Annotated in this window: 96 protein-coding genes, 1 tRNA gene and 1 other RNA gene (2 of these 98 only partly in view); 52 read left to right on the forward strand and 46 right to left on the reverse strand. The window is 46.4% G+C overall.

Features of this window, described 5'->3' with window-relative positions:
* The 12 genes from ACO0KW_RS14425 to ACO0KW_RS14480 form a co-directional block, all read right to left on the reverse strand.
* Window positions 1-277, reverse strand: partial view of an EAL domain-containing protein gene (locus ACO0KW_RS14425; protein ID WP_423053948.1) — the 5' portion only. The gene continues 4,562 nt to the left of window position 1, outside the view; only the first 277 of its 4,839 coding nucleotides appear in the window; it begins with the start codon at window positions 275-277; its stop codon lies off the left edge, out of view.
* Between the two features lie 87 nt (window positions 278-364).
* A complete protein-coding gene (locus tag ACO0KW_RS14430) occupies window positions 365-1,516 on the reverse strand; it encodes a methyl-accepting chemotaxis protein (protein WP_423053949.1) in 1,152 nt (383 codons plus the stop codon).
* A 392-nt stretch (window positions 1,517-1,908) separates the two neighbouring features.
* Window positions 1,909-2,559 (reverse strand): pyroglutamyl-peptidase I, encoded by a 651-nt coding sequence (gene pcp / locus ACO0KW_RS14435; RefSeq protein WP_423053950.1) that lies wholly within the window; start codon window positions 2,557-2,559, stop codon window positions 1,909-1,911.
* Window positions 2,560-2,569: 10 nt separating this feature from the next.
* Window positions 2,570-3,571: a DUF979 domain-containing protein gene (locus tag ACO0KW_RS14440; protein ID WP_423053952.1), complete on the reverse strand. Its 1,002-nt coding sequence runs from the start codon at window positions 3,569-3,571 to the stop codon at window positions 2,570-2,572.
* Window positions 3,568-4,293, reverse strand: coding sequence for a DUF969 domain-containing protein (locus ACO0KW_RS14445; protein ID WP_423053953.1), 726 nt, complete (start codon window positions 4,291-4,293; stop codon window positions 3,568-3,570). The genes ACO0KW_RS14440 and ACO0KW_RS14445 overlap by 4 nt, the downstream gene beginning before the upstream one ends.
* Before the next feature lie 77 nt (window positions 4,294-4,370).
* On the reverse strand, window positions 4,371-5,147 hold the full coding sequence (pxpA, locus tag ACO0KW_RS14450) for a 5-oxoprolinase subunit PxpA (protein ID WP_423053955.1): 777 nt from the start codon (window positions 5,145-5,147) through the stop codon (window positions 4,371-4,373).
* Window positions 5,140-6,117 carry a biotin-dependent carboxyltransferase family protein gene (locus tag ACO0KW_RS14455; RefSeq protein WP_423053956.1) on the reverse strand — a complete coding sequence of 326 codons (978 nt, stop codon included), beginning with the start codon at window positions 6,115-6,117 and terminating at the stop codon, window positions 5,140-5,142. The genes pxpA and ACO0KW_RS14455 overlap by 8 nt, the downstream gene beginning before the upstream one ends.
* The gene (gene pxpB, locus ACO0KW_RS14460) at window positions 6,110-6,769 is read right to left on the reverse strand and encodes a 5-oxoprolinase subunit PxpB (protein ID WP_423053957.1); all 660 of its coding nucleotides are present in this window, start codon (window positions 6,767-6,769) and stop codon (window positions 6,110-6,112) included. Before pxpB ends, ACO0KW_RS14455 begins: the two co-directional genes overlap by 8 nt.
* A 37-nt stretch (window positions 6,770-6,806) precedes the next feature.
* A complete protein-coding gene (locus ACO0KW_RS14465; protein WP_423053958.1) occupies window positions 6,807-7,529 on the reverse strand; it encodes a hypothetical protein in 723 nt (240 codons plus the stop codon).
* A 160-nt stretch (window positions 7,530-7,689) separates the two neighbouring features.
* Complete coding sequence (locus ACO0KW_RS14470) at window positions 7,690-8,922, reverse strand: MFS transporter (protein WP_423053959.1); 1,233 nt, start codon at window positions 8,920-8,922, stop codon at window positions 7,690-7,692.
* Window positions 8,923-8,970: 48 nt separating this feature from the next.
* Window positions 8,971-10,380 (reverse strand): MBL fold metallo-hydrolase RNA specificity domain-containing protein, encoded by a 1,410-nt coding sequence (locus tag ACO0KW_RS14475; protein WP_423053960.1) that lies wholly within the window; start codon window positions 10,378-10,380, stop codon window positions 8,971-8,973.
* A gap of 127 nt (window positions 10,381-10,507) precedes the next feature.
* Window positions 10,508-12,202, reverse strand: coding sequence for a thiamine pyrophosphate-binding protein (locus ACO0KW_RS14480; RefSeq protein WP_423053961.1), 1,695 nt, complete (start codon window positions 12,200-12,202; stop codon window positions 10,508-10,510).
* Between the two features lie 442 nt (window positions 12,203-12,644).
* Between ACO0KW_RS14480 and ACO0KW_RS14485 the strand changes: the two genes are divergently transcribed.
* From ACO0KW_RS14485 to lpxC, 20 genes are all read left to right on the forward strand, one after another.
* Window positions 12,645-13,253, forward strand: coding sequence for a chalcone isomerase family protein (locus ACO0KW_RS14485; protein ID WP_423053962.1), 609 nt, complete (start codon window positions 12,645-12,647; stop codon window positions 13,251-13,253).
* 118 nt (window positions 13,254-13,371) lie between these two features.
* Window positions 13,372-13,721: RNase P RNA component class A (gene rnpB / locus ACO0KW_RS14490), an RNA gene on the forward strand.
* A 229-nt stretch (window positions 13,722-13,950) separates the two neighbouring features.
* Window positions 13,951-17,124, forward strand: coding sequence for an EAL domain-containing protein (locus tag ACO0KW_RS14495; RefSeq protein WP_423053963.1), 3,174 nt, complete (start codon window positions 13,951-13,953; stop codon window positions 17,122-17,124).
* A 559-nt stretch (window positions 17,125-17,683) separates the two neighbouring features.
* Window positions 17,684-18,112 carry a division/cell wall cluster transcriptional repressor MraZ gene (gene mraZ / locus ACO0KW_RS14500; RefSeq protein ID WP_423053964.1) on the forward strand — a complete coding sequence of 143 codons (429 nt, stop codon included), beginning with the start codon at window positions 17,684-17,686 and terminating at the stop codon, window positions 18,110-18,112.
* Window positions 18,113-18,121: 9 nt separating this feature from the next.
* Window positions 18,122-19,081, forward strand: coding sequence for a 16S rRNA (cytosine(1402)-N(4))-methyltransferase RsmH (gene rsmH, locus ACO0KW_RS14505; RefSeq protein WP_423053965.1), 960 nt, complete (start codon window positions 18,122-18,124; stop codon window positions 19,079-19,081).
* Window positions 19,078-19,362 (forward strand): cell division protein FtsL, encoded by a 285-nt coding sequence (gene ftsL / locus ACO0KW_RS14510; protein ID WP_423053966.1) that lies wholly within the window; start codon window positions 19,078-19,080, stop codon window positions 19,360-19,362. Before rsmH ends, ftsL begins: the two co-directional genes overlap by 4 nt.
* Complete coding sequence (locus ACO0KW_RS14515; protein WP_423053968.1) at window positions 19,359-21,119, forward strand: peptidoglycan D,D-transpeptidase FtsI family protein; 1,761 nt, start codon at window positions 19,359-19,361, stop codon at window positions 21,117-21,119. Before ftsL ends, ACO0KW_RS14515 begins: the two co-directional genes overlap by 4 nt.
* Window positions 21,119-22,669, forward strand: a complete 1,551-nt coding sequence (locus tag ACO0KW_RS14520) for a UDP-N-acetylmuramoyl-L-alanyl-D-glutamate--2,6-diaminopimelate ligase (RefSeq protein ID WP_423053969.1) — start codon at window positions 21,119-21,121, stop codon at window positions 22,667-22,669. Before ACO0KW_RS14515 ends, ACO0KW_RS14520 begins: the two co-directional genes overlap by 1 nt.
* Window positions 22,669-24,054, forward strand: coding sequence for a UDP-N-acetylmuramoyl-tripeptide--D-alanyl-D-alanine ligase (locus ACO0KW_RS14525; RefSeq protein ID WP_423053971.1), 1,386 nt, complete (start codon window positions 22,669-22,671; stop codon window positions 24,052-24,054). Before ACO0KW_RS14520 ends, ACO0KW_RS14525 begins: the two co-directional genes overlap by 1 nt.
* Window positions 24,055-24,095: 41 nt before the next feature.
* The gene (mraY, locus tag ACO0KW_RS14530) at window positions 24,096-25,265 is read left to right on the forward strand and encodes a phospho-N-acetylmuramoyl-pentapeptide-transferase (RefSeq protein ID WP_423053972.1); all 1,170 of its coding nucleotides are present in this window, start codon (window positions 24,096-24,098) and stop codon (window positions 25,263-25,265) included.
* A 27-nt stretch (window positions 25,266-25,292) separates the two neighbouring features.
* Window positions 25,293-26,825: a UDP-N-acetylmuramoyl-L-alanine--D-glutamate ligase gene (gene murD, locus ACO0KW_RS14535; protein WP_423053973.1), complete on the forward strand. Its 1,533-nt coding sequence runs from the start codon at window positions 25,293-25,295 to the stop codon at window positions 26,823-26,825.
* A gap of 83 nt (window positions 26,826-26,908) precedes the next feature.
* Window positions 26,909-28,042, forward strand: a complete 1,134-nt coding sequence (gene ftsW / locus ACO0KW_RS14540; protein WP_423054671.1) for a putative lipid II flippase FtsW — start codon at window positions 26,909-26,911, stop codon at window positions 28,040-28,042.
* On the forward strand, window positions 28,039-29,124 hold the full coding sequence (gene murG, locus ACO0KW_RS14545) for an undecaprenyldiphospho-muramoylpentapeptide beta-N-acetylglucosaminyltransferase (protein WP_423053974.1): 1,086 nt from the start codon (window positions 28,039-28,041) through the stop codon (window positions 29,122-29,124). Before ftsW ends, murG begins: the two co-directional genes overlap by 4 nt.
* 20 nt (window positions 29,125-29,144) lie before the next feature.
* Window positions 29,145-30,542 carry a UDP-N-acetylmuramate--L-alanine ligase gene (gene murC, locus ACO0KW_RS14550; RefSeq protein WP_423053976.1) on the forward strand — a complete coding sequence of 466 codons (1,398 nt, stop codon included), beginning with the start codon at window positions 29,145-29,147 and terminating at the stop codon, window positions 30,540-30,542.
* A 48-nt stretch (window positions 30,543-30,590) separates the two neighbouring features.
* The gene (locus ACO0KW_RS14555) at window positions 30,591-31,535 is read left to right on the forward strand and encodes a D-alanine--D-alanine ligase (RefSeq protein ID WP_423053977.1); all 945 of its coding nucleotides are present in this window, start codon (window positions 30,591-30,593) and stop codon (window positions 31,533-31,535) included.
* Window positions 31,536-31,565: 30 nt separating this feature from the next.
* A complete protein-coding gene (locus ACO0KW_RS14560; RefSeq protein ID WP_423053978.1) occupies window positions 31,566-32,339 on the forward strand; it encodes a cell division protein FtsQ/DivIB in 774 nt (257 codons plus the stop codon).
* 140 nt (window positions 32,340-32,479) lie between these two features.
* The gene (gene ftsA, locus ACO0KW_RS14565) at window positions 32,480-33,712 is read left to right on the forward strand and encodes a cell division protein FtsA (RefSeq protein ID WP_423053979.1); all 1,233 of its coding nucleotides are present in this window, start codon (window positions 32,480-32,482) and stop codon (window positions 33,710-33,712) included.
* Between the two features lie 182 nt (window positions 33,713-33,894).
* Entirely contained in the window at window positions 33,895-35,091 is a 1,197-nt protein-coding gene (gene ftsZ, locus ACO0KW_RS14570) for a cell division protein FtsZ (RefSeq protein WP_423054672.1), read from the forward strand.
* 246 nt (window positions 35,092-35,337) lie between these two features.
* Window positions 35,338-35,844, forward strand: a complete 507-nt coding sequence (locus ACO0KW_RS14575; RefSeq protein WP_423053980.1) for a peroxiredoxin — start codon at window positions 35,338-35,340, stop codon at window positions 35,842-35,844.
* Between the two features lie 114 nt (window positions 35,845-35,958).
* Window positions 35,959-36,894 carry a UDP-3-O-acyl-N-acetylglucosamine deacetylase gene (lpxC, locus tag ACO0KW_RS14580; protein WP_423053981.1) on the forward strand — a complete coding sequence of 312 codons (936 nt, stop codon included), beginning with the start codon at window positions 35,959-35,961 and terminating at the stop codon, window positions 36,892-36,894.
* 86 nt (window positions 36,895-36,980) lie between these two features.
* Here lpxC and ACO0KW_RS14585 read toward each other — a convergent pair whose 3' ends face one another.
* On the reverse strand, window positions 36,981-37,475 hold the full coding sequence (locus ACO0KW_RS14585) for a DciA family protein (protein WP_423053983.1): 495 nt from the start codon (window positions 37,473-37,475) through the stop codon (window positions 36,981-36,983).
* Window positions 37,476-37,526: 51 nt separating this feature from the next.
* On the opposite strand from ACO0KW_RS14585, the gene ACO0KW_RS14590 reads away from it, so the two are divergent.
* Both ACO0KW_RS14590 and secA read left to right on the forward strand, forming a co-directional pair.
* The gene (locus ACO0KW_RS14590) at window positions 37,527-38,498 is read left to right on the forward strand and encodes a M23 family metallopeptidase (RefSeq protein WP_423053984.1); all 972 of its coding nucleotides are present in this window, start codon (window positions 37,527-37,529) and stop codon (window positions 38,496-38,498) included.
* A 355-nt stretch (window positions 38,499-38,853) separates the two neighbouring features.
* Window positions 38,854-41,616, forward strand: coding sequence for a preprotein translocase subunit SecA (secA, locus tag ACO0KW_RS14595; protein ID WP_423053986.1), 2,763 nt, complete (start codon window positions 38,854-38,856; stop codon window positions 41,614-41,616).
* A 151-nt stretch (window positions 41,617-41,767) separates the two neighbouring features.
* On the opposite strand, the gene ACO0KW_RS14600 is transcribed toward secA, so the two are convergent.
* The 5 genes from ACO0KW_RS14600 to purB all read right to left on the reverse strand — a co-directional run bounded on the left by ACO0KW_RS14600 (window position 41,768) and on the right by purB (window position 45,686).
* Window positions 41,768-42,202, reverse strand: a complete 435-nt coding sequence (locus ACO0KW_RS14600; RefSeq protein WP_423053987.1) for a MarR family winged helix-turn-helix transcriptional regulator — start codon at window positions 42,200-42,202, stop codon at window positions 41,768-41,770.
* A 76-nt stretch (window positions 42,203-42,278) separates the two neighbouring features.
* A complete protein-coding gene (locus ACO0KW_RS14605; protein WP_423053988.1) occupies window positions 42,279-42,848 on the reverse strand; it encodes a YceI family protein in 570 nt (189 codons plus the stop codon).
* Between the two features lie 21 nt (window positions 42,849-42,869).
* Window positions 42,870-43,436 carry a YceI family protein gene (locus tag ACO0KW_RS14610; protein WP_423054673.1) on the reverse strand — a complete coding sequence of 189 codons (567 nt, stop codon included), beginning with the start codon at window positions 43,434-43,436 and terminating at the stop codon, window positions 42,870-42,872.
* Between the two features lie 32 nt (window positions 43,437-43,468).
* Window positions 43,469-44,008, reverse strand: a complete 540-nt coding sequence (locus tag ACO0KW_RS14615) for a cytochrome b (protein ID WP_423053990.1) — start codon at window positions 44,006-44,008, stop codon at window positions 43,469-43,471.
* Window positions 44,009-44,258: 250 nt separating this feature from the next.
* Window positions 44,259-45,686 carry an adenylosuccinate lyase gene (gene purB / locus ACO0KW_RS14620; RefSeq protein WP_423053991.1) on the reverse strand — a complete coding sequence of 476 codons (1,428 nt, stop codon included), beginning with the start codon at window positions 45,684-45,686 and terminating at the stop codon, window positions 44,259-44,261.
* 399 nt (window positions 45,687-46,085) lie between these two features.
* Here purB and ACO0KW_RS14625 point away from each other — a divergent pair, with 399 nt between their 5' ends.
* Window positions 46,086-46,694, forward strand: a complete 609-nt coding sequence (locus tag ACO0KW_RS14625) for a glutathione S-transferase N-terminal domain-containing protein (RefSeq protein WP_423053993.1) — start codon at window positions 46,086-46,088, stop codon at window positions 46,692-46,694.
* 128 nt (window positions 46,695-46,822) lie between these two features.
* Here the strand turns inward: ACO0KW_RS14625 and ACO0KW_RS14630 are convergent, their stop codons facing one another.
* Both ACO0KW_RS14630 and asd read right to left on the reverse strand, forming a co-directional pair.
* On the reverse strand, window positions 46,823-47,470 hold the full coding sequence (locus tag ACO0KW_RS14630) for a TonB family protein (RefSeq protein ID WP_423053995.1): 648 nt from the start codon (window positions 47,468-47,470) through the stop codon (window positions 46,823-46,825).
* Window positions 47,471-47,717: 247 nt separating this feature from the next.
* The gene (gene asd, locus ACO0KW_RS14635; RefSeq protein WP_423053996.1) at window positions 47,718-48,557 is read right to left on the reverse strand and encodes an archaetidylserine decarboxylase; all 840 of its coding nucleotides are present in this window, start codon (window positions 48,555-48,557) and stop codon (window positions 47,718-47,720) included.
* Between the two features lie 389 nt (window positions 48,558-48,946).
* Between asd and ACO0KW_RS14640 the strand changes: the two genes are divergently transcribed.
* The 3 genes from ACO0KW_RS14640 (at window position 48,947) to ACO0KW_RS14650 (ending at window position 50,573) form a co-directional block, all read left to right on the forward strand.
* Entirely contained in the window at window positions 48,947-49,495 is a 549-nt protein-coding gene (locus ACO0KW_RS14640) for a peroxiredoxin (protein ID WP_423053997.1), read from the forward strand.
* A gap of 215 nt (window positions 49,496-49,710) precedes the next feature.
* Complete coding sequence (locus tag ACO0KW_RS14645) at window positions 49,711-50,232, forward strand: carboxymuconolactone decarboxylase family protein (RefSeq protein ID WP_423053999.1); 522 nt, start codon at window positions 49,711-49,713, stop codon at window positions 50,230-50,232.
* Between the two features lie 248 nt (window positions 50,233-50,480).
* Window positions 50,481-50,573, forward strand: coding sequence for a VOC family protein (locus tag ACO0KW_RS14650; RefSeq protein WP_423054000.1), 93 nt, complete (start codon window positions 50,481-50,483; stop codon window positions 50,571-50,573).
* Window positions 50,574-50,985: 412 nt separating this feature from the next.
* On the opposite strand, the gene ACO0KW_RS14655 is transcribed toward ACO0KW_RS14650, so the two are convergent.
* Both ACO0KW_RS14655 and ACO0KW_RS14660 read right to left on the reverse strand, forming a co-directional pair.
* Window positions 50,986-51,930, reverse strand: a complete 945-nt coding sequence (locus ACO0KW_RS14655; RefSeq protein ID WP_423054002.1) for a glycoside hydrolase family 18 protein — start codon at window positions 51,928-51,930, stop codon at window positions 50,986-50,988.
* Between the two features lie 2 nt (window positions 51,931-51,932).
* On the reverse strand, window positions 51,933-52,283 hold the full coding sequence (locus ACO0KW_RS14660; RefSeq protein ID WP_423054003.1) for a hypothetical protein: 351 nt from the start codon (window positions 52,281-52,283) through the stop codon (window positions 51,933-51,935).
* Window positions 52,284-52,687: 404 nt separating this feature from the next.
* Between ACO0KW_RS14660 and ACO0KW_RS14665 the strand changes: the two genes are divergently transcribed.
* Both ACO0KW_RS14665 and ACO0KW_RS14670 read left to right on the forward strand, forming a co-directional pair.
* A complete protein-coding gene (locus tag ACO0KW_RS14665) occupies window positions 52,688-53,731 on the forward strand; it encodes an isopenicillin N synthase family dioxygenase (RefSeq protein WP_423054004.1) in 1,044 nt (347 codons plus the stop codon).
* Window positions 53,719-54,393, forward strand: coding sequence for a LysE family translocator (locus tag ACO0KW_RS14670; RefSeq protein ID WP_423054005.1), 675 nt, complete (start codon window positions 53,719-53,721; stop codon window positions 54,391-54,393). The genes ACO0KW_RS14665 and ACO0KW_RS14670 overlap by 13 nt, the downstream gene beginning before the upstream one ends.
* Window positions 54,394-54,457: 64 nt before the next feature.
* Here ACO0KW_RS14670 and ACO0KW_RS14675 read toward each other — a convergent pair whose 3' ends face one another.
* Together ACO0KW_RS14675 and ACO0KW_RS14680 are read right to left on the reverse strand one after the other, a co-directional pair.
* The gene (locus ACO0KW_RS14675) at window positions 54,458-54,823 is read right to left on the reverse strand and encodes a VOC family protein (protein ID WP_423054007.1); all 366 of its coding nucleotides are present in this window, start codon (window positions 54,821-54,823) and stop codon (window positions 54,458-54,460) included.
* Window positions 54,824-54,881: 58 nt separating this feature from the next.
* Window positions 54,882-55,373, reverse strand: a complete 492-nt coding sequence (locus ACO0KW_RS14680) for a response regulator (RefSeq protein WP_423054008.1) — start codon at window positions 55,371-55,373, stop codon at window positions 54,882-54,884.
* Between the two features lie 268 nt (window positions 55,374-55,641).
* Here ACO0KW_RS14680 and ybiB point away from each other — a divergent pair, with 268 nt between their 5' ends.
* The 5 genes from ybiB to dnaG all read left to right on the forward strand — a co-directional run bounded on the left by ybiB (window position 55,642) and on the right by dnaG (window position 60,883).
* A complete protein-coding gene (ybiB, locus tag ACO0KW_RS14685; protein ID WP_423054009.1) occupies window positions 55,642-56,631 on the forward strand; it encodes a DNA-binding protein YbiB in 990 nt (329 codons plus the stop codon).
* 106 nt (window positions 56,632-56,737) lie between these two features.
* Window positions 56,738-57,967, forward strand: coding sequence for an NAD(P)/FAD-dependent oxidoreductase (locus ACO0KW_RS14690; protein WP_423054010.1), 1,230 nt, complete (start codon window positions 56,738-56,740; stop codon window positions 57,965-57,967).
* Between the two features lie 209 nt (window positions 57,968-58,176).
* Window positions 58,177-58,389, forward strand: coding sequence for a 30S ribosomal protein S21 (rpsU, locus tag ACO0KW_RS14695; RefSeq protein ID WP_186891961.1), 213 nt, complete (start codon window positions 58,177-58,179; stop codon window positions 58,387-58,389).
* Between the two features lie 166 nt (window positions 58,390-58,555).
* Window positions 58,556-59,002 carry a GatB/YqeY domain-containing protein gene (locus tag ACO0KW_RS14700; protein WP_423054012.1) on the forward strand — a complete coding sequence of 149 codons (447 nt, stop codon included), beginning with the start codon at window positions 58,556-58,558 and terminating at the stop codon, window positions 59,000-59,002.
* 84 nt (window positions 59,003-59,086) lie between these two features.
* Window positions 59,087-60,883, forward strand: a complete 1,797-nt coding sequence (dnaG, locus tag ACO0KW_RS14705) for a DNA primase (protein WP_423054013.1) — start codon at window positions 59,087-59,089, stop codon at window positions 60,881-60,883.
* Between the two features lie 400 nt (window positions 60,884-61,283).
* Here dnaG and ACO0KW_RS14710 read toward each other — a convergent pair whose 3' ends face one another.
* Window positions 61,284-61,757 (reverse strand): hypothetical protein, encoded by a 474-nt coding sequence (locus ACO0KW_RS14710; RefSeq protein WP_423054014.1) that lies wholly within the window; start codon window positions 61,755-61,757, stop codon window positions 61,284-61,286.
* On the opposite strand from ACO0KW_RS14710, the gene rpoD reads away from it, so the two are divergent.
* From rpoD to ACO0KW_RS14725, 3 genes are all read left to right on the forward strand, one after another.
* Window positions 61,756-64,410, forward strand: a complete 2,655-nt coding sequence (gene rpoD / locus ACO0KW_RS14715; protein ID WP_423054015.1) for an RNA polymerase sigma factor RpoD — start codon at window positions 61,756-61,758, stop codon at window positions 64,408-64,410. The genes ACO0KW_RS14710 and rpoD overlap by 2 nt on opposite strands.
* Before the next feature lie 236 nt (window positions 64,411-64,646).
* Window positions 64,647-64,724, forward strand: a tRNA-Ile gene (locus ACO0KW_RS14720).
* 158 nt (window positions 64,725-64,882) lie between these two features.
* The gene (locus ACO0KW_RS14725) at window positions 64,883-65,908 is read left to right on the forward strand and encodes a tyrosine-type recombinase/integrase (RefSeq protein ID WP_423054016.1); all 1,026 of its coding nucleotides are present in this window, start codon (window positions 64,883-64,885) and stop codon (window positions 65,906-65,908) included.
* 118 nt (window positions 65,909-66,026) lie between these two features.
* Here the strand turns inward: ACO0KW_RS14725 and ACO0KW_RS14730 are convergent, their stop codons facing one another.
* The 8 genes from ACO0KW_RS14730 to ACO0KW_RS14765 form a co-directional block, all read right to left on the reverse strand.
* Complete coding sequence (locus tag ACO0KW_RS14730) at window positions 66,027-66,896, reverse strand: hypothetical protein (protein WP_315472833.1); 870 nt, start codon at window positions 66,894-66,896, stop codon at window positions 66,027-66,029.
* A complete protein-coding gene (locus tag ACO0KW_RS14735) occupies window positions 66,896-67,399 on the reverse strand; it encodes a hypothetical protein (protein ID WP_315472834.1) in 504 nt (167 codons plus the stop codon). The genes ACO0KW_RS14730 and ACO0KW_RS14735 overlap by 1 nt, the downstream gene beginning before the upstream one ends.
* Window positions 67,400-67,465: 66 nt before the next feature.
* Window positions 67,466-68,647, reverse strand: a complete 1,182-nt coding sequence (locus ACO0KW_RS14740) for a GIY-YIG nuclease family protein (RefSeq protein ID WP_423054017.1) — start codon at window positions 68,645-68,647, stop codon at window positions 67,466-67,468.
* A complete protein-coding gene (locus ACO0KW_RS14745; protein ID WP_423054018.1) occupies window positions 68,640-70,760 on the reverse strand; it encodes a DEAD/DEAH box helicase in 2,121 nt (706 codons plus the stop codon). Before ACO0KW_RS14745 ends, ACO0KW_RS14740 begins: the two co-directional genes overlap by 8 nt.
* Window positions 70,761-70,762: 2 nt before the next feature.
* Window positions 70,763-73,528: a class I SAM-dependent DNA methyltransferase gene (locus ACO0KW_RS14750; protein WP_423054019.1), complete on the reverse strand. Its 2,766-nt coding sequence runs from the start codon at window positions 73,526-73,528 to the stop codon at window positions 70,763-70,765.
* A gap of 288 nt (window positions 73,529-73,816) precedes the next feature.
* Entirely contained in the window at window positions 73,817-74,119 is a 303-nt protein-coding gene (locus ACO0KW_RS14755) for a hypothetical protein (RefSeq protein WP_423054020.1), read from the reverse strand.
* A 1,358-nt stretch (window positions 74,120-75,477) separates the two neighbouring features.
* Window positions 75,478-76,260 (reverse strand): helix-turn-helix domain-containing protein, encoded by a 783-nt coding sequence (locus tag ACO0KW_RS14760; RefSeq protein ID WP_423054021.1) that lies wholly within the window; start codon window positions 76,258-76,260, stop codon window positions 75,478-75,480.
* A complete protein-coding gene (locus ACO0KW_RS14765; protein ID WP_314860750.1) occupies window positions 76,257-76,559 on the reverse strand; it encodes a hypothetical protein in 303 nt (100 codons plus the stop codon). Before ACO0KW_RS14765 ends, ACO0KW_RS14760 begins: the two co-directional genes overlap by 4 nt.
* A gap of 94 nt (window positions 76,560-76,653) precedes the next feature.
* On the opposite strand from ACO0KW_RS14765, the gene ACO0KW_RS14770 reads away from it, so the two are divergent.
* A complete protein-coding gene (locus ACO0KW_RS14770; protein ID WP_423054022.1) occupies window positions 76,654-77,397 on the forward strand; it encodes a hypothetical protein in 744 nt (247 codons plus the stop codon).
* A gap of 90 nt (window positions 77,398-77,487) precedes the next feature.
* Here the strand turns inward: ACO0KW_RS14770 and ACO0KW_RS14775 are convergent, their stop codons facing one another.
* From ACO0KW_RS14775 to ACO0KW_RS14790, 4 genes are all read right to left on the reverse strand, one after another.
* Complete coding sequence (locus ACO0KW_RS14775) at window positions 77,488-78,372, reverse strand: plasmid partitioning protein RepB C-terminal domain-containing protein (protein ID WP_423054023.1); 885 nt, start codon at window positions 78,370-78,372, stop codon at window positions 77,488-77,490.
* A complete protein-coding gene (locus ACO0KW_RS14780) occupies window positions 78,369-79,256 on the reverse strand; it encodes a ParB/RepB/Spo0J family partition protein (protein WP_423054025.1) in 888 nt (295 codons plus the stop codon). The genes ACO0KW_RS14775 and ACO0KW_RS14780 overlap by 4 nt, the downstream gene beginning before the upstream one ends.
* Window positions 79,253-80,824, reverse strand: a complete 1,572-nt coding sequence (locus tag ACO0KW_RS14785) for a recombinase family protein (RefSeq protein WP_423054026.1) — start codon at window positions 80,822-80,824, stop codon at window positions 79,253-79,255. The genes ACO0KW_RS14780 and ACO0KW_RS14785 overlap by 4 nt, the downstream gene beginning before the upstream one ends.
* Before the next feature lie 125 nt (window positions 80,825-80,949).
* Window positions 80,950-81,387, reverse strand: coding sequence for a hypothetical protein (locus ACO0KW_RS14790; RefSeq protein WP_423054027.1), 438 nt, complete (start codon window positions 81,385-81,387; stop codon window positions 80,950-80,952).
* A gap of 261 nt (window positions 81,388-81,648) precedes the next feature.
* Here ACO0KW_RS14790 and ACO0KW_RS14795 point away from each other — a divergent pair, with 261 nt between their 5' ends.
* Genes ACO0KW_RS14795 through ACO0KW_RS14805 form a run of 3 tightly spaced genes read left to right on the forward strand, consistent with a single transcriptional unit; the run spans window position 81,649 to window position 83,597 of the window.
* A complete protein-coding gene (locus ACO0KW_RS14795; RefSeq protein WP_315472844.1) occupies window positions 81,649-81,945 on the forward strand; it encodes a type II toxin-antitoxin system RelE/ParE family toxin in 297 nt (98 codons plus the stop codon).
* Between the two features lie 12 nt (window positions 81,946-81,957).
* The gene (locus tag ACO0KW_RS14800; RefSeq protein WP_423054028.1) at window positions 81,958-83,076 is read left to right on the forward strand and encodes a HigA family addiction module antitoxin; all 1,119 of its coding nucleotides are present in this window, start codon (window positions 81,958-81,960) and stop codon (window positions 83,074-83,076) included.
* A gap of 26 nt (window positions 83,077-83,102) precedes the next feature.
* Window positions 83,103-83,597: a hypothetical protein gene (locus ACO0KW_RS14805; protein WP_315472846.1), complete on the forward strand. Its 495-nt coding sequence runs from the start codon at window positions 83,103-83,105 to the stop codon at window positions 83,595-83,597.
* A 335-nt stretch (window positions 83,598-83,932) separates the two neighbouring features.
* Here the strand turns inward: ACO0KW_RS14805 and ACO0KW_RS14810 are convergent, their stop codons facing one another.
* From ACO0KW_RS14810 to ACO0KW_RS14830, 5 genes are all read right to left on the reverse strand, one after another.
* Window positions 83,933-84,961 carry an arginine N-succinyltransferase gene (locus ACO0KW_RS14810; RefSeq protein WP_423054029.1) on the reverse strand — a complete coding sequence of 343 codons (1,029 nt, stop codon included), beginning with the start codon at window positions 84,959-84,961 and terminating at the stop codon, window positions 83,933-83,935.
* On the reverse strand, window positions 84,958-85,968 hold the full coding sequence (locus tag ACO0KW_RS14815) for a GlxA family transcriptional regulator (protein WP_423054031.1): 1,011 nt from the start codon (window positions 85,966-85,968) through the stop codon (window positions 84,958-84,960). Before ACO0KW_RS14815 ends, ACO0KW_RS14810 begins: the two co-directional genes overlap by 4 nt.
* Before the next feature lie 63 nt (window positions 85,969-86,031).
* The gene (locus ACO0KW_RS14820; RefSeq protein WP_423054033.1) at window positions 86,032-87,150 is read right to left on the reverse strand and encodes a succinylglutamate desuccinylase/aspartoacylase family protein; all 1,119 of its coding nucleotides are present in this window, start codon (window positions 87,148-87,150) and stop codon (window positions 86,032-86,034) included.
* Between the two features lie 8 nt (window positions 87,151-87,158).
* A complete protein-coding gene (locus ACO0KW_RS14825) occupies window positions 87,159-88,493 on the reverse strand; it encodes a M20 metallopeptidase family protein (RefSeq protein WP_423054034.1) in 1,335 nt (444 codons plus the stop codon).
* On the reverse strand, window positions 88,490-89,758 hold the full coding sequence (locus ACO0KW_RS14830; RefSeq protein ID WP_423054035.1) for a cyanophycinase: 1,269 nt from the start codon (window positions 89,756-89,758) through the stop codon (window positions 88,490-88,492). The genes ACO0KW_RS14825 and ACO0KW_RS14830 overlap by 4 nt, the downstream gene beginning before the upstream one ends.
* A 305-nt stretch (window positions 89,759-90,063) precedes the next feature.
* On the opposite strand from ACO0KW_RS14830, the gene ACO0KW_RS14835 reads away from it, so the two are divergent.
* The 3 genes from ACO0KW_RS14835 (at window position 90,064) to menC (ending at window position 95,503) form a co-directional block, all read left to right on the forward strand.
* Complete coding sequence (locus ACO0KW_RS14835) at window positions 90,064-92,820, forward strand: TonB-dependent receptor (RefSeq protein ID WP_423054036.1); 2,757 nt, start codon at window positions 90,064-90,066, stop codon at window positions 92,818-92,820.
* 92 nt (window positions 92,821-92,912) lie between these two features.
* On the forward strand, window positions 92,913-94,331 hold the full coding sequence (locus ACO0KW_RS14840; protein ID WP_423054037.1) for a hypothetical protein: 1,419 nt from the start codon (window positions 92,913-92,915) through the stop codon (window positions 94,329-94,331).
* A gap of 11 nt (window positions 94,332-94,342) precedes the next feature.
* A complete protein-coding gene (gene menC / locus ACO0KW_RS14845) occupies window positions 94,343-95,503 on the forward strand; it encodes an o-succinylbenzoate synthase (protein WP_423054039.1) in 1,161 nt (386 codons plus the stop codon).
* Window positions 95,504-95,592: 89 nt separating this feature from the next.
* On the opposite strand, the gene ACO0KW_RS14850 is transcribed toward menC, so the two are convergent.
* Window positions 95,593-96,525 (reverse strand): phytanoyl-CoA dioxygenase family protein, encoded by a 933-nt coding sequence (locus ACO0KW_RS14850; RefSeq protein WP_423054040.1) that lies wholly within the window; start codon window positions 96,523-96,525, stop codon window positions 95,593-95,595.
* Window positions 96,526-96,952: 427 nt separating this feature from the next.
* Between ACO0KW_RS14850 and ACO0KW_RS14855 the strand changes: the two genes are divergently transcribed.
* Window positions 96,953-98,413 (forward strand): DEAD/DEAH box helicase, encoded by a 1,461-nt coding sequence (locus tag ACO0KW_RS14855; protein ID WP_423054674.1) that lies wholly within the window; start codon window positions 96,953-96,955, stop codon window positions 98,411-98,413.
* Between the two features lie 123 nt (window positions 98,414-98,536).
* On the opposite strand, the gene gluQRS is transcribed toward ACO0KW_RS14855, so the two are convergent.
* Window positions 98,537-99,457 (reverse strand): tRNA glutamyl-Q(34) synthetase GluQRS, encoded by a 921-nt coding sequence (gluQRS, locus tag ACO0KW_RS14860; protein WP_423054042.1) that lies wholly within the window; start codon window positions 99,455-99,457, stop codon window positions 98,537-98,539.
* 130 nt (window positions 99,458-99,587) lie between these two features.
* On the reverse strand, window positions 99,588-100,484 hold the full coding sequence (locus ACO0KW_RS14865; protein ID WP_423054043.1) for a sulfurtransferase: 897 nt from the start codon (window positions 100,482-100,484) through the stop codon (window positions 99,588-99,590).
* Window positions 100,485-100,897: 413 nt separating this feature from the next.
* Here ACO0KW_RS14865 and ACO0KW_RS14870 point away from each other — a divergent pair, with 413 nt between their 5' ends.
* The 8 genes from ACO0KW_RS14870 to ACO0KW_RS14905 all read left to right on the forward strand — a co-directional run bounded on the left by ACO0KW_RS14870 (window position 100,898) and on the right by ACO0KW_RS14905 (window position 113,985).
* Window positions 100,898-103,069 carry a protein kinase domain-containing protein gene (locus ACO0KW_RS14870; RefSeq protein WP_423054044.1) on the forward strand — a complete coding sequence of 724 codons (2,172 nt, stop codon included), beginning with the start codon at window positions 100,898-100,900 and terminating at the stop codon, window positions 103,067-103,069.
* 56 nt (window positions 103,070-103,125) lie between these two features.
* Window positions 103,126-104,457, forward strand: coding sequence for a hypothetical protein (locus ACO0KW_RS14875; protein ID WP_423054045.1), 1,332 nt, complete (start codon window positions 103,126-103,128; stop codon window positions 104,455-104,457).
* Between the two features lie 763 nt (window positions 104,458-105,220).
* The gene (locus tag ACO0KW_RS14880) at window positions 105,221-106,318 is read left to right on the forward strand and encodes an aminoglycoside phosphotransferase family protein (protein WP_423054047.1); all 1,098 of its coding nucleotides are present in this window, start codon (window positions 105,221-105,223) and stop codon (window positions 106,316-106,318) included.
* Window positions 106,315-107,412, forward strand: coding sequence for a T3SS effector HopA1 family protein (locus ACO0KW_RS14885; RefSeq protein WP_423054048.1), 1,098 nt, complete (start codon window positions 106,315-106,317; stop codon window positions 107,410-107,412). The genes ACO0KW_RS14880 and ACO0KW_RS14885 overlap by 4 nt, the downstream gene beginning before the upstream one ends.
* On the forward strand, window positions 107,406-108,683 hold the full coding sequence (locus tag ACO0KW_RS14890; RefSeq protein WP_423054049.1) for a lanthionine synthetase LanC family protein: 1,278 nt from the start codon (window positions 107,406-107,408) through the stop codon (window positions 108,681-108,683). The genes ACO0KW_RS14885 and ACO0KW_RS14890 overlap by 7 nt, the downstream gene beginning before the upstream one ends.
* 183 nt (window positions 108,684-108,866) lie before the next feature.
* A complete protein-coding gene (locus ACO0KW_RS14895; protein ID WP_423054050.1) occupies window positions 108,867-110,990 on the forward strand; it encodes a tetratricopeptide repeat protein in 2,124 nt (707 codons plus the stop codon).
* Between the two features lie 207 nt (window positions 110,991-111,197).
* On the forward strand, window positions 111,198-113,387 hold the full coding sequence (locus tag ACO0KW_RS14900; protein WP_423054051.1) for a protein kinase domain-containing protein: 2,190 nt from the start codon (window positions 111,198-111,200) through the stop codon (window positions 113,385-113,387).
* 106 nt (window positions 113,388-113,493) lie between these two features.
* A complete protein-coding gene (locus ACO0KW_RS14905) occupies window positions 113,494-113,985 on the forward strand; it encodes an acyl-CoA thioesterase (protein ID WP_423054052.1) in 492 nt (163 codons plus the stop codon).
* Between the two features lie 114 nt (window positions 113,986-114,099).
* Here ACO0KW_RS14905 and ACO0KW_RS14910 read toward each other — a convergent pair whose 3' ends face one another.
* Window positions 114,100-115,343, reverse strand: partial view of a sigma 54-interacting transcriptional regulator gene (locus ACO0KW_RS14910; protein ID WP_423054053.1) — the 3' portion only. Its footprint extends 376 nt past the window's final position; 1,244 of the gene's 1,620 nt are visible here — the last part of the coding sequence; its start codon lies beyond the right edge, outside the window — the gene reads right to left on this strand; the stop codon is at window positions 114,100-114,102.

Raw genomic sequence — 115,343 nt, forward strand, 5'->3', positions numbered from 1 at the left:
CTTTATGATTGTTTCCGGTCAAGAAAATCACCGGCAGAGAATATTGCGCTCGTATGGTTTCAGCGGTGGTAATACCATCCATTTCGCCGGATAGCTGAGTATCTATTAAGATCAGATCCGGTCTGAGTTCACCTGTCAATTGAATGGCATGTTCGCCCGAATTAGTTTGGCCAACGGCTTGGTAGCCAAATAACTCCAGTTTTAACTGTACAAAGATCGCTACTAACTCGTCGCTTTCTACGATCAATATTCTTGGTTTATTCAATGAAGACCACATTGAAAACTCCGTAGTAGCATAGTAAAAGGTGGAACGGCCACGCTGCGGTTTGGGAAAATAATCGCCGCACGGTGGAAGTATGAACGATTAGAAAAATGTAATATCCGATTCTTGTGCGACTTTCGCCTGCTTAGATCCATGGTGACGACGTAATTCGTCTTCCATCGTGTAGGTATTTTTGAGTTCTTCCAGCCAATCTTCGGTGCGGGGAAATACGGCTTGCGGCAAATCCTGTGCAAGTTGTTCGAATTTACTCATGTCATTGCGCACAACATCGAGGATTTGGCTGATGCGGTCTTGAAACTGCAATGAGACCAGTAAGTTTTCGATGTCGCTACGGATGATGTTCCCATGATGGCGCATCTCCTCGGCTGACTCGCCCAAAGTTTCCACATGCGATAAGACATCGCGCACAACTTCACCGGAAAGCTCTAGAATTTTCTTATCCTGAATTGCCGAACGATCGGCCGCGGTGAGTGCGACCTTGGTGACATTTGAAATATGGCTAACCCGCTCTGTCATGCGCTTGCCTGTTTCTGCCGAGAGTTGTGACAGCTTTCTGACTTCATCGGCGACAACAGCAAAGCCGCGGCCTTGTATGCCCACTCTGGCGGCTTCAATCGCAGCATTGATGGCCAACAAATTAGTTTGTGCTGCAATTTGCCCGACTTCTTGCGCCATGTTATTCATATCACTAGTGGATTTTGCCAAATCCCGAATACAGATGAGCAATTCATCTTTGCTCTCTATCATATGGGTGAGTGAATTGACTAAAGGGGCGAGCTCTTTTTTGCAGAGTTGCAACAAGGTGATGGTGATATCTTTTTTCTGCGAATTGTGCAGATCAATATTGCTGACACCCTCGAAGCCGGCCTTATCTAGTGTTGTGACCATCGATGAAAAATTTGTGAGTAATTCTTGTACCGAAGTTTCAGATTGATTTTTTACTGTGTCGACGTGCGCTTCCCAAAGTGGCAAGACGTTAGTTAGTAACCCCCGCAACGCATTGACTGTATTGGCGTCATCGTTGAATCGTTCAGTGCCATCATCTGCGGCACTTACAAGGATAAAACTGCGTAGTAAACTAAGCACCATCAAGCTACTTGCAATCGCCACTAGTACAAATAATGAAAAGTTGATCAGGCTGGGCTGACGCCAAGCCAAAGTGAGCGTCGCAGCGATACTAATAAACCCAGCGAAATAAGCAAAGGCTGGTTGACGAAAAAAATCTCTTTGCATAATTACTCATCCCAAGTGCTGCGCCGATTAAATGCATTTTTTAAGTAGTTATTTAACAAATGTTACTCCATTGTTATTCAATTACCGTACTCGAAAAATCCGTCTTGCAATGCGATTTGTAGCTTAATTCTGCTTATTTGGCCATTGATGCGTTCCGCTCTTGAGGACGAGTGGTGAATGTAAAAAATGATATTAAATGATATTAGGTGATACGAAGTGATGAATACTTACCCTTAGCCTGAAAACAGTCTCTTTTAGAGCCTATCGTTCAAGTGTCTTTCTGTAAATCTTAATTACTCTACAAATCATTTTAAACAATAATTGTCGGCTCTCGCATTAAAAAGCTTCATTTGGGAAATATTTTTCCACGGCAACAACAAACTTTTGCGTATTTAACAAATCGTGCCAGCGCTTAAGCGAATATCTTGATTTTGTAATAAGCAAGTTTCCAATAAAAGTCTGAAGGCGCTTTCTAAAGTTTCGAGAGACATGCTAGCACTGCCAGGGTGATGACATGCCTGATCTGGTAAATACGGTATGTGAACAAACCCAGCACGTTTTATGCCAGGGTGCGTGTCGGCATAATGCATCAATCCGTAAAAAATATGATTGCAGACGTAGGTGCCCGCTGTTTGCGAGACACTGGCGGGGATGCCCTGTGTCCTTAACGCCTGCACAATGGCTTTGATCGGCAGGCTGCTGAAGTAGGCGGCAGGGCCATCTTCGACAATTGCCTGATCAATCGGCTGTGCGCCACCATTATCGGGAATCCGTGCATCATCGACGTTGATCGCCACCCGTTCTATGCTCAAGTCTGGACGTCCACCAGCCTGGCCCACGCAAATCACGAACTCGGGCTGATGCAGCTCTAACAGTTGCTGTAATTGGGTGATCGATGTGCCAAATTCGCAGGCGAGTTCTGCCACCTTGACGGTATGTGAGGCCTGAATTTTTTGATCATCAAAGCGGCGCACCACTTCCCAAGAAGGATTGATGGTTTCTTGGTTAAATGGTGCAAAACCAGTGAGTAAAATAGTGGACATGGTGGCTACGCTAAATAAGAAAATACATCAACACGATATTGCACACTAAGACAGCAAGTGCAGTCGGGATTTGATATTTAATGACCAGATATTTGTCTTCTAATTCCAGCAAAGCGGCGGGAATAATATTGAAATTAGCCGCCATCGGCGTCATCAACGTACCGCAATAGCCCGATAGCATACCGATGGCGACCAAAGGGGCTGGATTTGCATGATGTTGCAGGATCAAAAATGGTAGTGCAATGCCAGCAGCCATGACCGGAAACGCGGCAAAGGCATTCCCCATGATCATGGTGAACAGGGCCATCCCGACACAATAAATGACGATCAATGCCAGCTTGCTGTCAGGGTTAACAAATAAGGTGACCAGCGTTTGTATTGACTGACCAGTCTTAGCGGCGACGAAGACACCACCAAGCATGGCTAACATCAAAGGTAAAATCAAAGCCCAACCCATGGCATCCACTAGACGACGTGATTCCTGGATCGCTGTTAGTGGGGTGCCACCAGTAATTTTGCAGGCATAAGTGACACTGAACAGACACGCGATGGTTAAGCATGCCAGTGTCAGATTTTTTTGATCAAGTAAAAAGTAATCGCCAACTTGAATATTTTTACCAGCTAAAGTCAGTAGCACCGTCACTAGCGGAATCGCCACGGCTGGCAAAAATAGACGGTTACCGAATTTTTCTGCGAATGCGATTTTGTTTGTATTGGATTTACTCTGATGTTGGCCGCTTCCTAGTAAATTGCTACCCGCGATCAACGCCAGTATTAAGACGATGACGCCTTGAATTTTGTGTGTAAGTGGCTTGCCCAGACCGGCGATCATCGCATCGCCAAACAAGAAGCCAACGCCGAATAAAAACCAGAATAGACCAGTCGTCCAGCGTTTAGGGTTGCTCAGATCGCGCACGCTCAAGTAAGCAATCGCCATGACAATGATACCAATCAGGTAAAACACGATTTGTATGCTGAGCAAGCTAGCGCCAGAATTGAACGCGTTGTTCATGCTTGCTCCCTTAGTGCAATGTGTTGAGACTGTTGCCACAGCTCGAACTCGCGTGCAATTTGTGCATCTAGCCATGATAGTCGAACTAAGTGTATGACCAAGGCACACAAGGCTGTTGGAATGGCCCACAGACCTATCATTAGCGGTTCTATGTCGGTGATACCATTTTCTTTTAAAAAGCCAGTCATCAAGAGAACCGCGCCAAATGCGATAAAAATATCTTCACCGAAAAATAAAGCGACGTTGTCGCAAGCGGCAGCGTGCGCAGCTATTTTGTCGCGTAGGTTTTCTGGTAACTCCCCATATTTTGCTAAGGCAGTACCTTCTGCCATTGGAAATAATAGGGGACGTACAGTTTGCGCCTGACCACCCAAACTGATCAGGCCGAGAGAACAAGTGAATTGCCGCAACACAAAATACAGCATCAAAATACGGCCAGTAGTAGCACTACGAATGCTACGTACCCAACTTTGTGCACGTTCTTTCAAACCAAATTTTTCTAGTAGGGCAATCACGGGCAAGATTAGCATAATGCTGGCTAGCTGACGGCTATTCATAAATTTTTCGCCAAAGGTTTCCAGTAACAACGCGGGATCCATGCCGACCGCCAATCCTGTTGCCAAGCCTGCCGAAATCACCACCAACAGTGGGTTAAAGCGCAGTGCAAAGCCAGCGACTATGATGGGTATGCCGATTAAGGGCAACCATAAACTACTATCCATGAACTTGATCTCCTTGTTGTTTTTTGTTTTTTGTTTTTGTGGTTCGTTTGCGTCTTTTGTCGGATGCTAGAAACTTGTCATTGATCGGGTGAAGCTATTGTTACGCCAAGCTGCAATAACTGTGTGCGTATTGATTCCAAAAGATGTAAAGCGTGCACGCCATCGCCGTGTACGCACAGCGTCTCGGCATGGATGGCAACCGCTTCGCCACTGATGGATTGCAATTGCTGATGCTGCACCAAATTGAAAGTTTGCTTTATGGCTTCCGCGTCGTCTTCTATGCAAGCATCAGGAAAAGTACGGGCGCGCAGGCTGCCATCGCTGTTATAACGCCGATCTGCAAATGCTTCTTGAATGACTTGCATGCCAGCGGCCCTCGCTTGTGTGACTAAGGCGCTGCCGGCCAGTGCCACCAGACGCATTTGTGGTTGGCAATGTTGAATCACGCGAATGAGTATCGCTCCGAGCTCAGCATCGTTCGCCGCCTGATTATACAAAGCGCCATGCGGTTTTAGATGTTGCACGACGCAGCCTTCTTGCGCGGCTATCTGAATTAATGCATCCACTTGTTCACACAGCTGCTCAAACAAGCGTTCTGGTAGCGAATGCTGTACGCATCTACCAAAATTTTCTCTATCGACAAAGCTTGGATGCGCACCGATGGCTACTTGATTTGTGTGTGCTAAACGAATCGCTGTACGCATACTGTGCGCATTGCCTGTGTGTCCGCCGCAAGCGATATTCGCAGAGCTGACGATCTTGAGTATCGCCTCATCATATTGACCGCCTTCGCCCAGATCTGCATTGAGATCGATGCGTGGGCTTGCAAGTGATGTGGAGGAAGGCTTAAGCATATTCCATACTATCCATGCGACGTAATTCGCGCTGCCATTTTTCTTTTGCGGCAATCGCGGTGTTGTGATCGACCTCAATAAAGCAGAAGTGTTGCCCTATCGGTGTTTGTGCAATTTTCCACAAGTCAGCTTCAATCACCGTAGCGATACGTGGGTAACCGCCGGTGGTCTGGCAATCCGCTAACAATACGATAGGTTGACCATTTGCAGGCACTTGCACCACACCCGGTAGTACCGCATGTGATAATAATTCAGTGGCGTTTTCACGCTCCAATTTGTCGCCTTCTAAGCGAAAAGCCATGCGATTACTCTGCGTGCTGACACGCCAGGCTTGTTGCCAGAATTTTTTACGTGCGCAACTATTAAATTGCGCGAATTCTGGTCCGCGGATAGCACGAATCTCGGGGGACCAAGATCTTTGTAGTACGCCGACTGAACGTTTGAAATGACGCGGTGGCCCGAGCGCCAATACATCGTCTTTGCGCAAAGCACGACCCTGATGCCCGCCAAATCCTGCTTGCAAGTCGGTGGCACGCGCACCGAGTACCAATGCAACGTCGATCCCGCCGTCCACAGCAAGATAGGCGCGCGCTTCTTTCCGCGCTCCTTGCAAATACAAAGTTTGTCCTGCCAGAGCAAGATGACGCCAAGCTTTGGCAACAAGTTTACCATCCAGCTCTGCAGCGAAATTCGCGCCACAAAGTGCGAACCAGGTATCGCGTTGAAACACGATTTGCAGTGGGCCGATCACGATTTCTAGACCAGCACAGTGCTCAGGGTTGCCCAGTAATTTATTGGCGAGAATTAAAGACGTGGCATCGAGAGCACCCGCCTGACTAATTCCTAAATGGCGTAAGCTTGGCCGTCCTAAATCCTGTACGGTCGTCTGCACCCCCGCTTTTTGTATGAGGATGCTGGATTGTTTTGGGGCAAATGGCTGGTCAGAATTGGGGTGGATTGGATTATTCATCAATGCGCTCCACGATAAAGCGCACCAGATCACCGGGCTGTAACAACGTCGGTGGTGCGTGTTGAGGATTGAAGAGCGAGAGTGTCGTACGTCCTATCAGTTGCCAACCACCGGGGCTGGCAGCGGGATAAACCCCAGTCTGATTGCCGCCTATGCCGACTGAGCCAGCAGCTACTTGCAGACGCGGATCACTACGGCGCGGCGTTGCTAAGGATGGCGGTAGACCGCCCAAGTAGGCAAAGCCAGGTTGAAAGCCTAAAAAATACACCAGATAGCTGGCAGAATTATGTAAGGCCACAACTTCGGTCACACTCATCTGAGCATGCTGCGCAACGACGGCCAGATCGGGGCCGTATGCACCACCATAGCTGACGGGAATATGCATTTCGCGGGTTTGAAATATCAAGGGATCTGTGTTGTCCGCCAATGTCTGCAAGGTCTCCAGCATAGCCTGCGGATCATGCTGCTGTGGATCGAATATCGCCGTCAGATTATTCATCCCAGGTACGATGTCGATACAGCACGCCATTCCTCGTAAACGTTGTACGATTCCCCAAATTAGGCGCTGACAATTGACCTCAATCTGATCTGAGCAGAACTGCATGACTGCAGCCCGCTCGCCCAGTAAGTAGAAAGAGAAATTTTCCCGCATAATCGGCTAGCGTCTGTTAGCAGAAATTCGCTGCGATTTACCAACGGAAACCAAGTTTGATACTGGCGGTTTGATTATCGCCAGTACGATCAACTTCTGCGGCCAGGTTCATTAAGCCAAAATTAGCATTTACACCGGCAAAAACTTTACTCGCAGTTGGTGAAACTTTTTGTAAATTGCCGACATGCGGAGTCACACTGCCCCAGACGCGGCCAATTCCCGCATACGGCGTGAACATCACAAAACCTTTGGAGACCAACAATTCCACACTACTGCTGTCAAATCCGAATTGGCTGACGCCAGATAATTTGGAATAAGCGCCACGCACCGCGACTGCTGGTAAGGCGACATTTCCCTCTAATAAGGAGTAGCGTGCTTCCAAGCCCATTAATTTGATATTGGAATCTGGCACCGCGCTTAATGAAGCACCGACATCGATATTGAATGGCAAGCCTTTATGAATGTGTACTTTGGGAACGATTAACGTAGAGATGTCAGCGCCGGCTTTCTGCCATACGCCACTGTTGGCTAATTGCGTGAACGAGAGTTCCGCACCAAGATCAAATCCGGTAATGCCAAGTGCGGCAGCGGGTGTAATACCTTTGTAGCTGGCGGCCGAGGTGAAGTCGCCGGCGAGACGAGAAAACTCAGATTGGTTCAAGGTTTTTAATTGCGTAAAATCTGTACCTGCAGCTGCAATCGTAGATGTGCTGCTTAACAAAGCGAGCGCCGCCAGTTGCAAGATTTTTTTTGAAAACATAAAAACTCCAGAAAATTGATGAGATATTGGGGTAGCAGGTGGTGACCGGTCAAATGGAATACGAAATGAATGACTGTACGTTGTCTTTCATGTCAATAAACCGACTTTGCGGCGATTTTACCGCGACCTGCGGAAGTTCAGTAAATTTTACTGTGATGTATTAGCGATGATCGCGATTTGGTATGCGTTGAGAAGACAAATAAAGCCCAACCAGTGCCGCTGTTGCAAATCCTGCCCCAACATAGAATGTAAAGGCAGCGCCCAAGCTTTCCCATAGCAAGCCAGCGATCAGGCTGGCGCTCAACAAGGCAATTCCGCTGACCAAATTGAAGAAACCAAAAGCCGTACCGCGCAAATCGGCTGGCGCACACCCTGCAATCATGGCGGACATTAAGCCTTGTGTCATGCCCATGTGTATGCCCCATAAAATCACGCCAGCCATTAATCCCGTCCAATGACTGCTGAGCGCAAAGGTCAAATCCGCCAATATCAATACCATCAGGCCGCCAGCCAGTAATTTGCTCGGATTCATGCGATCCGACAAGCGGCCAAAAGGATAGGCACTGGCGGCATACACCAGATTCATCACCACCATGACGAGCGGAACATACGCCAAAGGGACGGCTAATTGTTGTGCCCGGAGTAGTAAAAAAGCTTCGCTAAAACGCGCTAACGTGAAAATGCCACCGAGTCCGACTACCCACCAATAGTCGGCGCCCAGACGCCTTAAATTCGCTTTGCTAATAGGATTGGCTGGGCGTGGTGCTACAGGCACCTGCGGTTCCTGAACGCCAAACAATAATAAGCACATGGCGGCAATTCCTGGGATAACAGCCAGCCAGAATACGCGCCGAAAATCATTCATCCATAACAGCATCAGTCCAGTCGCGATGAGGGGGCCGAGAAACGCACCGACCGTGTCTAAGGATTGCCGTAAGCCGAATGCCGCACCGTGCATGTGCGTTGGTGTGATGTCGGTAATTAGCGCATCGCGCGGTGCGCCGCGTATGCCTTTGCCGACCCTGTCCATTAAACGCGCAGTGATCAGTAATCCCATCCCCTGCGTGATCGCGAACAGCGGTTTGGTGAAGGCGCTCAAACCATAGCCTACGACAGCCAACATTTTGCGTTTGCCTAAGCGATCGCTCAAAGCGCCCGAAAATACTTTGACGATCAATGTGGTTGACTCTGCGATACCATCAATTAGTCCGACGGCGAATACACTTAATCCTAAGCTACTGACCATGAAAAGCGGCAACAAGCTATGGATCATTTCAGAGGAAATGTCCATCAGCATGCTGACTATACCTAAAATCCAAATACTCTTCGGTAATTGGTTGTTGGGATCTGGAGTGGCAAGATTCTCTGGGACCGCAGATTGGGGGGATGACATAGGCTTTCGGTGGTTGATGATCGTATACATGCGTAATGCGTTAACTCCTCAAATTTCCTTCAGCCCTGGCAGGGTAAAACTTTGATTCTTAGAAGGTATTAGAACCTCGGTGTTCTTGAGTTTTGATGCGAATATCCGCATTACTTCCTCTTCGCCATGCACTAACACAGTATGTTCAGCTTGAATCTGTTTTTGCCAAGCCAATAATTCATTGCGATCGGCATGTGCGGAAAAACCATTAATTGTATAAATTTGGGCGTTCACGTCGATCTCTTCACCAAACAAACGTACGGTTCTGGCACCGTCAATAATTTGGCGCGCTAAGGTGCCGATGGCAGCAAAACCGACGAAGATCACGCTGGCATTTTTGCGCCATAGCAGATGTTTCAGATGGTGTCTGACACGTCCGCCAGTACACATACCTGATCCCGCCATAATTACGGCGCCACTGGTGATGCGGTTAATTGCCATGCTATCGGTTTGATCTCGTGTGATATGTAAATTATTTAGATGGAAAGGATCACGTCTTTGCTTAAATAAGCGGCAGGCTTCATCGTCGTAGCATTCGGGATGGTGGCGAAAAATCTCAGTCGCTGAAATCGCCATGGGTGAGTCTAGGAATACATGCATCGAGGCGGGCAACAATCCTTTTTCTACACCCTCGCGCAGATACCATAAAATTTCTTGTGAGCGTTCTAACGCAAACGTGGGAATGATGACATTGCCGCCGTGTTGAAAAGTATCATTGATCGCCTGATACAACTCTTTGACTGAGGCGTCGAGAGAGCGATGCAAGCGATCACCATAGGTCGTTTCCATTACGACGACATCGGCTGGCGGTGGAGGAACAGGGTCGCGCAATATCTTGCGACCACGGCTACCCAAGTCACCTGAGAAAACCACGGCGCAGCTTTTGCGTCCTTCCTTCAATTCCAAAAAAATACTGGCGGAACCAAGGATGTGGCCGGCGTCGTAAAACGTGGCGGTAATACCCGCCGCGATCTTAATCGGTTTTTCGTAATATGCTATACGTCCAAAATAATCAAAGCAGCGCGTTGCATCGTAGAGCGTATATAAAGGCTCTTGAACAGGACGGTGATCGCGTGCGTGGCGTTGTTGGCGGTGCGCTTGCGCACGTGCATCGGCTTCTTGTAAGTGCGCGGAATCGAGCAAGACTAATCGGGTTAAGTCTTTGCTGGCACTGGTGGTGATGATTTCTCCTTTAAAGCCCCGTTTCACGAGCAAAGGCAGACGCCCGCAATGATCGAGATGGGCATGTGTCAACAAGACAAAATCGATACTCGCCGCATCAAACCCAAAGTCTTCCTGATTCTCTTCAGATAATTCGCGGCCACCTTGAAACAAACCGCAGTCAATCAAAATCTTCTTTCCGGCACATTCGATCAAATGGCAAGAACCGGTCACATCTTTGTCGGCGCCATGGAAAGATATTTTCATAAATTTTCCTTTGGTAGTGAAATTAAATGCAGGTTGAATTTGGGCTGAAATTGGCCTAAATATGCGCTGTGTTGCAGATATCAGTTCTGATCTGGCTCAAACTTTGGCATTCAAAGTCTTGAGGTTGTCATTTACCTGCCTTTTTTGCGGATGCGCGAATGTTTGCCAGACTGGCCCCAGGTGTAATTAGATTGCCGTCGTAACGTAGTTCTATCAGTGCTGGCAAGTTTTGTTCGCGTGTATGTGTCAAAGCGCGGCGTAGTGCTGCAGAAAAATCTTCGGTACGTTCCACGATTTCGCCATGCGCACCATAGGCTTGTGCGAGTGCAGCAAAGTCGGGATTCCGCAATTGGGTGCCAGAGACGCGTTCAGGAAATTCTCGCTCTTGGTGCATGCGTATGGTGCCGAACATCGAATTATTAAAAACGAGAATGATCACCGCTGCGCCATATTGCACGGCGGTGGCTAATTCTTGCCCATTCATTAAAAATTCACCATCACCCGCAAAGGTGACAACAGTACGTCTTGGATCGAGAATTTTGGCGGCGATACCAGCGGGAACGCTATATCCCATCGCTCCCGCAGTGGGGGCTAATTGGGTACGCAAACCACCGTACAGAAAATAGCGATGCGCCCAGGTGGCGTAATTGCCTGCGCCATTGGTGATAATAGTGTCGGCTGGGCAGGCCACTTGAAGTTCCTGCAATACCTGCCACAAATTGAGCGGGGCATTTTCTTGTTTGAAAATCGCTGGTTCTTGTTGCCACAAGGCGAGTTCTGCTTTTGCTTGTCGTAATTGCGTTGACCAATTCGGTGTGCTCATCGTCGGTAGGGTGCTTAAAGCAGCAGCGATTTCGCGCATACCGCTATTGATCATCATATCGGCTTGATACACACGACCCAGTTCGAGGGCATCGCTGTGAATATGGATCAAACTCTGGCGCGGGCGGGGCGCTTCAAGCAAGGTATAACCACTGGTCGTCATTTCACCTAATCGAGGCCCAATTGCCAGCACTAAATCGGCATTTTTTATTCTATCCGCGAGTTTGGGATTAATCCCGATTCCCACATCACCCACATAATTGGGGTGCGAATTTGCCATTAAATCTTGAAAGCGGAAAGCACAGCCTACTGGTAGTTGCTGACATTCGGCGAATGCTGCCAATTGTAGACATGCGGTCTGATCCCACCCCGTCCCGCCAATTAAGACAAATGGACGTTGTGCTTGCGCCAAGCGGGTGCTTAATTCCGCGATTTGTGCCGCGGATGGTGACGCTTGCACAGGATTATAAGCGCGCGTATCGGCGACACAGGCCTGCGCAGATAAACAATCTTCTGGTAACGCCAATACGACTGGACCCGGGCGACCACTGGTAGCAACCTGAAAAGCGCGTGCTATGTATTCCGGTATCCGATCTGCTCTGTCGATTTGCGCCACCCATTTTGCCATCTGACCAAACATTCGGCGGTAGTCAATTTCTTGAAAAGCTTCACGCTCAACGAAATCATTGCCAACTTGCCCGACAAATAGAATCATCGGCGTTGAATCTTGGAATGCCGTGTGAACACCGATCGACGCATTGGTTGCGCCTGGACCACGGGTGGCAAAACAGATCCCGGGTTTGCCGGTCATTTTTCCATACGCATCGGCCATAAATGCCGCACCACCTTCTTGCCGATTAATGATAAAGCGTATTGAACTGTCGTGCAGTGCATCAAGCACAGGTAAATAACTTTCACCAGGCACACCAAAAACGATGTCGACGCCGTGGATTTGCAAGGCATCGACCACTAACTGACCACCAGAACGGGATGTAAGCATAGAAAAAGTAACGCAAAAATAGACGGAAAAAGAAAACTGAGCAGTGCCGCAGCATGACCACAGCATGACCAAGTGACACAAAACTATAAGCTAACAGAAATCTTAACTAAGCTACAAATTGAATTGATGCGCTTGTTTGATTGAGTGCAGCTCATTTGCGTATTTTTCTCGATACAAAAAGAAAATAGGGTGATTGGTATTTAAGCTAGGGTGCTTAGTATTTAAGCTAGGTTGATTAGTAATCGGCTGTAGAGTTTCAGAGTTATTCTGATTTTCAGTGGTGTGAAATACATCAAAGTATTTGAATGGGTACTCGAAATTTGTCTTTTCCTGATGCAATGACTTGCAAGCCCTTTGGTTTTTCACTATCTTCTAAGAGGTAAAAAAAGACCATCATTCGAAAAGTCATTTTGAATGACATTTAAGAAACTTAGGAGACACCATGAATTTTGCAACCATCACTAAACGTCGTTTAGCCTCGCTCGCGATCGCGTCAGCTGCTTTCTGCGCCTTACCTGTATTCGCTGATACCGTGACTGTATCGGGCGTTAAGCTCGATGATACAGTCCAAGTCGGTACGCAGTCCTTGAAGCTCAACGGCGCTGGGGTGCGGTATAAGGTGATCTTCAAGGTTTATGTGGCAGCGTTGTATTTACCAGAAGAGAAATCTACGACGCCAGAAGTGCTGGCTTTGCCTGGCGCAAAACGTGTCACGCTGGTGATGTTGCGTGAGTTGAGTAATGATGACCTTGGTCACCGCTTCATGGACGGCCTGCGCAATAATCTGGATATCGAAGAGCGTTCTAAATTAATCAAACCAATGATTACTTTCGGCAAAATGTTCTCGCTGGTGCCAGTTCTGAAAAAAGGGGATATTTTGACTTTTGACTGGATTCCTGGCACAGGAATTGTCTGTCAGTTTAATGGCCAAAAAGTCGGTGAAACGATTAATGATCCCATTTTTTATAGTGCGGTATTACGCATTTGGCTTGGCAAAGATCCTGCTGACGAATCCTTGAAACAAAAAATGTTGAATGCAAAATCATCCTAATTTTTCTTGTTGATTTGAACATAAAGAGCACCGCAACGCCGGTGCTTTTTTATTGTTGATCGTCCAGCAGCGTCGATAGTGCTTAAGGATTTCTCTGCCAACTGGTACAATCACGCCCGAAGCAGGCCAGACAATCGCTGGTTGCCGTGTTCACACGGCGACGGGAGGAAGGTCCGGACTCCATAGAGCAGGGTGACGGCTAACGGCCGTACGTTGAAAGCCAAGGTGCAAGCTGAGGTATAAGGCGAGGAATAGGGCCACAGAGACGAGCGTATTTAGTTACGGTGAAACGCGGTAACCTCCACCCGGAGCAATTTCAAATAGGCACGCGTTGAGGCGGCTCGCGGAGCGTGCGGGTAGAAAGCTTGAGCGGCGGAGTAATTCGTCGCCTAGAGGAATGATTGTCATAGCGTGATGCAGTAATGCAAAGCGCCGTAACAGAATCCGGCCTACCGGCCTGCTTCATTTTTACTCCCCCCGTTTCGTATGTCCTCTCATTTGCCAACCATGGCATGATCGCTCCTGATCAATACTCATATTTTGGATGACACATCGCTGGCGCATATTCAGAGACTCTGGGTTGGTGTGTGGTGTTAGCAGTGTTACACTTCCAGACTATTATTTGTGGCAATTTCAATAGCGTACATTCATTTTTCAACATCATGGAATATGAATATCAGCGCGTCAGGAGTGATGAATGGCGAGCAGCAAAAGAAAATTTGAGGCCTGGGAAGTGCCAGTCTGGCTCTTGGTTAGTTGTGTATTGCTGATTATTTTGGCGATAGTCGCACAAACTTGGTGGTCGATCGCACAAGATAAGTCTTTAACGCTAGCCGCTGCAAACAAAAATAGTTTACTCAATCTGCGCATCCTGGAAGAACACGCCAATCGTGTATTGCAAGATGCTTCGCGGGCGACGATCGCTGCTGCCGAAGAATTGCAAACCAAATCTGACACTGTATTGCGCGACGAAGCCAGCGTGCGCATGATCTTGAGCGACCAACGTAGAGATTCACAATTTATTGCCGCGATCTCTTTGATCGACCGACATGGCATGTTATGGGCATCGTCGCTGCGTTTCCCGATTGATCCCTTAAATCTCTCAGCGCATGATCATATTGCTTACTTGAATAAATCAACGAACGTGTATCAAAAAGAGCTTCAGGTTGGCTCACCTTACGTGCCGAAAAAAGCGGCTCAAGCGATCTTGCCGATTGCCCGCAACGTGTTTTTACCGAATGGCCAGTCGATCGGTCAGGTGCAGGCTGAAATTAGCCTTAGCTATTTTCAGGAATTTTACGAGCGGGTGGCAAAAGATGCTGGCGCAAAAATATCTTTGTATGACAAAGACGGAAAATTAGTTGTGCAGGCGATGTCGCATCAGGTTGCTTATAAAGCAGAAGTCGATAGTACGGTTGCGACGAGTGTGAAGAATAGTTTTGCCGAAAATGGGCGTTTTGAAAATAGTGTCATCGGGGCCGATCAGGCGACTAGTTATACCTATTTGAAAATGAACGATTTCCCATTGGTGGTCGTATTCGGACGCGATGTAGATACGATACTGGCTGAGTGGCAAAAACGCCTTGAGCAGCGGTTGATTTTTGCGTCTTTATCGATCTTATTTACCTTGCTGCTAGCAATTCTTCTGTACAAAAAAGTCCATCATCTGAAGTTGTCCCGGGAAAAATTGGCGGATAGCGAGCGTCGCTATCGTTTGCTTTTTCAAGATGCGCAAGATGGAATTCTATTGATTGACAAAACCTATCATTTTGTAGATGGCAACCAAAATGCATTGGAAATGTTGGCGGTCGATAGCAAGCAAGATTTAATCGGACTCGATATTGGAGAATTCTCGGCTGATTGGCGATATACACAACCGACTGTGGTCGCAAAAAAAGCCGAGTCGATTAAAAAATTCGTCGACCTTGCGTTTAAAGGCAAGGTCCAAAAATTTGAATGGATTGCACACAGGCGCGGAAAAGATTGGTTTAGTGAAGTGAATTTGAGTCGCATCAAAATTGCCAATGAACCCATAGTTTTTTGTGTGATGCGAGACATCTCGCAACGCAAACATGCCGAACGATTATTGCAGGGACAAAATCAACTATTGCAATTGATAGGAAGCAGCGACAGCTTAGAGTCGATCTTGATTGACACTTGTCATTTCGTGGAAAAAAATAATCCTCATTGGCATTGTGGCGTCCAATTACTGTCCTTGGACCAGCGCTTGTTTACGCAAACAATAGGGCATCATTTTCCCGAAATTTTGCGCCGTCAATTGAATGAGGCACCCGTGTGTCAAGGCAATGGTGTGTGGAGTGAGGCAGTATTGGAGATGATACCAGTCTGGACTCAAGATATCGCGAAATCACCATCGATGGAATTCATCGCACAACGTAAACTGTTGGCCAATTACGCCGCGGTGGGTTCCTGGCCGATTATGGGGAAAACAGGGTTGATATTGGGTACGTTTACGCTGTTTACCGAATCGACCGCAGCTTTGAGTAATGAAGATTTGAGCCTGATCAGTATTGCGACCGATGTGTCGAGCATTGCGATTGAGGGGAAACGTGCTGAAGAAAAAGCGATACGACTCGCACATTATGACGATGTTACGAAGCTGCCGAGTCGGTTTCTGTTTAATCAATATTTGTCCAAAGCCTTACTCTACGCTAAGGCCAGGAATGCCAGCCTGGCAGTATTCCTGTTAGAAATAGATCGTAGCAAGGCGATCAATGATAGCTTTGATCTCGATGCCGGAGACCATTTGTTGAGCGAGTTTGTTGTGCGTTTAAAAAAACAAATTACCGAACTTGATACTCTGGCCAGAGTGGGTAACGATGAGTTTATGTTGATGTTGGAAGGTAATCGGACACCATGTGAGTTGGCCCGGATTGCCGAAAGTCTGATCCAAAACAGCATTCTTGCTTTTGAAATACAAGGACAAGAAATCATTGTCGGGGTTAGTATAGGATTGGCCTTATCGCCCGAAAATGGGAATGAGGCTGCTAGTTTGATGAAAAATGCCGAAGTTGCGATGTATCGGGCTAAGTACCAAGGGAAAAATTCTTACCAATTTTATGATACGGACATCAATACACAGGTTCGCCGTGATCTAACATTGATCGCCGAATTGAAGCACGCAATTGATCATCACGAATTGGTGATGCATTATCAACCTCGGGTTCAACTTATCAATGCGAAAGTAAGTGGAGTGGAGGCCTTACTGCGTTGGAATCATCCACAAAAAGGTCTGCTCCTGCCAGAGGAATTTATGGGCGTCGCAGAAGAGGCCAATCTGATGGCTGCGATCGATATGCAAGTTTTCGATCTTGTATGTCGTGATATCGCGAGCTTCCAGCAAGTTGGCAAAAAAATTGGCAGCGTGTCATTAAATTTGTCCGCCGCACAATTTAGCGACGTCAATCTAGTTGAAAAGCTGCAAAGCGTCATCCGACGATGGAAACTGGTCGACTGCCTGATTGAATTCGATATTGCTGAAGCTATCGTCATGCGTGATCCGCTGCACTCTGGTCAGCAATTATTATCGCTCAAAACAGCGGGATTTAAATTGTCCATTGATCATTTCGGGATGGGCTCTGTGTCATTGGGATGTTTACAAAATTTACCCGTTGATCGCCTAATTATTGATCGTTCATTGTTACGTGATGCGCTGAAAGAGGAAGCTGGCGCCAGCCTGATCGCGACGATAGCTGCGATGGCTCAGAGTCTGGGTCTAACCTTAACCGCGGTGGGCGTCGAAACGCCTGCGCAATTGCAGGTGTTGACATTAGCCGGGTGCGATGAATACCAGGGATACTATTTTTCAAAAGCGGTACCCGCACAATCGATCAGTGCCCTCATACAGTAAACGCTTCCACAACCGCGCTATCTTCATAGCCTGGTTGTGGAATCGAGTACCAATAAAGAAATGGAATTGGCATGCTGCCCAGATGGTGGCACTCCTCGCAAAACCCCTCCCATGGCGTCACGCAATAGATTTGTTAATTTTCTTAAGATAATTAACAGCTCAGTTAGTTGCATGTCTACAACTACGTTACTTGAAAGCTTTGCTCGTTATTGGGTTCGCCGAAAAATCAATTAAAAAGCCAATTGTCGCTTTTTTTAGCACACATATTCATCAGACAAATTCGCATTAAACACATGTATATATGTAAGGTGCTACTTTCAGTATCTTCCGTAAGTCTCTAATTTATTGAGATATTCCTTTTTGCTGCATATTAAGTATGTGCGCTAAGTCATTGACTTTATTCAATAATTTCGCATTTGCATGCGTAAATTCGCTTGACCATGCTCAAGTGATCCTCTAAAGTGGGGAAAAGTGTGAAAAAGTGTTTTTTTGTGGTTCAAATTGACCTTCACTTTTCACAAAAGATTCTTCCATTAATTTATAAATTTAGGCAAATCCCGTGTTCCAAGGCGCCTCTGCACTCAATCTCGATGCAAAAGGCAGGATGTCGATTCCTGCTAAGCACCGTGACGCCTTAAACGTGCAGTGCGAAGGCCGCGTTACCCTCACTCGCCATCCACATGGCTGTCTGCTGTTATTTCCACGCCCAACCTGGGAAGCGCATCGTGAACAGATCGCTGCCTGGCCTATGGCTGCGCGCGCTTGGCAACGTATTTTGCTGGGTAATGCCTGTGACGTGGAGATGGACGGCAACGGACGTATCTTGGTGGCGCCGGAACTGCGCAATGCAGTCGGCTTGCAACGTGATGTGATGTTACTTGGCATGGGTTCACATTTCGAAATTTGGGATGCTGCCAAATTGGCGGAAAACGAAGCCGAGGCGATGGCCGGCGGTATGCCTGAAGCATTAAGTAATTTCTCCTTCTGATAGAGCGTCATGACTGTTAATACTCCGGGAGAGCTGATTCACCACACGGTGTTACTGGACGAGGCTATTGAAGCACTCGATATTCAGGGCACGCGTTTAAATGGCGTGTATGTCGATGGCACCTTTGGGCGTGGTGGGCATAGTCGAAAAATTCTTACCCAGCTCGGGCCACAGGGGCGTTTGATTGCGTTTGATAAGGACCCTTACGCCATTGCGAATGCAGAACAGATTCAAGATCCTCGCTTTTCCATCGTGCACGAAAGCTTTGCTGATATGCATGCGGAATTGGCGCACCTTGGCATCACTAAGGTGGATGGTGTCTTGATGGATCTCGGCATTTCATCGCCGCAAGTCGATGATGCTGAACGAGGATTTAGCTTTAGAAATGACGGCCCTTTGGATATGCGCATGGATACCACGCGTGGTATTTCGGCTGCAGAGTGGTTGGCGCATGAAGATGAACAAAACATTAGAGAGGTTATAGAAAATTATGGGGAAGAACGGTTTGCTTTTCAGATTGCAAAGGCGATTGTTGCTCGCAGGGCGAGCGAGTCCATTTCAAGTACTCGGCAGCTTGCCGAACTCGTCGCTCACGCCGTCAAAACTCGCGAGAAGGGCAAAGACCCGGCAACTCGCACCTTTCAAGCTATACGGATTTTCATCAATAAAGAGCTTGAAGACCTCGAGATCGGCTTAGCCGCAGCTTACGAATGCCTGGCGCCAAACGCACGCATGGCGGTAATCAGTTTTCATTCGCTGGAAGATCGGATTGTGAAGCAGTTCTTTGCCTCCAAAGTCAAAGTCGCGCAACCTGATCGTCGCTTACCTATACGTGACGTGGATTTGCCTAAGCCGCAAATGCAATTGATCTCGCGTATGAAACCAACAGAGCAAGAAATTTTGCGCAATCCACGTGCCCGTTCCGCCATCATGCGCGTCGCTGAACGTATAGTTGGAGGTGCTTTATGAGCACATTCAGCGCGCGCCTAAATATTTTTCTGGGTTTACTTCTGATGCTTTCTGCGTTGTCGTTGATTAACTCGCAGTATCAGGCGCGTCGTTTGTTCATTGAAATGGAACGGGCGCAGACTTTAAGCCAGCAATATGAAATAGAGTGGACCCAGCTCAAGTTAGATCAGTCGACATTTGGTAAACATTCTCGAATTGAGTCGGTGGCCAACAAAGAATTAGGAATGGTGCATGTGACCCCGGATCGCACGCAATATTTGAGCGCCGAGGTGGTTAAATGAGTAGACCAACAAATGCCCGCAATGCAGCTGGCAAAGGCGTTTCATTTTCATCCAATCCTATACTGGAAGTTAAATTGCCGGTGTGGCGTTCACGTCTTGTTTTGTTTTTCCTATTTGCAGCTTTCGTCGCATTAATGGTGCGTGCATTGTGGTTGCAAGGGATCACTACTGAATTTCTGCAAAAGCAGGGGGCGAGTCGCTATGCCCGTACCTTGGAGTTGTCGGCAACACGTGGAAAAATCACTGATCGTCACGGCCAGGTGTTGGCATCTTCTGTGCCAGTCAAAGCTATTTGGGCAAGCTCAGAAAGTGTCTTAGAAGCACCCCCAGAAAAAGTCACGCAATTGGCAGCCTTGTTGGATATGAGTGAAACGGATTTGCGTAAGAAACTGGTCTCGGATCGCCAGTTCGTTTATCTCAAACGTCAGGCGGAACAGCCATTGGTTGATAAGGTATTGGCTTTAGGTATCACGGGCATTAAAACAGAAAAAGAATATAAACGGTTTTATCCTGAGGGTGAGGTGATGGCGCACGTGGTAGGTTTCACGAATGTCGAAGACAAAGGACAAGAAGGTATAGAACTCGCTTCGGAAAAAAATCTAGCGGGAAAAATGGGTAGTCGCCGTGTGATTAAAGATCGTTTGGGGCGCGTGGTGGAAGACATAGAATCTGTCCGCCCACCACATGATGGTAAGGACATGAAGTTGTCGATAGACAGCAAAATTCAATACATCGCCTATACCCATGTTAAAGAAGCGGTAGAAAAATTTAAAGCAAAAGCGGGTGCTGCAGTGGTTTTGGATGTGCAAACTGGTGAAGTATTGGCCTTAGTGAATTTGCCTACCTACAATCCTAATGATCGTTCAGTCTTGACTGGTGCGCAATTGCGCAATCGTGTGATTACCGATACGTTCGAGCCAGGTTCTACGATGAAGCCGTTTACGATTGCTTTGGCTTTGGAAACTGGGCGCGTTAAGCCTGACACGCTTATCGAAACTGCGCCGGGCGTGATGATGATAGGTCCTACCCCAATTCATGATGCGCACAAACAAGGTACTTTGACAGTGGCAGGAGTGATACAAAAATCTTCCAATATCGGTACGGCAAAAATTGCTTTGCAAATGCCACCGAAAGAAATGTGGGAAATGTTTGCTACCTTGGGTTTTGGGCAGCAACCAAATATTGGATTCCCGGGTGCAGTGGCAGGGCGGATGCGCAACTTTAAAACTTGGAAACCGATTGAACAGGCGACGATGAGTTATGGGCATGGTTTGTCAGTGTCCTTACTACAGATTGCCCGCGCCTACATGATTTTCGCGCGCAAAGGCGACACCATTCCTCTGACTTTTCAGCAGTCAACTGAAATGCCAGTCGGTACTCGTATTATTTCCGAAGCCACTGCGATGAAAATGCGCGAAATGCTGGAGAGCGTGACGCAGCCAGGTGGCACTGCAACCCAGGCACGGGTTCCAGGTTATCGGGTTGCAGGGAAAACTGGAACTGCGCACAAGATTGAAGGTGGTCGCTACGTGAATAAATACGTCGGCGATTTTGTTGGTTTTGCGCCGGTATCGAATCCGCGCATTATTGTTGCCGTGATGATTGATGAGCCTAGTAGTGGCGGATATTACGGCGGCACAGTGGCCGGTCCAGTATTTGCCGCGATCACCGCGAATGTATTGCGCTCTATGAATGTGGTACCAGATTCTTCTGTCGTTAATATTATTCCTGAGCCCAGCGTACAGGAGAGTCTGTGATGAACATGATCAACCTGACTAATACAGATAGCCTAGTACAAAATATGATCGACTGGATGCGTCAACACCTGACGCCCACTGCGCAATTGACTTCTGATTCGCGCGAGATACAAGCCGGTGATGCTTTCTTTGCTTTTCCTATCGTCGCGGGTAAAGGCGATGGTCGTGCTTTTATTCAAAACGCGATAGAGCGCGGCGCTGCTGCGATTGTGTATGAAGAATCCAGCGAGCAAGTGCATGCCGACATCAGCGTGCCGCATTTCGCCGTGAAAGATTTGATTCGTTTTGTTGGCGCGATTGCCTGCGCTTGGTATGACAATCCAGCGCAAAATATGTTGAGTGTCGCAGTCACAGGGACAAATGGAAAAACCTCGTGCTCACAATGGATCGCTAAAGCGCTTTCTCTGCACGCGCAGTCATGCGCAGTAATTGGTACTTTAGGTGTTGGCACGTATCGCGATGGCGTGATTGCGAATTTGCAGGAAACTGGATTCACCACACCAGATGCGATTCAATTGCAACGTCGATTGGCGGGTTTGAAAGCAAATGGTGCTGCCGCGTTGGCAATCGAGGCATCGTCAATCGGTTTGCATCAAGGACGCTTAAATGCGCTGCATTTTGATGTCGCCTTATTCACAAATTTAACACGAGATCATCTCGATTATCATGAGACTATGGAAGCCTATGCTACGGCAAAAGAGGCTTTGTTTAACTGGCCGGGCTTGCAAAATGCGGTCATTAATGCCGACGATGAATTTGGTCTCGAATTGTTGCAGCGTTTAGCGAACACGAATAAAGCCTTACAGTTGTTAGCCTATAGCATAGACACTAAAATCGACGCGAAAATTCCGTGTTTGCGTGCTAGTCAGTTGAAGACAACTCATACTGGTACTCAGTTTTATCTTGAATCGCCATATGGAAATGGCACGGTAAAAACGCAAACTATCGGTCGCTTTAACGTCAGCAATATTCTCGGTGTGCTTGGCGTTTTGCTAGTGCGTGGCATCAGTTGGGAACGCGCGATTATAACCATAGAAAAACTCACTTCTGTGCAAGGTCGTATGCAGCAACTCGGCACTGCGGGGCAAGCGATGGTGGTGGTGGACTATGCACATACGCCAGATGCATTGGAAAAAACACTGCAGACTTTGCAGCAAGTGGCGCAAGACCGTCAGGGTAATCTGTGGTGTGTATTTGGATGCGGTGGTGACCGTGATCCGGGTAAGCGTCCACAAATGGGCAAGATTGCGCAAATGGCACAACAGGTCGTCGTCACCAGCGATAACCCACGCACCGAAGATCCTGACAAAATTATTCAAGATATTGTGCAAGGGATGAGTGGTACGCCGCACGCGATCGCTGACCGCGCCAGCGCGATTTTGTATGCAGTCAAACATGCGCAAGTCAATGATGTGATTCTGATTGCAGGCAAAGGACATGAAACCTATCAGGAAATCAATGGCAAAAAATGGCCGTTCTCGGATGAAGAACACGCCATGTTGGCCTTAGCTACAGTAGCAACTAACAGCACGATGCGGAGAACAACCTGATGCAGGCGCATGCAAACAAACGTAATGCAATCCACGGGTCGTTAGCCGAACTGCAAAAGGTAGTCGCCCACTCGCTTGCGCATGGTGAGGCGCATTTTTCGGGGTTGAGTACAGACAGTCGCCAGATTGAAACGGGAAATATCTTTTTGGCGTTGCATGGTGAAACCTTTGATGCGCATGACTTTCTGGATCAGGTTGTCAGCGCAGGCGCGGTTGCCGTTATCGCAGAAAAAATTCCAGCCGGTTTCACGACTCCGGCGCTGATTGTGCCGGATACTAAATTAGCTCTCGCCGAAATCGCTACAAATTGGCGTCAACAATTTGAGTTGCCAGTGATCGCTGTGACCGGAAGTAATGGGAAGACGACGGTTAAAGAAATGATTGCTTCAATCTTGCGGGCGAAATTTGGTAGCGATCATATGGTTTCTACGCAAGGCAACCTGAATAATGACATCGGAGTACCGCTGACCGTATTTCGTTTACATGCTGGACATCAAGCTGCAGTCCTGGAATTAGGCATGAATCATCCGGGCGAAATTGCGTTATTGAGCGCTATCGCACAGGCCAGCGTTGGATTGGTAAATAACGCTCAACGCGAACATCAAGAATTTATGCAAACTGTAGAAGCTGTCGCGCTAGAAAACGGTGCGGTGTTGAGCAGTCTACCAGCACATGGTGTAGCGGTGTTTCCAGCGGATGACCCCTATACGAAAATCTGGCAAGAACTTGCAGGGGCATGCAAATGCATCACATTCGGCCTCAATGACAGTGCAGAAGTCCATGCTAGTTTCGTCGCCCAAGAATTTGGCAGTGAAATCGAGATGTCAATACAAGGCGAAGTCGTGAAATTACAGTTAGCTGCTGCCGGTCAACACAATGTGTTGAATGCTTTAGCGGCTGCAGCTTGTTGTTCGGCGATAGGTGTGGATCGCGCAAAAATTGTTGAAGGTCTACAAGCTTTTGCCCCAGTGTCTGGACGTCTGCAGCCGAAGCAGGCCTTGGCTGGCGCGCGCTTGATTGACGATACCTACAACGCCAATCCTGACTCAGTGAAAGCAGCGATTGATGTGTTAGCACAAGCGGGTGATAAGACGATCTTGGTGTTAGGCGATATGGGCGAGGTCGGTGCTGACGGCGCGAGTTTTCATCAAGAGATAGGACTGTATGCAAAATCGCAAGGGATCAAACTCTTATACACCTTTGGTTCTTTGGCGCAAGCATCGGCAACAGCATTTGGTGATGGCGCACAACACTTTAGTGAGTTAGGTTCATTGTTGCTCAGTCTAGAAAAACACAGTAACGCTGGTAATACGATCTTAATCAAGGGATCACGATTCATGAAGATGGAGCGAGTTGTCGTACATTTGTGTAGCGCCACCTCTTGAAAAGTTTGTAAAGAATAAAAAAGAAAATTAGGGAAATTATTATGTTGCTTTGGTTGGCAGAAATTTTTAAACAAGATGTCGGTTTCTTCCGCGTATTCGGATTTATTACTTTCCGCGCGGTGTTTGCGACGATGACGGCGATCTCGATAGGTTTGCTGGCGGGTCCTGCAGTGATCCGTATGTTGACACGTTTAAAAGTTGGCCAAGCTGTCCGTACTGATGGTCCGCAAACGCATTTAATTAAATCCGGTACGCCAACTATGGGCGGTGCTTTGGTCTTAATTTCGATTGGTATTTCCACTCTGCTGTGGTCGGATCTCAGTAATCGTTTCGTGTGGGTCGTGTTAATTGTGACCTTGGGCTTTGGTGCGGTAGGCTGGGTAGACGATTATCGTAAAGTGGTGTTCCGCGACCCGAATGGCATGGCATCGCGTGAGAAATTTTTCTGGCAATCTTTGATTGGTATTGTGGCAGCCGTGTACCTCGCTTTTTCCGTATCTGCACCCACCAATACCAAAGTGATGGAACTCTTTGTTGCTTGGGTACAGTCTGGCTTCAGTATGGACTTGCCACCGAAGGCGGATTTGATTATTCCTTTCTTCAAAACATTTAATTATCCACTGGGTGTTTGGGGTTTTATTGCGCTGACTTTTTGTGTGATCGTGGGAACGAGTAACGCAGTAAATTTGACCGACGGTTTAGATGGCTTAGCGATCATGCCGACGATCATGGTCGGTTCTGCATTGGGAATTTTTGCTTATCTGACGGGACATGCTGGTTACTCTAAATATCTATTGATTCCCTACATTCCAGGCGCTGGCGAACTCCTGATTTTCTGCGGTGCGATGGCGGGTGCTGGTTTGGCCTTTCTGTGGTTTAACGCGCATCCGGCGCAAGTGTTTATGGGCGATGTTGGTGCATTAGCATTGGGCGGTGCGTTAGGTACGGTGGCCGTGATTGTGCGTCAAGAAGTCGTGCTATTCATCATGGGTGGAATCTTTGTGGTCGAGACTTTCTCCGTGATGTTGCAGGTGACTTACTTTAAATTTACAAAGAAAAAATATGGTGTAGGCAAACGTCTGTTTTTGATGGCTCCCTTGCACCACCATTTTGAACAAAAAGGTTGGAAAGAAACGCAAGTCGTTGTGCGCTTTTGGATTGTCACAATGTTGTTAGTGTTGTTGGGCTTGTCATCATTGAAGTTGCGCTGATCGATTGTAGCCAGCTAAACAGCGGAAATGAATGACTTAACAGGTATGACTATGAATTTGTCGGATTTAATAAATAAACAGGTGTTGATCGTTGGGCTAGGGGAATCTGGTCTTGCGATGGCGCGCTGGTTGTCGCGTTGTGGTGCGCGCCTGCGCGTTGCTGACACGCGGGCGAATCCGGATCGTTTGCCTGCCTTGAAAGAATTGGCGCCAGATGCGGAGTTTTTTGGCGGTGAATTATTAGCGACACATGTCGATGGTGTGGAATTAGTTGTCGTCAGTCCAGGCCTTGCGCCGGATGGTGAGTTGCAGGTGATCTTGCAACAGACGCAGCAACTAGGTGTTCCGGTTTGGGGCGAAGTCGAATTATTTGCGCAGGCCTTGGCTGACCTCAAAGTTAACAAAAGCTACGCGCCAAAAATTATCGCAATTACCGGTACCAATGGTAAAACCACAGTGACCAGTATGACGGGTCAACTTTGTGCACGTGCAGGAATGCGGGTGCAAGTCGCCGGCAATATCAGCCCTTCGATGTTAGATGTGTTGTGCGACAGCATAGATCAAGACTGCTTGCCACAAGTGTGGGTGTTGGAGTTATCTAGTTTTCAGTTGCACACCAATCTCAGCCTGAACCCCGATGTCGCGACGGTGTTGAACTTGACGCAGGATCATCTCGACTGGCATGGCGATATGAAACATTACGCTGCTGACAAAGCCAAAATTTTCGGTGCGACGACGACACAAGTCTTGAATCTGGACGATGAACAAGTCATGGCGATGCAACGGACTGATGGCAGCTTTTTGAGTTTCACTAGCAATGCGCCGCAGCGTGATGGCGAGTTTGGATTATTAAACGAGCAGGGTATGACTTGGTTGGCGATGGCCGTTGCTGAAGAAGAGGAGCAAACCTCTTCATGCAAACGTAAAAAGGAAATCGTTGAGGTGCCAGTGATCATCACACGCCTGATGCCCGCCGATGCCTTGCAAATTCGCGGGCAGCACAATGCTTGTAATGCACTGGCAGCGTTGGCGTTGTGCCGTGGAATTGATTTACCTCTCGCCCCATTGTTACATGGCTTACGTGAATACAAAGGCGAACCGCATCGGGTTGAATTGGTGACGACAATTGCAGCGGTGGATTACGTGGATGATAGCAAGGGGACAAATGTCGGTGCGACCGTCGCGGCGCTCAAGGGCCTAGGTGAGGCGAGTGGTAGCGCGCATAAATGCATTATTTTGATCGCTGGTGGAGACGGGAAAGGGCAAGACTTTAGTCCATTAGCTAATCCAATTTCACAGTACGTCAAAGCAGTTTTATTGATAGGCAAAGACGCGACAGAAATTCAAGCAGCAATCCAAGTGAGTGCTGTTGACATACATCATTGTCCAAGTTTAGAAAACGCAGTGACTCAAGCGAGTGAGTTAGCACAAGAAGGCGATACGGTCTTGTTGTCACCAGCTTGTGCCAGTCTCGATATGTTTAAAAATTATGCGCATAGAGCACAGGTGTTTGTCGATGCAGTGCGTGAAGTCGCATTAAGCCGCGGTGAGATTTGCTGATGAAACAGCTACTCCTGAATTTGAATCCTTGGCGTTCGTCTGGCAATAGTCAGACTAGAACCCATTTTGTCCAGCGTTCAAAGATGATGGAGTATGACCAAGCTTTGGTGTGGGTGACCTTGATCTTGATGGTTTTCGGTATGGTGATGGTGTATTCCGCTTCAATTTCTCTGCCGGATTCTCCGAAGTATGCGAACTACAAAAATAATCATTTTTTGGTGCGACAGGCGATATTTGTGACGGTGTCAGTGCTTGCGAGTTTGGTGATTTTTAGATTGAAAGTGGAAGAGTGGCAGAAGCTAGCGCCATATCTGTTTATCGCTACATTGGTGTTATTGGTGATGGTGTTAATTCCCGGTGTCGGAAAAGGTGTTAATGGAGCGAAGCGTTGGATTTCTCTGAAGGCCTTCAACGTTCAACCATCAGAGTTGATGAAGCTCTTCATGGTGTTGTATGCAGCTGATTACACCGTCCGTAAACAAGAATACATGCACAAACTGACCAAAGGTTTCTTGCCGATGATGATTACAGTTGCGGTGCTGGGTTTGCTTCTATTGTTGGAACCTGATTTGGGTGCCTTTGGAGTGATCGTCTGTATCGCGATGGGTATTCTATTTCTGGGCGGGATTAATGGCATTTGGTTCGGTGGCATTGCTGCAACTTTAGTTGGAATTTTTACGTCAGTGATCTTGCTATCACCCTGGCGTCGTGAACGGATTTTCGCTTATCTGAACCCTTTTGAAGAAGACAATGCGTTGGGCAAAGCCTATCAATTAACGCACTCCTTAATTGCCTTTGGACGGGGTGAATTACTGGGAGTTGGCCTAGGTGCTAGTGTAGAAAAACTTCATTACCTGCCGGAAGCACATACCGATTTTTTGCTGGCAGTAATCGGTGAAGAATTAGGATTCGTCGGTGTGCTGGTGGTGATCTTCATGTTTTATTGGATCGTTAAGCGTGCATTCGAAATTGGTCGCCAAGCCATCGTGCTGGACGCCACTTTCGCTGGTCTTGCTGCGAAAGGGATAGGAATTTGGATAGGCATACAAACTTTCATCAATATGGGGGTGAATTTGGGTCTGTTGCCAACCAAAGGTTTAACTCTGCCTTTGATGAGTTATGGCGGTACTGGTGTATTAATTAATTGTATAGGATTAACTCTGTTGCTCCGTATCGATTATGAAAATCGATTGATGATGCGCGGAGGGCGAGTATGACAAAGTCAACAAAGAACAAACATTTATTGATCATGGCTGCTGGTACCGGGGGACATATTTTTCCTGGTTTAGCGATTGCTGCAGAAATGCAGGCACGTGGATGGAGTGTGTCGTGGCTGGGAACAAAGACCGGTATGGAAGGCGCGATCGTTGCTAAGCATGGTATTCCTATGGATCAGTTAGATTTCACGGGTTTGCGTGGTAAGGGTTTGAGGCACAGCATCAGCGGCGCGTTTAAATTGTTGGCGAGTTTTTTTTCTTGTATCGACATCGTTAGAAGACGTCGTCCTGATGTGGTACTCGGGATGGGTGGTTACGTCACAGTGCCTGGTGGTGTTAGTAGTGCATTGATGGGGAAACCTGTGGTGCTGATGAATGCGGATGCGCCATTGCTATTGTCGAATAAAGCGCTGAAGCCATTCGCCAAAAAGCTGATGTTTGGTTTGCCATCGAATGCGCCTATGCAGGAAAAAAAATTCGTCTTCACCGGAAATCCTATTCGTCGTGAAATTTGCGAATTGGAATTGCCGCAAGCGCGTTATGCACAGCATCAAGGGCCACTGAAAATTTTGGTCATGGGCGGCAGTTTAGGTGCACGGGTTTTAAATGAAGTTGTACCGGCCGCTTTGGCTTTAATCCCTGCAGAACAAAGACCGGAAGTCACACAGCAATCTGGTAAGCAGCACGTAAATGATTTGCGCCAACGCTATGCAAGCAATGGTGTGCAGGTAGAAGTGGTGGATTTTATAGATGACATGCCACAGCGTTATGCAGAAACGGATTTAGTCATTTGCCGTGCCGGTGCGATTACTGTTTCTGAACTAACAGCAGCAGGTGTCGCTAGCGTATTGGTGCCTTTGGTTGCATCGAGCACTTCGCATCAAAAAGCTAATGCGGAATGGTTAAGTCAGGCTGGTGGAGCAATACATCTGCCACAAACGGAGTTGAATGCAGCAAGCTTGGCGGAATTGATTCAAGGTATGAATCGTGAGCGCTGCCAACAATTAGCTTCAGCGGCGTATCAGGTTGGTCGTCGTGATGCGAGTGAGGTGATTGCTACGATATTAGAAGAACTCGCATAAAGAATTTAGTAGAGAAAACTATGAAACATAAAGTGAAGCACTTACATTTTGTCGGCATCGGTGGCTCAGGAATGAGTGGCATCGCCGAAGTGCTATTGAATTTGGGCTATATCATTTCTGGCTCTGATCTTAGTAGTAACGCAGCTTCGCAGCGATTGGCAAGTTTGGGTGCCAAAGTGACGGTTGGTCACGCGGCAGAAAATATCGAAGGTGCGGACGCTGTTGTCACTTCAACCGCAGTGAAAGCTGATAATCCAGAAGTGATTGCTGCACGCGAAAAGCATATTCCCATCGTGCCACGCGCTTTGATGTTGACTGAATTAATGCGTTTGAAAAGTGGTATTGCGATTGCTGGTACGCATGGTAAAACCACGACGACTAGTTTGGTCGCAAGTATTTTGGCAGAAGGTGGATTGGATCCAACTTTCGTTATCGGTGGTTTGTTAAATAGCGCGGGTGCCAATGCACGCTTAGGCAGCGGTCAATACATCGTGGCCGAGGCGGATGAGTCGGATGCCTCATTTTTGAATTTACTGCCGATGATAGAAGTGATTACGAATATTGATGCTGATCACATGGAAACCTATGATCACGATTTCGCTAAATTGAAACAAGCTTTTGTCGATTTCACCCAGCGTTTGCCGTTTTATGGCGTTGCGATGTTGTGTATGGACGATCCGAATATTCGCGAGATCATGCCAAGAATTACGAAAACGATAGTCACGTATGGATTTCATGAAGAAGCGGAAGTACGTGCGGTCAACGCGAGCGCTGCGAACGGCAAAATGCATTTTACGGTAGTGCAAAAAGGCTATGCCGATATGCAGGTGAGCTTGAATCAACCCGGTATGCATAATGTGCAAAATGCTTGTGCCGCCATCGCAATCGCGCGTGAAGTTGGCGTGGAAGACAGTGCAACCCAAAAAGCATTAAGTGAATTCAATGGTGTCGGTCGTCGCTTCACGCGCTATGGCGAAATCACTTTAGAAAACGGCGGCAGTTTTGCACTGGTCGATGACTATGGTCATCATCCGGTGGAAATGGCTGCAACGCTGGCTGCCGCGCGCGGTGCCTATCCCGGACGTCGCTTGGTGTTGGCTTTCCAGCCGCATCGTTATACCCGTACTCGCGATTTGTTTGAAGATTTTGTAAAAGTCATTTCAACTGCCGATGCAGTGGTGTTGGCGGAAGTGTATGCGGCTGGCGAAGCGCCTATCGTTGCTGCAGACGGCAGAGCAATGACGCGTGCCTTGCGTGTGTTGGGTAAAGTCGAGCCGATTTTTGTTGAAGAAATGGTCGAAATGCCAGATGCCTTACGCCAGATGTTGCACGATGGGGATGTGTTGATTGTGATGGGTGCTGGCTCTATCAGTGCAGTGCCTGGGAAATTGGCAGCGAAGAATGAGACTAAGAATTAAGGTCGGCGCTGTGCGCGCTTTCTGTAAAAAATGAATGGGAAGAGAAAGATGAAAGAATTAGGTAAAGTCGGTGTGTTATTTGGCGGTCGCTCCGCGGAACGTGAAGTCTCCATCATGTCTGGTACTGGCGTGCTGAACGCATTAAAAAGCCGTGGTGTGGATGCACATGCATTTGATCCCGCCGAACGAAGCCTCGCTGAACTCGCCGCTGAGAAATTTGATCGCGTGTTTATCGCCTTGCATGGTCGTTATGGCGAAGACGGTAGCTTACAAGGTGCCTTAGAACAACTCGGTATTCCATATACAGGTAGTGGTGTGATGGCATCTTCCTTAGCGATGGATAAGATCTTTACAAAAAAAATCTGGCTTTATCACGGCTTGACGACGCCTAAATATGCAGTTCTGACGGCAGACTCTGATTTGAATCAGATAGCAAGCGACTTGGGGTTGCCGCTCATTGTGAAACCGCCGCATGAAGGCTCAACTATCGGAATTACTAAAGTCCGTGCGGCAGAAGCCTTGCCTGCGGCTTATCAATTAGCGGCAAAATTTGACGAAGAAGTATTAGCAGAAGAATTTATCCAAGGTCGTGAATTGACGGTGGCAGTATTGGGCCGCGGAGCAGGTGCATACGCCTTGCCGTTGATCGAAATCGTCGCGCCTGATGGTAATTACGACTACCAAAACAAATACTTTACTGACGACACCAAGTATTTATGTCCAGCACCGATCGACGCTGAGTTGACGCAACAAATTAAGACGATGTGCGAAGCCGCCTATCGTACTGTCAATTGCGAAGGTTGGGCGCGCATCGATGTACTACTGCGTGCTTCTGACAACAAACCATTTTTGATTGAAGTGAATACTTCTCCAGGTATGACTAGCCATTCCTTAGTGCCGATGGCTGCGAAAGCAGCCGGCATGAGTTATGAAGATGTATGCGTAGAAATTTTGAAGACAGCGCGATTAAAAACTGCGCCCGATTCAGAATAATTTGAATCGTAGAAAGTAGAAAAAGATTTTATGTGGCAAGACGCAAAGTTGCTCAATGCAATCTCCAATGTCTTATTCAGCATTGTGTTGCTTGCCCTGCTGGTATCAGGTGTCTGGTGGGTGATTCAACGACCAGTTTTTGCCTTGCATGTGGTACGGGTTGAAGGTGAGCAGAAACGTGAATTGCGTCATGTGAATACCTTGACGATACGTGAGCAGGCATTGCCGAAAATAGCTGGAAATTTTTTCACGACGAATTTGGATCAGGTTAGACAAGCATTTGAATCTGTACCTTGGGTCAGAAAAGCAAGCGTGCAAAGAGTCTGGCCAGATAAATTAGTGGTTGCATTGGAAGAGCATGAAGTGTTGGGTACGTGGGGTGAAGATGGAAGATTGGTTTCTACCGCCGGCGACGTGTTCACTGCCAATTTAGCGGAAGCGGAAGAAGATACACAGCTGATTAGTTTGAATGGCCCAGACGGCAGTGAAAAAGAGGTCGTCGCGCAATATCGACAGTTTAAAGAATGGTTTAATGGTCTCGCGTTGGAACCGGAAGTCGTTGAATATTCGAGTCGTTATGCGTGGAGCGTGAAATTAAATAATGGGTTGCGGGTGGAACTTGGTAAAGCGCAAGAGCCAAATGGCCTAAAAAAGCGAGTGGAGCAATTGATTAAAGTCTACCCACAGTTGGTCACTCGATTGCAGGGCAGTATCGTCAGCGTCGACATGCGTTACCCAAATGGCCTCGCATTGAAAACTAGTAGTCAGAGTTTTGGATCAACAGGAAAATCTGGCGCAAAGTGAAGCAAAAAATGCAGTAGAAAAATCAAGTAGAAAATGCAGTGCCCAGTAAGTCGGAAAAACTTTTGACAAGCATTGCTCAAGACAAAAAGAGCGATGTTAAATACGTGTAATCAGTACCTTAAATAAGTAAGTGGAAGACTATGACAAAAGACGCAAAAAACCTGATCGTTGGCCTTGATATTGGCACTTCGAAAATTGTCGCGGTGGTGGCAGAGGTGATGCCAGATGGTCGGCACGAAGTGATCGGCTTGGGTCAGCATGAATCGAAGGGTTTGAAAAAAGGTGTGGTCGTGAATATCGAAGCCACCGTCGAGTCTATACAGCGCGCCTTAGAAGAAGCTGAATTAATGGCGGACTGCAAAATTCGCACGGTCTATACCGGCATCGCTGGCAGTCACATTCGTAGCTTTAACTCCAGCGGTATGGTGGCGATCAAAGACAAGGAAGTTACTGCAGCAGACGTTTCACGCGTGATTGAAACGGCGAAGGCAGTGAATATTCCTACTGATCAGCAATTGCTGCACACCTTGCCGCAAGAATTTATTGTTGATAGCCAAGATGATGTGCGCGAACCTATCGGTATGAGCGGCATTCGCCTAGAAGTCAAAGTGCACATTGTGACAGGTGCAGTTTCTGCAGTTCAAAACATTGTGAAATGTGTGCGTCGTTGTGGTCTGGAAGTTTCCGATTTGATTTTGCAGCCGATGGCGTCTGCCGACGCGGTATTGACCAATGATGAAAAAGAGCTGGGCGTTGTATTGATCGATATCGGTGGCGGTACGACAGACGTCGCGGTGTTTAGCGAAGGTTCGATACGTCATACGGCGGTGATTCCGATTGCCGGTGATCAAATCACAAACGATATTGCGATGGCATTGCGTACGCCAACGTCAGAAGCAGAGGAAATCAAAATCCGTTTCGGAGTCGCGAAGCAAGTGTTGGCGGATCCTGCAGATACGCTAGAAGTGCCAGGCTTGGGTGATCGTGGTCCACGATCTCTGTCACGTCAGGCATTGGCCGCGGTCATCGAACCACGCGTTGAGGAATTATTTGCACTCGTACATCAAGTGGTGCGTGAATCCGGATATGAAGATGTGCTCTCATCTGGCATCGTGTTAACTGGTGGATCAGCAACCATGCAAGGTATGGTCGAAATGGCGGAAGATATTTTCTTAAAGCCAGCGCGTTTGGGTATGCCCGCTTATTCAGGACAATTAGCAGATGTGGTGCGTAGTCCTCGTTATGCGACCGTGTTAGGTTTGTTGTTAGAAGCAAAGAAGCAGTACTTACGCGGTCATATTGTGACCCGTCAAGCAGGTTCAGCAGGTGCAGTTTGGCAGCGCATGAAAGAGTGGTTTCAAGGGAATTTTTAATTCCATCTTTTGTTTTGAAAAATAGTGTTTGTTTTATAGACGAAATGAGGCGATTTGCAGCAGATTTTTTACTATAATTTGCTGCAATCATTTTATAATGGTGTGAATTACAGTTTTTATTCGCTAGGCGTCACATAGGGTGAGGATTAGCGACTGAAAACTGCCTACTTGGGGGATTCATGATGGAGTTCGATATGGTCGATAACGCTACGCAAGGCACAGTGATCAAAGTCGTTGGTGTCGGTGGCGCAGGTGGTAACGCAGTTCAGCACATGATTAACAAAGGTGTTTCTGGCGTGGAGTTTATCGCTGCAAATACCGATGCTCAAGCGCTGACACAATCTGGTGCACATAATGTGATTCAAATCGGTGAGACCGGCCTCGGTGCTGGTATGAAACCTGAAGTGGGTCGCCAGCTTGCTGAAGAGTCCCGCTCACGTATTGAAGATGCATTGCGCGGTGCGCATATGGTCTTTATCGCTGCTGGTATGGGTGGTGGCACAGGTACAGGTGCGGCACCAGTGGTTGCACAGATCGCGAAAGAACAAGGCGCGTTAACTGTCGCGGTAGTATCCAAACCTTTTTCTTACGAAGGTAAGAAATGTATGGATATCGCTGACGAAGGTCTCGAAGCTTTGTCCAAACACGTCGATTCTTTGATCATCATTTTGAATGAAAAGCTCGAAGAAATTTACGAAGACGACAGCATGATTGAATGGTTAGGTCACGCTGATAACGTCTTGAATAATGCTGTTGCGGGTATCGCCGAAATCATTAACGTTCCAGGTCATATTAACGTCGACTTCAATGATGTGAAAACAATCATGGGCGAACAAGGCAAGGCGATGATGGGAACGGCGACAGCGTCTGGCGTTGATCGTGCACGCATCGCAGCGGAACAAGCGGTTGCTTCACCATTGTTGGACGGTATCGATTTGTCTGGCGCGCGCGGCGTTCTGGTCAATGTGACTGCCAGCCGTGGCTTAAAAGGTAAAGAAATCAAAGAGGTGATGGCAGCAGTGCGCGCATTCGCGGCACCAGATGCATCGATCGCACAAGGTATTGCTTACGACGATACGATGGGTGATGAAATCCGTGTCACAGTCGTAGCAACTGGCTTAGGTCGCGGCAAGAAAAATATCCAATTGGTACAAACGCCAATGCTGCGTACAGGTACAAATGATGAGCCGATGATGATGGCAAGTCCAGCAACCACGACGACGGTAAGTAAAGGAACAACTTCTGTCAGTGCTGGTTTTGATAGTTTGACTAAACCAGCAGTGTGGCGTCATTCTGCCACTGAGCAAGTGCGTGCTTTAGAAAAGAACGGTATGGAAACTTATGATATTCCTGCCTTCTTGCGCAAACAAGCTGACTAATCAGGCTAATTCATTAGGCTGATTACGCAGGCATACAGAAATCAGTCAGTAAAATTAGTCGTTTAAGCTTCAGCTTGAAAATCAAACAAAAACGCCAGTCGAGAGATTGGCGTTTTTGCTTTCTGCAGGAATTTTTTGTTTAAGGCATACTTGCACACTTCGTTGATCGCACCGCATATACAGACTAGGCAATTCGATTCAGCGAGTAACATTTCATCGTTCGTTTTTATTTTTAGGGAGTTCATTATGAGCATCAAGATTGGTGACAAATTACCAGCAGGTAGCCTGGCCGAATTTATCGAAGTGGAATCAGAGGGCTGTTCTTTAGGCCCAAACACTTTTGACGTAGCTGAACTGACTAAGGGTAAAACCATCGCGATTTTCGGTTTGCCTGGCGCTTATACGCCAACTTGCTCCGCGAAACATGTTCCTGGTTATGTAGAGCATGCGGCCGCGTTAAAAGCAAAAGGCGTGGATGAAATCTGGTGCATTTCTGTGAACGATGCATTTGTCATGGGTGCTTGGGGGCGCGATCAAAAAGCAACTGGCACCGTGCGTATGATGGCTGACGGTAATGCTGCATTTAGCAAAGCTTTGGGTCTCGATGCGGATTTCAGTAAGTTCGGTATGGGTGTTCGCTCACAGCGTTATTCCATGGTCGTTGTGGACGGTGTGGTCAAGCATTTGAATGTGGAAGAGGGCGGTAACTTCGCAGTTTCTAACGCAGAAACGATGCTGGCGCAATTGGCTTAATTCGCTATTGTCGCAGCCGTATGCATTGAAAAATGCGCATCATGTTGATGCGCATTTTTTTATGCCAAATTCTAAACTCCTGCGCAAAATAGCTTTGCGATTTATAATCTCGCCATGTTAAAGCAAAGAACAATACAAAAAGAGGTCAAGACTATTGGTGTCGGCGTACATTCCGGTACTAAGGTGACTTTGACTCTACGCCCTGCCCCTGTTGATACCGGGATCATATTTACGCGTGTCGATTTACAGCCAGCTGTGGTGTTTCCGGCGACTGCGCTAAATATCGGTGACACTAAAATGGCTTCCACCTTAACCAAGGACGGTGCCAAAGTCTCAACCGTCGAACACTTATTGTCGGCTTGTGCAGGGTTGGGTATTGATAATTTGTATATCGATGTCAGTGCAGAAGAAATCCCTATCATGGATGGTTCAGCATCTTCCTTTGTGTATTTACTTCAACAAGCTGGCATGCAAGAACAGAGTGCGGCTAAGAAGTTTATCAGGGTGCTGAAGTCAGTCGAGATTCGTGAAGGAACCGGTAAGTCCGAGAAATGGGCGCGCCTCGATCCTTATGATGGCTTCAAGTTGCATTTCTTTATTGAATTTAATCATCCCGCGGTAGATGGTACCAATCAAACCGCGGAAGTCGATTTTGAGCAAGTTTCCTATGTCAAAGATGTCGCTCGAGCCCGCACTTTTGGTTTTATGCAAGACGTTGAAATGCTGCGTGGCATAGGTTTGGCGCGAGGTGGTTCATTGGAAAACGCCATCGTCATGGATGAATACCGAATCTTAAATGCCGATGGATTGCGTTTTGATGATGAATTTGTGCGACATAAGATTTTGGACGCAATTGGTGATCTATATCTGATTGGGCATCCATTCCTTGCCAGCTATACCGCACATAAATCTGGCCATGGCCTGAATAATCAATTGTTGCGTGTCTTACTGGCGCAACCAGATGCTTATGAAATCATCACATTTGACGATGTAAAATTTGCACCTAAGTCCTACGCCTTCCAAGAAGAACGTGAGTGGGCTTTGAATTGAACATTCGTTAGGATAGGTCTATCTTTTCCTAAGTCCTGCAATACGTAGCTTAAATTTGGTTAAGTTAATTCAAAATGTTACTTGCACTAAGCGCGGTTGCGGCTTAATAGTCGGCTAAGTGCTGCCTTCAGCCCTTCATTTTGTGGTGTGGCTTCTAAATTAGTCTCCAAGTCCTTAAATGCATTGAGCGCAGAACCTGTCAATATTGCTTGTTTGATCGGTTCTGGTTTCTCGACCGCGCGCTTGACTTGTACTTTGATCTTGATTGCGTTAATCTGCCAACCTCGTTGTTGCAAGTGTGCCTGTAATTTTGGCAATTGTTGCTTCAATTTTGCGGCGATCGAGGCATTTGGCGTCGACATCACTAATTGGTCGTCATTGAGGTTCAGAACCTCACAGCCATCGAAGATCGCGGGCAGGGCTGTTCTGCATTCTTTTTGTAGCGAAATATTTCGCTTAACCGTTGGTAAAAGTGGAGATAGTTTGTCGTTGTGTCTTAGAAATGACGCTATCTCATTGGTTTGAGCCATCTTTTTGCCACGTTTGACATTTAGTCGGTAGGTTGGGTGAGGTGATTGCATATTCAGCACATTACCATAATTCATTCTTGTTGATCACGGAGGAAACAGTTAATGCAAATCATCATTATGCATTCACGTTTGACCCAAGCAAAGTCGCTGACTTTGTCATCTAAGCATTTGATTAGTTTTATTTCGCTCATCGTATTGCTGGCTTTGTTAGGCGCATTTATTTTCATCAATACACTGGCGCGATTTGCTGGCAGTGATTCCGCAATTGTGAAAAGTATTTTACCTGCAACGATGTTGAGCTCTAACATCGGAGGTGCCAGCGGAAATGAGATATATTTGAAGGAAAATCTCGCTGCCATGGCCGTTAAAATTGGCGAAATGCAGGCGCAATTGATCCGTCTTGATGCATTAGGTGAGCGGGTGCAAGGATTGGCTGGAGTGAAGCCGGAAGAGTTTAATTTTAAAGAAGCTCCGGGGCGCGGCGGTGCAGAAGTGCTCGCAGATGTCGCTAAGTCAGATTTAAATATCCATGATTTCCAAGCCTCACTTGAAGTACTTTCTAAAGATCTCAGTTATCGCTCTGACTACTTGAATGTGGTCGAATCTAAGTTGATGAGTTTTAAGCTGCAGGCAAAATTATTACCCACAATTGTTCCTGTGAATGTAGGTTACAACGCCTCAACTTTTGGGCGCCGCCTTGATCCATTTTCGGGGCGCACTGCATTTCATGAGGGCTTGGATTTTTCTGCGCCGAACGGCACCCCTATCGTTGCAGCTGCTGGTGGTGTGGTGGTCGCGGCGGAATATCACCCAGAATTTGGGAATATGCTTGAAATTGATCATGGTGGCGACATGATGACCCGCTACGCGCATGCGTCTAAATTGTTTGCCAAAGTAGGTGACATCGTCAAACGCGGTCAGCATGTGGCGAATATAGGGTCAACCGGGCGCTCAACTGGATCACATTTGCACTTTGAGGTGAGAATCAAAGGCGTCGCCCAAAATCCTCATAAATTCTTGAACGCTGGCGGCGAAGGCACAGATGTCTCAAAATTGGCAAGCCTGGTTCGGTAATGCTAACAATAAATCTTTGCACGAGCTAAATGAGTATGACTTGACTCGGTGGTGCTGACCTAAATCGCACGGCGAAGCGCTTCTGGATCCACATGTTGTGCGCACGCGACTCTCATGCAAAGCATGAATAAATGTTAATTAAAAATCATCAACGCACCAAATTTTGGCAAATTTTTTGATTTTGCTTGAATTTGTCGGATTTGCCACCATCTCTCAGCCAAACTTCCCTCTCTTGATAGTAGAAATTCTGGAAAGCTAGGTGAGCCATGTTAAAATAAAAAGTTAAGCATATTTGCTGCATTTTTTGTTTTCTTGCAGTGTTTTAGAACCTACACCCACCATACTCACTACTAGCATGTCATTTCTGACCAAAATATTCGGTAGCCGCAATCAAAGGCTTTTGAAACAATACCAAAAAATTGTGCGTGAAATCAACGCCTTAGAGCCAAAGTATGAAACTTTGTCGGATGATCAATTAAAGGCGAAAACGCCAGAATTTAGAGAGCGGGTTGCCAAGGGCGAGACTTTGGACGCCTTGTTGCCAGAAGCTTTTGCTGTTTGCCGAGAAGCGAGTAAGCGCGTCTTGAAGATGCGCCATTTTGACGTGCAAATGATTGGTGGTATGGCATTGCACTTCGGTAAGATCGCTGAGATGGGTACGGGTGAAGGCAAAACACTCATGGCGACATTGCCCATCTACTTGAATGCCTTGTCTGGTAAAGGCGTACACGTAGTCACAGTGAATGATTACTTGGCGCAACGCGATGCGGATCAAATGGGGCAGTTGTATGGTTGGTTGGGCTTGACGACCGGCGTTAACTTGTCTCAGTTAGAGCACGATGCGAAACAAGTTGCTTACAGTTCCGATGTTACTTACGGCACAAATAATGAGTTTGGTTTTGATTATTTGCGTGACAACATGGTGTATGAAGCCAAAGATCGCGTACAGCGGACCTTGAATTTTGCCGTGGTCGATGAAGTCGATTCGATTTTGATTGATGAAGCGCGTACGCCTTTGATCATTTCTGGTCAGGCGGAAAATCACACCGAACTATATTACAAAATCAATGAAGTACCTAAGCTGTTGACTTTGCAAATCGGTGAAGAAACGCCGGATGGTAAAGGCGTCGTCGAAGTACCGGGTGATTACACCAAGGATGAAAAATCACATCAGGTTTTGTTGACCGAAGCGGGTCACGACAAAGCTGAGCGTATTTTGACGCAAATGGGTTTATTGCCAGAAGGCGCGTCTTTGTACGATGCAGCGAATATCTCGCTGGTTCATCATTTATACGCAGCCTTGCGTGCGCATGCGTTGTATTTTAAAGATCAACACTATGTCGTGTTGGATGACGAAATCGTGATCGTCGATGAGTTTACTGGTCGTATGATGACAGGCCGTCGTTGGTCTGACGGTTTGCATCAAGCCGTGGAAGCGAAAGAAGGTGTTCGTATCCAAAACGAAAATCAGACTTTGGCATCCATCACTTTCCAAAATTACTTCCGTATGTACACGCGCTTGTCCGGAATGACGGGTACAGCGGATACTGAAGCTTACGAATTCCAAGAGATCTACAATCTCGAAACTGTAGTGATTCCACCGAATCGTCCGTCAGCACGTAAAGACAGACAAGATCAAGTCTACAAATCCGCCGAAGAAAAATACGGCGCGATGCTGAAGGATATTCAGGATTGCTTCGAACGTGGCCAACCGGTTTTGGTCGGCACGACGTCGATTGAGAATTCCGAATTACTATCCGGTATTTTAGAAAAAGCCAAGTTGCCGCACAATGTTTTGAATGCGAAACAGCATGCACGCGAAGCGGAAATTATTGCACAAGCCGGTCGTCCAAAAGCGATCACGATTGCGACCAATATGGCTGGTCGCGGTACGGATATTGTCTTGGGTGGTAATGTCGCGAAACAGGTGCAACTGATCGAAGCCTCAGAAACTTTATCGGATGCTGAGAAACGAGCGCAATCGCAAAAATTACGTGATGAGTGGCAGTCTCTGCACGACCAAGTTGTTGCTGCAGGTGGTTTACACATCGTTGGTACTGAACGCCATGAATCGCGCCGCGTTGATAATCAATTGCGTGGTCGTTCTGGTCGTCAGGGTGATCCTGGTTCGTCCCGATTCTATCTGTCATTAGATGATGCATTGCTGCGGATCTTTGCTGGTGATCGCGTACGTGCAATCATGGATCGCCTGAAAATGCCAGAAGGCGAGCCAATCGAAGCAGGTATTGTCAGCCGTTCGATCGAGTCTGCACAGCGTAAAGTCGAAGCACGTAACTTCGACATTCGTAAACAATTGCTCGAATATGACGACGTCGCCAATGATCAGCGTAAAGTGATTTATCAGCAACGAAATGAATTACTCGAAGCGCATGACATGTCGGAAATGATTGCGTCTTTGCGTGACGGAATGTTCCATGATTTGGTGCGTCAATATGTGCCGGAAGAGACTGTAGAAGAGCAATGGGATTTGGCTGGTTTGCAAGCCGTATTGGCAGGCGAGTGGGCTTTGGATCTAGATTTGGTAGGTTTGCTCGAGACTGAGAAAAATTTAACCGACGAAGATATTCTTGTGCGCGTTATCGCTGCCGCAAAAGCAGAATATGACGCTAAATTGGATGTTGTTGGTAAAGATGCCTTTGCTGGTTTTGAGCGTAGTGTAATGCTGCAAAGTATCGATAATCACTGGCGTGAACACTTGGCGGCACTCGATCATTTGCGTCAAGGTATACATTTGCGAGGTTACGCGCAGAAAAATCCTAAGCAAGAATATAAACGTGAAGCTTTCGAATTGTTTGGTCAAATGCTGGACTTGATCAAAAACGAAGTGGTGCGAATTGTCGTCACTGTGCGTATCCAATCCCGTGAAGAGATCGAAGCTGCGGAACAGCAAATGGCGCAATCTCAAGTCGAGAACGTGCATTACCAACACGCGGAATTTGATGCGAATGCTTCGCCGGAAGAAATGTTGGCACCAAGCCCAGTTGTGGCCGATGAGCAGACACCAATTGTTGAACAAGGTTGGAAAATCGGACGTAATGATGCTTGCCCTTGCGGCAGTGGCAAGAAGTACAAACAATGCCATGGCAAGTTAGCTTAAGAATTAGGAACTTGGGATCGTAAGTTCTTATGAGCTTCAGGTAAAACGGGCAATAAAAAAGACGGATAAGCCGTCTTTTTTATTGCCCGTTTTTTGTCTACTCAAATTTCAAATGGTGCTAGAGTTTCATGTAAATTCGTAGACGAATGACTCAGGATCTGTCGCTGCTCAAAGTATTTTTGAGTTTAAGTAATTGTGCTTCTAATGCATCAAAATCTTCGCTGCGGTAGGTGCTAAAAGTGTTACGACCTTGATTGACAATTTCGGGAAAAGCTTCATTGAAGCGTACCTCACCTGCTGTAGTTAGCTTAATAAATAATTGGCGTCTATCCTCACCACGTTCGCGTTGGATTAATCCCATGCTCTCGAGGCGATCTAGGACGCCTGTTAAGGTGCCTTTGGTGATCAAGGTTTTTTCACCGAGCTCTTTGCACGTCATCCCAGGCGTATTGCCTAAGGTCGCGATGATATCGAATTGCGATTCCGTAAATCCCATTGCCCGTACGCGTTTTGCAGAGGCTTTTTCGAAAAGCTGCATGCATTCTGATAACAGACGTATGCTGCGTAAATAACGTTTTTCTATCATAGAAATTAGTGTCGATTGCGGTTGGAATACCTTACTTTGCGTCGCTTCCAACCTGCAATCATTGCTCTTGAAAAGATTAATTTGCTTTAGCTGCTTCGACTTGAATCGCTAATTTTACCTCAGGAGAAAAACCCCAATTCAGCGCGAAATTCATGCCAAAATCGCTGCGTTTAAATTCTGCGCTGGCATCCGCACCGCAAGTTTCGCGCTTCGTCATCGCATCTTCAATGCACTTAAATTTATTCACGGTTAAATTGACTGGCTTGGTTACGCCCAATAAAGTCAATTCACCTTCGACGGCGACCAATTTATCGCCATCAAATTTCATTGATTTGCCGACATAAGTAATGGTCGGGAATTGTGGAACATTAAACATATCTTTATTCTTAGCATGATCGTTCATCGCAGGCAAACCAAAGTCGAGAGAGTTTGCATCGATAGTGATGTTCATCGTGCCAGTTTTCGCTGTGCGATCGAGCGTGATTGTGCCTTCGGTTTTGGTGAACTTACCACGCCAGAAAGAAATACCTTTGTGATCTGCTTCAAAACTTGGGTAAGTATGTTTGGAATCGATTTTATACGTTTGGGCGAAGCTTGGTGCGGCAACTGCAAATAAAGCGATAGCAAAAAAGTGATTTAATTTCATGGTGAAGCTCCTAGATTAGAATTACTGGTTGGTGACTACTTTAAATTGAATGACGACTTCATCGGCGACCATGCTGGTATCTTTCCATTCACCTTCACCGATATTAAATTGCAGGCGCTTGATGGGCAAATTTCCTTCAAAGCTGAGAATTTTGCCTTCAGTTTTGACTTGTAAAGGGAAACGTACTGCGATAGTTTTTCCCTTAATACTTAAATTTCCACTCACATCAAGTTTGCCCGAGCCTAGCGACTTCATCGATGTCGAAACGAAGCTAGCCTTAGCGAATTGCGCAGCATTGAACCATTCCTTTTTCAAGACTTCTTGATTGTATTCAGGCGCAGGCAAGTCGATGCTGCTGACGTCGATGTCGACTTTGGCAGTGGATAGTTCTGGTTTCGCGGCGTTGTAATCAATCGTCGCTTGAAATTTCTTGAATTTGGCTTGTACAGGGACCTCCATTTGCTTAAAGATCGCGTGCACGCTGCTCTTACCGCTGTCGATGGTGAGATTCGCCGCCAGTATGCTGCCTGAAGCGCAAATAGCTGCTGCGATCAGAAGACGTTTGCTGATACTTTTGCCGCGGTTCATGCCATTGTTTAAGTTTGAGGTGAAAGACATATTTACTCCTTGGTTAGACGCGCAGGCAACATACGTTGCAATATACCGTCTTTGTTGATCAGGTGATGCTTGAGCGCCGCGGCAAAATGTAATCCGACCAGTACTAACATGCCCGTCGTCAGCACTTCATGTAATTCTTTCAGACCTTCTTTCCATTCTGGATGAGGACTGATGATCGCTGGTAATTCAATCAAGCCGAAATACACAACCGGGAAGCCTGCCGCATAGGTGTAGAGATAGCCAGAAAGTGGTACGGCTATCATGAGCAGGTACAAGATACTGTGCATCGCATTCGCCAGTTGCTTTTCCCAGTTTTGCATCGTATCGGGGTATGCAGGTGCACCTTTGATTAAGCGAACTAGCAAGCGCAATGCAACCAATCCGAAAATACTGACTCCTAACCACTTATGCCATGAATACAGCTTCAGTTTGGTCGGACTGATTCTTAAGTCGCTCATATACCAGCCCATCGCAAATGCGGCAATGATCAGGAGGGCGATGAGCCAATGCAAGACGATGCTAGTGGTGGAATAGCGTTGCATGAAAAGTTCCTAAAATGGAAATTAGTTCGGAGTAGGACTAATATAGCAAAAAAAATGAAAGTCTGCTTGCGTCGGCCTGAATTTATCTGAAAACCCCGCGACTGATTTAGGGAACCTGATCCGAATGCCAATTCTAGAAAGAAAAATGGGCACAAGAAACAAAGTCTCTTGTGCCCATTTTTGAAACAACTGACGATAAATTGTCCTAAATTTGCATTTATCGTCGCCAACTCACCAGTTGAGGATGAAGTTAAATCGCTTTCGCTAATTTAGCTGCAATACCCGTGTAATTCCCCGGTGTCATTGTCAATAGCTGATCTTTGGCATCTTGTGGAATACTTAAGCCCAAAATGAATTCGCGCAAAGCGTCTTTAGAAATACCTTTGCCGCGTGTCAACTCTTTTAGTTGCTCGTATGGATTTTCCACCCCATAGCGACGCATGACAGTTTGCACAGGTTCTGCCAATACTTCCCACGTGTTATCCAGATCTTCCGTCAAACGAGCTTGATTGGTTTCCAATTTATTCAAGCCACGTACGCAGCTGTCATACGCCAATAAGGTGTAACCAAATGCCACACCGATATTGCGTAGCACAGTGGAATCCGTCAAATCCCGTTGCCAACGGGAGATTGGCAATTTTTCGGATAAGTGTTTGAGTAAGGCATTTGCCAAGCCCAGATTACCTTCAGAATTTTCGAAGTCGATAGGGTTGACTTTGTGCGGCATGGTTGAGGAACCGATTTCGCCTGCTTTGGTTTTTTGTTTGAAATAGCCAACCGAAATATAACCCCAAATGTCACGATTCAAATCGAGCAGAATCGTGTTTGCACGGGCAAACGCATCAAACATTTCGGCCATGTAGTCGTGCGGTTCAATTTGAATCGTGTATGGGTTGTAAGTCAGTCCCAGACGCTGCTCAATGACATTTTTGGAAAAAGTTTCCCAGTCATGTTGTGGGTAGGCAGATAAATGTGCATTGTAGTTGCCTACTGCGCCGTTCATTTTGCCGAGGATCTCAACCTGTGCGATACGCTGTGCTGCACGTTGTAAGCGTGCGACCACGTTGGCCATTTCCTTACCTAAAGTTGTTGGGCTGGCAGTTTGGCCATGCGTGCGTGACAGCATAGGAACTTCTGCGTTGTCATGCGCGATTTCTGTCAGGCGTGCGATTAATTTATTTAGGGCAGGCAACATCACGCTATCGCGTGCTGTTTTTAACATCATGCCGTGTGAAGTGTTATTGATGTCTTCAGAAGTGCATGCAAAGTGGATGAATTCTGCAGCCGCTTTTAATTCAACAGTGATTTCTGGAGCGATGTTTAATGTACGCGTCGGCAAATGATTGTAGCTCTCTGGAAGTGCTAAGCCGACCGATTCTTTTAACCAATATTCAACCGCTTTTACGTCATGATTCGTGACTGCCTCAATGGCTTTAATACGGGCTGCGTCGTCTTCGGAAAAGTCTGCTGCGATACGATTAAGCAAGGCATTTGCGGCATCAGAAAATGGTTTGATTTCCGTGAAGCCTGCTAGTGACAAAGCCTGCAACCAGGAGATTTCCACTTTCACGCGGTGATGCATGAAACCAGCTTCAGAGAGAGTGGAGCGCAGCGCATCCACTTTAGACGCGTAACGTCCATCCAATGGGGAAAGTGCGGAGAGAGTAGAGAGTGACATAGGATAAAGAGGAAGTTGAAGAGGCGGTTGGCGAACTAATTCCTGAGGCGCTTGGTTGCTTAGTTGTTGGCGCAGGAAAAAAACAACGATTAAAAGTATTAAAAATTGTGAAGCGATGAGGTGAAAAACCGACAAACCTATTTTCCTACCTTTTCTCAATAACAAATAAAGCCCGAGAAAAACAGCTTAACTTGTCTCAATTTCTACAAAACACCTAAATCGAAAGCGCGTATTTTAACATGGCTGGCTAGCATTTTTGCGGCCCTAAAAGATGATGGTGAATTGCTAAGCATGGATGCCGGTACTTTGCGGGTGGCAATGCTATAATTTCGCTTAATTGAAACTCGCTATGTAATTGTTAATGAACAACTTTTGTTAATTAATTACGCAACTACACTTATGAAACTCATTGGCTCCCTTACAAGTCCTTACGTCAGAAAAGTCCGCGTCGTGATGGCGGAGAAAAAGCTGGATTACGCCTTGATACTTGAAAACGTCTGGGCCCCTGAAACGACGATTCAGCAGTCCAATCCTTTAGGAAAGATACCCTGTCTTTTGATGGAAGATGGCGGTGCGATGTTTGATTCACGTGTGATTGTTGAATATCTGGATACGCTGACACCAGTAGGTAAATTGATTCCGCCGCATGGTCGTGAACGTGCGGAAGTGAAAAGTTGGGAAGCACTAGCCGATGGTATCTTGGATGCAGCGGTGTTAGTACGTCTGGAGCGTACTATGCGTGAGCCGGCGATTCAGAGCGACGCTTGGGTGAATCGCCAGATGGATAAAGTGAATGCGGGCCTAAAAGCGATGTCACAGGGGCTGGGCGATTCTGCGTTTTGTGTTAGTAATCATCTGACACTGGCGGATATTAGCGTGGCATGCTGCTTAGGTTGGTTGGCGTTCCGTTTCCCTGCCATCGCCTGGCGCGAAGAATATTCGAATCTGGCTAAGTTAGCTGATAAGCTGGCTGAGCGGCCATCGTTTAAAGAGACTTTGCCAGAATGAGTCGATAAAGTTTGCAGTGAATTTCGCTGCTACCGTAGACGAAAAAAAAGCATGTTTTCAACATGCTTTTTTTTCGAGGATTTTTGCGCAATCTATTCAGCGAACACGGGTGTTTTCTCGCTGACAGTTTAGCCACGGAGAGAAAAATTGATACTCGCTGTCGCTAAAACCATCGTTGCTTTGCCATCTTCCACATAAGGTTTGAACAGCGCGCGTAATAAAGCTACTTTGGCGGATTCATCTAAGCGGGCAAAGCCGGAAGATTTTAGGATTTCTACTTTTTCGGCGCGACCTTTGTCATTGACTAAAACCTGCATGACCACGCGACCTTCTTCGCCCATGCGGCGTGCCATAGGTGGATAGTCGGCTTGTGGCGCTTGAATATATTCTACGGCGCTAATCACTTTCGGACCAGCCGGTTCGACTTTTACGATTGCAGGTGTTGCGGCCGCTGGTGCAGACATCGTCGGCAATGTTACCTCAGCCGTTGCAGGCGCCGATGTAATCGCATCCTGTGTCGTGTGTTGTATCGCAAGCTGTGGCGTGGCTGGAGAGGCTATATTGAGAGGGGAAGTTGCTTTTACTTCTTTGCTGACAGGTTCAACCGGCTTGGGCAGCATACTAGGAACCATCATCACAACCGTCTCTTTGGGCGCGGATTGAAAATGCTTTATTGGGCTTAAGATAATCAAACCGAATATGACAATATGCAAAAGTGCAATCACAGAACCAGTCGCAAATTGGCGTGGAAGTTGTGGGGCTTGCAGCGTATTCATAGTGATCGACCTATTTGAAAATTGCGTTTAATCTAAATAAGAATAATTCGTATTTAGATTATGTATCAATTTTCAAGCGTATGCAAGAAAATTGTGCAGCGCAAGATTATAAAGTTTGCGCTAGCTCAATGTGGGGCGAGTGGCGGTGCTGGCTCAGACAAAAATACTCTGGCGATGGAGGCGATTAGTTAATTGTATGAATTGGCAAGGTTGACGCTTTGATTGAATAAGTGGCATAGATGCCGAATTAATTGCCCATCTCTTCACCAAGCTGCACGAAACCCGCTGGCTTCCAGTTGGGATTAAATTTCATGCTATCTTTGTTAAACAGCATGACTACCGTCGAGCCTAGTAAGAAACGCCCCATTTCTTCGCCTTTTTTCAAAACGATATTCTGTTCAGCATAACTCCATTCGCGCACTTGCTTACTGCGCGGTGGGTTGATGATACCGTGCCAGGTCGTCTGCATGCTACCAACTACTGTGGCGCCAACCAGCACCAATACGAATTCGCCATGCGGGGAATCAAATACACAGACTACGCGTTCGTTGCGGGCGAAGAGTCCAGGAACGCCGCGAGCAGTCGTTGGATTGACTGAAAATAATTCGCCAGGCACATAAATCATGCGTTTGAGTTTTCCATCACATGGCATATGTATCCTGTGATAGTCACGTGGGCTAAGGTAGATATTTGCAAACTGGCCGTCGCTGTATTTTTCTGCCAATGTGGCATCGCCGCCGACTAAAGCTGTAGCAGAAAAATAATGACCTTTCGCTTGAAAAATCTGACCTTCGTTAATGTTACCAAATTCACTGATTGCACCATCGACGGGGCAGGCGTACTTTGAGGCTGTCATTGGACGAGCGTCAGCCTTTAATGCGCGAGTGAAAAATTCATTAAAGTTCGCGTAACTGGCAGTATCTGAATTCGCCGCTTCCTGCATATTCACGTTGTATTTTTTGACGAACCAATTAATTAAACGAGTAGTACGTCGGCCGCCGCGATCATTGGCGACTAAGCCAGCAAATGAGGTCAACAAATATTTAGGCAGGAAGTATTGGGGAAGAACGGCTAATCGATCGGACACGGCTGGCTCATGGATTAAATTAAGATGTGAGATTATAACGGGAGAGCAATGAAATATTGCATTTTGGCTTGTAGACGCCACATTTCGCCTGCATGTTCTGATCGTAAGTGACTTGATTCGTTTGTCGGACCTAAATCGGCGCCCGCTTTTTCATTGCTTTGTCATATTGCATTGGCTTAATCCAGCTATGATGTGCGGATCGATTGCGATTGATCGAAATATTGTGAAGTCTCATTAGGTGTTCACTAATGAGGTGTTAGTTACAATCTATTGGATTATTGAAATTCATAGTGATAAACTTCTTCTCATTGCATTGAAGCCGAATTTGTTGTTGAAATTAAATTTAACGAAGCCACTGAAATACTCACTTAATTTATCAGGAGAAATCAATGAAAACAGTAGGACAAAAACTCGACGCATTCAGCGTACCAGCAGCTAAACCAGGTTTTAATCATCACGAAGAAAACGGCGTTTCGGCTTTCGAAACGATTACTGAAGCTTCTTTCCCAGGTAAATGGAAAGTGATCTATTTTTATCCAAAAGATTTCACTTTTGTGTGCCCAACTGAAATTGTTGAATTCGCTAAATTGACGAATGATTTCGCAGATCGCGACACAGTGTTGATGGGTGGTTCTACCGATAATGAATTTTGCAAATTGGCATGGCGCCGTGAGCACAAAGATCTGGACAAGTTGAATCACTATGCATTCGGCGACGCGACAGGTTCTTTGGTCAATATGTTGGGTGTACGTGATGTGAATGCTGGCGTGGCATTGCGCGCAACTTTCATCGTTGATCCTGACAATGTCATTCAACACGTGTCTGTCAACAACTTGAATGTTGGCCGTAACCCGACTGAAATCCTGCGTATTTTGGATGGTTTGCAAACGGATGAGCTGTGCCCATGTAATCGTACGGTAGGCGGCTCAACATTGTAATCGCGTTATAAATTCAATTTTCGGGCGCATTGCGGTGTAGGTATTGACGTAATGCGATCCTCGCAATATTGACATATTGCTCAGGTGCGCGCCATGCACTGCATCCCGAGAATGTGAATTGCTAATCGCGATTACGGTTAGCTGTAGCGCGTCGTTCGCAGTACAATCAACCCGCTTCGGCGGGTTTTAAAAACGCTTTTTGATAGGTGAAAACTATGGAATTTCTTACTGCGATTAAAAATAGCATTCCTGATTATGCTAAAGATATTCGTTTGAATGTGGACAGTACGATCGCACGTTCTAGTCTGGAAGGTAATGATGCTGTGGCGGTTGCCTTGGCGGCTGCGTTTGCAGCGAAAAGTAAAGTGTTGATTGATTTGATCAAGAACTCTGGACATATCGCACCCGAAGAAGTGCAGGCTGCAATGACGGCTGCTTCTTTGATGGGGATGAACAATGTTTGGTACCCATTTGTCGAAATGGCAGGTGATGAAGACTTGAAAACTCAAGGGGCTCAGCTACGTATGAATGCTTACGCGACGAATGGTGGCGTCGATAAACGTCGTTTTGAAATGTATGCTCTGGCGGCTTCTATCGTTGGCAAATGCCATTTCTGCGTTAAGTCGCATTTTGATTTGTTGCGTAAAGAAGGTATGTCCACTACGCAATTACGTGATGTTGGGCGGATTGCCGCCGTGATCAATGCTGCATCACAAGTGATAGCGGCAGAAGCTTGATCAATTATATTTTGGAGCTGCCGCTATGCAATCAGATATCACTAGAGCTGTGTTGTTGATTTTGGTTTCGATCGGCAGCGCAAAATAGCATGAGACGTAATTTGACATAGCAATTGGAAGGTAAAAATGCGCTTGCGTTACACTCGCGTGACGTCATGGTATAGCGACTTCTGGCTGCGGAGATGACTCTCTGCAAAACGTCAATGCATTTGAAATCGGTTTTTTAGGTTGAGCCTGTCACCGTCACTATGCTGCTTAACATCCATCACGTTGCCATCATTTGTTCTGACTATGAGCTCTCCAAAAATTTTTATGTAAAGATTTTGGGTTGGCAATCATAGCTGAGCATTATCGTCTTGAGCGTCGATCGTCTAAGTTAGATTTGGTATTGCCCGACGGTGGGAAAATAGAATTGTTTTCTTTTCCCTGCGCAGCTGTGCGTCCGTCCTATCCTGAGGCGCAAGGTTTGCGGCATCTGGCGTTTGCCGTTACCGACATTGAACTATGCAGACGCGATTCGATTGCCAGAGGGGTGCGAGTAGAAGAGATTCGGATGGATTGCCACTCGAATTGTATGCGCTTGGCGCCACATCAGCCGTGTCTGATCCGATATGGCGAGACTGAACCCAGATCTCTGTGGGAATGCGCCAAGGTTTAAAAAAATCAAAAGCCAAATCAGTGGTACCAGAGTCCCTTGGTGAGATCGGTGAGTACCACTGACATAGGCCTATGAAAATGAATGCTGATGCCTATTTATTGTCTGACTGCAGTCATCGCTTTGAGTAAATTGCCCCGTGCATCGTCGCCATCCAAAGACCAGCTAAATAATCCGCCCAGTCCCTGGGTTTTGACATAACTCGATTTGGTGCTGATTACGCTTGGATCGTCATAACTCCAGAACTCGTTGCCGTCGTAGCTCCACAATTGTTTAGTGACAGCATGGGTGTATTGTGTCGCACGTTTCTGCACCAAGACTTTGTAATCTTCTATGCCAGCCTCGTAAGTTCCAGCAGCGGGGCTGCTTGCGCTTTGATATAGGTCGTCGCCTTTAGGATCAGCCGCAACACTTTTCCATCCACGTCCATAGAAAGGAATCCCGACGACGATTTTCGTTTTTGGCATACCGCCAGCGATTAAGGCATTGACAGCATCATCAACGTTATACTTGATCAAATCACCTGTGACTGGCGCGGTTGGATCCCGAAATAAATTGGATTGGAAATTAGTCGGGCCTGCCGCTTCCCAGCCGCCATGAAAATCGTAAGTCATGACGTTGACCCAATCTAAATGCATACGATACGAGCCGGGTTCAGTATTGCGAACTTTGTCAGCGCCAACTCCTATCGCAACGGTCAAATAGTATTTGCGTTTATTGGCTGTTGCGAGAGCATCTAATTGTGTACGGAATTCCACTAACAATAAAGTGAAGTTCTGTTTGTCAGCGGCGTGATAAGTGTTCGTCGGTAAACCAACAGCAACGGGATACTCCCAATCAATATCGAAACCATCAAAAATGCCTTTGGCTACGCCCGTGCCACCAGCACCTTCGGCATTCGGCAAATTGGCGTTGACGTACAGGTCAATGCATGAAGTCACCAGTGCTTTACAAGAAGCGTCCATCATAGAAAATCGACTGAAATTTTTCGACCAGGTCCAACCACCGAGAGAAATCAATACTTTCAGATTCGGGTTACACAATCTTAGTTTTTTGAGTTGATTGAAATTGCCTTTGAGTTTGGCATCCCAGCTATCACCAACACCATCAACTGATTCATTTGCCGCGAAGCCGCGTTGGTAATCGCCCCAACCATCACCGCCAGGTGGGCAAACATGGTGGCTATACCTTTGCAACAAATAGCATCGGCATTCCGACCATCGCTATGGTCTGCACATACCGCTGGAAACTTCGCAATCGCTTGCAGAAAACCGACATAGGTATAACTTGGGTCGCGCATCACAAACAGGGTTTGCCAGTCATTTGCCGAGAGCAAGCGTTCTACGCGTTTGACATTCGCCGGATTCGCCACTCGTGCAGGTGTAACGGCTTCCACAGATGTAGTATCTAAGGTACGAACCGAAGCTTTGATTTGTTGAAAAAGGGGACTGGAAGTTTTACTGATTCCCGCTGCTTCCGCCTCTTGTTTAGTTGGAATGCATTTCGGTGTTCCAGTACCTGGATCGGTGTTGTCATCGAATGCACATTCACCAGTTGGACGAGTTCCCCATACGTCATTTTTGCCCAGCTCATTATTTTAAAAAACTAAGTGGTATGGCAGTCCTGCTGCTTGAAGAACCAGACTAAATTGGTCTAATTCACATCAACAGAGACATTTTGACAAGCGAAGGTGAGATTGGAGATTGCTACGTTGCTAGAAGAGCTATATTAAATTTTTGAGCTTCCTATATGTTTTCTCTTTTTGATATCATGCTATTTTTTCAATAAGGAGAAATGTGTATGATTCCAGTCATTGATCTTTCTATAGTTAGACGCTATCCGAACGATGCCACTTTGGTGAAATCTTTGGATGCAGCACTCACGCAGACCGGATTTTGCTATTTGAAGAATCACGGTATCGCACCAGAAATAATTGCTGCCGCGCAGGCTGCCTCTCTGCATTTTTTCTCTCTGTCAGAAAAATATAAGAGCCAATATGATATTGCCAGCGCACCACGTCATTCCGGGTATGTCGGTTTTTCAGAAAATGGCTTATATGCGGATGAAGCGATGCGCTTATACGAAGCGTATGACATAGGCTTAGAACTGTCTGCCTCTGACCAGGATTTCTTAGCGGGAAATATTTTTTATGGACCAAATACTTGGCCAGATTTATTGGGGTTTAAAAAAGCGGTGTATTCGTATTATGAAGCGATCAGCTATTTGGCCAAGCTGTTAACGCACACCATAGAAGCTGCCTTAAATTTGCGTGTGAATACGCTCACCAATATGATGCAAAAGCCGACGGCTCAACTGCGCTTGATTCACTATCCCGAAAATCAAATTTCTTGCCGTGATCCGCAGAGTCATAGCATGATGGGCGCGCACACCGACTATGAATTCTTCACCTTGCTATACCAAACCATGCCCGGTTTGCAAACTGTGAATGTAAAGGGAGAATGGTTGGACGCGCCGCCACTTCCCGATACCTTAGTGATGAATGTGGGGGATATGGCAGAGGTTATTTCAGGTGGGCGCTACCGCTCTAATCCACATCGAGTCTTAAATACGGGCAAAGAGCGATTTTCTATGCCATTCTTCGCTGCATTTGATTATCTGTCTGAAATACGACCCATGATCGCTACATCCAATCATGGGTTGCAGCGGGTAATTGCGGGCGAACATTTATTGCAGCAGGTTAGTCAGGATTTCTCTTACTTGCGTATGAGTATTCAGAAGTCGGGCATTGAAAAGACTTTACCAGTTGTGTCTGATATCAATTTATTTCAAGCAACGCCGATGCGCAATCCATTTTTAAAAGGGAAAACCTCATGGACCAACTAAGCGCCATGTTCACAGTCATTGTAGCCGGATTGTTATTAAGTGCTTCACCCGGACCTTCTATGGCTTATGTCTTATCACGCAGCGTACAGTTTGGGTCGGGCGGTGGTTTGGCGTCGTCGTTGGGCTTGGCGGTAGGAGGTATGTTGCATGCCTTGTTTGCCGCGCTCGGTCTAAGTCTGATTGCGATGAAATTTCCGTGGTTGCTACAATTCATTAAGTATCTTGGAGCGCTATATCTTGCCTATCTTGCGTATGACTCTTTGTGCGCTGCGTTTGTGTTACCGCCTAAGTCCCTACCAGAGACACAATCGATGTCATTCACCGAGAAAACAGATGCCGCCGCGCCTGTAATTTCGATCTCACGTCAGGCATATTGGCGATTGTTTTTCAATGGTGTGCTGATCGAATTGAGCAATCCAAAGACGATCATCTTTTTCTTGTCTTTCATGCCGCAATTTGTGAGTCAGCACTCGGCTATTGGAATGTTTTTTCTATCTTCATTGATCCCGATAACTGCTATTCCGGCGGACCTGCTTGCTATTTTTGCCGGTGGTGTGATTGCGAGTCGTGTCCGCTCGCACTCCTGGTTAGTACGTGTTGTGAATGTTGCTGTCGCCATCGTCTTATTCGGGATCGCAGCGATGGTACTTTTTCTTGATTGAATAACCGAGCTCGCTACTTAGGCTGCTCGTGAGCGACCAGAGGGAGACAGTGCTGCGATAAAAATCAACGCACTGTGCTCTTGTCAAAATGGGGATTCTGGATAATTCCAAAGCGATTTCCAAATGGATCGAGTACCGCACCTACCAGAATGCCTCCGCCGACATCCGTCACTGCTTCCAGTTCCTGTCCACCTAATTTTAATAAACGTTCCATTGCGTCTCGTGCATCTTCAACGCCCCAAAGTGCTTGCGCGCCATGTGTCCCTGCAATTGCATCTGGAATTAAACCCAATTCGAACCCGCCAACATTAAATCCTACATAAAATACTTCGTCAAAATAAGGGGCTAGACCTAAAACTTCAGCATACCAATTTTTGCCGGCAACAATATCATTTACCGGGTAGATAACTGTTCGTAAACCTAAAATCATCGTGTTAATTCCTCATGTTAATTCTGTTTTTTGCGGAACAAAGCAAATAACACGTGTTTTAAATGGTGGCTTGCTTTGGCGCTTTTTGACTTAATACTAAATCGAGCATCTCTATGATTTTTTCACGGGTAATCGGTTTTTCAAAGCTTGCATGGACTTTCAGGCCCTGAATCCTGGCGATCTTTTCTGCCAGATTGAGAATCGGGCCGTTATAGTTTGATAAATTCCAATGTTGGTCGACTGGTGGAACTAAATTATGTCCAGAAATAATTAGAATGTCGGCCTGACATGCGTCGAGTGCGAGATGGCTTAATAATTCCATTCCGCCTAATTGTGGCATACATAAATCACAAATAATCAGGTTCGGGCGAGGCTGAGTTTGACGATAGGTATTTAAACCAATAAAGCCATTGAGCGCGCGGGTCACAGAGCCGACGCCGAGGTCACGTAATGTCACCTGCATGAGCTCTAATAAAAATTCATCGTCATCAACTAGTAGCACATGCAATTTAGCATATTCGGCATTTGCATCGGGGTTTTGGGTCATCATGTTCTGGTACTTGTGTGAGAAAGATGAAAACAAGTATAGCGAAAGATAACAATAAGCGACAATTATTTAAATGAATAGGCACCGCAAATTGTTTGCTTTCGTATTCTTTTTTTGCTGACGTTGCTTTTTGATCTGATTTTACTCAACTAATGCATGCGATTTTGCGAAGGTTTCAAGCATCTTTGATGTTGCGTTGCAAAGGCTAAACTGCTTGTAAATGGAAGCCGAAAGGCTATTCGTAATCGAGCACCCAGTGTAAGCTAGTGCTATGAAAAATACACAAGATAAATTAAGCGCTGAAGTCTTTCAGGCGGCGGCATATATTAAAGAGATAGGGCGTGGCAAAGAAGGCGCGCGAAACTTATCGCGTGCTGACGCGTATCAACTTTATACGGCGATGCTCGATGGACGGGTGTCTGATCTCGAAATGGGAGCAATCCTGATAGCGATGCGGATCAAAGGCGAAACAATAGAAGAGATCGCCGGCTTTCTAGAAGCTGCTGAAAATCGTTTGCATAATTTGCAAACGCCGAACACAAGCCAGTTCGCGCCGATCGTGATTCCAAGCTATAACGGAGCACGCAAGCGGCCAAATTTGACACCTTTGTTGGCATTGTTGCTGGCACGTGAAGGTGTACCTGTATTGGTGCATGGCTTGGAGCATGACGTCGGGCGCGTCACTAGTGCAGCCATATTCTCCGCTATTGGTATCGAACCGTCGTTTGATGTGGCACATGCAGAGCATCAATTAAATCGCATGCGTTTGGCTTTTATGCCTTTACAAGCTCTGTCACCAAAGATGCATCGAATTTTAATGATGCGTAAGGTTTTAGGTTTGCGCAATTCAACACATACTTTGGTGAAAATTCTACAACCATTTGAACAAGCTGCAGTGCGTTTGACGTCGTATACCCATCCAGAATATCAGCTCATGCTTGACAATTATTTCCGGCAACTAGCGCCGCATCATCGTGGAATTGCATTGATGATGCGTGGTACCGAAGGTGAAACAGTGGCCAGTACTGGCCGCTCGCAACGTATTGATAAATATTACATGGGTGAATGTGAAACCCTAGAGGAAACGAACTCGCAATTACTGTCAGAACCAGAAAGTCTCCCCCCTGATATCACGGCGGATGCGACCGCGACGTGGATCCAGAATGTATTGGCAGGAAAGCATGCGATACCGGTTAACATCGAGCGACAAGTCTGGCATTGTGTACAGCTCGCCAAAGAACTCAAGATAAATTCGGCATAAGCGCAAGCAAAAATCATTGCCTGGCGATCACGGATATTGCCATTTTTCCTTTACAATGCGCGCCTTAATTGAATCCTTAGCTTATTTTTTGCGCCGAAAGTACATAATGACCACAGAAAAAATGCAACACGTCGATGTCGTTGTGATTGGCGCTGGCGCCGCGGGGATGATGTGTGCTGCTGTCGCGGGGCAGGCGGGAAAGTCTGTGTTGGTGATCGATCACGCGAGTAAGTTGGCAGAAAAAATACGTATTTCAGGCGGCGGACGTTGTAATTTCACTAATTTGCATGCGAGTCCACTCAATTTCTTGTCAGAGAATGCACATTTTTGCAAGAGCGCATTGGCACGTTATACGCCTCAGGATTTTTTGAATTTGGTAAAACGACACAAAATTGCTTTCCACGAAAAACACAAAGGACAATTATTTTGCGATAACAGTGCTGAAGACATCATTCAAATGTTGAAGACTGAATGCGATTTAGGAAAAGTCCAGTGGCGCATGCCTTGTGCGGTCAGTGAAGTCGTTAAGACTGAACGGGGATTTGTTATAGGTACGGATCGAGGAGTCGTAACTACGTCCAATCTAGTTATTGCAACTGGCGGTCTATCTATTCCCAAGATTGGTGCATCGGATTTCTCGTATCGAATGGCAAAACAATTTGATTTGAAGATTGTTGAGCCAAGGCCAGCGCTGGTGCCTTTGACATTTGATGCGTCGACCTGGGAGCCTTTCGTGCCTTTGTCGGGAATATCTTTGGAAGTCGATATAGAGACTGGTGAAAAGAAAAATAAGATTCTATTTCGTGAAGATTTATTGTTTACGCATCGAGGCCTATCAGGCCCAGCAATTTTGCAAATTTCTAGTTTTTGGTCTGCCAGTCAAAGCATACGGGTGAACTTATTGCCAGAGGTCAATCTCGCGGAAGAATTAATCGAAGCGAAAACCTCTACCAAGAAAAATTTAGCGAATTTTCTTGCCGCTTTTCTACCGGCACGTCTCGTCGATGGTTTATTACTAGCCCATGGATTCGATGGCAATCTGAAAATTGCGGATATGCAAGACAAGCGCCTTCGTTTACTTGGTGAGAAAATAAACCGGTGGGAATTGGTGCCATATGGTTCGGAAGGTTACAGGAAAGCAGAGGTGACTCGCGGTGGTGTCAATACGCGCGAACTGTCGCAGCAGTCAATGATGACGAATAAAGTGCCTGGATTGTATTTTATTGGAGAGGCTGTCGATGTCACGGGTTGGTTGGGCGGATTTAATTTTCAATGGGCGTGGGCTTCAGGTGTTGCCGCAGGTAAGGCAATTGGTGAGTCGAGTGAAATCCAATAGGTGATGTAAGGGACACGATTTATCGACTATCAATCGAATCACACAACTCGACAATCCGTTGAATAATTGACTTTTTACCCAGTGACTGGGATTTGTATGTATGTTCGCCACACTTTTTTGCATAAGTTTTCATCAGTCGACTTCCCTATTTTGGAAAACCCTGTTATGATTTCGGTCTTCCTATAATTTTTAACTGGTTCCGAACTTACATGACCACAATTCGCCTTAAAGAAAACGAGCCGTTCGAAGTCGCCATGCGTCGCTTCAAGCGCACCATCGAAAAGACCGGTCTGTTGACCGAATTGCGCGCTCGCGAGTTTTATGAAAAACCAACTGCAGAACGCAAACGTCGTTTAGCGGCAGCTGTTAAACGTCACTACAAACGTATTCGTAGTCAGCAATTGCCTAAAAAGATGTACTAATTCTGTCTGGCATTGAGTAATTTTGAATTAACTTAATGTCATACGGTTTTCATCTGTTTTAGGTTTGCATGCCCGCTCCGGTGTACCGCAGCGGGCTTTGTTATTTTCATTGTTTATTTTCTTGTGTTTGGTTTGATCGCAAGAAATCATAATTTCAGAGGGTATCATGAGCTTAAAAGATCAAATCACCGACGATATGAAAGCGGCAATGCGCGCCAAAGATGCGGCGAAGTTGGGTGCGATTCGTCTGATTACTGCCGCAATGAAGCAAAAAGAAGTCGATGAGCGGGTGGAGTTGAATGACGCCATGGTGTTGGCAATCATTGAGAAAATGATCAAGCAACGTAAAGATTCAATCACTCAGTTTGAAGCCGGTGGACGGCAGGATCTGGCTGATATTGAGAAAGCCGAAATGGCGATTTTGTCGGCCTATATGCCAGCAGGTTTGAGTGAAGCTGAAATGCAAGCGGCAGTTAACGATGCAGTGACTGAAGTTGGTGCAACTGGTCCGCAAGATATGGGTAAGCTGATGGCAGTGTTAAAGCCAAAATTAGCAGGTCGCGCGGATATGACCGTCGTCTCTGCTATGGTAAAGGCAGCATTAGCTAAGTAATTCTCCCATTGTTGTTGTGTCATTGCGGCTTCGGGGGAAAACTTTCCGAGGCCGTATTCGTTTTTATTCCATGAGATTGTTTGCGTGATTCCACAAAGTTTTATTCAAGATTTGCTTGCCCGCGTTGATATTGTTGATGTGGTTGGTAAGTACGTACAATTGAAAAAAGGTGGCGCCAACTACATGGGTTTGTGCCCGTTTCATAACGAAAAGTCGCCTAGCTTTACGGTTAGTCCTACCAAGCAGTTTTATCACTGCTTCGGTTGTGGTGCACATGGAACTTCTATCGGTTTTCTGATGGAATATTCTGGTATGAATTTTGTCGATGCGGTTAAGGATTTGGCCCTGAATAATGGCATGATCGTGCCGGATGATGATCGCATGTTGCCAGCGCAAAGAGCTGAAGTCACCGCGAAAAGTCTGGCGCTGAGTGAGGTCATGACCAAGGCCTGTGATTATTATCGACAACAATTGCGCGGTGCGGATAATGCCATACAGTATTTGAAAAAGCGTGGTGTGACTGGCGAGATTGCGGCACGTTTTGGTCTTGGTTACGCCCCAGATAGTTGGGATAGTCTGCGCTCAGTTTTTACTGAATATAGTGCGCATGCGCTCGCTGAGGCTGGCATGGTGATTGATAAAAGCGATGATGAAGGCGCACATCGCAAGCGCTATGATAGATTTCGTGATCGCATTATGTTCCCGATACGCAATACTAAGGGGCAGGTCATTGGCTTTGGTGGTCGGATTCTTGATCAGGGTGAGCCTAAGTATTTAAATTCGCCCGAGACGCCTTTGTATCAAAAGGGACTTGAGTTATATGGTCTGTTTGAAGCGCGTCAGGCGATTCGCGATGCCGGCTATGTGCTCGTTACTGAAGGTTATATGGACGTGGTCGCGCTGGCGCAACTTGGTTTTCCACAAGCCGTAGCAACATTGGGAACAGCATGTACGCCAACACATGTTCAAAAATTACTGCGTCAGACCGATCATGTCGTTTTTAGCTTCGATGGTGATAGTGCTGGCCGGCGTGCGGCGCGACGGGCGCTAGATGCCTGCCTGGCGCATGTAAATGATAATAAAGTAATTAAATTTTTGTTTTTGCCGGTTGAGCACGACCCAGATAGTTTTGTGCGTGAATTTGGTGCGGATGCATTTGCTGCAGAAGTGCAAAATGCCATGCCTTTATCGCAATTTTTCATTAAGGAAGTTAGTGCTGAGAATGATTTGAGTACCGCAGAGGGGCGCGCAAAAACCCAATTTGATGCTAAGCCCTTATTGCAGCAAATGGCGCCATCAGGACTGCGTTTGCAATTGGTACGCAATTTGGCGCAGATTACGCAATCTACCGCTTCGGAAATTGAGGCACTTTTTGAATTAAGCCAGCCTGTTGCTCGAGTAAAAATTGCTCCGCCGAAAAGTCGTCGTAGTGCACCTGTTGGTTTAGAGCGACAAGTGATGCGAATTTTGGTCGCACATCCGTCGCTGGCTGTCATGATGACTCCGGCAATGATGGATTGCGCTGCCAGAATTGCACCAGATGGTGCTGAAATGCTAAAACAATTGGTGTTGATTGCTCAGCCCATGGGGGATCAGGCGAATTTTGCGGCGTTGGCTGAAAATTTGCGTGCAACTAGCGCTGATTTTGATCCATTGATTGCCGAAATTGCCGAGCAGACTGAGTCCGAAATTGATGTGGTTAGCATGGAGTTGGCAGGCGCTTTGCGACAAATGCGTACACAAGTGTTAAAAATGGAAATGGAACAATTGGCGCAGCGTGGGCTGCGCGATCCAGCGGAAGTTGCGCGTTATCGAGAAATTATGCAGTTACAGGATGCAATTCGACGGGAGGCAGAGGTCGAGGCTGCTGGTGGACCATAGTTTAAGAGTAACTGCTTAATCAGTTGTTCCGCGTTGTTGTTTCTCATTTGGATGGTTTATTTAACCGATTTGCCCAAAAAATAAGAAAAAAGTTCAGCAAATGAGTATGGAAAGTGATGTAAAAGTAATGCAGAAGAGGTATTTTGCAAGCTGTCGGATTGAGTAAAAGAGTGGCAAGTGATATAATTAAAGGCTTTCGATTCAAGGTCTTAGGTTGTTTTCATTCTTCCTTGCAGGCATCGAGTTAGTGACTGTGAATGACAAGAATGTGTTGTTTAGGTGAGCATATGCTCCTCCGAGTAACCCAAAACACCGTTGCAAAGAAAAGTTACGTTTGAATTTAGGATGAGTGCACTGTCCCGCAGATTTAACTGCCAACCAAGTGTAGTTTTTATAGAATTCAAAAAATATTTTTTAGCTTCGGTTGGTTTGATTCAATGGCTAGTGCAATGAAGAAACCCGCGAAAAAACTGACATCCGTAGTGACGAAGAGCTCGACCAAAACTGCCGTAGCAAAAAAAACGGCCAGTACTTCATCGAAGGCAACTTCAAAAGTGCCGACAAAAATAGCCAGCAAAGTTGCACCTAAGCTAGCAGCCAAACTTGTAGCAAAGCCTGCAACTAAGCCTGCAACTAAGGCTGCAGTTAAGGCGACAAGCAAGGTTGCAACTACAGCAAAGGCAACAACGAAGCCCGCAACTAAGGTTCCAGTCAAAGCCGCAAGCAAAGTAACATTGAAAAGCCCAGCCAAAGCGGCCGCAAAGCCAGCTGCCAAAAGTGCTTCGATAAAAACGCAAATAGTGAAGAAAGCGACTGGCGTGACATCGAACAAGGGTGCCAAACCCGTGGTTAAAACTGCGTCTAAAACAACCATGAAGGCAGTCGATAAAAATAGTGCCGTTGAAAAAAAACAGGTCGTAACAACGAAGCCAAATGCCGCAAAAACTAAGCCTGTAATTGGGACCGGTGTCAAGCCGAAAGTCACAGAGAAAAAAGTCCTTGCGAAAGGCGCTAAACCGCCTAAAGTAGAACAGACGCCGGTAAAATTGGCTGAGAGCAAGATTTCAAGTAAAGATGTAAAATCGACGGTCAGTAAAAAGGAAGTTGAAGTGCCAAAAACACGTGCCACAAAAAATGAACCTCAAGCGGAACCGAAGTTGAGCAAGGATGTCGAAAAACCTGCAACCAAACAAGTGAAGCAAACTGAAACACCGTCAGCCGCCACAAAGAAAGCCTCTGTGATTACAAAAGCATCGAACGTTAGTAATAAAGCCGAAAAGTCTGATAACGCTGAAAAAGAAGAAATAAAACCAGCGAAAAAGACGACGAAGGTGGCAAAATCCGAAAAAGCGCCAGAAGTGCAAGAAATCAAGTCAGGATCTGCGCCTACTGTTAGTCAAACAACGGATGCCGCCTTATTGGCAAGTATTGATACATCAGGTTACGTATTGCCTGGTGTGAAGGTGCCTGGTCGTCGTGGACGTAAGCCGAAAGAATACCAGCCAGAAAATGAAGAAATGGCAGCACTCAATGCGGTAGAACGCGCTGAGATGAAAGCGCTCGATAAAGCCAAAGCAAAAGATCGTAAAGCAAAAGAAAAAGCCTTACTGAAAGATGCTTTTTCTGCCGATCCTGAAGCTACCGCAGAAGAATTGGAACGTCGTCGCCAACGTCTGAAAACCCTGATCAAAATGGGTAAAGATCGTGGCTATCTGACCTTTGCTGAAATCAATGATCACTTGCCAGAAAATGTCGTCGATCCAGAAGCGATCGAGGGCATTATCAGCACCTTTAATGACATGGGTGTTGCGGTTTATGAGCAGGCTCCCGACGCAGAAGCATTATTGTTATCAGATAATGTTGTCACTGTCGCGAGTGATGATGATGAAGTCGAAGCCGCAGCTGAAGCCGCTTTGTCGACAGTGGATTCCGATTTTGGTCGTACTACGGACCCTGTTCGCATGTATATGCGCGAAATGGGTACGGTCGAGTTGTTGACGCGCGAGGGTGAAATCGTCATCGCGAAGAAAATTGAAGAAGGCCTGAAGGACATGATTCAGGCGATCTCCGCGTGTCCAACGACTATCGCAGAAATTTTGGCGCAGGCTGAGCGTATCGCTAGCGATGAAATTAAAGTCGACGATATGGTCGATGGTCTGGTTGATCCAAACGCGGAAACCGAAGAAGAAAAAACACCTGTCGTCGTCGCTGAAAGTGACGAAGATGAAGAAGATGAAGAAGACGACGAAGAAGAAGACGAAGAGGAAGAAGACAGTGCTGCTGTCGCCGCTGGTATCTCCGCAGAACAATTAGAGCAATTGAAACGTGATTCCCTCGCAAAATTTGCAACAATTTCTGAGAATTTCGACAAGATGCGTAAGTCCTTTGAAAAAGAAGGCTACAACTCTAAGAACTACATCAAAGCGCAAGAAGCAATTTCGAACGAATTATTAGGAATCCGCTTCACAGCAAAAGTTGTTGAAAAACTGTGTGATACTTTGCGTGGTCAAGTTGATGAGGTGCGTCACGTTGAGAAGCAAATTCTCGATGTCGTAGTAAATCGCTGCGGTATGCCGCGCTCGCATTTCATTAAAGTTTTCCCAGGCAATGAAACAAATCTTGCATGGGTTGATGGTGAGGTGAATGCTGGTCATTCTTACAGCGCGATCTTGGGCCGTAATGTGCCGACTGTGCAGCAACTACAGCAAAAATTGATTGACCTGCAAGCCCGTGTTGTTCTTCCTTTACCTGATTTGCGTGGCATCAATAAGAAGATGTCAGCAGGTGAGATGAAAGCGCGTAAAGCGAAACGTGAAATGACAGAGGCGAACTTGCGTCTGGTGATTTCTATCGCGAAAAAATACACGAATCGTGGTTTGCAATTCTTGGATCTGATTCAAGAAGGTAATATCGGTTTGATGAAAGCGGTTGATAAATTTGAATATCGTCGCGGCTACAAATTCTCGACCTATGCAACTTGGTGGATTCGCCAAGCGATCACGCGCTCTATCGCGGATCAGGCACGTACGATTCGTATTCCTGTGCATATGATAGAAACGATCAACAAGATGAATCGTATTTCGCGTCAGATTTTGCAAGAAACAGGTGCCGAGCCAGATCCAGCAACGTTGGCGATCAAGATGGAAATGCCGGAAGATAAAATCCGCAAGATCATGAAGATTGCTAAAGAACCGATCTCGATGGAAACCCCAATCGGTGATGACGATGATTCGCACTTGGGTGATTTTATCGAAGATAATCACACGTTAGCGCCAGCAGATGCGGCGTTACACGCCTCAATGCGTAATGTAGTGAAAGACGTATTGGATTCATTAACACCGCGTGAAGCAAAAGTATTACGTATGCGTTTTGGGGTTGAAATGTCGACGGATCATACCTTGGAAGAGGTGGGTAAACAGTTCGACGTCACACGCGAACGGATTCGTCAAATAGAAGCAAAAGCCTTGCGTAAGCTGCGTCATCCATCACGTTCTGATAAGTTGAAGAGCTTTTTAGAGGGAAATTAAATTTAACTTAATTGAGATTTAATTTTTGTCGTAAATTTTGTTAAGTTTGAATAAGCCGTGCGATTGAGAAATCTTGCGGCTTTTGTTTTATGATCGACGTTGACAACATTTATCTTGAAAGCGCCAGTTTGCGCAGGTGAATCACTGTTTTATCCATGCTAAGCCTTGTGCCAATTGTGTCGGATGTAATACAATGAGCGCTCATTTTCTGGGATACATCGTGTCTTAGCAAAATAGGGCCTCTAGCTCATGTTGGTTAGAGCAGCGGACTCATAATCCGTTGGTACCGTGTTCGACTCACGGGAGGCCCACCAAAATTTATGTGTTTTGAAATCAAGCTCTTACAAGAAATTGCAAGGGCTTTTTTCATATTTATTCACGTAAATTTATTCAAAAACTGGCCCTTTGCCGGAAATCTGCCGGAGTGGAGAATTCAAATCAAGCGCTTTCTAAATCTTTTGGAGAACTTGATATGGCTTACATTAAACAGCGGGGTGAATACTGGCGCGCAGAGATCCGGCGCAAGGGCTACAAGGCGACGTACAGGACGTTTGATACTCAGAAGCAGGCACAGCAATGGGCGCGGCGTATTGAGTCTGAAATGGACTCTGGTTTGTACATTGACCGTACCGAGGCTGAGCGAACTACATTGCGTGAGGCGCTGGAGCGCTATCAGCGAGAAATTGTCCCAACTAAGCGCCACCCGAAACAAGAGAATGGACGCATCGATCGTTGGCTACGAAATGACCTTTGTTTCCGTACGTTAGCAAACTTAAAGGGCGCAGATTTTGCACGTTACCGCGATGCAAGGCGTGAGCAGGGAAGAGCGGAAAATACAATCCGTCTTGAGTTACAGTTGATAAATCATTTGTTTGAAATTGCACGCAAAGAATGGGGCATGGAAGGATTGCCTAATCCCCTCGATAACATCCGCAAACCAAGTGGAAGTAATGCACGTGACCGGCGCCTGGAGAATGGTGAATATGAAAAAATTTATGCCAAGCTTGCCGCAAGTGGTAATCGTTATGCTGCATACGCATTTGACTTAGCTATAGAAACAAGTCTTCGAAAGGCAACACTCTTTAGTTTGAAATGGGAGTGGATCGACCTTGATACCAGAATGATTAAATTCCCATTTGATCCAAAGGCTCCAGAAAATAAAGGTGTCCCAACGATCTTGCCCATATCAACTAAAGCGGTTGCTGTTCTTAATTCGATTAAAGCTAGGGAAGTTACTGGCGAATTACCAAGATCTATATTTGGGCAGGTATTTAATACCACACCAAACGCAGTGCTATGTATTTGGAAGTTGACGATGGCTTGTCTTGGTATCACAAATCTCCGGTGGCATGATTTACGACATGAGGCGACTTCTCGGTTGTTCGAGAAGGGGATGCATCCAATGGAGGTTGCGAGCATTACAGGTCATAAAAGCATGCAGATGTTGAAGCGCTATACGCATCTCAAACCGGAGAGCCTTCTTCAAAAATTAGGGTAATGTGAATATGCCGTTGGTTAACGTCAACCCGTGATGATTTACTGATTCTTAGTCAACGGCACTCTCTTCAATATTTCACTTTTAAGCAAAAATTCTAACTGTTTACGATTATAATTAATTAGACAGCTCTTTTGGAATTCGTGACAAAGTTGGTTTTTGATAGTGGAGACTTATAGTAATCCTCGTCCAAAAAACGCAGTAAGGTTTTTAGTTGTTTTTTATCGATGGGTAATTGTAACCGTTCGGTGCCATCAACGGCTTCATAGACAACTGGAATTCCAAATTCGGCGGCAATCACTTTTAGATCAGCAGGCGCGACTTTTTCTAAAATTCCGCTTTGCTTTATTAGCCAAAATTTATTCCTAACCCAATTGTCACTGACGCTTATTAAAGCATCTTGATCTTGCACCGAAACTTGAGGAAGGTTGGCGAATTCCGCTATATCTGCATCCGTGGCTACTTGATAATAGCTGCTCATATCAAACATCTGGGATATTAGAAAGAAGCTGAAGAATTTTAAAACGTTCCCCTGTAATTTCGCCGTAATTTTTGTATTCAGCGTCAATCCTGTGCCTTCGATGCGTTTATAGACATTCTGTGCATGGAAAATTGAGAAGCCAGTCTCGGAAATTAGCTTTCGTTTATCAAAATTTTGGAGATATACAGAAGTCGTTCCATTTTCAGTTTTCCCAAAAAATAGTGCTCGTATCTGGTCGAAAGAGAAGTTGTTAGGGTCTGCAATTGGAAAATTAAGCGGAGCCACGATTGCCGCAGCGAGATTATCTATGTCATCGAACCCTTCAATAACTAGCATCTCATCGTCATCTGGCTTGTATTTTCCATCAAAAATGATGTCTTCTCGTTCTTGTTCAAAAAAACTTACCTGAGCATCTAGGTAGGTCGTGAGTTCACGTTGAACGGTTTGGTCAACGGCGAACCGAACCAGTCTTTGGCTCGGATCTCTAGTGTAGGCAAATAATGTATACATTAAATACTCATCAATAATTGTGGAGAAAGCTGCTGTACAGTTTTGATATCTTTTGCTGATAAAAGTTTTCGTTTGGTTATCATTACATAAACCACACCATTATCCCCTTCAACCTTATAAAAACGGTAGCGAAATAAATGGAGAACTGGATGAACTGGAATTGCCTCTAAGGTGGCCGCCAAAACTGCTGCAACGAGAAAAATTAAACCTAACGTCTGCAAGTTAGAAATTTTTGTTACAAGTGGCACAAAGTAACTAACAACGAAAACTACTAATAGCCAGTCTTGAGACTCAATTTTTTTTGCTACAAAGGGCGTCTGGGCAGTGCGTTTTGATGCCTCAACTGCAACAAGAAGTGGTAGTAAACAAGTAAGCGCGCTGGCAGCAATCCAGCAATACACTTCAAAATTTGTTCCTACATTCCAGATTTGAGCGGCAGCACCAATCAGAATGGCCGGAGCAAGCGATGATGCAAACAAAAGTGTCCGTAGAAAAGAATTCATAATATTTTCCAATTCAACATTTGAGTATCACTGATGCAGCGTCAATTTTTTCGGGATATAGCATTGTTAGTTCGTCAACATAGCTGTCTTTGGGTCATAAGTAATCTCAGTAATTGACCCATCACGAATCCGTCCAACCACCTCATCAATCACATGCAGCGGTACTAAAAACCATTCCCTTGGCTTGACCGGATTGCCAAATCTATCTTCAATCATGATGTCTAGCTGTGCTGCGTCGAATATCTGATGAAAGATATTCTCAAGCTTAGTACGATTTATATTGTGAAGCTTATAGGTCGCAATGATTTCAACGTCCGCTAACAAATAGGTTGCGTCTTTTTCCGCATTTGCGATTCGAGTTTCAACTTTGCCGCCAGTCACACCAATTTTGTGTATGAGTTCGCGGTGTTCAGCAACGAAAGGATGAGTTGATAAACTTCGCAGTACATAGATTGTGCCACTTTCAATGTCATCTGGTTCCTGTGTGTCGCCAAATAATGGCCCTAGGTCAGGGTCTGTGATACGCCGACCTGTTTCGTCTCTATAAAGTGCTTTTTGCAGTGAGCGACGTAGCAAATTACTTTCGGTTCCGTTATCGTAAATTACCCTAAGGCGTTCATCTTCACGGCCATAGGCAGATGTAAATGTTTCGCCAACTTCCGCTACAAGAGCAATTTGTCCACCGACCACGAAATAGTTACCTAGCTCAATTGCTGTATCGCGGCCATACTGAATCGTTTTACGAAGACCACTTTTTAATTCGCGAGTAACCTGTTCGAATAACGGACTAAATTTTTCAAAATCTTCACATCGTGTACGGTCCGCGATTTCTTCAGCAGCACGTTTTTCTATAGTTGAACGGACATGACGCAGCACGGTGATATCGTCTTGAGCCGTCGCCTCATCCGTAATGCCCAACTCAGCAAGTAACGCATCCTCATCCAAATCGTCAATGTTCACAGAGTTGGATGCTTCACCAGAAAGTAATCCTGGCGCGTCTATCTCAGCAAGCAAGGCTTTTGCCTCTGGTAGCTTGCGTATTTGGTCTAAACGCACCGCATATAGACGCTCGAAAATATCTTGATGCTCACCGTGCGAAGGAACGCGTCCATGCTCTTGATAGAAGCGTAAGATATCTTCGAAGCCAGCAATGATGCGTTCTTCACGTGGAGTTCTACTGGACGTCTTGAGTGGCGTAACTTCAACACCAAGAGCATCCAGCAATTCATCATCATCCATTTCAGCCATTGCTTGAATCTCCTTGGGCTAGCGCTGCTTTGGCTTGCGCACGATAACGTGCTAACGCTGCTACGCCTTCAGCCATCTGTTTTTCCCATGCGTCGGCGGAATTGAGATCAGGTAAGCGACCGCGCTCCTGCTTGAACTGCAAAGCACGTTTGGCTAAAGCACGTGCGTCATCTTCTGGAATGTTGAGCTTTTTCGCCGCAATACTGTTTTGAACCTGACGTAATGATTTTTCATCCATCGCTTTTGCCAGTACCGCATAGGCCGCTTCAAAGGGATTGATACGGTCGATTAAGTCAATGTCCAAGTCGCGAACATTGACGAATTTGCGCACACCATCAATCAAGGCAGTGCTACCTTGTGGAAGGTCACTGCCAACCGCATCAGCATGTGCGAGGGCTAATTTGGCCTGTTGCGTGATATTCATGGCAGCTATCGCATGCTGGCGAATTGCTTCTTGGTCGGTGTCGTTTAAATCAGGATAACGCTCACGCACAATTTTACCCATACGTAATTGCGTCAATTCTTCTGGCAAGGTATTTTCTTTATCAAATAAACCGCGTTCTAGTGTAGTTTTATCTTGCAGGAAACTAGTAACAACTTCATTCAGGTCTTCCCTGCAAATACGTGTTGCTTCAGCGGTTTCAGGTTTCGCCAAGCCATTTATCTCTACGTGATATTGTCCGGTCGCTTCATTAACACCTACATTGATACCGTCGACTTGATAGCCGTTTGGGCCATAGTCAAAACCATCTTGTTTCCCTGCATTTTTAGGCGTGAATTCGTAGCGAGGTGCTAGCACTTGTTCCATAAGCAGGCTGGCAGAAATAGCCTTGAGCATGTCATTTACGGCCTCTGCGACAGCAGATTGTTCGGCTGTTGGCTCGGCAATCAAATTTGTAAAGCGTGAGCGTTCTTTACCTTCGGCATCACGAGTCGCACGACCGATAATTTGCACAATTTCTGTCAGGCTACTACGGTAGCCTATCGTTAACGCATGCTCGCACCAAATCCAATCAAAGCCTTCCTTTGCCATACCAAGCGCGATAATGACATCCACATGATCACGGTTATTCTTTTGAGCGGGATCTTTCAGCGCAGTGAGAACCTTAGAGCGTTTGGCCGGATCGCTATCATCAACTAAGTCGGCAACTTTGATCATTCGCCCATCTTTTGTTTGTACTTGATGAAAGCCGGTTAATGGATCAACGCCTTTCCAATCGCCTAATCCATCGAGAATCTCATTCACTTCATGCTGCTTGTCTTTGAGGCTTTCGCGCGCATTCACATTTGGGATATGCACAATCGTTTTCAACGAAGGATCTAAGACCTTAGTGATCGCGTTGACATAAGGGCCAGTATAGAAAAAATATCCGATATCTAAAGACTTTAGCCAACGATAGCCATTTAGTTGCTCATAGTACGTGTAAGTGATTGTCTCAAATTTAGCTTCGTCAGCCGTGCCGAGTACTGCTTCGCTATCACCGCGGAAATAAGATCCGGTCATCGCAACGAGATGCACTTTATCTCTTGCGATGAATGCACCCAACTGGTTGCCCAGTTTATTGTTTGGATTGGCAGAAACGTGATGAAATTCGTCTATCGCAATTAAGCGATTATCAAAGGCTTGAATACCCAATTCCTCGACAGCAAAGCGAAAGGTCGCATGCGTGCATACCAGAACTTTATCTGAACTCGCTAAAAATTGAGCCACAGCTTCAACTTTGGACTGAGCTACGCGAGGTTCATCGACGCCAGGTACATTACAAAGGTTCCATTGCGGCGCGACTTGCCAATCCCAATAGAAGCCTTGTTGACTTAACGCTTCATCAGCAAAGCTGCTGCCAATTGAGCGCTCTGGTACCACCACAATTGCTTGTTGTAGGTTTTGGTTATGCAGCTTGTCCAATGCGATAAACATGAGTGCACGGGATTTGCCTGATGCTGGTGGCGACTTGATAAGTAAGTATTGCTCACCGCGTTTGGCATAAGCACGCTCCTGCATGGTGCGCATACCAAAAGCATTAGCCTTGCTTGAAGCTCCTGTGCGCGCCGTGCTGATCGAAACCGACGGTATCGTTTGGACATTTGTAGGGTTACTTGTAGTCTCGCTCACGCTTATTTTCCCTTTATAGTTTTCTTAGTTGATTTTGCTTCAACTGATGTCAGTTTGGTGTAAAGATCGAACAATTTTTCCAAGCGTTCGGTATCGTTTTTAAAGCGGCGGCCGATATAGATACGCTCTATTACTTCGTCGTTACGTTCATGTGCATGACGTAGGTTCTCTGGCATGTTTTCTGAATCATAAAGGTCAGCAATAGTAGCTGGAAAATGTACTTCCCGAGCTAGAAGAATATTCTCCGCACAAACGGCGAGATCGGCTTTATTCTGATCGGTGAGTAGAGGCACTGGGAAAGTATTCCAACCCATAGTATTTGAGTAGCGAAGGCGTGTTTCTAACTTACCGCAGATAGTTCCTATCCACACTAAATGCATTCGAGACGTGAGTAGTGCCATATTCCACAATGGGGCATCGTAAAGCGCATAGGATTGATTGGTCGTTCCAGTGAGTCCAGGAAATACTGCCACTGGAAGATATTCGCGGGTCTCAGAACTAACAGTTGGTGCAAGTATTGTCAGATTCTTTGCAATGTTTCTGTCTCGAAATTGGTGTGGACGGTCTGCTAATATATTGTAGCTTGGGTCAGGACTATCTTCTCTAGTTTTCTTTACGCCCATAATTCTTCGTCGAATAAACTCATTCGAGGTTGCGAATTCAAGCATATCGTCATCGATCCAAAGGCAATAGCGTTGCAAGCCTCGAATGAACTCTTGGGCTCCAAATAGAGGAATAACTATCTGTCTAAACTTGGCATCAACTTTAAACAGATTGTCTCGTTCGGACATACTTAAGGTAAGGAAATTACCATCACCAGGTAGATTCCCGTATCGCATTTTCGGTAGAGACGATATCGAATTTGTGCTTGGTTCAACCACTTTTAAATCGGAGCTCAACAGATAGGCATTTATTTTGGTGACTTCTAAGCGCTGGGTTTCATCAAAAATATATTTTGGAACGCGAGGTCTTCCAACGCCAAGAATAACGCAAGTGACGCCAGCATTGTCGGATGCATTGTTGTTCCACTTGAAGGATCGATGTGCAAAATTTATTTCTAGTCCCTTTGAAAACAAGTGAGGCCAATAAATTGGTATTTGTGAGCCTTGCGAAACAGAATTAGTGGTTACAAAAGCAAATTCGCTACGATTCCCATGTACATAATCAGACGCTTTTTCTATCCAGCAGAAAACATAGTCAAGGGATGCACTAGACTGTACTTTTTTACCGAGTAGAAGTTTGATTTCGTCTTTTTGCTCTTTGGTTTGATTACGTCGACCTATATAAGGAGGATTTCCACAAATATAGGTTTCTCCGCCTTTGTTCTCAAAATCTATCTCCGTCTGATCCAACGGAGTTCCGAATAGGTCATCAGCGATTAATTTAACGCCTGTACCCTCAGGTGGGCAAATGCCGAGCCAATCGAGATGAAGTGCGTTACCGCAAATAATCCAATTCTGTGTGTCCAACGGCAAAAATTCAGCTAGAGCATCTTGTTGTCCGCGATAGTGAACATCGCACTGGAATTCAGCAATAATTAGAGCCAAACGTGCGATCTCAGCTGGGAACTCTCTTAATTCAATTCCTCGGAAATTGGTGAGGGGAATTTCACTGCCTAAATTGATCTCTCCTCGGCGACGATTGATTTCAGCCTCGATCTCGCGCATTTGCTTGTAGGCTATTACCAAGAAATTTCCTGATCCACAGGCGGGGTCAAAAACACGAATGTGTGCCATTCGCTTACGCAAATTGAGTAGCTTTAGTTTGTTTTCGCCAGCATCTTCAAGTGCTCTACGTAGGTCATCTAAAAATAACGGATTGAGTACCTTGAGAATATTCGGAACGCTGGTATAGTGCATCCCAAGAGTCCCACGTTCCTCATCATCGGCTACCGCTTGAATCATGCTACCAAAAATATCTGGATTGATTTGTTGCCAGTTCAAGTTACCAGCGTGGACCAAGTAAGTGCGCGCCATACGCGTAAAACGTGGTACTTCGGTGCTACCAGAAAACAGGCCACCATTCACATATGGAAATTGATCTGCCCAGGTCGGCAAGCGAGGATTTGCTTGCGCTCGCTCGTTTTGCTTGATATTCATTGCGCGAAAGATTTCGCTGATAACTGTATGCGTATTCGTCCCATCGCGTTCACTAATTTGTTCAACGGTTTTTGTGAAGAGACCGGCGCTTTCAAAGATATTGGTATCTTCAGCGAAAAAACAGAAAATCAAACGTGCCATGAAATGATTCATGTCGGCGCGGCGTTCTTCTTTAGCCCAATCTGGATTTTCAGCTAGTAACTCGACATACAACTTGTTTAACCGTCCAGTCGCACGCACGTCGATAGGATTGTCCTTGATTTCCTTGATCGTGGAGATTCCGGCTAGCGGTAGGAAAAAACCGAAATGATCTGAAAAATCTGAATATGCACAAGCGATAGTCTCACCAGCAACTAGCTCTTCTGCTTCAAGAGTCTGCCCATCGGTCGCAAGAATGAATTTCGCTTTCGCTTTTGTGGTCGCTGGACTTTCTCGCAGTGCCGTCAATGTTTCACCAACCGCTCCTGGCTCACAAACAGCGATATGGATTTGATTGCGTTGCAAAACGCCTGAAGGAATATCTGATGCGTTATTGTTGCCGCTACGCAGGCGTTTGAGCGCTGTGTCTTTGTGACCAAAACACGCGAGAAACGAAAACGGAAATTCTTCTTTATCAAATGGCTCTAACGCCAGGTCCGATACTGCTGATTCAATTTCTACTGCATTCATGGGCTAAACTGCCTTTGTGTTTATTATTGCAAGCACTTGCTCGCTTTGTGGCATTAAATATTGAAGTTGTCTGCTTGCTCTGATTTGATTTCTTGCAAGTAGCAAAAATTAGTGAAGATTGTAACATTTCACTAGAAGGGGGAAATCAAGAGAAAGCAAAATGGCGTTGCTTTTTCGATTAAAAGATTTGCTGCTCATATTGGTTTGACTTGAGCGCGCTTGGAATTATGGCTGTTTTGAAAGATAGAGCGGGTGTGCCTAGGTTAAGGAGGGAATTTCCAAACTCATTCAGTCTGGGTTCATTTCTAGTTCGCGAGCACGTTTTTCAAGATTTGCGCGAACAATCGGTCCAAATTCTGTGAGTACCTGCTTTATTTTTTGAACATCCCTTACGTGAAATGAGTTTCGTAAATGATGTAGCCGTGTTCGCTCCAAGTCATTGGCTTCGATAGTTTGTCCATTTGGGCTGCTTTTGTGCATCTCTTCTGAGATATTTGCAGTGCATATCCCCATGGCATCGGTAATCAGTTCACGCGCGCATTCAAAGTCGAGTCCTTCTTGGTAGGTCCATTGTTCTAGTTTTGTATTCATTTTAGATCCTGAACTCCAATCATCGACGCTGTAATGTACTACAAAATCCGGTTGAAAGCCTATCCTGCCCTCATGTATAGCTTCTTTAAGGTTTGTTGTTCTGACCGATTCTCGTTTGGACCAAAATGTACCAAAAATTATGCTGAAAGCCTATCCTGCCCTCAATTTTGTTTGTGCTTGATTCAAATTTGTTTGTTGAAGCTATTCGCCAAAAAATGAAAGATGCTCACTACTTAATTGACGTCGCATTGAAGCAAGATTTCGCCTGCCTTTAATAAGCGGAGTAGAGTTCTTGGTTCTAGGTTATTGATGTAACTAACTATGTAACTCTTACGAGTGAATTGAGGGAATATCCTCAATGAAAAAAATTCTCTTCTTCTTTCTGCGAATGGACTTGTTGGACGAACGAACGTAACGAAGTGGTCTAAATTTTTAGAGCTGGTAGGTTTTTTTAAGACATCTAGCACCAACTATCTTTACGGGAAAATGTACCAAAAAATATACTGAAAGCCTATCCTGCCCTCATATTTACTTTTTTTGCTTGAAGTTAGCTTGTTGACGCGGATGGCTTTTTTTTGAAGCTATTCGTCAAAAAATGAAAGCAGTTAATCACGAAAATGAAGCAAAATTGAAGCAAGATTTCGTCTAACTTCTTACAAATGGAAGACTTTTCTTGGATAGCATTGCATTTTTCAAATATCGTTTGATCAGAATCAGGATGACGCCTAAAATGAAGTCGCCCACTAGTTGATGCGACGAGCAAATCGACTAGATTTGGGAACTTTTTAATTAATTGTGATGAGGTTTCTATGCACAGAGTGTTTAGAGTGATTTATGAGGCAGCAATCCAGACTCCAAGGGAATACTTTGCTCCAATTACTGGTGCTTGGCGTGGAATAAAGAGGGAGTATCGACACTTGGATTTATTGGAAGCTCGAAAGCTACGCACTCGCGGGAATTTTTTGAGCAGGTAATTTTTTAAGGTTTTTTGTTCTGACTGCTTATCGTTTGCAGCAAAATATACCAAAAATCCGGCTGAAAGCCTATCCTGCCCTCAATTTATCTCTTACGCAAAAAAACAAGCTTTTGAAATATTTCTACTTCTTTTTTAACTGCTTGGTACAAATTTGAAGCACAAAATCACAAAAATGAAGCAATTTTGCAGCGATTTTTAAGCAGTCAATAGCTCTATGTCCAAGAAATTGAGTTTAATTTCATCTCGTATTCATCGAGGATCATTTTTGCACTTGTATGACCACGAATTTCGGAACTTCATCAGTGGTCTCATTACTTAGGATTAAGTACTTAGCTTTGTTTTTTCGCGTCAGCGAAAATGTGCGGATCTAAATTCGTGTAGTTTACGATTTGTCGCCATTTGGTGTCTTTATCGTTCTCTTTAACTTAGCAATAGCTTCCCGCGCTGCCTTTGAATCTGTTGGTAAAGTTTTTAGTTCTTTCTTTTCTAAGATAGTTTGACGTTCGAGAACTCTCGCATTACGTCGATCTTTTATTCTAATCCCTCCCGTTGGCATGAAAGCCCCGAGCTTTTGTTTCTCAACAAGCGCGTTAAACCAACGTAATAAATTTTTTCTGATAGTGCCGCTTTCAATCGCATCAGCAAGTTCATCTATCAATGCCTGCGCAATTTGATCGTCTAAATTTTGGACGAGGTTTGACACAAATGATTTTTCCATCGTTGTCAGCCCAGAGGGAAAGTGTAGTGGTTGTTGTGATGATTCTCTTGGTGGTTCAAGGGGTGACATAGTTGTGACACCCCCGAGAGTGACACCAGATGTCACCCCCGAGGGTGACAAATTGTCGACGCTAGTAAGTTCAGTTTCCAAATGGGGTGACAAATTGTCGGGGGTGCTTTTTCTGCTCAAAAGCAAACGATATTCGTTTGATGATTGCCTGCCACTTTGTGTATGTCTGCTGCTCACAATGATGAGATTGTTTTGTGTGAACTTCTGTAAGGTACGCTGAACGGTACGCTCCGAGACGCAGCATTTTTTCGCTATTAGCCTTATGCTTGGCCAGCATTCATCAAAATCATTGGCGCAGTCTGCTAGCGCCATCAAGATCAATTTCGGCGTTGGCTCAAGCACTTGCTCCCAAGCCCAATTCATCGCACGTATGCTCATATACCGCTGGAAGTAGAGATGCGCGGGCGACCAATCTTGGAGGAAGTATTCACGTGATTTGCAGGACTTGCGAGTCGATTGTTAGATAATTCCTCAAGCCAATTTCGAATATCTGATACGAACCAACATGCACGTCGCTTCCCTGGGAAAGCGGTTTGAGGTAGTTCTCCTCTGTACGCCATTTGTGAGACCGCACTTGATGAGGTACTTAGCAGCATGGCTAATTCTGATCTTGAAATGATCGCTTGCGGCGCCATGCTTTTAAATGATTGGCGAAAATCGTTGGTTGGTTTGTTCATTTAAGTTCTCCAGAGACTTGCAGTAATGTGTATTGCATCCTAGAATGGCCCAATATTTTGTTGTAGGGCCAGTTTTTGAAATTGGGGAATTTATATGAATGTCGGAGAAAATAGAGGACGTAGATTAAAGCTGGCGCTTTCTCGATTTGCTGCAATGCTGATCGAAGAAGCGCGTGACCTGACAGGCTTTTCTTATTCGCAGCTTGATGAAAAATTAGGTCTGCCAGATGGGCAGGCTTATCGATATTCTCTTTATCCAATCACTGCAAAAACTCGCGCGCCGCAGGCTGCGGGAATTCAAAAATTGGAGAATCGTGTTGCGAGACTCTTGAAGCGCGCACCGCATAAAATAGTAGTTGAAAATAACAGTAAGTTAGCAGAAGGATCGCTTTTTTCGGATTCTCATGTTGAAGATATGGTTGGAGAAAAATTGAATTTGCGTGATTATGACGCGCTCGATTTTCAGCTTGGGTATGAATATGATTGGCCAACATATCGTCGTTTAAAATACGATCCAGAGGTTTTGTTATGCTCTGGCGAGAAAATATTTGAACTCATACAGTTGGGTGCTCATAATCGCTGGCCAGAGATGTTGCGAATCTATGCTTGGCAGTGGGGTATCCTATGGGATAGAGGGTTGCCATGGTTATCGCGCAGTGAATTCGGAATATCAGAGAATTGGGACATTGAGTTTGTTGTAGCTCACTTAACCGCAGAGCGTATGGCTGCACGTGAGAAATTTTGTCTAGCAGTTCTTGCAGATGGGGATGGACATTTAGAAAGTTTTGTTTTGGAACTGTATCGAGAAATGTCTGATCCTGATTTGGTGGATTCTTGAATGAAATGTAATCACAGTGCTGATTGAGATAACTACTATTCAAAAACTTGTGCGTTTGTATCTGGGAAAAAAAACTGCTTGGTACCGAGCTTATTGATCTAATGCTGCTGTTTTTACGACGGCTTCAAATTCAACAAGAATTTCTGGAAATTTTTTAGCTAAATAGCGAAGGATAGACGGATTGTCCAATAGCTTAGTTAGATAACCGCGGGCAAGAACTAAATTTAATACATCCTGGCCATAAGTTTGTTCAACGACTTTGTATTGCCCTTGTAAGTTGGCCATCTCACGTTCCATCTTACTCATTTGATCTTGTGACATGCCTGCTAATTTTATTGGCTTCTTTCCGGTAACTAGTAATTCAGCGGGTGTGGCGACGAGCATTGCTTCTGCATAAGATACGGTCACTGTATTTGCAGATATCATGAGTTCTACGCACTCAATTTGGCGTGTAGGTTTCATTTTCCTAAGCACTCTTGAAATGTCAGTAGAAAATTGCCTGTCTTTTAGGAGTTCAACGGCTTCTGGGCAGATACCATTTAGCAAAGTCATTTTTTTATAAATTTGGCTGCTATCGACACTTAGTACTTCGGCCAAGCGGTTAGCTGATACACCTCTTTCGATAGCGCGCAGAATCATGTAGTGTTCTTGAATAGTAGACAGTCTATTTATTCGACTGTTGTAGGTATAACTTTCGTCATCTTTTGCTATTAAACAGAGAGCTTCGTTAAAACCTAATTCACGCAATGCGATCAGACGTATGTGACCATCTAAAAGCATATGATGATTTGATTTCTCAATTTGCGGCGTAATAGATAACGGTTCGATCAAACCGATCTCTTTGATCGAAGATCGAATTTGCGTGAATTTTCTTGAGGTATTCAAGTTTTCAGGCATTGACCGTGACGGCAGGATATTCGCTAATTGTAGCGTTACTGGTTCCATTGAGAAACCTAATTGAATAACTTCAGTCATACCGCTTCCCGAACGCGCACTGCTAAATAAGTAGGTAATGTGTCGATACCTTCGGCGCGTAATAAGTTAGAAAAATTTTCATCTAAAAAGAGCTGGCGAAGCGCATTCGTAACAAATAACAATCGATGTTGAGTTACCTCGGCTTTTTTAACCATTAGCTTCTGGCGATCTACTTCTTTTTGATAAGATCTTACTAGACTACTGGTTGTAACGTCGGTTCGCTTTCTAGGCATGTTGCAACCAAGTGTTCTCCCAAGTGCGTATCGATTTTCAATGATACGTTTTGCCTCGAATAATTGCTTGCCACGTAATTGACCTGATTCATAGGCTTCTTGTAATGCTTGTTGAATGGCTTTGTCGTCACGACCGCCACTAACTATGGTAAGAGCTGCTGATAGCGGGATTTTTCCTTTCTCTACCGCTGCTAATAGACGCTCTTCACCATGTTCTAACAACACAAGTATGCCTTGTACTCTTTCAACACCTAATCCTGTCTTTGATGCAATCACTTTTTTATCGTATCCGTGGTCTTGCAGCATTTCGATCGCCGTTAACAACTCTAATGGCCGATATTGTCGGCGTGCGATATTCTCTGCGAGACTCATGATAAAAGCATCTTCATCGCTAACTGACACAATTAGTGCAGGAATATTTTTCTGGCCAAGCTCTTTGAATGCTTTCATTCGGCCTTCGCCACATATTAATAAATAACGTTGTTCGCCATCTCTACCTGATCGTGGTGTGACTTTAATCGGCTTTTTCAGCCCAATATTTCGAATGTTTTCAACGATTTCATTGAAGACCTTTCCATCTCTTTCTCTTGGATTTAGTACGTCGATAGACTCAAGTGGAATCAAACGTAGTTCTTGCGCTCCTTCTGTCATGCTGCTCTCCATAAACGTGTTCTTTGCGCCATGCCGTATAAGTAATCGAGATTGTCAAAGCGGTAGCTATCAAATTCAATGGAATTTTGATCCGCTAAACTCAAGTAAGGTGAGCCAAAATCGATACGGGGCAGCAGAAAATAATCTAGTGGGGATTGGTTGTTGGTATTCAGTCTGACAGCGACAGTGATATCTGGAATCAGGCTAGAGTCAAATCGAATTTTCCAACAATTGCGACCAGATTCGGTTACCTGGCAACGTGCTAAAACGATAGAAACTGAAAATTCTTTGTTGATGTGTAGTAAATCTGTCGCAGGATCACGGTATATTTGCCCTCCCAATTCAGCAACCTTGGATTCTGTTTGCGCAATAATCTCAGGATGCAAGCGACGTATAAACCGATTGATTTCTAGGTATTGATAATCCCTATCAGGTGTAAAACCGACCATCTGGTAGGCGCGAATCAGGCTGCCAAATCGATAGGCATAGACTGAAGATGCCGGCATTCCATCCATTTCATCGATAATGAGACCAGACAAGACGCCTCGATTTTTATATAGTGAACGTAAGCGATCAATCAATTCATCATCGGTATATCTTCTGGCACGCGCGCGAATAATGCCTTGTGCTGTAAAAAATATTTCCGTCGGTACTATTGGTTGAAATGCGCCTTCCTTTTTAATCCACATGTCGCTGTTATTGACCACGCGAATTTTCTTTAATTTATTGGAGACGCGGTTATATATGTTGTTGCCAATGTACTTCTCATTGGTCAAAATTTCATGCACGGTTGATCGTGTCCATGGTCGACTGAGATCTGTTAAGGTGCGCATGGCGTTTAATCGTGCGGCGATTTCGGCTTCATATAAACCATCATCAATAAACCACCGGTACATCTGATTGACGAGCTTGATTTCCTCGTCTGGCCCAGGCATCAAGATCACGCGATCAGTTTGTAAACTCTTATGCTCCCCGCGTTTTAATTCCGTCTTAACTTGGCCTTGCTGGTCAATCAGTATTCTTCGAAGCCCATATCCAGCAGGCCCACCTTGACGAAAACCTAATTCAATCAATCGGCATTGTCCGGCAAATACTTTTGCAGATAACTCACGACTATATTCTCCCGCCATTGCGCGTTTGACGCCTTTGACAATGGTTGAGACAGGTGATCCATCATTCTCAAATTGCTCGGCACAATAAGCGACTTGGATACCGGCTCGCTTGCAAATGTATTCGTAATAGGCACTCTCATCAGCATCCTGAAATCGCCCCCAGCGACTAACGTCATACACCAAAATAATATTGAAGTCGGCTGTGCCACTTTCGACATCTTTGATTAACTGTTGTAGTGCATGTCGTCCATCAATGCGAAGGCCACTTTTCCCTTCATCGGCATAAGTTTTAACAATATCGATGTGACGACGGTTTGCATATTCCAAAATACGGTGATGTTGATTGTCTGTCGAATATTGTTGATGCTCGGTCGACATTCGCACGTATTCTGCACCTCGAAAATGATGGGTGTCTGTCACTAGAATATTGTTTTCATTTTCGCGCGAGGAATACATCGGTTACTCCATGCAAATAAGCAGACGCTATGGGTATTAATTAAAATCAATTTTTGGTTATTCAGTTAATAAAGTAACAGAAAGATCAAAAGCAACGCACAAGTACTATCTTTGCAATAAACGATTTAAACGGCTTGGACGCTTATTAGAGTGAGTTCTACTGTCCATACATCCATCTTTGCAATTTTTTTTCGACTTTGAGGCGTCAATAGATAAATTCCTTTAGCGGGGTAGTGACTGCCAGTTGACGCGTCCATCTTTGCAATTTCGCCTGTACTACCTGAAATCTTACTATTTCTTATGCGCTGCATAACACGATTGTGTTCAACGTATTTATGGTGTGAGGCACGGTATTTTTGCCAGTAATTAGCATTTCGTTTCATCCATTCTTGTTGCGCACGAGTTTGATTTTCACGATAGTCAGGATCAGTTTGAAGTTTTTGCTTCTGCCATAGATTCCGGCGCTTTAGCTGGCAGGTCTTTTTTGCACAGTAGGTTTGAGTTGGATTTTGGGGGCGAAATAAAAATAATTCGCCGCAACTTAAGCAGGTTCTCTTTTCCATTTTAGTTCGCCTTAGCTATCCAATTTGCATGCATTTACCAGGCATAATTGTATGTACGAATCTAGGTTGTAATTCCTTCATGCATTGAACTAATTTATAGCGAAATTTTTATTGTTGATGTATGGGGAGAGTAGCGTATGGTCGGTTGGCAATTTAGTATTTTTGTTTTGTTGCATTAATCTTGAAATGCAATATAATTGCAACTTTACACCATGTGTAAAGTTGCGTATTTTGTTTAACGTTGATATTATATTGAGGCGCATGGAAGTTAAATTTAAAGACGAAAAGTTTGATCGATTGGAAGTTGATGCTAGCTTTACAGCTGGATTTTCTAGCGCAATCGTGACTAACTACAGGAAGCGACTCCAAATGATTCGGGCTGCGTCTGATGAACGGGCTTTTTACGCGCTAAAGTCTTTGCATTTTGAGAAGTTGAAGGGTGATCGAGCCGGACAATATTCGATGAGGCTGAATGATCAATGGCGATTAATCTTGGAATTATCTACTGATAGCTCTGGAAAAATTGTTGTGATTATTGAAATTGCTGACTATCACTAATTGGAGAAAAAAATGAATGCTCGGATTCCTGCTGAAATTTTCCCGCCAGGGGAGTTTTTGAGAGATGAATTGGAAGCCAGGGGATGGACTCAGGTTGAGTTCGCTGAAATTGTTGGTAAGGATACGCGTCTAATCAATGAAGTCATTGGTGGCAAAAGGGCTATTACGCCAGAGACGGCAATTGCGTTTAGCGAGGCTTTGGGTACAGGACCAGAATTATGGATGAATTTAGAGAGCCAGTATCAATTGTCAAAAGTTAGGCCAGTTCAAGATTCAATTGCTAGAAAGTCAGAGTTGCACAGCAAATTTCCTGTTAGAGATATGGTTAAGCGCGGTTGGATTCAAGCAAATAAGAATGTCGAGATTTTGGAGAGTCAGATTTTTTCATTCTTTGGAATATCTTCTGTAAATGAAGTGCCTTCGTTTTTGCACGTGGCAAAAAAGACTTCATATATAGATGCGCCTATGCAGCAGATCGCATGGTTATGTCGCGCCCGAGCTGTGGCGCTTTCTGCACCGTGCGATAAATATAGTGAATCGAAATTGGAAATCGCAGTTCAAGAACTAAAAAGTCAACTTGAATATGTCGATGGAACACGTAACGTTGCGTCGATTTTGGCAAGGGCAGGGGTTAAATTTGTAGTTGTTGAGCCTCTTCCAGGATGCAAGATTGATGGTGCTTGTTTTTGGCTTTCAAAAACAACGCCTGTCGTTGCTCTTTCTTTGAGATTTGATCGTGTTGATAACTTTTGGCATTCATTGTTTCACGAGCTGGATCATATAAAACATAAAGAGGGGATGGCTCAACCAATTATAGAAGTCGATGTGTTTAACGTTGATGGTAATGAAATTCCAGCTAATGAGATTCGAGCAAACCAAGCTGCGGCTGAACTTTTATTATCGAAACAAGAGTTTGATGGTTTTATTGCAAGGGTAAACCCAATGTTTTCAGATGAGAAAATTATTGGTTTTTCAAAAAGAATAAAAGTTCATCCAGGAATTGTTGTTGGTCAGCTGCAAAATCGAAAGCTTATACCATATAGTTTTCATCGAAAATACCTTGAAAAGGTTAGAGAGCATGTTATCCAATCTACTTTGACTGATGGTTTCGGACAGATGTTGAATGATTGATTTTTTGAATATTTAGGAGTCAATAGATGACTACGAAAAATGAGTATTTACAACAGTTAATTCCACAATACCAAGCAGCAGGAAATAAATGGCCTGCTTCAACACGCGAGTTAGCTCAATGGGCCATCAATACTGGTAAATGGATACCAAATCCGTCGGCGGTTTTAAGTCAGTGTGCGGAAGAATTTTCCCGTGCTTTGCGAGACGAATTTGTCACTGATGAACAGGGGCGTCGGGTACGTACGAAGCATGCTGCTACCTACTCAGAGGGGCAAGAGCAGTATGTTTTATGGGATGATATTCGAACCGCTTCTCCGAAACATATGAAACTTGCGTTTCAGCAGCGTCGTCAGCAGATATTTGGTGATTGTAAGCAACTCAAAAATGATGTTGATAGCTATAACGAAAATAGACTCCCTGAGCAACCAATTCAAATTATTTTTGATTTTGGAATTGACCTTGAAGAATTCCAATATGCACGGTTGGCTAAGGCTCAAAAGAAGAATTCGTACGCTAATTAATTTTTTGATAGTTGGAAGCAGTAATCATTGAGTCGGATTTTTGGATTCTATTTTTCGAATCCGACCAGTGGGGTTAGAAAGTTGAACCTGCCGGAATTTTGCCGGAGTGACAGGCTAATTTGCAGTTAATTTGGGTTATCTTTAGTGATCAAATCTCTTGTGAAACAGAGTGATGGCTGGTAATCTATGCCTCGTTTGATTTGACTCATAATCCGTTGGTACCGTGTTCGACTCACGGGAGGCCCACCAAGATTTAGGTGTTTTGAAATCAAGCTCTTACAAGAAATTGTAAGGGTTTTTTTCATTTTTAATTACCTCGATACGGGGAGTGATTTCTACCCTTTGACACTGACTGCACAGGCATGTGAACCAACCTTCAGAGCCAATTGTTCAATGGCAGAAGGTGCGAGTTGAAGGGCGTTGTCAACGAATTCACCAAGCGCCAGTGTCGCGAGGAATCCTGACCGTTCCATATTGGCTACCATGCAGGCTTCTCCTTCCAAATTAGCGGCTGTTCGTAATTCCACATCTAGTGCGGAAACTACGGTGTTCAGCATAGCGACGCGCGCTTCGGCAATAGGCCCACCATCGAATATGTCGACAAAAGAATCTACATCAAAGCCTTCTGACACCAGAATCCTAAAAGGTAATTCTCCATCAGGATGTAGTTGCCCCATTGCCCACTGGGCATCCTCGGCCAGCAAAGAGACATAAATCGGTGAGCGCGGCATCAACTCAGCAATGAAATTCTTGGATCGTCCCCCGGTGCGTTGCTCAGCCTCAGGAAACGGCATTTTTAAGAAGCGTCCACCCAGTGCATTCCAAAACGGGCTATTGCCGGCTTCGTCGCATAAACCTGGATTTTCAGCACCTATTCTTTGCGCAAACAGGTGGGGAAAGTTTCTGATGAAAAGCAGTCGTCCGCGCGAAAGCAATTGTGGGGCTAGCGTTTCGCCATATTCCGGCTCAATGTAAAACGAGCTGAGCAGTGAGTGACCCGACAAATCTTCGCATAGACGCAGTGTATGTTCGCGGTTGCTGATGCCGAGCTCTTCGCTGGCATGTACGGAAAATTCATTGCGATAACAATAGAACCTACCGTTTGCGCCAGCACTGGTGACGATGCCACTAGTACCCACAACGCGACCCGCTCGGAGGTCTTCTAGTACAAAGTGGTAGATCTCATCGCCGCGGAATGGCTCGGTGCCAGCAAAGGCTTTTTGCGACCGCTCAAGTCTTTCCGCAAGTCGGGAACGACCTGGTTTGAGTGTATGGATGCTGAACGTACTGGCTTTCGAGAAGCGCTCGATGGTATCGAGATCATCTAGGGTTGCTGGGCGCAACAGGTAGTCTATGTGATTCATTGCGTGTCCTCTTCGGAAATTTTAGTCGCGACTTGCGGCATGGTGTGTCGGGCACGCTCCTCGCGCGGAGTGTAACCAAAATAATTGCGGTATGTGGTTGAGAAATGCGGACCGGAAGTGAATCCACACGCAAGTCCTACCTGCAAAATCGATTGGGTTGTTTGCTTCAATTGGCGGCGTGCATGCTTCAGTCGCAGCTCTAAGTAATATCGCGATGGAAATGTATCCATGTGTTGCCGGAACAGTCGTTCCAATTGCCTGCGTGACACACCAACCAATTGGGCAATATCTTCAGCCTGTAGGGGTTCGGCCAGATTGGCTGCCATCAATTCCAGTGCCTCCTTAAGGCGCGCCGATCCGAGTGCTGGTTGCGCTGATGCTGGTACAGGCTGTCGTTCTTCGCTTCCGCGCACGCGATCCAATCCCAAACCGGCAGCGACTTCGGCCGCGAATGTGCTGCCGTGACGTAATCCAATCCAATGTAGTAGCAAATCGAGTACAGCAGCACCAGCACCAGCGCTGATGCGATTTCTATCGATTTCAAACAAGCCCGGAGTGAACACGGTGGTTGGATAGCGCTTCACTGCATCTGCCAGAATTTGCCAATGAATGGCGGCGCGATAGCCATCGAGGAAACCATGCTCTGCGAGTATTTGTGCACCAGCACCGCAAGCACCAAGTACTGTTTCACTGTCATGGTCGTAACGACTTAGTAGCTGCATGAGGTGGCCGCCGACCGCGCCGGCAACATGTTCATCGACACGTTCGTCGGCAATCAACATGACCAAACCAGCTTGGCTGTGACTCAGCTTATTGAATGGTTCGGCTGAGAGTGAAATACCGCATTGCGTACACGCCTGTGAACCATCGGCCGCATATTGCTCGATTCGATACAGCACCTCGCCACTCACTTCGTTGGCTGCCGCGAATACACTGCGCACCGCACCCAATGCGAACAGCGAAAAACCAGGAAGCAATATCAACGAAACGGAAAAAGGCGTTGGCATAGGTTCTTTCTTTAGACTGCTGGATTTTACATCCAACTACGACATCATTCGCAATCGGTTTCCTTACGCCGAAAGCAGCGGTCCGTTACGCAAGGCTTCGCGACCTGCGACTTTGCTCAAACGAGTTCCCGGCGGCACATAGCGACGATTTTCGCGAGCGAAGAAAATTCCATCGACTGGTGCCAATAATTGTTGCACCTTTCCGCTCACCGGATCAATTAAATCGATGAGCGGTTCACCTGCTTTGACGGTTTCGCCAAGTTCGCGCAAGTACACCACCAGTCCTGCTGTTGGTGCAGTCAGCGGTACGCAGCCTGCGAGCGGAGTCGGTTCACAGGCTGCTAATATGGTTTGCGACAAAGGACCAGCAATGATGCCTTGCAAGCGCAGAAAATCGATCAACGCAATTGCGTCACGTTCGGCATAGCCATGTCTGACATCGGCAAGGCCGCGTAACTCAACAGTCACGGCAAGGCAGGCCAAGGGTATCGGGAATTCATTTCCAACTTGTGCTGCGATATCCCACCAGATGCGAGAACAAGCTTCATCGAAAGGATCATCACCGGAATTCGTCTCCAACAGGGCAACACGTGCATCGAGTAATCCGGCCAACGGCGCAACGCGCTCCCACAGCGGTGTCCCAGTATAAATATGAAGCACCGCTTCGCAGTCGCAATGCAGATCGAGCACCACATCTGCATCGGCAGCGAGCCGCATCAACTCTAAACGTTGCGCAGACAGTTCGTCCGTAGCAGTTTGTTCCATCAGACAACCGCGGATCGCTGCACGGATCAGATGCTGATTGGTGTGTGAATCAGACCCAAGTTGAGATTTCACTCGTGCCAATACAGTACTTGATAAATTGTGAAATTGGCGGTTGAAATTTTGCCCGGTTCGTAGATCGAAGCGCCCCAGGCTGGTTCCCAACACCGTTTGTGCAAGTCCGATCGGATTTGCGGCAGGGACTAAGATGACTTCTCCAAGCAGTTGACCTTGCTGTTCAAGCTCTGCAAGTTGATTTCTTAGATGGTGAGCGACCAGCATGCCGGGTAGTTCGTCGGCATGAAGTGATGCTTGAATATAGGCCTTGGGACCAGCGCCTTCTTTTCCAAAACGGAGAATAGGCAGCATGCGGTTGGTGCCAGCGGCGGGGGAGGGGAGAGGAATCGACAATAGTTCCATGAGAGGTTTCAGTTCCCAGTCAAATAATCAGCAGCCAGACTGGCAAGTGTGCGTACGCCAGTCAGCAAGGCACCTTCGTCTGGATTGAAGCGAGGTGAATGGTTTGGCGCCCAGTCCGTGGGAGCAGTCCCTGGCGGATTGACACCGAGAAAAAACAACATAGAGGGGACGCGCTGTCCGTAAAAAGAAAAATCCTCGGAAGTGGTAGTTGGTGGAACGTCGGTTAGCACCGCGGTGCCAGCGATGCGACGCAGGCTTGGTAGCATTTTTGCTGTTAGGGCTGGATCGTTCCAGGTCACCGGATAACCCGCATCTATGCTCACATTTGCCGTTGCACCAGAAGCCAACGCAAGATTCTCTGTAGTGCGTCTGACCTGTGCCAGAATCTGATCGCGCATTGCTGGGTCAAAGCTGCGAATGGTGCCGCTCATTTTTACTTCGCCCGGCACGATGTTCGCACGTTGTCCGCCTTGCAGGGTTCCCACGGTAATGACAGCAGGCGCCAAGGTTAGGTTGGTTTGTCTGCTTACGATAGTCTGTAGCCCTAATATGATCTGCGCCGCGACCACTATTGGATCGACGCCGTTCCACGGTAAGGCGCCATGTGTTTGCTGGCCTTTGACGACAATATCAAAGGTGTCGCTGCTCGCCATTAATCCACGTGCCCGTAGCGAAATTGTGCCGGTCGGTTGCGGTGTGATGCCCACGTGCAGACCGAACATAGCATCGACTTTGGGACTATCGAGAACACCCGCTTTCACCATGCGTTCGGCACCATTCGGTGCGTTCGGGACGCCTTCCTCGGCCGGTTGAAATACTAGCTTGACCGTGCCAGAAAGTTGTCCGCGCAGATCGGCGAGCACGCGCGCTGCACCAAGCAGCATCGCTACATGCATATCATGACCACAGGCGTGCATCAAGGCGACTTCTGTGTTTCCTTGGGGCGTATTTTGTTTGACGTGCTGTTTGGAAGCGAATGGCAGGCCCGTGTCTTCCATTACCGGTAGGCCATCCATGTCGGCACGCAAAGCAACTACCGGACCTGGTCGGCCGGTTTTGAGTAGTCCAACGACACCAGTTCCGGCCATGCCGCGACTGACCTCATAACCCATACGATGCAGTTCAGTCGCAATGATGTCAGAGGTGCGTTGTTCTTGGAACGCCAATTCAGGATGGGCGTGTAAGTCTCGCCGCCAATTCACTACTTCAGACAGAACCTTGGTTGCCGCAGCGTCCAATTGTGTATGATCAACGGTTTGCTGCGCCAGCACAGCAGCGGTCTGTGCACACAAAATTGTTGTGAACAGGAGCGTTCTGATCTGTCTTGGTCGCCGTATATTCATTGCCAGGCTTTGAAGAGTGGAGTCGTGATACGTATCGGCCGTACATCTAGACGCGCATCAAATACGGAATAGTCTTTACCATCGATACCCGTGCTTTCCCAGGCGCGAGTGCGTTCATCCCGACGCAGCACAAACTCAAATCCTAGATTGGGTGCTGGATCGTTCGCCATCGGAACGACATCGAAGGCGAATCCTGTCACGTGATCTTGGTTGCCATCAACTAGTTGCGATAACGCCCTTTGGATCGCGTTTTCGCCTAATAGATCGGGAAAAGCCCTTCGCGGATTTTCAAATTCTGGGACAAAACCAGGCTGTCGGAACTTGAGTTCCCCTTTAGCGCGTTTTGCAGGGAAAACACTTATTTCCCCTTTCGCCAAATCATAATGGTCACCGTTATCCAGATAGGAAATACGGATATTACGAATATTAATAGGCCCCGGCTCTATCGTCGCATCACGCAGATCGATCAACAGGGCGCCAGTTGCGCCGACAATTTCGACATCAGTACTGTGAATTACCGCGGCAGTATTTTCGTCAATACCTAGGCCAATTTTGTAGCCCTTGGCGAGCATGGCGGCCAACATACGACCAATACGTCCGCGCTTCAGAAAATGTTGATCAATGAAAAGTTCATCGCCGACAAATCCTAAACCGCGTTCAATTTCTTTCCCTTCACGCAGTAAGCCTTTGAGCACCATTAAGGAATTTGGCGCATCGCGAAACATGACGCTGCTCATGATCGCGGCACCAGCACTGGTACCCGCAATCACGCCACCGCGTGTTTGCAACTCGCGCACCGCTTGCAGCACGGGCGAGGCCACACCGTTGGGATTGAGTACGTCGGCATAACGCTCTTGCGCACCGCCGGTAAAGTACACGCCGGTGGCGGCGCGAATTTTGGCGACGTTGTCGGGATCAGCCGCCGCCCTGCGGGCTGATTCAAGGTTTTCTCCCGGCCATTGAGGTGCGATTTTTAGTAGTTCCACTTGCGCACCGCGACGCCTGAGTTCATGCGCTGCGTTTTCGCCAGTCGGCACCGGATTCCCAGAGGCGGTCGGTATGATGACAAATACGGCATTTTTACCACCCGCGAGATCGACCAGGCGTTGTCGTAATTCGTCGTTATCTCCACGGACCGCGCCGCCCATAGGCACAACGACACCGGAAATAGCACGGAACGCGGATTTTTTTTGAATTTCCTCGGCGTACCCGCTATCGATCGCCAAATTCGCTGCGATCAACGTCAACATAAATAGAGATTTCAATGAATTTGCCTTTCGCAAAGAACTATTTGAAGCGGATGTTGCCACCAATCTGCATCCTTCTGACATCGTCTTTGCAAACTTTGCGCACATTGGCAAATGCATGTCGCACTGTCGGAAGTTTGCAACACCCTTACCCAAACAACATTGCAAGAATGCGACACCAGCTTCTCACGGTGCGACCCAAGCGAATAAGAAGTGGCCCAAGGAAGCGAACACTGCATACACTTGAGACGTTCCAAAGTTACGCAGGGGCACTGCAAACACGGTGCTTGCGTCTGATACACATCTTATCGAGGACTTTTCGCATGAAACTAGCTAGCAAGCCCGTGGGGCTCGTATTCCGCCGCTCCCGATGCACCCATGCAGTACTACTTGCGCTCAGCGTCTTGAGCATGAACGTTGCGGCACAAACATTGCAGCGCGTCGAAGTCACAGGCTCCAGCATTAAGCGCATTGAGGGTGAAACAGCATTGGCCGTGGAAACCATCAAACGTGAGGATATTGACAAGGCTGGCGTGACGACTGCCGCCGAGCTGTTGCAGAAGATCTCATCAAATGTCGGTGGACTCACCGACGGCGCCAGTGTTAGCGACGTCATGGGCGGGCAGCGCGGTTTTAATGGTGCCAATCTGCGCGGGCTCGGTGTCTCTAGTACCTTGGTGCTACTTAATGGGCGCCGGCTCGCTAATTTTGCAAGCCCCGGTGACAGTTCTGGTGTCGACCTCAATAGTATTCCCGCTGGTGCAATTCAGCGCGTGGAAATACTCAAGGATGGCGCATCGGCAATCTACGGTACGGACGCAATGGGCGGCGTCATTAATTTCATCACTCGTAAAGATTATCAGGGTGGCGACATCAATGTTTATGCCTTGAACACAGGTGAAGGCGGCGGCGGCAAAAAAACGGCCTCTATTTCAGGGGGCTTTGGTGATTTGGGCAAAGACCGCTTTAACGTGTTTGGTGCAGTAGACATTCAGAGAATGGAGCGCCTAGCCAGTTCGGAACGTAAGTTCATGCAGGAGTACAGCCTGCCTGATCGTTTGTCCCCACAGTTATCGAGTACCTCATTTCCGGCCAACGTTGATCTGACTACCACACAGCTTGCGACACTGAACAATTCGTCTTATCTGTTTGGCTCAGGTCCCGGCGGAAAGTGGCTGCCTTCGCCAGGTCGACGCGTTAATTTGGGGAAGGCCGCCTGTGTGAATGGCAGCCCCAACGTTGTACGTCCGCTCGGCCCTGGTGGAACCGAAGGCTGTTCATTTAACTATATGGGTGATTCAGAAGTTTATCCAAAGGCAGAAAAGCAAAGTTTTATTGGTCGTGCTACCTTCCTTGTGTCAGATGATCATCAAGTGTTTATCGAAGCATTGCAGAGCAAAGCGGTGACAGCCTATGCAGCGTCGCCGGCGACATCGGGCAGCATTAACGGCACCAGTACCGGTATTTATTTGCCCAAGGATCTACAGACAAAAACTGGTATCACAACCCCCGTTAATTTCCGCTTCCGTCTGACAGATGCGGGGCGCCGTACCACCGAGGTCACGAGTGAAAGCTCTCGTCTTGTGGTAGGTGCAAACGGTCGATTTGGTAGTTGGGATTACGATACTGCCTATAACCACAGCGTCAATGAGGCGACCGACCTCGATATCGATGGCTGGGTTTCACGCTCTAAACTACTTGATGGTATCGCGAAAGGTTTGTATAACCCGTTCGTCGCGCCAACCGATGATTCTGGTAAAAAGTTTATGAACTCGATCAAGATTTCGGGTGCTGCGCGTATTTCTAAAGGTACGAGTGATAGTTTTGATGGCAAATTGACCCGCTCTTTGATGGCTTTGGCTGGCGGCGATGTCATGCTGGCTCTCGGTGCAGAATTGCGTCGTGAGAAAACAGAATTCACATCAACCGCTGCACTGAAAACGAATGACGTGCAAGGCGACCGTTCCAGTTCAGACGAATTGCTCGCAGATTCGTCGAATTCACGCGATATTGCTGGTTTTTATACAGAAGTGAATGCGCCATTTACCAAAGAATGGGAAGGTCAATTTGCCGTACGTTATGACCACTACAAGGGGGTTAAAGATCCACTTTCAGGCGTGACATCGCAGAATCTCGATACGACTAATCCAAAGATCGCTCTTAGCTATCGCCCAAGTAAGGCAATGCTAGGCCGCGCTTCCTTCGGTACCGGTTTCCGTGCACCATCAATTTCTGAAATGTTCTTGCCCGTGCGTTCCGGCACAATCGCGAGTTTTGTGAAAGATCCGGTTTCCGGTGAAATCGCGCAGTTCGATTTGGATCGTTATGGCAATCCTTTGCTCAGACCAGAAAAGTCTAAGCAATTCTCGCTCGGTTTGGTGCTTGAACCGAATCAAAATTGGAACGGTAGTATTGACTATTGGATGATTCGTAAGACCGACATTATTTCGGAAATTGGTGAGCAAACCGTTTTTGATAATCCGGTTTATTACAATAATCCGAAGATTGTGGTACGTGATTCAGATGGCTTCGTTTCTTATTTGCAGTTCAAGAAAGAAAATCGTGGCAAGCTGAATACCTCTGGTTTTGATCTTGCACTCAACTGGCGTGGTGATGTAACTTCCATTGGTCGCTTCAGTGCAAATATTGGAGGGACTTATCTTACTGAGTACAAATTTCAGTCAGATCCGAATTCGCCTTTGACGAATGGTTTGGGTGTGTTCCGTGATGACAAGGCAGTGCAGCGCTGGCGCCACAAGCTTAATCTTGATTGGGCACATGGTCCGATCAATCTGACTTTGGGCAATACTTTTTTCGCAAGCTACCGCGATCAGAACATTCCGGGGTTGGCTGATCCAGGTTGGAATGATCGTGATGTCAAAGCCTATTCATTATGGGACTTGACGGGAAGTTATGCGTTCACGAAGAACCTGAAGCTGCGTGCAGGTATCATCAATATGTTGGATACCCCACCGCCATTCACCAACCAATCGCGCTATTTTGAAGTGACTTGGGATCCGACTTACGGAGATCCACGTGGACGTTCATTCTTTGTTAATCTGCAGTACAAATTCAACTAAACCGTAACTCCCCCAAACCCTCAACGCCCCACTCCGGTGGGGCTTTTTTATACGAGGGCAGACTACCTGAACTGTTTGCAGGAGCTATAAGCATGAGCGATAAGCGTAGTACTTTCAAAGTCCCTAATACCCTGATCATCTTGCTCTTCGGCGCTCTATTGATTGCCTTACTGGTACCTTGGGTATCGGCTGGTTATTTCGAAAAAGGCGTGCCTATTTCGCTCGAATCCTACCGGGTTGCTGAGCACAACATTAGCATTTCCGTTTTTGCTAGTGGCAAGGACATTGGTTTTCTCAACGCCCCCTTTGAAGGTATGACTTCGGGTAGCCGCAGTGGTTCGGCGATTGGTGTGATTGCCTTCATCCTGCTGGTCGGTGGTGCCTTCGGCGTGATCAATGCGACAGGCGCAGTCGATCGCGGTTTGTTGCGTCTGATAGTCATCACCGGACATCATCCGCGTTTGCTGCTGGGATCTTTGTTTGCAGCTTTCGCGACCGGTGGTGCGGTGTTCGGTATGGGCGAGGAAACCATCGCTTTTCTTGCCTTGTTGTTACCGCTGATTTTGCGTATGGGTTACCCGCCAGAAGTTGGCGTGATGATTACGTATGTCGCCAGTCAAATCGGTTTTGGTATTTCTTGGATGAATCCATTTGGTGTCGCGTTAGCGCAAGGCATCGCTAACGTGCCGCTGCTGTCAGGCGCGCCACTGCGCATCGTGATGTTTTTGATTTTTGTTAGTACAGGCATTGCCTTTACACTCTGGTATGCCCAGCGCCATCGCAGCGAAGTCGCGTTGGGTGAAAATGGTCAGATTATTTTACCTGTGGATATGCCGCCACTCGCGTTTGCCGACCGCCTGATACTTGCCGGTATCGTTGTCACCATCATCTGGATCGTTTGGGGTGTAGTCACTGCCGGCTATTTCATTCCAGAAATTGCGACCCAGTTTATGACGCTGTGTTTCTTTGCTGCGATCGTCGCGATCGTTGCCAAACGCCTCACCGCTGACGCCGCCGCCGAGGCATTTGTTGGCGGAGCACAGCAATTAGTGTCAGCAGTCATGGTGATCTCTTTGGCAAAGGGGATTGAATATTTGTTGGGTGGTGCCAATCCGCATGCGCCCTCAGTGTTGAATACTTTCCTGCACAGTATGGGCAGTATGTTGGAAACTTGGCCGCCGTTGTTGGCAGCACAAGGTATGCTAGCGGTGCAAACTGCGTTCACTTTCGTCATCCATTCAGGCAGTGCGCAGGCAGCGATTAACATGCCCTTGATGTCTGGTCTTTCTGATCTTGTCGGCGTGACGCGGCAGACTGCCGTTTTGGCCTACCAGCTAGGCAATGCGATGGCCAACATGAGTGTGCCGACAGGTGCGATTCTGATGGCGACGCTGGGAGTTGCTGGCGTTCCTTGGACGCGTTGGTTTGGAATTATTTGGCGCTTTCAGTTACTGATTATGCTGATGTCGATGGCCGTGGTGGCGGTTGCTGTGATGATAGGCTATGCCTGAGGAGGATGGAGATGGATCAACAATTTTTACACTACGTAGTACCAGATTCTCCCGCAGTCGATGCACGCATGCCGGCTTTGCATAAAATCGATTTGATCACCGTGCGCCTGCCGTTTGTGAAACCGTTTTCCACCAGCGTGCACACGTGGGCGGTGAAGGAGGCACTTTTATTGCGACTAGAATCGGGCGGTGTGGTGGGCTGGGGTGAATGCGTGGCTGATCCTGATCCCTATTATGCGAGCGAAACGACACAAACTGTGCGTCATATTTTTAAGGAATTTTTACTTCCTTTGCTAACGCGAGGGCAGACCATCGGTGAACTACTGAAGCGCTGGAGCCCTGTTCGAGGTCATGGTATGGCCAAGGCCATGGTCGAAAACGCCCTGTTGGATCTGATCGCCAGGCAGCAAAGTCGTCCTTTGCACGAGTTGCTCGGACTACCTGCGCGGCGTATTCAGTCGGGTATCAGTTTGGGAATTCAGGACTCGATTCCGGCGCTACTTGATGCTGTGGCGGAAGCGATGAGTCGTCCGTATCACCGCGTCAAACTCAAGATCATGCAAGGCAAGGATGTCGAATGGGTTCGCGCTGTGCGCGAAGCCTATCCCAAGTTGACGTTGATGGCCGACGCCAATGGCGATTATCGCCTAGAGCACGCAGCACTTTTGCGCGAACTTGATGCCTTCAGTCTGACCATGATAGAACAGCCATTGTCGTACAGTGATATTGTCCAACATGCGGCTCTGCAGCGCGAATTAGCGACGCCTCTATGTCTCGATGAATCGATTCACGACCTTGACGATGCGCGTTCAGCACTGGCTCTGAAAGCCTGTCGCGTGATCAACATTAAGCAGGGAAGGGTAGGCGGCATGATCGAATCGCTGCGCATTGCTGCATTGTGTCAGCACGCTGGGATTGACGTTTGGTCGGGGGGGATGGATGAAACCGGCATTGGTCGCGCGTTCAATCTCCAATTACAGACCGCACCGGGTTTTACTTTGCCCGGAGACACGTCAGAAACCGCACGCTACTTTAATGAAGACATCGTTGAACCCGCGGTGGTTCTTGCTGACGATGGCTTTATTGCCTTGCCTGACGGCGCCGGTACCGGTGTCGCCATATTGGAAGATAGGGTGGCGCGTTACACTTTGGCGCGGGAACAGATTCGCTAACTACTTCAGCAGGCTTTTGGGTACGATTGGTACCAAGCACAACAAGCCAGTTAAACCGTTGAAGGTTGAGGTGGAAATTCGAGCTTAACTTATGAACCTGGAAGAAAAGGCGTTGTGTTTGGTGCGATTGCCATTGCATTGGCGATGGCGGCCAGCTCTGGTGACAGCGGATACATGTGCTTGTATTGAAGCACCTGTTTTCCGATCAGATTCAAACGCTGAGCAAAATTTGGTATCGTTCCAGCACGAATTAATGGAACGTTCATGGGAGGAATATCTACTCGTTGAAATTCAAAGGCAATACTTACGCGGGCCGCGCCTCCACGCCGGCTCGCGTGTGATCCCCAATGTAAAACAGCTTGATTCCAAATAAGAAAATCACCTGGTACCGCTGGCAAGGCGCGGACGTCCTGATACGCGAAACGCCACTCTTTGTCATTTGGCGTGCCATAAGTAGGATCTCTGTCGGCTGGCACTACGTACATACAGCCATTCAACGTTGTTGCCGCCGTTAAAGGGATCCACAACGTGACACTCTTGGGCATGCCATCGGCTAACAGTGCATGATGGCTTTTGTCGCGATGCGGTTTCCATCCGGACTCATCATTTTTCGGGTCCACATGCCACATCCAAAAATCTGGAAGCATGTAATACTCACCTCCTAGCAAGGTATTAACGACATTGCCTAATTGTTGCGCAAGTAACCAAAATTCTTCATATGCCAACGCGAATACAGGCATCAATCCGGCAGCTTTTAACTTTACGACGACATTCACCATATCGGTTAAGGGTAGTTGCCATTGACCTACAGATCCTTGGACATAACCTTCTTGCAAAACGAGCTGGCGAATCGCGCTTTCAGATCCGGCATCCATCGCCAATGGCTTAATTGCCGCATAAGGCGAGTTGCTTAGAGATAGCGATGGCGCCAAATTCTGCCACCATTCAGGGCGTAAGATGGAATTGGTGTCAAATTGATTTCCAGTCATGGAATTCTGCATCAAGGCGGCATCGTGCGTCATTATTCTCATCCCAGTATGTAACTTGCAAGTCGGTAGCAACATATTATAAGTGAAGTCGACTTGTCTAAATGCGTAGATGTGTATGATTAATAGATCATGCAATTCGAGCATTGTTTCGGTAGGCGCGATGTGTTCGTTTACGACCTTGCTTGTCAATCTGTGCGATTGGGAAGTACTTTAGGTGGTCAAGGCAATCGTGTGGGCGATTGAAGAAATAGCGAAAAGTACTTTGAAATTCATTTGTGTGTTTGCTTAAGAAGTAGTTTGGTTTGCGAGTGATTTCCCTTTGTTTTCAAGACTTTGCCTTGCATAGTGTTATAATGTGCGACTATTGAAATACACCCACGCCTTACTTTTGCTGACGCAACATCACGATCTCCTTCTTTTGATGCCGTGTTAGAAGCACGGGAGGCACACTATGCATACCATGACCGATACCCCCTTACCGACAGTCGCTGAATTAGCCGCTGATACTCTTCGCTTTGATTCCTTTGGTTTGGCGCCTGAAATTTTGCGTGCGCTGAACGATCAGGGCTATGTGCATCCGACACCAATTCAAGCACAGGCGATCCCTGTGGTATTGCAAGGTCGTGATGTGATGGGAGCGGCGCAGACGGGAACCGGTAAGACTGCAGGTTTCTCTTTGCCGATTATTCAACTCTTGATGGCGCATGCGAATACGAGTGCCTCGCCGGCACGCCACCCCGTGCGTGCTTTGATTTTGACGCCGACACGAGAATTGGCGGACCAGGTCGCAGAAAACGTGAAAGCTTATTCGCGTCACACATCTTTGCGGGCGACTGTGGTATTTGGTGGCGTGGACATGGCGCCACAAACAGCAATTTTGCGCAACGGTGTTGAGATTGTGATCGCTACGCCTGGTCGTTTGTTGGATCACGTAGCGCAAAAATCGGTGAATCTTTCACAGACACAGATTTTGATTATGGATGAAGCTGATCGCATGCTCGATATGGGCTTCTTGCCCGATCTGCAGCGCATTATTAATTTGCTGCCTAAGCAGCGTCAAAATTTGATGTTCTCTGCGACTTTCTCGCCTGAGATTAAAAAATTGTCCGCGAGCTTTTTGAATGATCCGGTTACTATCGAAGTCGCGCGTAGCAATGCGACTGCGGAAAATGTGACGCAAGTCTTGTATAAAGTTCAGGAAGATGAAAAGCGCGATGCCGTTGCCTTCATTATCCGTGAGCGCGGCTTAAAACAAGTCATCGTTTTCTCAAATACGAAGATTGGTGCTTCACGTGTTGCAGTGCATTTGGTCAAACAAGGCATCAAAGCGACCGCGATTCATGGTGATAAATCGCAGCAAGAACGGATGGCCGCCCTAGAAGCGTTTAAGCGCGGCGAAGTAGAAATTTTGGTCGCCACCGACGTTGCAGCACGCGGTTTAGATATCTCTGAAATGCCATGCGTGATTAATTTTGATTTGCCTTACAACGCTGAAGATTATGTGCACCGTATAGGTCGCACTGGACGTGCGGGCGCCAAAGGTGATGCGATTTCTTTACATACGGATAAGGATGAGCGCCTGCTGGTGGATATTGAAAAGTTGATTAAGCAAAAAATTGTGCGCCTGCAGCTTGCCGGATTTATTGCCACTTCTTTGCATGCAGAGCGTAAGCCTTCCAGTTTTGCAGATCGTCAAGAACGTAGTCCTAGACCGACAGACAGAACCGCGGACAGACCAACTGAACGTCCAACGCGTAGTTATCAACCACCACGTGAAAAAGTTGATCCATGGTTCTTAAAACCGTACGAACCGAGCGCCAGTCCTGCACCCAGTAAGCCGATGGTGAATAACGCTACAGCAGATGCGGCGAAGCCACAAAAGAAAGCGGCCTTGTTAGGTGGGTTTGTGAAGAGTAGTTAATCACCACACTGACAACGCAATACAATTCTAGGAAAAAAGCAGAAAACAAAGATCGTTTTCTGCTTTTTTTTCGATTCAACGAATGCCAGTGCTGCATGTGATTGCTGAAGGCTTTCGGCGAACCTATTGAATACCGAATTTGCCAGCCCACAATTCCGTGGCACGTGACCAAAATTCGGGAATTGATTGAGGTGTCGAAGTAAAAATTAAGCCTAAAAATTGTGCGGCAGGAATTAAGGCTTCTTGTAATAAATTATTGTCACCACGATCGAAGGCTATTGCACCAGTTTGCTTAGACAGTTTTTCTCCATTTTGATTGATGACCACCGGCACGTGCAGATATCGCGGTGTCGAATAATTTAATATCCCCTGCATGTAAATTTGTCTGGCACTTGAATCAAGTAGATCTGCACCGCGTACGACATCCGTAATCCCTTGCGTCGCGTCATCGACCACTACGGCAAGTTGATATGCCCAAAATCCGTCGGCACGTTTCAAAACAAAATCGCCAACGGCAGTGCTTAGGTCTTGTGACTGCATACCTAACAAGCGATCTTCAAATGTAATACAGGCCACCGCACCGTCAGGTACGCGTAAGCGATAGGCGCGCGCCACTTTATTATCTGCGATACCGGCTCGACAAGTGCCAGGATAAATCTGTGAATCGGATAAGCCCGCACGTAAGCGTGAATCGGCAATTTCTTTGCGCGAACAACTACAGGCAAATACGTGCCTGCCTAATTGATCGAGCGCCGCTTGATACAGAACTCCGCGTTGGCTTTGCCAGGTGATTTCTTCGTCCCATTTCATTCCACAGCGCTGTAACGATCGCAGTAGGGCGTGATCCGCTCCCGCAACATTCCTGTCAAAGTCGACATCTTCTATGCGCACCAGCCAGCTACCGCGATGTGCTTTGGCATCCAAATAACTTGCCACGGCGGCGACTAGGGAGCCGAAATGCAAAGGGCCAGTGGGGGAAGGTGCGAAGCGACCGCGATAAGTTAACATGGCGTAGCAATCATCAGACAAGACAGAAAGAGTCATCTAGTCTAACAAATTCGTTTGTGATCGAGGGGGGATTTGTGCTTGCGACGCTGTAAAAAAAACAGCGTCACAATGAGTGGTGCCGCATTGTAAGAACGATTGCTGAGTCGCTCAGTCTCGGTTACTAAGTCTAATCAGTTGACGTTGATGCGGTATGGTCAACTTCATGCTCTGCCGTCTCCCGCGACATTTTTTTGCAATGCGGGCAGGATTTACCAGCGATATACCAAGGTGATAATTGTTCACGTGGAGTGACAACTGCACGACACGCATAGCATTGCGTTGTATCCGTTGCTTCTAATTGTGGATTTAAGGCTGTACGATAATCGAATACAAAACAGTCGCCGTGATAATGTTCGCCACCGACTTCTTCAAAGTACTTCAAGATCCCACCTTCTAGTTGATAGACACTCTCGAAACCCACATTTTGCATGTGTATCGCTGCTTTCTCACAGCGTATGCCACCGGTGCAAAATGTCACAACCGTCTTATCATTTAATGCTTCGCGATTCGCTTCAATGACTGCAGGGAATTCGGTGAATTTGCTGATGCGATAATCAATCGTATTGTCAAAAGTGCCGACGTCGACTTCAAAATCATTGCGGGTATCGACCATCACGATAGGTTTGCCATTGTCGTCATGACCTTGATCCAGCCAGCGCTTGAGCGTCTTGGCTTCGACTGAAGGTGCTCGCCCATTCTCAGGTTTAATCAAAGGCATGCGCATGGTGATGATTTCTGGTTTTATCTTCACCAGTAATTTGGTAAATGGCTGACGGTCGGAAAAACTTTCCTTGGCGACGATATCGGCAAAACGCGGATCACTGTGCAACCAATCCATGTAGGCATCAATCTCATGCCGTAAGCCAGCCAAAAACATATTGATACCTTCTGGCGTCAGAAGCACTGTGCCTTTCAGATTGAGCTCTTGGCATTTTGCGATAAATTCAGGGCGTTTTTCTGCGGTATCGTCAAATGTAATGAATTTATATGCAGAAATGTTGACGTAAGGAGTAGCAGCTTGCATGGGCAAATATGAGTAAAAAAGTAAATGATAGGTCGGAGGAATTAATTAGTAGACTACTTGACCAGAGTGTTTGCAAAGTTGCTGTGTGTGCAAAGAAGGCTTGCAAAGATGCCGATTAAGTCTTTGATTTGTCAGCATTATAAGTCGAAACAGCCCAATTCGTCATGTGCTGCGAAGGACTTTCCAGTGCGCTTGCATCGTTTCTCAGAATTGAGTTTCATAATCGATCAATTTCTTGCCGAAAAATCCGCTGTAGTGCATTTACGAGCCCGATTCTTACATGTTAAGAAGATTTCTTAATTTGTAAAAAATACCATTAACGTGTAAAAATTTCTATTTCTGCGTTATCGGCTTTCCACTTTAATGGTAAAGTCGAAAACTGAACACAACAATAATAATTTACGTATCGATCTATGCATTTAGTCAATTTCAATCCGCTAAGTGTGCCAGAAGGGAATTCCCCGATGCCACAAACTTTCAAACACTATGAAATTCGTGTTTGTCTGGATGCGAACCCGCTTTCTCCGGTTTTCCAAGCGTGGGATACGAGTCTGCATAGAATGGTCGCCATCAAACAATTGGCGAATCTCGGTAATGAATTTGAAACAGTACTCAAACGAGCACGCATCGCCGCGGCACTGACCCATTCTGCCTTTGTTAAAATCCACGCTCTCGAGGAGCATGAGAACGGCATTTATATCGTGATGGAATTGGTGAAGGGCGTCACGCTGTTGGAATGGATGCAAGACCATCAAGGGCGAGAAAATCAGGCGTTGATTCACATTAAGCAAACTGCCATGGCATTGGAGGAGGCGCAGGCTGCTGGATTAATTCACGGTGATTTACAGCCTTCTAATTTCATGGTCGATACTGTAGGAAAAATTCGGATCCTAAATTTGGGCTTCGCGGCGCATTACAATCCACATGCAGTGAAGAGTGTTGTTGAAATCGATCCGCAAGGCAGTATTTCCTATTTAGCCCCTGAACGTTTTTCCGAGCACTCTGCGAGTGCTGCGAGTGATGTTTTTGCGCTAGGCACGATCTTGTATCAACTATTGGTTGGCGCTACGCCTTTTAACAGTTTGCGCGGATTAGCTTTGGTTGCCGCGCAGGCACAAACTTCTTCAGAGCAATGGCCCTGGCCAGGATCAGTTTCATTAGCATCACGCGACCTGATTTTAGGTATGACTAAACGTGAGCTAAGCCAGCGTTTCAACTGGCAACAGGTGCAGGAAGAGTGTCAAAAACTGGTCGTGAAAGAATCGTCTTCAAACAGTCTGAGTAATTCGAAAATTAACGACTTACAGTTGCAGCTAAATGCGGAATCACGTCGGCGCCACTGGCGTTACGCCTTTGTTGTAGCTGGATTGCTGGCGGTCGCCGGCGTGGGCGTCTGGCAAGCTAAACCGAATTGGGCTCAAATCGCTAAAGCACTTAAACCTTATTCAGAATCGATCGAACTAGAGCAAGGAATGAAGGCGTTGGCAATGTACGATAAGCCAGGCATGTTGGACGAGGCAACAAAGCGTTTCAACAATGTAATCGAGCGTGATGCTAGCAATGCGCGAGCCGTAGCGGGACTGTCTATTGTGTATATCTATCGTTTTCGCAGCAGTAGCCGTGATGATGTCTGGCGTGAGCGCGCGTTGGCGAGTGCCCAGCAGGGGCTGAGTTTGAACCCGAATATGGCAATTACGCAAACTGCTTATGCTTTGGCGTTAGACCCACACAATCAATTTGACGCAGCGATGACAGCGGTTCAAAAAGCGAAGAGTTTGGAGCCGAATAACTTACTGGTCTGGCAAACCGAAATGCGTATTTTTTTGCTGGCACGTCAATATGATGCCGCTTTGCGTACTGCTGAGGCATCGTTAAAAATATTTCCTGATGATTGGTTAATCTCGAATTTGAAGGGAATTGTGCATTTCAACCAAGCACAATACTCAGTCGCGGAGACAATTTTTCGATCAATGATTGAACGCCATCCTGACGTCATGCTGTCTTATAACAACCTCGCCATGGTACTCGGATTTCAGGGGCGAATAGATGAAGCGCTTCAAGTATTGCAGCAGGGTTTGCAAGTCCGCCCTGACGCAAGTTTATACGCTAGGCTGGGGCAAATTAAATTTACTCAGGCAGATTATGTGTCTGCGGCAAATGCTTTAGAAAAAGCGATTGTGAGCAATCCCCAAGACTATGAGAACTGGTATTTTTTGGCAGATTCATTAGTACAAATTCCAGGTAAAGCTGATCAGGCTAGAGCAATATACGAGAAGGCACGGGAATTGCTTAATGTCCGATTGGAGCAACGTCCAAATGATGGATGGGTGATAGTGACCATGGCGATTATTCAAGCGCACCTAGGTGAATATAATCAGTCACGATCCATGTTAAGAAAAGCCCTAGAACTTGCCCCTGGAAATCCAGATGTACATTTTCAAGCAGCGTGCGTGTATGAGTTGATTGGCCAGCGAGCAGACGCTTTGGCAGAAATCGAAAAAGCAAAACAATTGGGGTTTAGCGAGGCGAAAATCCGTACTGAGCCTGTTTTGAAAGATTTGCTCAAAGATGCGCGCTACCAATGAGTTGATCGCGCATATTGGTAGTACTTTTGATGAAGAAACGGGAACCGTCTAGTGGTATGACTACAAATAACTATTCTAAATGTCGTTTTATTGGTTATGCGATTCCGACTGGGCCTAGTCAGGATAAGCTCATTTTGTCGAAGTATCTGGTCGGCAATTATCTTGGCGCCGCAAATGTCGAGCAAGATTTGATGGCACGTATTGCCATTCTGAAAAATGCTGTTGATACCGCAAAGCTAGCACTGCCTGCGAATGAAGACACGCAATTGGTGAATAATATTTTCATGGCGCCGGAATTTTATTTTCACGGCCCGCTAGGACCTTACATTTATCGCCACGTAGATGAAGATCCTGCTGAACTCGCTTTAAAGTTGCTTGCTCAGACCTTCAATCCGCAGGATTACCCTAATTGGACTTTTGTATTTGGCACGATGATCAGTGCCAAAGTGGCCAATATCGATGCAGTGTTTCAATCTCCTGCGGTACAAATGCGCAAGCGTTTGGTAGAAAGTCTGGCATTGAATGCAGAAGCAGAATTTGGAAATGCGCGTAGTATTACCGAAGAGATTTTGAATAATACAATCACTGACCTGCGTGCGAATCCCGCAGTTGAAGTCCGTGATCGCGCCTTAATATTTAGTAATCTTGGTTTGCAATTGCCCGGTAAGCCTCTGCAATACCAGCAGCTGACAACAGAAAAATACTTCCTCTCACCAATTGATTTTGTATTGTTCGAAACTACCAATCAAGATGTGATCACGGAAGAAATGGTGGCTTATCCACACATTGATCTATCCGACGGCGACGTAAAAAAACATGCGTATGATAGTCATGCGATTTTTAGTCAAAGTTTTGGTCAGGATAATTTACCCTCGACAATTAACTATGGGATAGAGATTTGTCTCGATCACGATGATGCACGATTAAGAAAAAATATGACGAGGGAGAATTTGCCAGCCGACGATGCTGTACTGCAAATTCAACTTGTGCCTTCAAGTGGGTCTGTGATCGTGCAACAATGTGTCGTTGCCGGTGCAAATGGTTTTGTCTTCAATGTAGATGGCTGGTGTTCGCTCGACAACAGTAACTCTCCACAAGCAGGTAATGTTGCAGGTGTGCAGTCGGTGTATGCGAATTACACATTTGATCAGAATGGCACTCGGTATTCAGCACACACACAATTGGCATGTGTCAAGAATCCGGCCCAAGGCTGTGATCCCAACAAATACCCCGCAGACTTCCAGTATTTAGACGCTGAGAATGTCGTGATTGTTGATGTTTCCGAACCGAGCTTGATCGACGGTAGTTTTTCTGATTATTTTGCGGGTGGCTATGGCTCGGTACAAATTTATGGTGCGTTGTCCCCATATGACCTATTGTCGAAGTGACGCGTTGTTTTGAGTTATTGAATAAATTGTGTTGTAAATGACTCGGGATGAAAGTTGAATTGTGCATCCTGTGCTGTGGTTAATATTTTTGAATTAGGGAGAAATAAGAATGGATTTTATTGATTTGATGAGTTCTGAGAATATACACAATACGCCTGTTTCCGTTTCATGCAGTCAAAGTTGTGACAGTGGTCCGGTTTCAGTTGCATGTAGTCAAAGTTGCGATAGTAGTCCGGTTTCAGTTGCATGTAGTCAGAGTTGTGATACTGAACCAGTTTCTGTTGCTTGCAGTCAAAGCTGCCTGAGTGGTCCAGAATCTGTGTCGTGTAGCCAAAGCTGCCCGACCGATCCGGTGTCTGTGTCATGTAGCCAAAGTTGCGAAACAGGCCCAGAATCTGTGTCTTGCAGTCAAAGTTGTGAAACAGGCCCAGAATCTGTGTCATGCAGTCAAAGTTGTGAGACTGATCCGGTGTCCGTTTCATGTAGTCAAAGTTGTGGCACAACGGCGATGTCTTCACGTCAAAACTTTGTCCCACCACCTCAAAATCAACATCAGTCTCAAGTATTTCAAGCAGCACCAGCATTCCTCTGTTAATCGCGGTGTTTAAGCTGTTCCTTGTCCTTGAGTTTTTAGGATGCAAGTAACGGGAGTTTAAGCTCTGGTTAAGCCCGAAGCATACAAATTGCTTCGGGTTTTCTATTTAGCTGGGGTATTTTTTTATTTTTTTGTGTATTTGCTGTTTTTATTTTCCCTCGTTAATTTATGTTTTTAACCGCAGCTAATTTGGCGCACTATTTAACCGCCCGAGGATTTGTAAAACTTAGTGATGTGGTGGACGGGCAATTCAGCGTCGTAGAAGCAGGGCAACACAACCGCAACTTCAAAGTCTTAGCCGGTGAACGTGGCGGGATTTTTGTGAAGCAAATTCAGTCTTTGGATAGCCTTGCTCAAAGCTCGTTATTGAAGGAAGCACAGTGCTATCGTTGGGCACAACATTTTCCTGAGTGGGCGACCTCCATGCCAGTATTGATCGATTATGATCATACTAGGCATAGTTTGATTTTTGAGCTCGTGCGCGATAGCCAGAATTTGCGTGAATATTATTCGCAGCATGAGAATTTCCCCGCACCTCTGGCAATTTTACTCGCCGATGCGGTGGCTCGTTACCATCGTCTTTCGTTTGATGTGAAGGATCTGGATGCCGCGATTCCCGATCTTCAAAAAAAAGTCCCATGGATTTTTACCTACTACAAGAAATCCTATTTTCCACCGAAGTCACTGAGTCCGGGTGCAGTGCAATTTGCCGAACTACTACGTAGCAATACCAGACTCACGTCTCATTTGGACAGATTGTTTCAGACTTGGCGATTTGAGACCTTAATCCATGCAGATCTAAAATGGGACAACTGCTTGATATTTCATGATGCAGGTCGGCCCCAACTAAAAATTATCGATTGGGAACTTATCGATTTTGGTGACAGGCGCTGGGATGTTGGCTCGGTATTTCAAGCTTACTTGTCACATTGGATAATGCGCCGCTATCGAGATAAGACACAACTTCGAGAGCAATTGCTGCAGAATACTATCGATAGCATGCCTGCTATGTTTTCCAGTATTCATACCTTTTGGCGCTCATATTGCGATGCCATACCGCTAGCAGAACAAGAGCGTTCAGCGTATTTATTGGAATGCATGGAATTTGCTGCAGTCAGAATGTTAAGCACTGCATTTGAATCCTTGTATGGTGCTGCGGAGGTGAGCCAACACGCGCATGCTTTGATTGAATTGAGCCAGCAAATTTTGGACGAACCAGCGCAAGCCGCGGTGAAGTTGTTTGGTTTTTCTGAGGATAGTCTATGACAAAGAGTCCAGAGCCAAGCATCTCGCCAAGATCAACATATCAATTGCGTGCTCAACTAGCAAAAATCTGTCAAAGCGTGCAGATAGAAAGTTTCGACACCTTCACTTTAGGAGCGACACGTTATGTCCTTGCTACTTCCGACGAGCGTCTGGCTGGTGAATCGCACACCAGTCATATGGCTTCTACTTTTCGATTAATCGAAAAACTGGCGGGGAAACTTTACGATCGTTGCTATGTACGTCATTTTTACGGCAGTGAAGAAATTTCCGAAAATGAGGTAGGCGGTGCATCAGAGATGTTCGATCAGAATCTGACCCCCTTGTTTCACGCTGCCAACGATAATAAAGATGGTTGGGATCCTGGATGGCAAATCTATCAAACGGTTGCCGATGGGCGACTATTCGTGCAAAAGGGCGACCGTAGTCGTGCTGTGATGGCGGGTGAATACAGTACCTATAAATGGCCAGGCGTCGCACCGGTAAGCGGTGATTTTGTCAGTGTGCGCATGTTTGCAGGAAGTACCGATGTTCAACCAAGTTTTTTCTTTGCATTTGGCCGAACATTGTCGGATCAGTTTGATGAATATGCAGTCGTACGATTCTACTTTCATGTCAGTGCCGAGCAAGCACCTGTCTTGATGGCGCACCTGACCGCTCGCCTTAATCGTTATCAGATTCCATTTAAGTTCAAGGCCTTGGTGCAGGCTGCGATGTACACACGTACTGATGCAGCAGTTTTATATATTGCACGTCGGTTTTTTCAGATCGTGGCGACTATCATTATTGATCTCCTAAGCGAGGGGCATATCTGCTTGCGAGATGGAAATCCCTTGTTTTCTCGCGAGCTCATATCTGGTGTTGGTATGGCAGAGGACCCGAATACCGGGACGAGTTTCGGTATGCATCGATGTACATTAGTAGCGCAGGGACTGGTAACTGCCTGGCAGGAAGGCCAGCAAGATGAAGCGGCGAAGATGGGGGCGATAGAAGAAGTTTTTTCCGCGCACCAACTCAGTCTGGAGCGCGCTTATCTTAATTCTCGTTCCAGTGATATTTTCGAAGCACGGTTATTTGATAAAGAAACGCAATGGTAGAAGCCTCTAAATTGACTCCGGAAAATAATTCTTTGTACCTTGAAATAGCCGACCGTATTGGCAATGCACTGTGTCGCGATGCGGTGTGGGATCAGACTCGTTGTAGCTGGCTGGGATGGAATCAGGAGGTGCAGGGGCGGCGCTTAACGCCCGTATATCGCTCTTGTGCGGCAGATTTGTACGGAGGCACCAGCGGCATTGGATTATTCTTGGCTGAGCTCTATCAGTTCACACAAGACAGGCAACAACTACGGGCGATTGAAGGTGCGGTAAACCAGGCCCTGTCCTTGTACGTTCGACTGCCGTCTGGCATCGGACATGGTTTTTATGCCGGTCGTACCGGCATTGCCTTTTCCTTGATACGTATCGGCGAAATACTTCAGCGCGATGTGCTTGTCGAACGTGGGTTTTTCTTGCTGAATGATTTACGTGATATCCCTTTCGACATAAAAAATATTGACGTAATTTCTGGCAGTGCCGGTGCGATACCAGCTTTGCTGCATCTCGCAGAAAAATATCAACGTGAGGATTTGTTGGAATTTTCTGTCAAGCATGGCCGCCATCTGTTGAAACTTGCTGAATACGGTGAATATGGCTGTTCCTGGTCGACCATCGGTGGTGCCAAGAAATCGAATTTAACCGGGCATTCGCATGGCACAGCGGGAATCGCTACCGCTTTGTTGGAATTGTATGGCGCGACAGAAGAGCAAGAGTTCTTAAATGCCGCGCAAGCGGCGATTAAGTATGAAAATCATTGGTTTGAAAAAAAAGAATCCAATTGGGTGGACTTGCGCAAGTTTGCAGAAGCGGAGGCTGGTTCACCAAGTTGTAGCATGGCTTGGTGTCATGGCGCTCCTGGGATAGGTTTGTCGCGCCTCAGAAATCGGCAATTATTAGCGGGAATGCAGGACGATGCCGTGATTGAGCAAGATCTGGAAGCAGCCATCTATGCGAGTAGGAATGCACTGCTGCAGCCTTGGGTTCCGGGGAAACTCAATTATTCTTTGTGCCATGGCGCAGCAGGGAACGCAGAATTGATGATCATGGCTGCGCGAGATTTGCAGCGCCCTGAGCTATTGAAAGTCGCAGACCAAGTTGCGCAAGACGGCCATACCTTCTACGTAAGACAGGGTTTGCCCTGGCCCTGTGGTAATGGTGGTGCGGGCGAATCGCCAGGACTGATGTTGGGCGCGGCAGGGATCGGCTATTTTTATTTACGTATGTATGACGCACAAAGAGTGCCTTCGATCTTGTTGGTTGGAATAGACTAAGGTGCTTAATTGAGGGTAGGGCGACGGTTTAGAGTCGAAATACTAACCATCACGATTCTCAACTTTCATACGACCATTGTGTCGAATTGCACGATAGTTGTCGCCACGATCGGATCGCTAAGCAAAATTCAGGTTAGAATCAATTCGTCATTGATCCGATCAGCCCTCAGGCTGAAATACTGCATGTTTTCGTCGCCCGCCCACCTCCAATTACCTGAAAATCTACAGCATTATCGTATCGATGCCTGTTTGTTGGACGTGGGATTGTTGAGCGTTTATCAAATCTGGGACAGCAAATTGCATCGTGCAGTTCAGATGCATGTCATTCGTCAATTTGAAGTAGGACCGGCTAGCCTACCATTGGCAGAGTCGGATCATTTAAATTCCATTTATTTGCAGCAAGCACGTAAAGCGGCGTCATTGCAGCACCCTGCATTTATTCGTATTCATGCGCTTGAAGAATTCAATCAACAGTTGATTCTGATTACGGAAGCAGTCAGTGGTATTGATCTGATGAGTTGGATACAACAACATGGTGGGCAAAAAGAATTCGCCCTCAGGCATTTGGCGCAACTCGCGGCCGCACTACAAGAAGCTCATGCTGTCGGACTAGCCCATGGTGATCTGCGTTCTGCTAATTTATTGGTTGATAATGTCGGTGCAGTTCGTGTTCCTATTGTAGGATTGGTTTTGCATCAATCAATTACGACTCCGGATCATGATCTCAGTCACGATGTATTTTCTTTGGGCTTGTTGCTATACGAAATGATGGCGGCACGCAGACCAGACCTGTCCAGCATACCTTTGCAAGATACACATTTCCCCTGGCCTGAAAGCATCTCACCAGATTTGCGTGAGCTTATTTTGTCAATGACCGCCCCAGTGCTGGGGCAGCGTATTAGTTGTCAGCAAGTCGTGGAGCAATGCCGTGTGTTGCTCGCAACTGAATTCTCTTCAGCCAGTACTATTTTGCTAAATGCGGGTAATTTGAAGTTGAATTTGCCGCCGGAACGACAACCTACACAACCACGCCGTGCACGTCATATTCTCTTGACTGGCTTATTGGTGTTACTAGTGGTAGGAGGCGTTACATGGCAGCTCAATTCCTATTGGCCTAAGGCTATCAGATATCTGACGCCTTATTCTGAGTCCAAAGAAATGACGCAAGCAGCGGGTAATCTGGTGGAATACACCTATAGAACCGATGCTAAGCGTCTCGATAGTGCCCAGGCGCATCTCACTAAAGTCTTAGAACGGACACCAGATCATGCGGGTGCCGCAGCCTATATGTCGATTTTATATCTATCGAAATACAGTGCCGAAAAGCGTGATGAAATCTGGTTTCAAAAAGCGAAGGCAAGTGCGCAACAAGCGATGATGCTCGATGGTGAATTAGCGATTAGTCTGTTGGCGAATGCAAGAATTTTGCAGTGGCATCATCGTCTTGAGGATGCATTAGCGATGACTGCTCGTGCGCGCGATCTCGATCCCGATAATTTGTTGGTATGGCATACCCAAGTCAGTGTCTTGTTGGAGATGCGACGTTTCTCCGAAGCGATACCGCTGGCTGAAAAGGGTGCGAACAAATTTCCGCAAGATCGTTACTTACTTGATTTACAGGCAGGAATGTATTTGAGTCAAAAGAAATTTGTTGAAGCAGAAAGTGTTTTGAGGAACAGCCTGCAGCGCCAACCCGACTCCCCATTAGCATATTCATTGTTAGCTGAATGCTTAACCAGCCAACAGCGCGATGCCGATGCCTTACAGGTAATTCAGCAGGGCTTGCAAGTACGTCCAAACGCGAATTTGTATGGTGCCTTAGCAAATGCAAAGTTTCGTACAGGCGATTATGCAGCAGCAGCCGACGCGTTTGCACAGGCAGTCTCACCAGACAAGGGAATCGCCGGTAGTTACTTACGTTGGTTCGAATATGCCGAGTCTTTAATGTGGGTGCCGGGACGCGAGTCAGCTGCGATTCAGGCCTATCAACGCGCATTGGAATTGTTGGATATACGCCTTAGTCGCTCACCCGATGATGAGACTTTGCTATCAACAAAGAGCGTCATTATGGTGCGACTGGCAGACATTGAACAGGCTAAATTATTAGCGAGGCGCGCGATCGCACGGCATTCTGAAGATCCTTACGTTCATTTCTGGCTCGCATTCACCTTTGAGTTACTTCAAGACCGAGAACAGTCTCTCAATGAAATTAGATTGGCCAAACAATTTGGCTTGCCATTGATAATGATAGAAACTCATCCGGGGCTGAAAGCATTGCGGTCAGATCATCGCTATGCAGGGCTCTAATTTTTGATACTGACTTCCGATACCGACTGAGAAGTACGCGCGTTCGTTGCTCATTTTTTAAACAGCTATTGGTCTTGTCGAATATTTTTCAAAAAATGTCATCTCGGAGGCTTGTTGTTTCCGGAGGGTTTTAACAGTATTTCTGCAGTGAAATTCGTTTAGAATAGAGTGCGATATACCATTCACCGGACTCAGTAAATATTCTACATGTCAGCAAGCATAGACAATGCCACACAACCTGAACAATTATTGCACTATCAACTAGGTAAAAGCCTTGGTGAGGGTGGGTTTGGGCATGTCTATCAGGCATGGGACGCCAAATTGCACCGCCAGGTAGCCATAAAGTACCTAAAAAATATTGCACCAGGCGTTGATTTGATGAAAGAGGCTCGTCTCGCCGCATCCTTGCAACATGCTGCCTTTGTCAAAGTGCATGCTTTGGAACAGACGGAGGATAGCCAGGCAATTGTGATGGAACTCGTGCCTGGTCGCACCTTGCGTCAGGTATTAGATACCCAAACTCCAAGTATTTCACACGTCATCGACATCGTCTTGCAAGTCGCGCAGGCAATGCAGGAGGCTCATGCTGCCGGATTGGTGCATGGTGATTTAAAGCCATCTAATTTGATGCAGGAACCAAGCGGAATAGTGCGCATTCTTGATTTTGGACTGGCGATTCAGGCCGACCGAGACGCGACTACGTCTTTGGTGCAGTCTGATCCGCAAGGCACTATTGCTTACATGGCACCGGAGGTATTAACTGGTGCCAGTCTGCGACCGAGCTCCGATATTTATGCCCTTGGCGTTATTTTGTATGAATTGCTAACCGGTGCCCGGCCGTTTGCCAATTTATCTGGCCTGGCACTCGCAGCTGCAGTGATCCAATCGAATTCAGATCAGTGGCCATGGCCAGACCACCTGCCACAAATATTGCGACAACTAGTTCGCGCCATGACGGTGCGTCAAATTGATCATAGAATTGGTAGCATGCAAGAAGTTGCGGCACAATGCGCTCAGATCGCAGCAATCGATGCGCCGTCACTCAATTCGGGTACATTTAATCTGGCTGCGCTCAATCTGGTGTTAGCTCCTTTGCCGACACCGATGCGAGGTCGATTCAATTGGCGCGTGCAATTTAAGAAATGGCGCCTGACTTTATTGATCTTGTTTTGTATGGCAGTCGGGATCTCCGTCTGGTATTCACAGCCATATTGGACGCAGTTGCAAGCGAGAATGGAACCCTATTCTGAAGCAAAAGAAATGCAGCTAGGATTAGATGCATTGAATAATTTTGATCGCATCGATATGATCAATCTTGCTGAAGAACATTTTGCAGAAATTTTGCGACACTCACCGCAACATGCTGCTGCCTCTGCCAGTCTATCGCTCGTGTATAGCCACCGTTATATCAATGATGAAAAGAATAGTTTGTGGTTAACAAAAGCAGTGAATTTTGCGCAAGAAGCTGTGAGATATAACGACTTTCTAGCACTCAGTCACATAGCGAATGCCAAAGTGCTAGGCTTGCAAGATCAATTTGAGCCTGCATTCGCCGATGTTGAACGTGCGCTCGCGTTTGACCCGAATAGTTCCTTGGCCCTGAGCACAAAAATAGAATTGCTTATTCGTGCGCGACGATTGGATGAGGCGCTAGTGATGGCACAACAAGCCTCCAGACGGTTTCCAGCGGAACGTCTTTTTGCTGATCAGTTAGGGCAAATTTACATGATGACTTCAGCCTATGCGGCTGCAGAAGTTGCGTATGGGCTGAGTGTTCAAATCAAGCGAGATGGTGCATCTGCTTACATAGGACTATCGAATGCTTTATTTCGACAAAACCGGCTTGATGACGGTATTCAGGCATTGCAAACAGGTTTGAAAATTAAGCCCGGCGCCGAATTATATCTAGCGCTAGGGAATAGTCTATTTGCGCGTGGTGATTATGTCGGAGCAGCCAGAGCGTATGAAAATTCGGTGACTGAGGGTAAGGGTAATCCTAACGACTATCTGGCTTGGGCAAAATTAGGTGACACGATGTCTTGGTTACCAGGTAAATCGGATGTTGCGAAAATTGCCTATGACAAAGCGCGTAATTTGTTGCAGCCAAGGTTGAAGAATAATCCACATGAAGCCGTATTAAATTCACGCATGGGATTATATTTGGCAAAATTGGGTGAGAATGCAGAAGCTTTTATTTATGCTCAAAAGGCACTAGACTTGGCGCCAAACAGTGCAGAAGTGCAATTTGTTGCAGGTGTTAGTTTTGAGATGATTGATATGCGTACGCAAGCACTGGAGGCGATTGCTAAAGCAAAAGAATTTGGTTACTCGCCCAAATTGATCGAAGCTGAACCGGAGTTGGTAGCACTTCGTCGCGATCCGAAGTATTTGCGCTAACCAGTGATTTACTTATGCAGCATTGGCACACGACATTGATCTGTTGCTTTTTGAGATGCATCATCCAATTTTATTGGTGATTTTAAACGATGAGTGAAGGTGTGCGATGACAGATCAAGCAACTCAAGAACCTCAAGAAACTCAAGAACCTTCGGAAGCACAAGCGCTTCAGTTGCAACAACATTTCAGTATCGTGCTTCAGGTGCGTGATTACGAATGCGATCAAGCTGGGGTGGTCAATAATGCTGTGTATTTTAATTATTGTGAACACGCAAGACATGAATTTCTAAAAACTTTGGGAATAGATTTTGCCGATTGCGCTCGCCGTCAAATCAACCTAGTTGTGGTTCGGTCAGAACTCGATTACAAAGCTTCATTAGTAAGTGGAGATGTGTTTGAAGTCAACGTTCGCCTAGAGCGGATATCTCGATTACGCTTCGTGTTTCATCAAGCAATGCGATTGCGTGACTCACAAAAATTGATCTGTGTAGCCAAGATTTTTGGCGCTGTCGTTGATGCCAACGGACGTCCATGTATGCCGGATGAAATTGCACGGCTAGTCGGGCCGGTGCCAGTGAAACAGAATCAAACAGATTGACCAGATTATGGAGAATAACTGGGCGTGTGGATTGCAGTGCAATGTGATGCAAGCTTGCAATGAAGATCACGCACAGTACTGTTTCCTCATTGCTCGCTTAGTGGAGCCTGAAAGTCAGACGATCCAGCCCAATCCTTTCAGGTGCCTGCGCAGTGCTTCACTCGGAGTCTTTAAACGCGCCGCACACTGTTCCACATCATTATTGACGGCGCTTAAATGCGCGCGAATTTCTTCTGCCGGAATTTGTTCAACCCGACGAATTTGCGTATTTGCATCAATCAATTTATACATTGAAGGACGTGAAATGCCTAAATCGTCGGCGGCATATTGAATAGTCCAATCATGCCTGTGCATTGCATCGATCACATCTTGCTCACTTAAATCACGTAGTTTCTTGCGTTCAACTGGTGCGGCGACTGGACCATCATTTGCGCTGTCACTCACTCTTTTTATCAACTCATTGGTCGCGGACTTGGCCGTAAGTTCTGCGGTTTTCAGTGAGGAAGGAGCTAAGTTTGTGTTGGTAGACACTTTACGGAGATCCGCACTTGCGGTTACCGTGATTGTTGGTGTTTCGACCATATTCGCAAGTAAAGGATACTCGCCCAATTGCAATGACAGTAGCGTTCGCTTCAAAACATTGCTCAATTGTCGGATGTTGCCAGGCCATTCAAAATTGAGCATATCACTGATTAAGCTTGGCGGGATTAATGCGAGATTGACCTGTGCAACGTCATTTCTTTGTGCCAGATGATAAATCAGCAGGCCGATGTCTTCGCGCCGCGCGCGCAGAGGCGGAATGCGAATGATAAAGCTCTCCAGACGACGCACCAAGGCATGATTAAAATTAGTGTGATATAGGTCCTGATCTGTTGCCGTGATCATCCGGGCGGTCGAGCGCGCATCGCGCGTCGCGCCCAGTGGCCGATATTCTCCATTCTCCAGTACGCGTAAGAGCATCGGCTGTACCGTGAGCGGCGTATTACCAATTTCATCTAAAAATAGGGTGGAATTTTGTGCCTCACTGAAATATCCCTCCCGGCTATTTTGTGCGCCGGTATAAGCACCTTTGCTAGCACCAAATAGATCGGCTGCCGCAAGCGATTCGTTCAGTGCCGCCATATTGACCGACACCATTTTTGAGGATGAACGTTTGCTTAAGTTGTGAATGGCTTGTGCTGCGACTTCTTTACCAGTGCCAGTTTCGCCTAATAGCAAAACGGTATTGTCATTGGTTGCGGCTAGACGAATTAAGTCGCGGGTAAAAATGGCATTACTACCTACACCGATGAATCCATCAACGGGATTGTGCTTCGGCAAGCAACGCATCCAATGGACGCAAACGAAAACCGCGCGTC

This window comes from Undibacterium sp. Ji22W, from assembly GCF_049340305.1.
GTDB lineage: Bacteria > Pseudomonadota > Gammaproteobacteria > Burkholderiales > Burkholderiaceae_D > Undibacterium.

Bases quoted from the DNA above. Each gene is read 5' to 3' on its own strand.
- secA (WP_423053986.1), top strand. From the start codon at position 38,854: ATGTCATTTCTGACCAAAATATTCGGTAGCCGCAATCAAAGGCTTTTG.
- ACO0KW_RS14800 (WP_423054028.1), top strand. From the start codon at position 81,958: ATGAATGCTCGGATTCCTGCTGAAATTTTCCCGCCAGGGGAGTTTTTG.
- ACO0KW_RS14760 (WP_423054021.1), bottom strand. From the start codon at position 76,260: ATGAGCATACGTGCGATGAATTGGGCTTGGGAGCAAGTGCTTGAGCCA.
- ftsL (WP_423053966.1), top strand. From the start codon at position 19,078: ATGAGCACATTCAGCGCGCGCCTAAATATTTTTCTGGGTTTACTTCTG.
- ACO0KW_RS14710 (WP_423054014.1), bottom strand. From the start codon at position 61,757: ATGGTTGTTTTAGACGCAGTTTTAACCACGGGTTTGGCACCCTTGTTC.
- ACO0KW_RS14700 (WP_423054012.1), top strand. From the start codon at position 58,556: ATGAGCTTAAAAGATCAAATCACCGACGATATGAAAGCGGCAATGCGC.
- ACO0KW_RS14470 (WP_423053959.1), bottom strand. From the start codon at position 8,922: ATGTCATCCCCCCAATCTGCGGTCCCAGAGAATCTTGCCACTCCAGAT.
- ACO0KW_RS14835 (WP_423054036.1), top strand. From the start codon at position 90,064: ATGAAACTAGCTAGCAAGCCCGTGGGGCTCGTATTCCGCCGCTCCCGA.
- ACO0KW_RS14795 (WP_315472844.1), top strand. From the start codon at position 81,649: ATGGAAGTTAAATTTAAAGACGAAAAGTTTGATCGATTGGAAGTTGAT.
- ACO0KW_RS14560 (WP_423053978.1), top strand. From the start codon at position 31,566: ATGTGGCAAGACGCAAAGTTGCTCAATGCAATCTCCAATGTCTTATTC.
- ACO0KW_RS14465 (WP_423053958.1), bottom strand. From the start codon at position 7,529: ATGTTTTCAAAAAAAATCTTGCAACTGGCGGCGCTCGCTTTGTTAAGC.
- ACO0KW_RS14585 (WP_423053983.1), bottom strand. From the start codon at position 37,475: ATGCAATCACCTCACCCAACCTACCGACTAAATGTCAAACGTGGCAAA.
- ACO0KW_RS14905 (WP_423054052.1), top strand. From the start codon at position 113,494: ATGACAGATCAAGCAACTCAAGAACCTCAAGAAACTCAAGAACCTTCG.
- murG (WP_423053974.1), top strand. From the start codon at position 28,039: ATGACAAAGTCAACAAAGAACAAACATTTATTGATCATGGCTGCTGGT.
- ACO0KW_RS14615 (WP_423053990.1), bottom strand. From the start codon at position 44,008: ATGCAACGCTATTCCACCACTAGCATCGTCTTGCATTGGCTCATCGCC.
- ftsZ (WP_423054672.1), top strand. From the start codon at position 33,895: ATGGAGTTCGATATGGTCGATAACGCTACGCAAGGCACAGTGATCAAA.
- ACO0KW_RS14735 (WP_315472834.1), bottom strand. From the start codon at position 67,399: ATGAATTCTTTTCTACGGACACTTTTGTTTGCATCATCGCTTGCTCCG.
- ACO0KW_RS14855 (WP_423054674.1), top strand. From the start codon at position 96,953: ATGACCGATACCCCCTTACCGACAGTCGCTGAATTAGCCGCTGATACT.
- ACO0KW_RS14805 (WP_315472846.1), top strand. From the start codon at position 83,103: ATGACTACGAAAAATGAGTATTTACAACAGTTAATTCCACAATACCAA.
- ybiB (WP_423054009.1), top strand. From the start codon at position 55,642: ATGAAAAATACACAAGATAAATTAAGCGCTGAAGTCTTTCAGGCGGCG.
- ACO0KW_RS14885 (WP_423054048.1), top strand. From the start codon at position 106,315: ATGACAAAGAGTCCAGAGCCAAGCATCTCGCCAAGATCAACATATCAA.
- ACO0KW_RS14870 (WP_423054044.1), top strand. From the start codon at position 100,898: ATGCATTTAGTCAATTTCAATCCGCTAAGTGTGCCAGAAGGGAATTCC.
- ACO0KW_RS14755 (WP_423054020.1), bottom strand. From the start codon at position 74,119: ATGAATACAAAACTAGAACAATGGACCTACCAAGAAGGACTCGACTTT.
- ACO0KW_RS14895 (WP_423054050.1), top strand. From the start codon at position 108,867: ATGTTTTCGTCGCCCGCCCACCTCCAATTACCTGAAAATCTACAGCAT.
- ACO0KW_RS14455 (WP_423053956.1), bottom strand. From the start codon at position 6,117: ATGAATAATCCAATCCACCCCAATTCTGACCAGCCATTTGCCCCAAAA.
- ACO0KW_RS14485 (WP_423053962.1), top strand. From the start codon at position 12,645: ATGAATTTTGCAACCATCACTAAACGTCGTTTAGCCTCGCTCGCGATC.
- ACO0KW_RS14680 (WP_423054008.1), bottom strand. From the start codon at position 55,373: ATGATGACCCAAAACCCCGATGCAAATGCCGAATATGCTAAATTGCAT.
- rpoD (WP_423054015.1), top strand. From the start codon at position 61,756: ATGAAGGCAGTCGATAAAAATAGTGCCGTTGAAAAAAAACAGGTCGTA.
- pxpA (WP_423053955.1), bottom strand. From the start codon at position 5,147: ATGCTTAAGCCTTCCTCCACATCACTTGCAAGCCCACGCATCGATCTC.
- ACO0KW_RS14645 (WP_423053999.1), top strand. From the start codon at position 49,711: ATGGAATTTCTTACTGCGATTAAAAATAGCATTCCTGATTATGCTAAA.
- ACO0KW_RS14875 (WP_423054045.1), top strand. From the start codon at position 103,126: ATGACTACAAATAACTATTCTAAATGTCGTTTTATTGGTTATGCGATT.
- murD (WP_423053973.1), top strand. From the start codon at position 25,293: ATGAATGACTTAACAGGTATGACTATGAATTTGTCGGATTTAATAAAT.
- ACO0KW_RS14780 (WP_423054025.1), bottom strand. From the start codon at position 79,256: ATGACAGAAGGAGCGCAAGAACTACGTTTGATTCCACTTGAGTCTATC.
- ftsW (WP_423054671.1), top strand. From the start codon at position 26,909: ATGATGGAGTATGACCAAGCTTTGGTGTGGGTGACCTTGATCTTGATG.
- ACO0KW_RS14495 (WP_423053963.1), top strand. From the start codon at position 13,951: ATGGCGAGCAGCAAAAGAAAATTTGAGGCCTGGGAAGTGCCAGTCTGG.
- ACO0KW_RS14900 (WP_423054051.1), top strand. From the start codon at position 111,198: ATGTCAGCAAGCATAGACAATGCCACACAACCTGAACAATTATTGCAC.
- ACO0KW_RS14640 (WP_423053997.1), top strand. From the start codon at position 48,947: ATGAAAACAGTAGGACAAAAACTCGACGCATTCAGCGTACCAGCAGCT.
- rpsU (WP_186891961.1), top strand. From the start codon at position 58,177: ATGACCACAATTCGCCTTAAAGAAAACGAGCCGTTCGAAGTCGCCATG.
- ACO0KW_RS14730 (WP_315472833.1), bottom strand. From the start codon at position 66,896: ATGTATACATTATTTGCCTACACTAGAGATCCGAGCCAAAGACTGGTT.
- ACO0KW_RS14625 (WP_423053993.1), top strand. From the start codon at position 46,086: ATGAAACTCATTGGCTCCCTTACAAGTCCTTACGTCAGAAAAGTCCGC.
- ACO0KW_RS14765 (WP_314860750.1), bottom strand. From the start codon at position 76,559: ATGAACAAACCAACCAACGATTTTCGCCAATCATTTAAAAGCATGGCG.
- ACO0KW_RS14590 (WP_423053984.1), top strand. From the start codon at position 37,527: ATGCAAATCATCATTATGCATTCACGTTTGACCCAAGCAAAGTCGCTG.
- ACO0KW_RS14810 (WP_423054029.1), bottom strand. From the start codon at position 84,961: ATGAATCACATAGACTACCTGTTGCGCCCAGCAACCCTAGATGATCTC.
- ACO0KW_RS14525 (WP_423053971.1), top strand. From the start codon at position 22,669: ATGCAGGCGCATGCAAACAAACGTAATGCAATCCACGGGTCGTTAGCC.
- rsmH (WP_423053965.1), top strand. From the start codon at position 18,122: ATGACTGTTAATACTCCGGGAGAGCTGATTCACCACACGGTGTTACTG.
- ACO0KW_RS14785 (WP_423054026.1), bottom strand. From the start codon at position 80,824: ATGTATTCCTCGCGCGAAAATGAAAACAATATTCTAGTGACAGACACC.
- ACO0KW_RS14880 (WP_423054047.1), top strand. From the start codon at position 105,221: ATGTTTTTAACCGCAGCTAATTTGGCGCACTATTTAACCGCCCGAGGA.
- ACO0KW_RS14675 (WP_423054007.1), bottom strand. From the start codon at position 54,823: ATGATTTTAGGTTTACGAACAGTTATCTACCCGGTAAATGATATTGTT.
- ACO0KW_RS14865 (WP_423054043.1), bottom strand. From the start codon at position 100,484: ATGCAAGCTGCTACTCCTTACGTCAACATTTCTGCATATAAATTCATT.
- ACO0KW_RS14520 (WP_423053969.1), top strand. From the start codon at position 21,119: ATGAACATGATCAACCTGACTAATACAGATAGCCTAGTACAAAATATG.
- ACO0KW_RS14445 (WP_423053953.1), bottom strand. From the start codon at position 4,293: ATGGATAGTAGTTTATGGTTGCCCTTAATCGGCATACCCATCATAGTC.
- pcp (WP_423053950.1), bottom strand. From the start codon at position 2,559: ATGTCCACTATTTTACTCACTGGTTTTGCACCATTTAACCAAGAAACC.
- ACO0KW_RS14630 (WP_423053995.1), bottom strand. From the start codon at position 47,470: ATGAATACGCTGCAAGCCCCACAACTTCCACGCCAATTTGCGACTGGT.
- ACO0KW_RS14605 (WP_423053988.1), bottom strand. From the start codon at position 42,848: ATGAAATTAAATCACTTTTTTGCTATCGCTTTATTTGCAGTTGCCGCA.
- ACO0KW_RS14850 (WP_423054040.1), bottom strand. From the start codon at position 96,525: ATGACGCACGATGCCGCCTTGATGCAGAATTCCATGACTGGAAATCAA.
- ACO0KW_RS14670 (WP_423054005.1), top strand. From the start codon at position 53,719: ATGGACCAACTAAGCGCCATGTTCACAGTCATTGTAGCCGGATTGTTA.
- ACO0KW_RS14840 (WP_423054037.1), top strand. From the start codon at position 92,913: ATGAGCGATAAGCGTAGTACTTTCAAAGTCCCTAATACCCTGATCATC.
- pxpB (WP_423053957.1), bottom strand. From the start codon at position 6,769: ATGCGGGAAAATTTCTCTTTCTACTTACTGGGCGAGCGGGCTGCAGTC.
- ACO0KW_RS14775 (WP_423054023.1), bottom strand. From the start codon at position 78,372: ATGACTGAAGTTATTCAATTAGGTTTCTCAATGGAACCAGTAACGCTA.
- lpxC (WP_423053981.1), top strand. From the start codon at position 35,959: ATGTTAAAGCAAAGAACAATACAAAAAGAGGTCAAGACTATTGGTGTC.
- ACO0KW_RS14890 (WP_423054049.1), top strand. From the start codon at position 107,406: ATGGTAGAAGCCTCTAAATTGACTCCGGAAAATAATTCTTTGTACCTT.
- gluQRS (WP_423054042.1), bottom strand. From the start codon at position 99,457: ATGACTCTTTCTGTCTTGTCTGATGATTGCTACGCCATGTTAACTTAT.
- ACO0KW_RS14790 (WP_423054027.1), bottom strand. From the start codon at position 81,387: ATGGAAAAGAGAACCTGCTTAAGTTGCGGCGAATTATTTTTATTTCGC.
- ACO0KW_RS14725 (WP_423054016.1), top strand. From the start codon at position 64,883: ATGGCTTACATTAAACAGCGGGGTGAATACTGGCGCGCAGAGATCCGG.
- ACO0KW_RS14820 (WP_423054033.1), bottom strand. From the start codon at position 87,150: ATGGAACTATTGTCGATTCCTCTCCCCTCCCCCGCCGCTGGCACCAAC.
- ACO0KW_RS14750 (WP_423054019.1), bottom strand. From the start codon at position 73,528: ATGAATGCAGTAGAAATTGAATCAGCAGTATCGGACCTGGCGTTAGAG.
- ACO0KW_RS14475 (WP_423053960.1), bottom strand. From the start codon at position 10,380: ATGAAAATATCTTTCCATGGCGCCGACAAAGATGTGACCGGTTCTTGC.
- ACO0KW_RS14575 (WP_423053980.1), top strand. From the start codon at position 35,338: ATGAGCATCAAGATTGGTGACAAATTACCAGCAGGTAGCCTGGCCGAA.
- ACO0KW_RS14815 (WP_423054031.1), bottom strand. From the start codon at position 85,968: ATGCCAACGCCTTTTTCCGTTTCGTTGATATTGCTTCCTGGTTTTTCG.
- ACO0KW_RS14430 (WP_423053949.1), bottom strand. From the start codon at position 1,516: ATGCAAAGAGATTTTTTTCGTCAACCAGCCTTTGCTTATTTCGCTGGG.
- ACO0KW_RS14650 (WP_423054000.1), top strand. From the start codon at position 50,481: ATGCTGCTTAACATCCATCACGTTGCCATCATTTGTTCTGACTATGAG.
- ACO0KW_RS14610 (WP_423054673.1), bottom strand. From the start codon at position 43,436: ATGAACCGCGGCAAAAGTATCAGCAAACGTCTTCTGATCGCAGCAGCT.
- ftsA (WP_423053979.1), top strand. From the start codon at position 32,480: ATGACAAAAGACGCAAAAAACCTGATCGTTGGCCTTGATATTGGCACT.
- ACO0KW_RS14555 (WP_423053977.1), top strand. From the start codon at position 30,591: ATGAAAGAATTAGGTAAAGTCGGTGTGTTATTTGGCGGTCGCTCCGCG.
- ACO0KW_RS14825 (WP_423054034.1), bottom strand. From the start codon at position 88,493: ATGAATATACGGCGACCAAGACAGATCAGAACGCTCCTGTTCACAACA.
- ACO0KW_RS14740 (WP_423054017.1), bottom strand. From the start codon at position 68,647: ATGGCTGAAATGGATGATGATGAATTGCTGGATGCTCTTGGTGTTGAA.
- murC (WP_423053976.1), top strand. From the start codon at position 29,145: ATGAAACATAAAGTGAAGCACTTACATTTTGTCGGCATCGGTGGCTCA.
- ACO0KW_RS14770 (WP_423054022.1), top strand. From the start codon at position 76,654: ATGAATGTCGGAGAAAATAGAGGACGTAGATTAAAGCTGGCGCTTTCT.
- ACO0KW_RS14515 (WP_423053968.1), top strand. From the start codon at position 19,359: ATGAGTAGACCAACAAATGCCCGCAATGCAGCTGGCAAAGGCGTTTCA.
- ACO0KW_RS14665 (WP_423054004.1), top strand. From the start codon at position 52,688: ATGATTCCAGTCATTGATCTTTCTATAGTTAGACGCTATCCGAACGAT.
- ACO0KW_RS14440 (WP_423053952.1), bottom strand. From the start codon at position 3,571: ATGAACAACGCGTTCAATTCTGGCGCTAGCTTGCTCAGCATACAAATC.
- purB (WP_423053991.1), bottom strand. From the start codon at position 45,686: ATGTCACTCTCTACTCTCTCCGCACTTTCCCCATTGGATGGACGTTAC.
- ACO0KW_RS14600 (WP_423053987.1), bottom strand. From the start codon at position 42,202: ATGATAGAAAAACGTTATTTACGCAGCATACGTCTGTTATCAGAATGC.
- mraY (WP_423053972.1), top strand. From the start codon at position 24,096: ATGTTGCTTTGGTTGGCAGAAATTTTTAAACAAGATGTCGGTTTCTTC.
- ACO0KW_RS14690 (WP_423054010.1), top strand. From the start codon at position 56,738: ATGACCACAGAAAAAATGCAACACGTCGATGTCGTTGTGATTGGCGCT.
- ACO0KW_RS14480 (WP_423053961.1), bottom strand. From the start codon at position 12,202: ATGCTTACATCCCGTTCTGGTGGTCAGTTAGTGGTCGATGCCTTGCAA.
- menC (WP_423054039.1), top strand. From the start codon at position 94,343: ATGGATCAACAATTTTTACACTACGTAGTACCAGATTCTCCCGCAGTC.